The sequence below is a fragment of the Eoetvoesiella sp. genome (assembly GCF_035555955.1).
Classification (GTDB): Bacteria; Pseudomonadota; Gammaproteobacteria; order Burkholderiales; family Burkholderiaceae_B; genus Eoetvoesia.
In genome coordinates this window covers 1-82,010 of sequence record NZ_DATMGA010000012.1, presented here as the reverse complement: position 1 = coordinate 82,010, position 82,010 = coordinate 1, and the positions used below count along the sequence as shown (strand labels likewise).

The following is an 82,010-nucleotide window of genomic DNA, read 5'->3' as shown; positions in this document are numbered from 1 at the left end:
GGAGGCGAAGGGGCCGGTCATGGGAACGATGAGCCCGATCTTGAAGGGCTCGGCCGCCGAGGCGGGCGCGGCAACCAGGCTGGTCGCGGCGGTTGCCAGGCATGCTGCCGCAAGGGCCGTCTTGATGATGCGTTTCATTGTGTCTCCTTGGAGTCGATACACTGATTACTCAAATACCCTATTACAGTAAACCAGAAAACTATTTATTACCGAATTCTCATTTTTCGGTAATTATAAAATTTCTAGTGAAAAAGTAAAGGGGACGATACAGTGTGCACTGAAGATGCCTTTGTGACAAGACTTTGCGGTTGGGGAAAATGCTAGGACAATGGGGAATAATCAGCTTGAGGAAGGCACAGGTGTGATGCAGCTTCGGCATGGCTAATGGGGGGTGGATGCGCAGGAAGACAAAATGGGTTCATGCGGCGGTTCTTGCCGCGGGTTTTCTTGGCGCAAGCAGTACGGTGGTTGCCCGCCCGACGGTCGTATCCAGCCTGGCCGCCGCTCACGCCCAGCCCCCAGCCGCAATTGCAGTATCCAGGCAGGTCTCTGCCTCCAAGATTGCCGATGCCGATCTGAATCCCGAAGCCGGCAGCGGCTATACCGCGAAGCAGGTGGTTCACGCCCGGCATTTCATGATGGCCACCGCCAATCCCCATGCCACCGAGGCGGGCTACGAAGTGCTTCGCCATGGCGGCAGCGCCCTGGATGCCGCCATTGCCGCGCAGATGGTGCTGACTCTCGTAGAGCCGCAGTCGTCGGGCATAGGCGGCGGCGCATTCATTGTCTACTACGACAAGGCGCACAAGAAACTGACGACCTACGACGGCCGCGAAACGGCGCCGGCCGCCGCCACGCCCGATCGTTTCATGGCAAATGGCAAGCCTCTGCCGTTCTGGACGTCGGTCAATAGCGGGTTGTCGGTAGGGGTTCCCGGCGTGTTGCGGGCCCTGGAGCTGGCCCATCGCCAGTATGGCAAGCTGCCATGGGCCGACTTGTTCAAACCCGCAATCCGGTTGGCCGACGAGGGTTTTCGCGTGTCTCCTCGGCTGCATGCCATGCTGGTAAAAAGCTCCGAACTGTCCAGGCAGAAGGCGGCGGCCGCGTACTTTCTGGATGCCGACGGCAAACCATGGCCAGTCGGCCATTTGCTCAAGAACCCCGCCCTGGCCGAGGTGCTGCGCCGGGTGGCGCAGCGTGGCGCCGATGCATTCTACACTGGGGATATTGCCCGCGACATCGTCGCCGCGGTGCGAGGTCACGCGATACCGGGCGACATGACCCTGGCCGATCTCGCCCATTACCGCGCCCGGCAACGCGAACCTTTGTGCGGTGATTATCGTGCATACCGGATTTGCGGCATGGCGCCCCCCAGTTCGGGAACACTGGGGGTTCTGGAGCTTTTGGGGGTGCTGGAATACGTGCCGATGAATAAGCTCAAGCCCGAGGGGCTCGAGGCTGTGCATTACTTTTCGGAGGCGGGCCGCCTGGCTTACGCGGATCGCGACTACTATGCGGCCGACCCGGATTTCATCAAGATGCCGACCCAGGCATTGATCAGTCCCGCCTATTTGAAATCCAGGTTTTCATTGATCAGTCCCGATCACAGCATGGGCGTGGCCAAGCCGGGCGACCCGGTGGGCAAGCTTGCCGAGCTGGGCCGCGACAATGCGCCGGAGATTCCTTCCACCAGCCAGATCGTGGCGGTGGATGTGTCGGGCGATGTCGTGTCCATGACGACCACCATCGAGTCCGCCTTTGGCAGCAAACTGTTTGTCAGGGGCTTCATGCTGAACAACCAGCTTACGGATTTTTCCCGCGACCCCGTCGATGCCAGCGGCAAGCCGGTTGCCAACCGGGTTCAGCCCAACAAGCGCCCACGCAGCACCATGGCGCCGATCATCGTATTTCACAATCAAGAGCCATATATGGCGCTGGGTTCACCCGGCGGAAGCGCCATCATCAATTACGTCGCCAAAACGCTGGTGGGCGTTCTGGACTGGAAGCTGGACGTGCAGCAGGCAATATCCCTGCCCAATTTCGGCAGCCGCAACAGGCAGACCGAGCTTGAAAAGGGAACCGCTCTGGTTGGCCTGGTTCAGCCCCTGGAGGCCATGGGGCATAAAGTCCGGGTGCAGGAGTTTCCCAGCGGGGTGCAGGCCATCGTCATTGATTCGTCCGGCCTGACCGGTGGCGCCGATCCCCGGCGCGAAGGCGTGGCCAAGGGCGATTAGGGCCGCCCGGTTCCATCCCGGCTTGCCGTTATCGCGTGCCTTTCACCCTTTACCCTATCGCAGAGTTGATTTGATATGAATTACAACTGGAACTGGTCGATTTTCTGGGAGGTCGGGCCCGACGGCGTCCATACTTATTGGGCGACGCTGATGCAGGGCTTGTACTGGACCCTTGGCGTTTCCGTGCTGGCATGGTGCCTGGCCTTGCTGGTGGGCCTGGCCGTGGGCGTGTCGAGCACCAGTTCGATCGGCTGGCTCGAGAAGCTGTGCGCCGGCTATGTTGAGTTGTTCCGCAACGTGCCGCTGCTGGTGCAGATGTTCTTATGGTATTTCGTCGTTCCCGAAGTGCTGCCCTTTGGGTGGGGTGCGGCGATCAAGGCCATGGATCCAACGTGGTGCGCGTTCTGGACGGCGGTGATATGCCTGGGCTTGTTTACGTCGTCGCGGATCGCGGTGCAGGTCCGCGCCGGCATTCATTCGCTGCCGGCGGGCCAGCCCATGGCGGGCACGGCGCTTGGCCTGACGCGGGCCCAGGTGTACCGCTATGTGCTGCTGCCCCAGACCGCGCGCGTCATCATGCCGCCGCTCACTTCCGAAGCCCTGAACCTGATCAAGAACTCGTCCATTGCCTTCACCATAGGCCTGATGGAAATTACGGGCGCTGCGCGATCCATGCAGGAATTCACGTTCCAGATATTCGAGTCGTTCGCCGCCGCCACGGTCTTGTACCTGGTCGTCAACGCGGTGGTGGTCGTGTTGATGCGCTGCGTTGAAAAACGGCTGCGCGTTCCGGGTTTCATGGGTTCGGCGCGCTAGGGGGCACATTATGCATGGATTCGATTTTGAAATAATTTTTCGCACCGCGCCGTACTTGTTCAAGGTGGGGCTGCTGTTTACCGTGAAGCTTACGGTGTTGTCCACGATAGGGGCGGTGATACTCGGCACGCTGCTGGCCATGATGCGCCTGTCGTCCCGCAAGGCGCTTTCGGCGGTGGCGGGCGGCTATGTGAACCTGCTGCGGGCCTTGCCGCTTATCCTGATCATCTTCTGGTTCTATTTTCTGGTGCCTTACATCGTGGGTTGGCTGACCCAGGCGGGGCGGCCCATTGCCGTGGGCGGGTTTACTTCCGCACTGATTACCTTCACCTTGTTCGAGGCCGCCTATTTCTGCGAAATCATGCGCGCCGGCATCCAGTCGATCCCGCAAGGGCAGTTGGGGGCCGGGTACGCCCTGGGCCTGAACTATCGCCAGGTCATGCGCTACATCGTTCTGCCGCAGGCCTTCCGCAAGATGACGCCGATCCTTCTGACGCAGATGATCGTCGTGTTCCAGGACACCTCGCTGGTCTATGTGCTGTCGCTGACCGACTTCCTGGGGGCGGCCAACAACGTCGCGCAGCGCGATGGGCGCCTGGTGGAGATGTTCGTCTTCGCGGCGCTGGTCTATTTTCTTATTTCCTATGCCGCGTCCCGCTCCGTCAAGGTGCTGGAGCGCCGCATGGCAATTGTCCGTTAATGCAAAGAGGTAGTGTGTGATTGAATTCAAGAATGTGAGCAAGTGGTACGGTTCGTTCCAGGTGCTGAAGGATTGTTCGACTTCCATTGCTACCGGCGAAGTGGTGGTGGTGTGCGGCCCCTCGGGCTCGGGCAAGTCCACCCTGATCAAGACCGCCAATGCGCTCGAGCCTTTCCAGAAGGGCGAGATCTGGATCGACGGCGTTTCGGTCGGCGCGCCCAAGACCAATCTGCCGAAACTGCGTTCCCGCATCGGCATGGTGTTCCAGCATTTCGAGCTTTTCCCCCATTTGTCGGTCATGCGCAATCTGGAGCTGGCGCAGGTCAAGGTGCTGGGCCGCAGCCAGGCCGAAGCTGCCAAGCGCGGGCGCGACCTGCTGGAGCGTGTGGGCCTTGCCGCGCACATGGATAAATTCCCCGGCCAGCTTTCGGGCGGCCAGCAGCAGCGTGTAGCCATTGCCCGGGCGCTGGCCATGGACCCCATCGCCATGCTGTTCGACGAGCCCACGTCGGCCCTGGACCCGGAAATGGTGAACGAGGTGCTGGACGTCATGGTCGACCTGGCCCGCGAGGGGATGACCATGATGGTGGTGACCCACGAAATGGGATTCGCCCGGAAAGTGGCGGATCGCGTCATCTTCATGGATCAGGGCGCCATCGTCGAAGATTGTTCCAAGGATGAATTCTTCGAACACACCGAGCAGCGTTCCGAGCGGGCCCGGCAGTTCCTCTCCAAGATACTGACGCACTGAGTTACTTTTAAAATTTAGTCCACTGAACGCGAAAGTCGATAAAATGGGTCTGGATGATCTCTTGTAACAGCGACATCCAGGTTGCGGCCGGATATGAATCCGGCCTTTCTTTCCCCTAAAAATAAGTGCCAGGCCCGGCGCAGTCAGAGGCGCACAAAGAGGCCACAAAGGAGACAAAGCCCCATGAACGCAGCAAGCAGTTCCACGTCCGTTTCCGAATCGAACGCCCCGGAGTGGGTCAAGCACGAGGGCATCAAAGCCTGGGTGGCTGAAGTGGCGGCGCTGACGCAGCCGGATCGCATCGAATGGTGCGACGGCTCCCAGGAAGAATACGACCGTTTATGCGAACAAATGGTGCAGGCGGGCACTTTGCGCAGGCTTAACCCCGCCAAGCGGCCCAACTCGTATCTGGCCTGGTCGTCGCCCAGCGACGTGGCGCGCGTGGAAGACCGCACCTTCATCTGCTCCGAAAAAGAAGAAGACGCCGGCCCCACGAACAACTGGGTGGCGCCCGCCGAAATGCGGCAGACCCTGAACGGCCTGTTCAAGGGCTGCATGCGCGGGCGCACCATGTATGTCATTCCCTTTTCCATGGGGCCGCTGGGCTCGCCCATTGCCCACATCGGCGTCGAGCTTTCCGATTCGCCCTATGTCGTGGCCAATATGCGCATCATGACCCGCATGGGCCGCAAGGTCTACGACGTGCTGGGCGCCGACGGCCCCTTCGTGCCCTGCGTGCACTCTGTAGGCAAGCCGCTGCAGCCGGGCGAGGCTGATGTGGCCTGGCCCTGCAACGAAACCAAATACATTGTTCATTACCCTGAAACCCGCGAGATCTGGTCCTTCGGGTCGGGCTATGGCGGCAATGCGCTGCTGGGCAAAAAATGCTTTGCCTTGCGCATTGCCTCGAACATGGGGCATGACCAGGGCTGGATGGCCGAGCACATGCTGGTTCTGGGCGTTACCTCGCCCGCCGGCAAAAAGATGCACGTGGCGGCGGCTTTCCCGTCGGCCTGCGGCAAAACCAATTTCGCCATGCTCATTCCCCCCGCCTCGCTGCCGGGCTGGAAAGTCACCACCATTGGCGACGACATCGCCTGGATCAAGCCGGGCGCCGATGGCCGGCTGTATGCCATCAACCCCGAGGCCGGGTACTTTGGCGTGGCGCCGGGCACCAACGAAAAAACCAATTACAACTGCATGGCTTCGCTGCGCGAAAACGTGCTGTTCACCAATGTCGCCCTGACCGACGATGGCGACGTCTGGTGGGAGGGCATGGGCCCGGCCCCCGCACACTGCCTGGACTGGCATGGCAATGACTGGACGCCCGATTCCGGGCGCAAGGCGGCCCATCCCAACGCCCGCTTTACGGTGTCGGCGCAGCAGAACCCGGTGATCGACCCCGAATGGGATAACCCTGCGGGCGTGGCGATCGATGCCTTCATCTTCGGCGGGCGCCGTTCCGACACCGTGCCGCTGGTAACCGAAGCCCGCAACTGGGTCGAAGGGGTCTATATGGCCGCCACCCTGGGTTCCGAAACCACGGCCGCGGCCGCGGGCGCCCAAGGTGTCGTGCGCCGCGATCCCTTCGCCATGCTGCCGTTCTGCGGCTACAACATGAGCTCTTATTTCGAGCACTGGCTGAAGCTGGGGCAAAAACTGCAGGGCCAGGGCGCCACGCTGCCGCGCATTTTCTGCGTCAACTGGTTCCAGACCGACGATCAGGGCAAGTTCATCTGGCCGGGCTTCGGCGAGAACATGCGCATTCTCAAATGGATGCTCGAGCGCATCGAAGGCAAGGCCAAGGGCGACGAAAACCTGTTCGGCATCACGCCGCGCTACCAGGACATCACCTGGGAAGGGCTGGATTTCGGCTCGGACATGTTCAAGCGCATTACCACCATCGACCCCGATGCGTGGCGCAAAGAACTCGGCCTGCACGCCGAGCTGTTCGACAAGCTCAAGCATCGCTTGCCGTCCGAGCTGCAGGGTCTGCAGGTCCGGTTCAGCACGCGCCTTAGCGCCTGACCCGCAAGGGGCCGCAGCGCATGCGGCCCCGGCTGTTGCGCGGCGCGTTCCGGTCGCGGGCATGCCATTGAGCTGGGTGGCCGGGCGTACTTGGTACTGGTTGGCGGGTTTGTTCCCGCCGGCATATTGAAGAAGGTGAACCATGAAAATCCGGTCTTTGTTCTTGTCTATGCTGGGCGGGGTTTGCGGGCTGTTTATCCTGCTGGCCGTGGCGCTGCCGGCGCATGCCGCCTTGCCGGTCGGCAGCCAGGCGCCAAGCTTTTCCGTGCAGGCATCGCTAGGGGGCAATGAATTCAATTTCGTGCTGGACGAGGCCCTGAAAAAAGGGCCGGTGGTGCTGTATTTCTACCCCGCGGCCTTTACCAAGGGCTGCACGATCGAAGCCCATGATTTTGCCGAGGCCGTCGACGAATACAAGCAGTACGGCGCCACGGTACTGGGCGTTTCCGCCGACAAGATCGACAAGCTCAAGAAGTTCTCGGTCAGCGAATGCCGCAGCAAATTCGCGGTGGGCGCCGACCCCCAGTCGACCATCATCCGCGCCTACGACGCCAAGATGGCGTTCATGCCCAATATGGCCAGCCGTATTTCCTACGTGATCACGCCCGATCGCAAAATCTATTACGAATACAGCAGTTCCAGTCCCGACGACCATGTCAAGAACACCATGGCGGCCGTCAAGAAATGGGCTGCGGAACATCCGCGCCGCTAGTCGTTGCGGGCCGGACTCACATTGGATGGCGGGCCGGGAAGAATTCCCCGGGCGTCGCGCCGAACTGCTCGCGGAATGCCGCAATGAAGGCCGAGAGGCTTTCGTAGCCGCAGGCCAGCGCCGCATCGGTGACGCGTTCGCCGCGCTCGAGCATGGGCAATGCGGTCAGGAGCCGCAGGCGCTGGCGCCACAGCCGGAACGTCAGGCCGGTTTGCAGCACGAACAGCCTGCTTAGCGTGCGTTCGGAAACATCCAGCCGGTCGGCCCATTGCTGCAGGCTTGTGCGCGAGTCCGGGTTGGCCTGCTGTGCGTTGCACAGCGTGCGCAGGCGCGGGTCGGCCGGAAGCGGCAGCATGGACCCTGTTTCGGGGGCGTTTGCCAGCTCGTCCAGCAGCACCTGCACCAGGTGGCCATGCGGGCCGGATTCCTCGTATTGGACCGGCAGGCTGCCGAAACGGCGTATCAGCTCGCGCAGCAGCGGGTTGACGCCCAGGACCCTGCAGCCGGAGTTCTGCTTTGCGCCGGCGGCCGCGACGTCGATATACAGGCTGTTGATTTGCGTATCGCCAAGGCGGCGCACCTGATGCTCGATGCCCGCCGGGATCCAGATGGCGCTTTGCGGCGGAGCCACGAACAGGCCCGACGAGGTGCGCACCTGGATGACCCCCTGGGCCGTGTACGAAAGCTGCACCCAGGGGTGTTTGTGGCGATAGCCCAGCGGCTTGTTGGGCAGGCCTTCGGAGTGGCCGTAGACAGGCCTTGGCAAGGTCTTCAGCTCGCGCAAGGAAAGGGCCGGCGCGATAATATTGTCTGGTTGGCGATAGTTCATGGCTGTATATCGTTAGACGGAAAACCCATGGCACGTTAACGTGATTGCCTGTTCCACGCAAGCCCTTCAAGACATGTCCAATATCCGCCTGCTGTTCGATAAATTCACGCTTACCCTGATCGTGGTCATCGCGATAGCCACGCTGTTGCCCGCGCACGGGAGCGGGGCCGTGCTGTTCGAGTGGCTGACCACCCTGGCCATCGCCCTGCTGTTTTTCATGCACGGCGCCAAGCTCTCGCGCAACGCCATCATCGCGGGTGCCATGCACTGGCGCCTGCATGCCCTGGTGTTTGCCTGCACCTTCATCATGTTTCCGATTCTGGGATGGGTGCTGCGGCCCGTGCTGCTGCCTTTGCTGGGCGGGCCCTTGTACATGGGGGTGCTGTATCTTTGCGCCTTGCCCGGCACGGTCCAGTCGGCCATCGCCTTTACCTCCATTGCGCGCGGCAATATTCCGGCGGCGGTGTGCAGCGCGTCCGCCTCCAGCCTGATCGGCATTGTGGTCACCCCCTTGCTGGTGAGCTGGCTGATCGGGGGGGGCGGCCAGTCGGGGTCGACGCTGCATGCCATCGTGCACATCAGCGTCGAATTGCTGCTGCCGTTCGTGGCCGGTCATCTCATGCGCCCCTGGATCGGCGCTTGGGTGCATCGCAACAAGACCTGGCTGAAAATGGTCGACCAGGGTTCCATTTTGCTGGTGGTCTACACCGCGTTCAGCGCTTCGGTCATTGGCGGGTTGTGGAAAACGGTGCCGCCCATGGCCTTGTTGGTGCTGGTGCTGGTATGTTGCGTGCTGCTGGCCCTGGCGCTGGCGGCCACCACCCAGCTGGCCCGCCGCCTGGGCTTCAACAAGGAAGACGAAATCACCATCGTGTTCTGCGGCTCGAAGAAAAGCCTGGCGACCGGCGTTCCCATGGCCCAGGTGCTGTTCGCTTCCAGCATGGTGGGGCCGATGCTGCTGCCGCTCATGGTGTTTCACCAGATTCAGCTCATGGTGTGCGCCGTGCTGGCGCAAAAATACCAGCAGCGAGCGCCCTCCGGCGAGGACGCTTTGCAGGAACCTGCTTGATGGGGCGTTAAAGGCCCTGGACGTCCAGCGTGCCGGCTTCGGGCTCGGCGGCGGCCGGTGCGGCTGCGCCAGGCTGGTCTTGGGGTTCGGCGGCCGTGTCCTGGGAGGCTTGGGGCGTGGGCTGTTTGGCCGCCTTGCGCGATTTCGCGGCATTGGCGCGCTGGCGCGACGCCAGCTTTTTGGCGAACTGGGCTTCGGCCGCGGTAACCGTGCCGGACGGCTCGCCCGACAGGTCCAGGCGCGGGGCGTCCTGGATCATGCAGGCCCAATAGCGGCTGCCCTGGCACCAGGTCTTGACGGCCTCGGTGATTTCCTCGGGGGTCAGCTTAAGGGTCTCGGCCTGCAGGTGCAATTCCTTGTGGATGCCTAGTTTCAGCGGCACCTTGGGCGCCGGCTTTTTGGGAAAAGCCTTGGGAAACAGGCGCTGCAGGCGCGAGATCGTGATCACGACGGGATCGACCGGTTCGGCGTTTTTCTGGCTGTTCCTGGGGGCGGCCGGCCGTTGCGAAACCCGTTCTTTACGGTTGCCCCGCTTTGCCTGCCTTTCCTGCTCGGCCTTGGCGGTCAGCTCGCGTTTCAGTGCGGCCAGTTGTTCGAATCCCATCGCGTCGTAATTCCATAAGTTGACTGTGGTGCGATTGTAGCAATCCGGCGGCGTTTGGTTGCGCCGGGCCGGTGTGGAAGGAAACGAGCTGTTACCCCGCCAGTCAGCCCGGCAGCGCCGCGGCGCCGTGGCCGTGTTCCATGAGCTTGGCAAAGAGCTCTTGCTGTGTTCTGACGCCCAGCTTGGCAAAGCCGCGATTGCGGTAAGTGATGGCCGAGGCGGTTTTTATTCCCATGGCCTGGGCGGCGGCGGGCACGGTGAGGCCACGGGCTATGGATAGCACGAGGTCGTACTCGCGCTTGCTGAGCTTGTTGTCCAGCCCGGCTTGCAGGCGATCGAGTCCGCTGGCGCTTAGGGCGGGCGCCTGCGGCATGGTGCGAAAACGCTGGACGGCGGCCTCGCCCAGGCAATTGGCCAGAAGTTCCAGGTAGCGCAGGTCGGAATGGGACAGCGCTTGCGCGCGGGCCGTGCGGTAAAGGCCGATGAACAGATTGTTGTTGTTTCCGAGCTGGCGGAATATGCCGAACCGCTGCAGAGTGCCCACGCTGTCGTAGCAGGCGTTGCGGTAGGCGGGGTCGACGATGTCCTGCGCGTTCTGGTGCAGCAGAATGGTGGAGCCCGCCTGTGGCGCCTGGGTGTTGCTGCGCAGAACCTCCTGCAGGGCGATGTCGCGCTGGTAGTGCTGCCTGATGTAGGCGCTGGAAGCCGATGGCGGCGTGGGGGATGGCCGGGATTCGGCATGCCCCAGCAGCAATGGCTGGCCTCTGGCGGGCAACAGGAACATGGCGCAATTCAGCATGTCCACCTCGGCGCGAACCAGGTCCAGGATGGCCCGGGGCAATCGCGCCCGGTCTTCGTCCGTGATGGCCGACAGCAATTGGGAAAGCCCCGATTGCGAGATCGGGAATTTGCTGCCGGGTGGTGGGTTGCCTTTCCATATCCGCATTTGCAGACTCCGTGTTCTGGCGTTTTGTCCACAGTTCAGGGGACATACAGTGGACGGCCGTATTTTTATTATGGTGCATGGTCGCCGTTGCGGCGCGCTGCCGCGCCGTGTCATCGGTAATTTTAATGTAAATGGCTCCACATGGGCTTGCCGTGGCGAATTGCGCCGGCGCCGATGCGGACTTTCATTCGTCGAGGAAGTTGTATGCCTGGTTCGCCGTCTTTCGCTTTTCCACCGAAGCTTGCCTTGTACTACAGCCCGAAGGCCTGTTCGCTGGCCTCGCATATCGCCCTGGAGGAGTCGGGCCTGGCGTACGAGGCGGTATCGGTCAACATCCGCAACCAGGAAAACCGGCGGGAGGAGTATTTGCGGCTCAACCCCGGCGGAACGGTGCCCACCCTGGGCATCGATGACCAGCCGCTTACCGAGTCCCAGGCCATTCTTACCTACATTGCCGACCTGGTTCCCGAACGCCAGCTGCTGCCGCGTCCCGGCACGCTGGCGCGGGCGCGGGCTCACGAGTGGATGAATCTGATTTCGAGCAGTCTGCATGTGTCGTACCGCTCGGTGTTCCGGCCCCAGACCTATGGCGGGGACGAGCCGGCGGCGATGGAGCAGGTGCGGCGGCAGGGCCGCAAGAACCTGGCCAAGTACCTGGCGCTGATCGAATCGCGCCTGGACCCGGCCAGCGCGTATGCCTTGGGCGAGACGTTTACCGTGGTGGATGCCTACCTGTTCGTCTTCTATCTGTGGAGCTACGACGATCGCCTGCAGTGCGATCTGCCCGAGCGTCCCCGCTACCGGGCGCTGGCCGAGCGTGTGGCGGCGCGCTCCGCCGTACGCAAGGTGGTGGCCAGGGAGCGCTGCGTGCGGGCCTACGACCTGCCCGACCATATCCCGCTGGACGACGCCCAGGGCCGGAATGCATCAGTTGCCGGGGCGGGTTCCCGATGACTTTGTACGCGGTGCAGAAACTTATCTACGAGGTCAATCGCAGCCCCGAGGCCCTGGAAGCGTTCAAGACCGGGCCCGATGCCTTCATGCAGGCCTATGAACTCAGCACGGAAGAGCGCGGCGCGCTAAGCAAGCCGGATATCGGACTGCTGTACGTGCTGGGGGTCAATGGCCAGTTGCTGATGCATTTTGCCGCGGCCTGCGGGTATGAGTGGAATGATTACCTGGATGCCATGCGCGCCGGCCTGGCGTCCTACGGCGAGGTGCGCGAAGGCATCTACGCGATCAAGAAGGAAAAACCATGAGTATTGTATTTTGCGGCGTGTGCAGCCACGGTCCGGGCATTACGGCGCGCACCGAGCGCGCCGAGCCCGCGGCGCGGGAGCGCCTCATGCAAAGCTACGCGCGCATGCGCCAGGCATTGCGCGATGCGCGTCCGGATGTATTGGTGGTGATCGCGGCCGAGCATTTCGCCAATTTCTTCATGGACAATATGCCCGCATTCGCGGTGGGCATGGCGGATCACTACGATGGCCCCATCGAAGACCCCGAGTGGCTGCGCATTCCCCGTACCCGGGTTCCAGGCAGCCGGGATATTTCCCTGCGCCTGATCCAGGGCATGATGCAAAGCGTGGATCTCAGCTATTGCGAGGAATGGAAATTCGACCACGGCATCATGGTGCCGCTGCATCATTTGACGCCCGACTACGATCTGCCGGTCATTCCCATGAACATCAATTGCCAGAACCCGCCGCTGGCGCCGCTGCACCGCGTTTACGCCCTGGGGCAGGCCATACGCCACGCCGCCGAGAGCATGAGCGAGCGGATCGCGGTCATCGGCACCGGCGGGATCTCCCATTGGCCATGCACGCCGGACACGGGGCTGATCAACGAAGAGTGGGATAGAGAGTTCCTGCGCCGCTGGGCCGCCAACGACCGCGACGCCTTGCTCGACTACACCGACGACGCCACCTACCTCGATGGCGGGCAGGGGGGCTACGAAATCCGCACCTATATCGCCGCCGCGGGGGCGGCCGGCGGCGCCCCCGGCGAAGTCTGGTGCTACGAGCCCATTCCCCAATTCGCCTGCGGATGCACGGTGGGTGTCATGCAGCTTTAGTGGCTGGTTTCCGGGGGGAGCAAGCCACTGTCGTCGAGACGGCCTGAGGCTGGATAGGCGGCGAGCCGTCTCGACCACACACCGCCGCGTCAGATTCCGAAGTATGTCGAGCATTGACGCTCCCGGAGCGTGAGGCCGGCCTTGTTGTGCTACCGTGGCATTTCTTTTGCCCTTTTTCATGAGCGTGGACGGCTGCCGCCGGCCATGCTTGCAGGGCCGCTTTGCCATTCAATGCCATGTCTTCTCATTCCGTAGCCGTCATAGGCGGCGGCCCCGCCGGGCTGATGGCGGCCGAAACGCTGGCCCAGGCTGGCGTGGCCGTCGACCTTTACGACGCCATGCCCTCGGTGGGCCGCAAGTTCCTGCTGGCCGGGCGCGGCGGCCTCAACCTTACCCATAGCGAGCCGGCGCGCGTGTTCCGGTCGCGTTTCGGCGGGCGCGAGCCGCAGGTTGAGCCCTGGCTGGATGGCTTCGATGCGCAGGCCGCGCGCGAATGGGCACACGGCCTGGGCGTGCAAACCTTTGTGGGCTCGTCGGGCCGGGTGTTTCCCAAGGAAATGAAGGCTGCGCCTTTGCTCAGGGCGTGGCTGCGCCGCCTGCGCGCCGGCGGGGTGCGTGTGCACACGCGGCATGTCTGGCGCGGCTGGGACGACGATGGCGCTTTGCGGCTGGATACGCCTTCGGGCCCGCTGCGAGTGCGCGCGGACGCGGTGGTGCTGGCGCTGGGCGGCGGCAGTTGGCCCAGGCTGGGTTCCGACGGGGCCTGGCAAAGCGTGCTGGCGCAACGCGGCGTCGAGATGGCGCCGCTGTTGCCGGCCAATTGCGGCTTCCTGGCCGGCTGGACGCCTTATTTCTCACAGAAGTTCGCCGGACGGCCATTGAAGGCGATTGCCATGGCTCCCGCGGGAGAGCCCGCCATGCGGCGCGGCGAACTCATGGTGACGGCCGACGGCCTGGAAGGCGGGCTGATGTATGCCTGGTCGGCCAGCGTGCGCGACACGATCCTGGCGCGGGGCGAGGCGGTCGTGCATATCGACTTGCTGCCCGCCTACGAGCCGGCGCGGGTGCGCGCCGAAACCGGCCGTCCGCGCGGCGCCCGTTCCTGGTCCAGCCATCTGGGCAGCCGCCTGGGCCTGCACGGCGCCAAGATGGGCCTGCTGCGCGAATGCCTGCCCAAAGAAGCGTTTGACGATCCGGCGATCCTGGCGGTGGGCATCAAGCGGCTGCCGGTAAGGCTGAGCGGCATGCAGCCTTTGGCCGAGGCCATCAGCAGCGCCGGCGGCGTGCGGTTCGAGGGACTGGACCAGGGCCTGATGCTGCGGCCGGTTCCCGGCGTGTTCTGCGCCGGCGAGATGCTGGATTGGGAAGCGCCAACCGGCGGCTATTTGCTGACCGCTTGCCTTGCCAGCGGCCAGGCGGCGGGGCGCGGCGTATTGCGCTGGCTTGGCCGATAGCTGGAAAAAGCTTTCCCGCCGGCAGTCCCGAGAGCTTCGGGTTGCAGGCGCAACCCCCATGGTATAGAGGCCCCGGTTTGAGGACCGGAGCCTCTGCGACGCAATGCGGGGGCGCCTTCGGCGCCGTATCGACCTTGTCGCGCCTGGCCTTAGCCTGAGGCCGCAGGCTGGCGCTTTGGCGGGCGGTCAAAGCATGGACTTCGCCGAGGAAAGCACCGTGTTGCAGATTTGTTCGGTGGCCGCCGCTTTCAGCCCGCTGCCGCCCAGGTTCACCTGCTTGCCGTCGTCGCCGTGCAGAATTCCCTTTATGCCGTCGGTGTAGCTGCTGCTGGTGGTCGAGGGCTTGTCGGTGGTTTTGTTCATCAGCGAGTCCTGAACCGATTGCGCGCTGTTGCCGCTAAGGTATTTGTTTTTGAGGCAGTACTCCAGCACGCCCGCAATATTGCTGATATTGCTTGAACCGGCGCCCGATCCGGACAGCAAGCCTCCGGCCCCGCCGCCAAGAAGACCGCCGGCGCTACTGGCGCCGCTTTTGAGCAGGTCGCCGCCAAGTTGGGCCTGGGCGGCGCAGAATGGAAGGACGATTGCCAGCAGTCCGCCGAGAACTGCCGCGCGATGAGTATGGTTCATGTGGAACTCCTTTGGCCGATGGAACGATGCTGCGGCTTTCAACTGTAAGCCCTTTTCGGGGCGCGCGTTATTGGCTGTTTGTTGCAGCAGTCATAGTGTGCTTGCCTGCTTCGCGAGTTGATCAAGCGGATATTAGGATACAGGATGCCGATGCCGCCCATGCCGAGGCTGTTATCTGCTGTACTAGTATTTTCAATTGTCTTGTACAGGTATGAGAAACGCCTAGAATAAAAAATCGTTCATTACAGGAAGGCGATCATGCGCAACCAGACACAAGTCGTTTCAGAACAATACAACCCGGTGGCCGGCGCCTACCTGACCAGCGCCGTGCATGCCCAGGGCCAGGATCTGCAGGATCTGGCCGCCTTGGCCCAGGCGCATCCCGGCGCCCGGGTGCTGGATCTTGGCTGCGGCGCCGGGCATGTCAGCTTCGCCGTGGCGCCGTTCGTCGATAGCGTCGTGCCTTACGACCTCTCGCGTGAAATGGTGGCGCTGGTTCAGCGCACGGCGGCCGAGCGCGGCCTGAACAATATCCGCGCCGAATGCGGGGTGGCCGAGGCCCTGCCGTTCGAGCCGGCTTCCTTCGACATCGTTCTTACCCGCTTCAGCGCCCACCATTGGGTCTGTATCCAGACCGTGGCCGAGCAGATCATGCGGGTTCTGAAGCCTGGCGGAAAGCTGGTGGTCATCGATGTCGTGACACCGCAGAACGCCTTGTTGACGACGTATATGCAGTCCATCGAGCTGCTGCGCGACACCTCGCATGTCCGCAATCGGTCCGTATCCGATTGGGAGGCGGTGCTCAAGCGGGAAGGCTTCCAGGCCCTGGCATCCAGGCAATGGAAGCTGCCGCTCAATTTCGCGAACTGGGTCGAAAGAATGCAAACGCCCGCCGAGCGTGTTGCCGCCATTGTGTCGCTTTTGCAGGCCGCGCCGGCAGAGGTGCTGGAGTATTTCGAGGTGCAGGCAGACAACTCGTTCGTCGTCGATACGGCATGGGTGGAAGCCGTCAAACCCGCGTGAATGGCGGCTTCGGCAAAGGCGGTGGATCCGCAGCGCCTCAGTGGGCGGATCCGCGCGTCAATGCCATTCGAACACCGCCCTGGCTGAGCCTTTTGCGTGGACGTCGACGTTGCGGGTCTGGGTTTTGTTTTGGTAGGTGGCGGAAACCCGGTACTTGCCCGCCGGCAGCCGAACCAGAAAATAAGGGCCGTTTGCGTCGGCGTTCAGAACGTTGTCGTTCTTGGCGTTGCGTATGACGACGGAGACGTCGGAAACATAAGCCGCCTTGCCGTCCAGCCTTTGGGCGAACGTCAATGCCAGGGGATACCTGGGCATGGCTTGCTTGAAGGCGGTGGATTCGTCGATGCCGATGCCGCCGGTCACGTATTCGATACTTCCAGAGTGCTGCGCCGGCGGCAACTGGGCGAAGGCGCCGCCGCCGAGAAGCGCGCCCGCGCAAAGGGCGGCGCCAACAAGCGATTTACGGATTTTTTGCGCAAGCTTCGGTGTGGCAGAACGATGTTCGGTGTTTGCGGGGAACATGATGACCATTCTCCTTGAGTGAGCTGATCAGGCTCTTATTTTATACTCGCTCCCTTGGTTTTTGCGTTGCCTTTTTTCAGCAGTTCGCCGCATCCGTTGCCCTCGTTCGTGCCCAGGTTGAGCAAAGGCACGAGCGCGGCCAGCGGCGCGGCCACGACTCCCAGCGCCACCGCCGCGCCGGCTCTGGCGGCTATGGGGCCCGCATGGACTCCCACATCCGGCTTCTTGAACGTGCCCCGCACGTACAAGGGCGTGCGCAGCGTGAATATGCGCAGCGTCTTGTTTTCGGGCTTGATGTCCAGGTCGAGCTTTTCCGAGGCCAGGTTGATGGTGCCCGTGATGTCGACGGTGGCGTCTTCGGTGTCCAGCTTGAACACGCGCGTCTGCATGAGGCCGTTCTTGACGCCGAAGTCGCTGACCATGCAGTTGAGCTTGACCTGCTCATCGCCGAACAGCTTGACCAGCACGATGTTGGCCAGGTTCAGGCCGGCTGTTTCCATCAGCAGGTGGCTGATGGTGCCTTTGCCGATGACGGCGCTAAGTTGGCCGCTCGAAGTGCCCAGCAATTGCGCGAACGATTTGCCGTGGCCGCTCAGCGTCGCGTCGCCGTGCAGTTCCCCCAGGCTGGCTTGCATGCTTTCGGCCCCCGGCAGCAGCTTGCGCAGCTTCAGATGGCGGGCGGAAACGTTCAACTTGGCCTGGATGTCGCTGCCCTTTCCGTCCAGCATGATGGTGGAAGCCAGCGTGCCGCCCGCCACGCCGAAGTCCAGCGGCGTAAGCGTCAGGACCTTGTCGTCCAGCTTGACGTCGGCCTTGACGTTCTCCAGCGGCAGTTGCTCGCTTTGCACGATTTTGTCGCCGGAAAACCGGATGTCCGCGTCCATTCTGTCCCAGCTTGCCGTGTTGATGGGACTGGCGGGCAGGGCCTTGTCAGGGGGCTGCTTGTCGTTGCTCTTGCCCAGGCCGATAAGCGGTCCGAGGTCTTTCAGGCGCAGCAGCTTGGAGTGCAGCGTTCCCTTGAGCAGGGGGCGCGGCTTGCGCATCAGGTATTCCACGCTGCCCTCCAGGTCGCTGGCGCCCACCCGGCCCTTGAAGTTCTCGTAATGCCATTGTGATTGCCCGCGGTCGAGCAGGCCGGTCAGCCGGCCTTGCGTGGCATAGGCGGGCGTGTCCGGCAAGGCCAGGCCGGACAGGGGGTTGAGGTCGGCCATCGAGGCGCCCTTGAGCTTCAGGGTGAGGTCGAGGGCCGCCAGATTGGTGGGGCGTGTGATCGAACCTTCGATGTCGATGGTGGTCGCGCCCACCTTTACGGTGGCCTGGATGGGATAAGGCCTGCCCTGGCCGTTTTCCTGCAAGGACAAAATGCTGCCGGCCTGGCCCCGGCCGCTGATCTCGGCCTTGTTGTAGATGCCCGAAGCTTTCCAGCCGATGCCGTAGCCCTGCTCCGTGGTTTCGTCCAGCGTGTTCAGGTTGACTTTGGCGTCCAGCTTCGCACCTGGATTCTTGAACCGGATGTCCACGTTGTGCAGGACAAGGCGCTGCAGGTCGAGGTTCCAGGCCGGGGGAGGGCTGTTTTCGGCTGGTTTTTCGGTGAGCGACCAATTGTTGGCGCCGCTTTCTTCGCGTTCCAGCACGATGTCGGCGTCTTGCAGTTCCAGGCTGGGTATTTGCACGGTGCGGGTGAGCAGCGCGGCAAGGTTCAGCGTAACCGCCAGTTTCCCCACCTTGCCCATGTCCGGGGACGAGGTGCTCCACGCGGGATTGCCGATGTGTATGTCGCGGGCCGTGATTTGCGGCCAGGGCAGCCACCCCGCTTTGCCGACGGGTTCGGCTTGCGGGGACAGCCATTGCACGGAAAGATCGCCGTCGAGGGAAACCGGCCTGTGGGTGAGTTCGCTGATCTGGCGGCCCAGCCAGGGCCTGGCCATGTTCCAGTCCATGAGCGCCAGCGCCGCTACGCATGCGGCCACTATCAGGATCAATCCCAGGACGATTCCGACTATGGCTTTTGCGTAGCGTGGCATATTGGCTTTCCCTTGTAGCGGCGGTGCATGCCTGGCCGAACAGCATGCCTGCTTGTCTAAAGCCTACAAGTTTGGCGCGGCGCCCGCAAGGCGGCCGCAGCGGCTACGGTAAGCAAACTTTACCGGTCGGCCGGGCCCGCCGGTCGTGCAAAACCGCCAGGGCGGTCCGGTCAGGCATGGACGCGGAGCGCGCTTTCGACAGCCGCGCCGATTGCCAGGATGCGCCGGTCTTGTCCCGCCGCGCCGCAGACCATCATTCCGGCCGGGGCGGCATCCGGTTCATGCATGGGCACCGACAATGCACAGCCGTCGATCATGTTGACGATGCTGGCGTTGCGCAGCGCCAGCATATTGATGCGGCTGTAGTCGCTGTCGTTGGCCAGATCCGCAATGCGCGGGGGAATGATGGCGACGGCGGGCATCAGCATGGCGTCGTAGAGGGCGATGCGCGCCCGCGAGGTTTCGACGAGCGCCGCCCGCGCGGCCAGGGTGTCCAGATAATCGGCTGCCGTTTGCAAGGCGCCCCGTTCGATGCGGATTCGAACGCGCGGGTCGTAGCTGGCGCCTTGTGCCTCAAGATGATGCCGGTGCCAGGCATAGCTTTCGGCGGCGGAAAAGCCGCCTTTTGCGTTCATGGAGGCAATGTCGCCGAATTCGGGGAAGGGCAGTTCCTGGATATGCGCGCCTTGCGCTGCAAGCCGGCCCAGGCTTTGCTCGAAAGCCCGGGCCACCTGCGGGTCCAGCGCATCCAGGGCCACCGTGGTGGGCACGACGAATCGCAGCCCCTTCACTGGCGGAATGGCGGGCGTTTCGGGCGGCTCGCCGGCCAGAATGGCATCCATGATGGCGCAGCAATGGGCGCTGCGGGCAATCGGACCCACGGAGTCCAGGGTGGTGGACAGCGGTATTGCGCCACTGCGCGGAACGCGGCTGGCGGTGGGCTTGAACCCCGCCAGCCCCAGGAAGGCCGCGGGAATCCGGCAGGAGCCTCCCGTGTCGGTTCCCAGGGCGCCATAGGCCATGCTGCGCGCCACCGAGATGCCGGCGCCCGAGGACGAGCCGCCCGGCACCCGGGCCGCCTGTGCGTCCCAGGGGTTGAGCGGCGTGCCGTAGTGCGGGTTGATGCCCAGGCCGGAGTAGGCGAACTCGGTCATATTGGTTCGGCCGACGACGACGAAGCCGGCCCGGCGCAGCCGCGCCACGGCGGGAGCGTCCGTGGCTGCCGGTTTGTTGTTCGCCAGAATGGTCGATCCCGCCGTGGTGACTTGCCCGGCGATATCGAACAAATCCTTGATGGAAACGGGGATGCCGGCATACGGCGAGGGCGCCGCGCCGGCTTGCCGCAGCGCGTCCATGGCGCTTGCGGCAGCCAGGGCGTTTTGCGCATCGACCAGGGTGAAGGCGTTTCCGCCGTTTCCCTTGTCGTCGTGAATCCGGGCCAGGCAGGCTTCGGTCAGGGCGCGGCTGCTGCTGCGGCCGGCCGCAAGATCACCCGCCAGGCTGGCCAGCGTGGGTTCGAAGTGTGTCATGGCTTCGTGATTCCTTATTGGGCGTTGACAGGCCGGGCCCCGCGTCGCGGTATGCGGATCCGGTGCGTACTTGCGCTGGTTCGTCGTTGACCTGCCGTCAAACAGGCAGCGGGACTATGTTATAGCCCAGACGGATGACGCGCGCGAGTACAGGGTCTTCCAGCTCGGCCTCGAACCTGGCCGAGGGGCGGATGGCGCCGATGGCGGTCAGGGTTCCCCCGAACATGGCGGTGTGCGGCGCCAGCGCGTCCGAGCCCGTGTAGCCGTGGATCAGTTCCGTGGCCGCAAGCAGCGCGTCCACCTTGCCTTCCTGGTACAGGACGCGCCGGCCGTTTTCCTGGATGAAGCTCCGCAGGATCAGGCTGTCCCAGTGATCCGCCACGTCGTCGAAAGGCCAGACGGTGCCGGCGACGGGCTTGTCGCACATCTGCTTGGAGACGGACACATCGTAGGCCTCTACCTTGCGGTCGGTGTGATCGGAGCCCAGCCCCACGTGCAGCCGGCCGTCGGCGCCTGCGAACAGCACGGTTTCCGCCTCACCGCTGGATGCCGCGCCCCAGCACTGGATGTTGCCGTGGGTCGTGAGCCGGGAAGCGGCCACCCGGTAGAACAAGGGCGTGCTGGCGGGCCGGGCGATGCCCAGGGCCTCCAGCTCGACGATATGCTCTTCCACGGCGGCCTTGTCGCGGCCTGCCCAGCCGGCGATGACCAGGTCGTCGACGGCAAAATCCTGCGGCGCCGCGCCGCGGCGGCTTTCGATGTTCAGCTTTAGAATCATTTTCACTGTTCCGATGTTGAAGAGGGCGGCATCGTGCCGCCCACAGCCTGCCTTGCCCCGGCCGGACGAGCCGCCGGCCTTTGCGTCAGACCTTTTCCGGCTCCAGGGAAGCCGCCCGTTCCAGGCTGTCGAACATGGCAATGCGCCGCAGCAGCGCACGCCCCTTTTCGGGGTCGGCGGCGGCTTCGCGGATCTGGTCGCGGAACTGCCTGCGGTCGTTCTCGTCGCGGGCTTCCAGGTTGCGCTTGTTGCGGATGGTGTCGCCCTGGATAGCCTCCAGCGTCACCGTGCGGCGTTGCAGGTCGTAGGAGTCGAGCGCGGCCTCGCCGGCTTCGCCCAGGATGACGCGGCCGAGCCGCTTCGACAGGTTCAGGGCATCGTGGATGCCGCCGTTCATGCCCATGCCGCCCAGGGGGTTGTTGATGTGCGCGGCGTCGCCGGCCAGGAAGGTGCGCCCAAGGCGGAACGATTTGGCAACGCGCTGGTGCACCCGGTAAAGCGTTACGTGCTGGACGTCGAAGTCGGCGCCGGGCGGCAGGACGCGCCGCATCGATTCCTGGATGTAGGCGTCGCTCGTGGCTTCCTCGTCCGACTTTTCGGTGGCCACGGGCATCATCACCCGCCATGCGCCGACGATGCGCAGCAGGAAGTGCCAGCGCACGGGGTCGGCCACATAGCTTACGGACGACACGCCTGGCCGAGCCGAGGCGAAGTCGAAGGAGGTCGTGATGACCAGGAATCGTTCCGGCCAGGTAAAGCCGTCGAACTCGATGTCCTGGGCCCGCCGGACGATGCTGTTGGCGCCGTCCGCGCCGATCAGCCACCGGCAGCGGTGGCGCTGCGTGCCGCCGTCGGCCTGCAGGCCGATGTCGACGCCTTCCGTATCCTGGCTAATGGATACGATGGGCGCGCCGAACCTGATGGTGAACAAGGGGTTGTCCTTGAGGCGATCCAGGATGATGCGCGTCAGCTTGAACTGTTCGCTCTGCACCCGATAGGGGTGGCGGGTGAGGTCCGAGATGGCTGAAAAATTGAAGGTGCCGAGCTCGCCGTCGGCGGTCGAGCTGTATTGCACCGTCGGCGCGACCAGGCCCTGCGCCATCAGTGGTTCGGCAAAGCCCAGGTCGTCGAGCATGTCCAGGGTGGGCGGATGGAAGGTCGACGCCCGGGACTCCAGGCTCAGGCTGTTCATTTTCTCGCATACCGTGACCGGGATGCCGCGGCGCACGAGATCCGCCGCCGCGACCATGCCGACCGGGCCGGCGCCCGCGATGATGACTGGTACTTCTTTGCTCATGATGAATGAATTCCTTGGAACGTATGGGGTGGCGCGCCCGCGCAGCAAGGCGCCCCAGGACCTAGGCCGGGTCGTAGTAGTGGATCTCGAGCAGCACGCAGCCGCCGTCGGACTTGAAAGGGCCGTGGTAGGCCCCGGGCGGGCGGCAGGCATAGGTGTTGGGCGGGAACGCCTGGCCGCCTTGGCCGTTTTCGTCGTTGCCGACGCTCAGGTCGCCCGAGACCAGAAACACCTCTTCCCAATAGTCGTGCACGAAGGGCTTGGTGGTGAAGACGCCGGGCCCGAAGCGCAGCAGGCGGGTCTGCGAGCCGCGCTTGGCCTTCTCATCCAGGCCGCCCGCCAGAACCTTCTGCTGGACGTTCAGGCCGGGCGGATAGCCTGGCGGCTGTTCCCAGCCGGACTCCATGTCGATGGTGTGAAATTCCTTGTGCTGCTTGTTGACTGCCATGATGATGTCCTTTCAGGGTTTGGCTGCTTTGACGTTGGCGATCTTGTCGAACTCGACATTGACCAAATGCTTGCCGTCGCGCTTGACCTCGCGCAGATAAACGTTCTGGGTGATGTCCCGCGTTTGCGGGTCGATGCTGATCGGGCCGCGCGGGCTTTCAAAGCTGAGGCCCTTGAGCGCGTCGATCAGCTTGGCGCCGTCCTCGGTTTTCCCGCCGGTTTTTTCGAGCGCCGCGTAAATGGCCGCCATGCCGTCGTAGCCGTCCACCGAAAGAAAGTTGGGGCGGTCGTCGGGGCCGAACATTTGCGCGTATTCCTTGACGAATTTGCGGTTCAGGCCGGAGTCGTGCGTGGGCGAGTAATAGCCCGATGTAATGGTGCCGATGACGCCGTCGCCCAGCGAGTCGATGAGGGTTTCATCGGTCAGGTCGTGAGTGCCGATAAGGCGTATGCCGGCCTTGCGCAGGCCGCGTTCGCGGTATTGCTTGACGAACGCCACGGTGGCGGGGCCGGGCGGCAGGAAGACGAACACGGCATCGGGTTTTTCGTCCTTGACCTTTTGCACGTAGCTGGCGAAATCGGTATTGCTTACCGGAACCCGCACGCTGCCGACGATGGTCTTGCCCTCGTCCTTGAAGGCCTTGCTGAAGGCTTTTTCGGTGTCGATGCCGGGCGCGTAGTCGGCCACCAGCGTGTATACCTTGTTGATGCCGTGCCTGGCGGCCCATTGCGCCAGGGGAATGGCGGTCTGGGGCAGCGACGACGATACGCGCACGATGTACGGCGAGCGCGACGGAACGACGGCGCTCGATGCATTCATGACGATCATCGGGCGCTTGGCCTGGGTGGCGACCGGCGCCGCCGCCAGCGCCGAAGGCGTCAGGCCGAAGCCCGCCAGGATCTCGGCCTTGTCGGCCACCAGCAGGTGTTGGGCTTCGCGCCGGTCGACCTCGGGCGCGATGCCGGTGTCGTCCTTGTAGATCATTTCTATTTTCCGGCCGGCCACCACATCGCCGTGTTCTTTCAGGAAAACCTTGATGCCGTTGCTGATCTGCTTGCCGAAGGACGAGAACTCGCCGCTGAACGGAAGGATTACGCCGATCTTCAGCGGCACCGGCTCTGTCGCGGCATGGGCCGCCGAAGCGCAGAAGCAGGCGGCGAAAGCCGCGGCGGCCATAGGCTTGAGGTAGGGCTGGAAGGGGTTTTGCATTGTTTTGTCTCCGTGGTCGTAAGGGTGGCCGAGCGTGGCTTGTTCCACCGTGTTCAGGATTCGTCGATTGGCGACGCTATGCCGGCAAGTAGGCCGTAAACTCCGGTTGTTGATATTTTTGATATATATTCACACGGTACCCGCATGAAAGTTCTTATGAATTAAATGGTAATGGCGCATATGCTCATGCGACAAACGATTTGTTTTTCACATATGTTAAGTTTTTGGAAATAAGTCGATGCGTAGAAACATCCCCAGCCTGGGGGCGCTGCTGGCGTTCTCCACGGTGGCCAAGCACGAAAGCGTGACCGCCGCGGCGCACGAGCTGTCCTTGACGGCCAGCGCCGTGTCGCGTCAGATCGCCTTGCTGGAAGAGCAATTGGGCGTGGCGCTGTTCAGCCGGGTTCGCCAGCGCGTCATCCTTACGCGCGCCGGCCGGGTCTACAGCGCCAATATCGCCCAGACGCTGGACAAGCTCGAGAGGCAGACGCTGGAAATCATGGCGCACGAAGGGGAAGGGCGCGTGCTGGAGATCGCGGCGCTGCCCACGGTCAGCGCCCAGTGGCTGATTCCCCGGCTGGGCGATTTCAATCGCGAGCATCCCGGTATCACGATCAATGTGCACGCCAGAACCAGCCGGTTTCTTTTCAACGAGGCGTCCATCGACGGGGCGCTCTACTTCGGGTCGGATTCCTGGCCGGGCGCGAAAACCGAGTATCTGTTCGACGAGGTTCTGCTGCCCGTGGGCAGCCCCAGGGTCGCCAGCGAGCTGAAAAGCATGGAGGCCGCCGAGATCGTGCGGCAGCCGCTATTGCATTTGATGACCCGGCCCGACGCATGGCGCGAATGGAGCTCGGCGGCGGGCGCCACGCATATCAACATCATGCGCGGGGCTCGCTTCGAAGTGCAGTCCATGCTGATCGCCGCCGCATGCGCCGGGCAAGGCGTGGCGCTGCTGCCGCGCTTCCTGATCGATGATCTTCTGGACAGCGGAGCCTTGCGGGTGCTGTCCGATCTGTCGGTGCAAAGTCCGGGCGCCTATTACTTTGCCTATCCCGAAGACAAAAGCAACGAGGTTGCGCTGACCAGGTTTCGCTTGTGGTTGACGGGCACCAAAAGCGGGCTTTCCCATCCTGGGGTGTAACGGGGTCCTGGCTGCGTTATTTCAGGCCGTCTTCCCAATGCAGGGCATGCACGTCGATGCCTTCCTGCGCCATTTCCCATAGCGGCGACATGTCGCGCAGCTTGCCGACTTGCCCGGTGATCAGCTTGACGGCAAAGTCGATGTCTTCTTGTGTGGTGAAGCGGCCCAGGCTGAAGCGGATGGCGCTGTGGGCCAGTTCGTGGCTGCGCCCAAGGGCGCGCAGCACGTACGAGGGCTCGAGGCTGGCCGAGGTGCAGGCCGACCCGCTGGAGACGGCCAGGTCCTTGACGGCCATGAGCAGGGACTCGCCTTCGATGTAGTCGAAGCTCAGGTTCAGGTTGTTGCACGAACGCCGTTCGAGGCTGCCATTGAGGTAAACCGCGTCCAGCCTGGAAAGCCCTTCCCAGAGCCGGTCGCGCAGCTTGCCGATGCGCAGGTTCTCGTCGTGCATTTCCAGGCGCGCCAGGCGGAATGCCTCGCCCATGCCGACGATCTGGTGCGTGGGCAGGGTGCCCGAGCGAAAGCCCTTTTCGTGGCCGCCGCCATGCATCTGCGCCTCGATGCGCACGCGCGGCTTGCGGCGTATGTACAGCGCGCCTATGCCTTTCGGCCCGCAGGTCTTGTGCGCCGAGAAAGACATGAGATCGACGTTGAGAGTCTGCAGGTCGATGTCGACCTTGCCCGTGGCTTGTGCGGCGTCGACGTGGAACAGGACGCCGTTTTCGCGGCATATGTCGCCGATGGCCGGAATATCCTGGATGACGCCGATTTCGCTGTTCACGTACATGACGGAAGCGAGGATGGTGTCGGGCCGCAGCGCCTTTTTGAAGGCCTCCAGGTCCAGCAGGCCGTCGCTTTGGACGTCCAGGTAGGTGACTTCGAAACCCTGGCGCTCGAGTTCGGCGCAGGTGTCGAGCACGGCCTTGTGCTCGGTTTTCACCGTGACGATGTGCTTGCCGCGCCCGGCATGGAAATGCGCGGCGCCTTTCAGGGCGAGGTTGTCGGATTCGGTGGCGCCGGACGTCCAGACGATCTCTCTGGGGTCCGCATTGACCAGTTGCGCAACCTGCGAGCGGGCTTCCTCGACGGCCTCCTCGGCCTCCCAGCCGTAGGGGTGGGTGCGCGACGCGGGGTTGCCGAAATGCTCGTACAGCCAGGGCGTCATTTTGTCGGCGACGCGCGGATCCACCGGCGAGGTGGCCGCGTAGTCCATGTAGATGGGGCGTGAAGGCATGAGCCCGACTCCGGAATTCTGAAGGTATGGATACAGCTCAATCTTAACACCGCGCCCGTTCAGGGCCCCCAATTTCGAGCAGTTCGTGGCTACGGACGGCGGCGTCTGGAAGGCGGCCGCGGCGCGCCGGATGGCTGCTGCGGCTTCGTCCCGGGCTCCGGCGCCTGCTCTTTCGAATGCGCATCGCGCACGATTTCCAGCCAGGCGCGCGCGGCCAGCGACAGATAGGCGCCGCGGCGCCAGATCATGGCCAGGTCCCAATTGAGGTCGGGCTCGTCCAGCAAGACGTGAGCCAGTCCGGCCTGCCGGCGTTCGTCCATGATCAGGCGCGGCAGAAAAGCAATGCCAAGCCCGGCTGCGACGAGGGCCGTCAGGAAGTCGAGCTGGCCGCTGCGCGCGGCCACCGCCGGTTCGAAGCCGCGCCGATGGCAGGCCTGAAGAATGATCCGGTTCAAGGCAAAGCTGCTTTCCAGCTGGACGAAGGGCTCGGTGCGCAGGTCGTCCAGCTTGACCGAGGCGCGGCGCGCCAGCCTGTGGTTGGCCGGCATTAGCGCCACAAGAGGCTCTTTGCGCACCGCCTGGCTTTCGAACTCGTGGCTTACCGGCAACAGCGTTGCGGCCAGCTCGATATTGCCGGCCCGCAGGATTTCCTCGAGCTGCACGCTGCCGTGTTCGGCCAGCCGGATGTCGATGGCGGGGTAACGGTGGAGATAGATGGCAAACAGCGGCGCGAACAGCGTGTTCGAGCCTATGGTCGGCAACCCCAGCTGCAGCGTCCCGCGCCGCAGTCCCTGGATGTCCTGCAGTTCGGACAAGAGCTCGTCGCGCGCCGTCAGCATGCGGGTGGCGTGGCGGTAAACCGCCTCGCCGGCCGAGGTCAGCGTGTGGCGGTGGCCGATACGTTCGAGCAGCGGCGTGCCCAGTTCTTCCTCCAATTGCCTGACGGCCTTGCTGACCGTGGGCTGTGTGGCAAAAACAACTTTAGCCGCCCGAGAAAAGCCCCCTTGGCGGACGACTTCGACAAATGCCCGCAGGTTGCGCAGTTCCATGGGATTTCTCCGTGCTGGTTTGTGGACAGGCCGCCGGGCCGCGCCCGGGGCGGCTCCCGGCGTGCGCCCGGGTGGTTTCAATCGTGCCGCCTTCTCCTCATATTATTCCATTATTGAATCAAAATTATTCGAATAATTCATTTGTAGAATATCCTGGGCGAAACCTACACTGTCTTCACAGGAGTTGATCCATTCATGAAGACACGTGCCCTCACCGTAAATTTCCGGCGCGGCCTGCATCAGGCAAGGCTTGCGCAAATCGGCCTGATCATCGGCTTTTGGCTGTTGGGCGAGGCGTTGGTTCGGCTGGCGCATTTACCCGTGCCCGGCGGCATCGTCGGATTGGCGCTGCTGCTGGCCTTGCTGGCGACCGGCTGCATCAGCCCGATGAGCATGCGCCGCGGCGCGCAATGGTTTCTGGCGGAAATGCTGCTGTTCTTCGTGCCGGCCGTGCTGGCCGTTACCCAGCATGGCGAATTCATCGGCCTGCTCGGTGCGAAGATACTTCTGGTGATTCTCGTGGGCACGGTGACCGTCATGGCGGTCACGGCGCTGACCGTCGATACTTGTTATGCGTGGATGTCCAGGCAAGCGCGGCGCGGCGGCGGGCAGGGCTGAATCGTGGTTGCATCCGTGTTGCCCGGCATGAGGCCATTGGCCGATGGATTGTTGTGGTCGGCCTTGACCATCGTTTTCTATGTGATCGCCAAACGGCTGTACACGCGCTATGCCAGGTGGTGGCTGACGCCGCTGGCGCTGGCGCCCGCGCTGTTGATCGCGGTGGTTCTGGCGGCGCATGTCAGCTACCAAGATTACATTCAAGGCGCTGGATGGATGGTAAGCCTGCTGGGCCCAGCCACGGTTGCGTTCGCCGTGCCGATTTACGAGCAGCGCACGCTGGTGCGCCGCCATTGGCCGGTGCTGCTGATCGGGATGGTGGCGGGCAGCGCCACGGCCATCGCCACCGGCTGGGGTCTGGCCACGCTGCTCGGCCTGGATGGGGCGCTGCGCCTGAGCCTGCTTCCGCGCTCCATCAGCACGCCCTTCGCCATGGAGGTGTCCGGCGATATCGGCGGCATTCCCGACCTGACCGCCATTTTCGTGGTGGTGACCGGCGTGCTGGGCGCCATTATCGGCCAGTCCATGCTGTCCTGGCTGCCGATACGCTCGTCCCTGGCGCGCGGGGCCTTGCTGGGCGTGGGCGCCCACGGCGCGGGAACCGCCAAGGCGTATGAACTGGGCCGCGAAGAGGGCTCCATAGCCGGACTGGTCATGGTGCTGATCGGGCTGATGAACGTGCTGGGCGCAACGGTGCTGATGTATTTGTAGTAGCCCGTACGCAAAGAATGCGGAGTAAACAGGTCTTTGCGGTTCGGCGGCCGGCCCGCCGCCCCGGTTGTTTTTTTGATGTGTTAATTTTCTTGCGCATCCGAATAAAAGCTGATTTAATAATTTTAGAAAAAACGACTGGCTCCCTGTTTTTCATATAAAAGTGAAATATTTCACTAAATAATAAAAAAGCCGAATCGGCGCCGCAAAGGCGCAAAGAAGCACGCAGGGCGATTGCACGAATGCTGTTTTGCTGTTCTTGGTGGTTACACGAAAGTGAAATATTTCACTAAAAGGAGGCGACATGGAAGGAGCAATACAAAGTGAGGTGGGGGCTCAACCCACGGGTACCAGTTTAAGCAGCGCGGAAGAAGGCCGCCGCGATGTGGCATTGATTTCGGCGCGGATAGAGCGCCTGCCGGTTTCGGGCTGGCACGCCAAGCTGCTGGCCGTGGCCGCCACGGGGCATGTCTTCGATGCCTTCGACGCCGTTGCCATTGCATTCGTGCTTCCCGTGCTGGCGATGCAGTGGAAGCTGTCGCCGGGCGAAATCGGGATAATGATCTCCATGGGCTATCTTGGCCAATTGGTCGGGGCCCTGCTGATGGGCGCGGCGGCGGAGCGCTTCGGCCGTATCGCGGCTTTCAAGTATGCGCTGTTGATCATGGGTTTGTTCAGCCTGGGTTCGGCGTATGCCTGGGGCTTCGTGATCTTCGTCGTACTCCGGTTTCTGCAGGGCATCGGCCTGGGAGGCGAGGTTCCCATCGCGGCCACGTATCTGAACGAGCTCAGCCCGGCCAAGAACCGGGGCCGGATCATCTTTACGCTGGAGTCGGGGTTTTCGTTCGGGGTGCTGTTGACCTCGGTCATCGCCGTATGGGTCATCCCCGCCTACGGATGGAAGTCCATGTTCTTCATCGGAGCCTTGCCGATTATTCTTGGCTTGCTGCTGCCACGCCTGGTTCCCGAGTCGCCGCGCTGGCTGGCAGCCAATGGCCGCGTCCGTGAAGCCGAGAAAATCCTCTCCGATATCGAAGGGCATCTGCCCGCCGCAAAGCGCGAGGCGCTGCCGCCGCTGTCCGTGACCATTCCCCCCGTCCACCGCCGTCCTTCGTTCAAGCAACTGTTGACCGATGGCCTTGCGGCTCGCACTGTGGGAGTGTGGATCATGGCGTTTTGCACCTCATTGACCGGATACGGTTTGATTGCATGGATGCCGACGCTGTATCGCACCGAATACCACCTGCCGGTGGACGTGGCCTTGCGCTACGGGATGTTCAGCAATGTCGTGGGATTCCTGGCGACATTCGCCGGCATTTATCTGATCGATTACATCGGGCGCCGCAAAACCTTCATGATCGGTTTCTTCGGAGGCGCGATACCGATGCTTTATCTGGCTTACGCGGGCACCGCGGTTCCCGCATTCGAGGTCATGGTCTGCGCATCGATAAGCATGCTGTTCATCACTTTTCTATTGGCCGGCCTGTATGTGTACGCCCCTGAGATCTACCCCACGCGGATACGGGCCATTGGAGCGGGAACGGCCAGCGGCTGGCTCAGAATCGGATCGATCATCGGGCCGGTCGTGGTGGGAGCGTTGCTTACCGGCGGCTCCATCAATTCCGTGTTCGTCTTGTTTGGCGGGGCCGCAGTGGTCGGGGGCGCGGCGGTAGCGCTGTTCGGCCTGGAAACCAAGGGCAGGGCTCTGGACGAAATCGCCTCCTAGAGCGAAGGCACCAGGGCCTGTCAACACCTATTCATCGAGGCCTGCTCCGGCTATTCCGACAACAATGAATCCGCGCGGAGTCGACGGAGCGGATTCAGCATTTTTTAGAGCACCATGAGCATCACGACTTCGACACCTGCACAGCGCCGGCTTCGGCTGGCCGTCGATATCGGCGGAACCTTCACGGATCTGGCGGCATTCGACGAAACCGGCCGGCAACTGCTGTTTGGCAAATCGCTTTCCACGCACGACAGCCTGGTAAGGGGTATTCAAGATACGCTGGACATTGCCGGAGTCCAGTTCAAGGACGCCGATATTTTCCTGCATGGCTCGACCATCGTCATCAACACCTTGCTCGAGCGCAGCGGCGCGCGAACCGCCCTGCTCATTACCGAGGGCTTCCGGGATATCTACGAAATCGGCCGGATCAACCGGCCGGACGCCTACAATCTTTACTTCTCAAAGCACCAGCCGCTGGTCGAACGCTCCTTGCGGTTCGAGGTCGAGGAAAGGCTTCTTGCGGACGGAACCGTCCATAAAGAACTGCAAGAGCAAAGGGTGCGCGACATCGCCCGGGAGCTCAAGGAGCGCGGCGTCGAAGCCGTCGCCGTCATCCTGCTGCATTCCTACAGCAACGATGCGCACGAAAAACGGGTCAAGGAGATCATCGAAGAGGAAATACCGTCGGTGTTCGTCACGGCTTCCCACGAGCTGTCGAAGGAATACCGGGAGTTTGAACGGGCCTCTTCGGTGGCCGCGAACGCCTACGTCGGCCCCAGGGTGGAGTCCTATTTGCAGGAGCTCGAATCCCATCTGGCGCAAAGCGAATTCCAAGGCAACTTCTATGCCGTCCAGTCCACGGGCGGCCTTTTTCCCGTCGACGACGCCAAGCGTTATTGCGTCAGGATGCTGGAATCGGGTCCGGCGGCGGGAGTCATCGGGGCGCAGGCCATCTGCGCCCAGCTCGGGCTGACCCAGGCCATTGCCTTCGACATGGGCGGCACCACCGCCAAGGCCGGCGTGATCAGCAATGGCGTTCCGCTGACGACGGGAAGCGCGTTGATCGGCGGCTACGCCAAGGCCCTGCCCATACAGATTCCCATGATCGATATTTTTGAAGTGGGCACGGGCGGGGGCAGCATTGCGGCCCTGAACGAAGGCGGCGCGCTGCGCGTCGGCCCGCGCAGCGCGGGATCCATGCCGGGCCCGGCATGCTACGGACGCGGCGGCTCCCAGCCCACCGTCACCGATGCCAACCTGCTGCTGGGCCGGCTCGACCCCGAGTGCTTCCTGGGCGGCAGCATGAAGCTGGACGTGGGCGCCGCCACCAGGGCGGTGGACGAGCATCTTGCCCGGCCGTTGGGCCTGGACACGCAGACGGCGGCCAACGGTATTTTGCGCATTGCGGTAACGGCCATGTCCTATGCCGTGAAGGGCGTGACGACGGAGCGCGGGCTGGACGCGGGCGCCTTCACCATGATCGTGTACGGCGGCGCCGGCCCCTTGCATGCCTCGGCCATCGCCCGCGAGCTGGGCATCCGCCGCGTCGTCATTCCGTTTTCGCCGGGGCATTTTTCCGCCTACGGCATGCTTTTCAGCGATCTGCGCTACGACTACGTGCGTTCGTGCTTCCAGGCGCTGTCCGAGGCCGCGTTCGACGGCATCGAATCCTTGTATCGGGAAATGGAGCAGGCCGGCCGGGACGCGATCCTGTCCTCCGCCACCCGCGCCCAGTCCATCGACATCAAGCGCTATGCGGACATGCGCTACGTGGGCCAGGAACATGCTGTGACGGTCGAGCTTCCCCAGGCGCTTTTCGACAACCGGGACGTCGACGGCGTCAAGCGGGCTTTCGACGACGTGCATTTGCTGCGCTATGGCACTTGCGCGCCCAAGGAGGCTGCGCAGATCGTCAGCGTGCGGGTTTCCGTGGCGGGCGCCATGCTCAAGCCGCCCCAGGAGAAGCGCGGCCCAGGCTCCGGCCGGGAGGTTTCGGCGGCGCAGGTTCGCAGAAAGCAGGTGTTCTTCGACGATGCCGGTTTCGTGGAAACCCCCGTGTACGACCGCACGCTTCTGCAGGCCGGCGATCGCATCCAGGGCCCTGCCCTGATCGAAGAGCATGCGTCGACCACGGTGGTGCTGCCCACCGACCGCGTGGTGGTCGATCCCTTTGGAAACCTTGATATCGAGATCGGAGAGTAGCGATGAGTGCGGTAAAACATAATGTGGATCCCATCACGGTTGAACTGGTGCGCAACGGGGTGCTGGCCGTCACAGAGGAAATGAAGACCAACCTGATGCGCACGGCGTACAACATGATCATCTACGAAGCCCTGGACTTCACCGTGGGGCTGTTCACCGCGCAGGGCGAAACCGTTTCGATCGGGCTGGGCCTGCCCATGTTCATCCGGGGGATGTCGGAGACCATCAAGGCCAAGATCCGCCACTTCGGGCTGGAGAACATCCATCCCGGGGACATCATCGTCACCAACGACGCGTACATCACGGGCAGCCACCTCAACCACGTCACGTTCACCCTGCCCATATTCTACGAAGGCGAAATCCAGGGGTTCACCTGCTGCATGGCGCACTGGCTGGACGTGGGCGGAACGATAGGGCAGGTAACCACGGACATTTATTCCGAGGGGCTGCAAATACCCATTCTCAAGTACCAGAGCGCGGGCGTGGTCAACCAGGACCTGCTGGACATCATCGCCCTCAATGTGCGCCTGCCGGATCTTGCCATGGGCGACCTGCGCGCCCAGATAACGGCCGTCACCACGGGCGAGCGGCGCTTTCTGGAATTGCTCGACCGCTACGGCAAGGACGAGGTGCTGGCCTCCATCGCCACCATCATGGATCACACGGATGCCGCCGCGCGCGCCAATGCCGGCAAGATCCCCGACGGCGTCTACGAGGCCGAATCGTTCATGGACGACGATGGCGTCAACCTGGGCGTGCCGGTGCCGATACGGGTAAAGGTAGTCGTGCAGGCCGGACAGGTCACGATCGACCTGTCCGAGGTCAGCCGCCAGGTCAGCGGTTTCTACAACTCGGGCGTCACGACGGGCATTGCCTGCGCCCAGGTCGCCTACAAGTGCCTGACGACACCCGAGTGGTATCCGGTCAACGACGGCAGCTTCCGCTCCTTGAACGTGATCGTGCCGGAAGGCAGCATCGTTAGTGCGACGCGCCCGGCGCCGATGCGCTGGTGGATGACGTTTCCCATGACGGTGATCGACACCATCTTCAAGGCGCTGGCGCCGGCCTTGCCCGACCACGTCATTGCCGGGCACCATGCCGACCTCGTCGTGGCGACCCTGCACGGCTTTTCCCCCAAGGACGGGCGCTTCTATATCGCCAGCATCGGGCCGTTGGGCGGCGGCTGGGGGGCGAAATCCACGGAAGACGGGGTTTCCGTGACGGTCTGCATCAACGATGGTGATACGCATAACAGCCCCGTCGAGCAGATCGAGTCCAAATACCCCATATTGATCGAGCGCTATGCGCTGCGCCAGGACAGCGGCGGCCCCGGCCAGCACCGTGGCGGCCTGGGCGCCGACCTGGTCGTCCAGGCGCTTGCGCCGTTCTCGTTCGACACTTCGATAGAACGCGCGCAGTGCAAGCCCTGGGGACTGAACGGGGGCATGCAGGCCGACGGCAATTCGGTGGGCGTGCGTGTCGATGGGGTCTGGGAAGAAGCCTTGCCCAACGCCAAGCTTGCCCGTCGCCGCTTGAAAAAAGGCGATGCGCTGAGACTGCGCTCGGGCGGGGGGGGCGGGTACGGCGACCCGCGCCAGCGTCCGGCGGAAAAAGTGGCTTACGACGTTGCGCAGGGCTACATCAGCATCGAGTCGGCGCGGCGCGACTACGGCGTCGAGATCGATCCCGGCACGGGTGAAGTTCGCGCCCATGGCGATGCCGAATTGCCGGTATGACGCCAATATTTGAACACGATTGGAGAGGAGCGTATTCATGTCGTATAAGTTACTGAGCTATTACACGGACGGCGGGATCGCCGCGGGCGTGCTGGTGGATGGAAACGTATTCGAGCTTTCAACGGTCCTGGGCGGCAGCCGCCCGTATTCCATGCTCGACGCGCTCGAGCATTGGGAGACCGCCCGCCCCAAGCTGGCGGCGTTCGCCAAGTCGGCGCCGAGCGGCGGGCTTGCGTTGTCCGGCGTGAAGCTTGCCGCGCCGGTTCCGCGCCCGCCGGCGATCTATTGCGCGGGGGCCAACTATAAAGACCATGTTCAAAGCATGGAGCGCATGCTGGGCCTGAAGCCCGAGCCCGATCCGCACGATGTGGGGCTGACGCCCTGGCATTTCATCAAGTCGCCGGCCAGCGTGGTGGGAACCGGGGCCGAGATCGTCGTGGAGTCGAGCAAGCTGGACTGGGAGGCCGAGCTTGCCCTGGTCGTGGGGGTGCGTGCCCGCCATCTGACCCTGGACAACGCCCTGGACTGCGTCGCCGCCGTCACCATCGGCAACGATTTTTCCGCCCGCGATTACCTGCAAAGGGAACAGCTGGATATCCGCTCGCCCTTCAAGTACGACTGGATAGGCCAGAAGAGCTTTGACGGGTCGTGCCCGCTAGGGCCCTGGCTGACCCCGTTGGACGATGTCGACGACATCCAGTCCCTGCCCATCAAGCTGTGGGTCAACGATACATTGAGGCAGGATTCCACCACCCGGAACATGATCTTCACCGCGGCGGAACAGCTTGTGCAGTTATCGAGCCGGCTAACGCTATACCCGGGCGACGTCATCATGACCGGCACGCCGGCCGGAACGGGGGCGGAAAGCGGGGAGTTCCTGAATCAGGGCGACGTGGTCAAAATACAGATCGGAGAGCTGGGTGAACTTGTCAATCGCGTCGGGTGACACTAATCTAGCAGACCCTCCTACTATAAATACTCTATCCATGATCAGTTCTGCAGTCGCACGCGGACGCCCCAAGCGCAACAGCGGGCAGCCGGTCGGAATCCAGACCGTCGAGACGGCGCTGGATGTGCTTGGCATCATCACCCAGGAAGGCAGCGCCATCGGGCTCAGCGAATTGTCCCGAAGGACGGGGCTCATTCCCAGCAAGCTGCACCGCTATCTCGTCACACTGGTGCGCTATGGCGTCGTCAAGCAGTCCATCTCCAGCGGCATGTACGATCTGGGCCCGACGGCGCTGCGCATCGGCCTGGCGGCGTTGAACCGGCACGACGCCATCGGCAGCGCCCAGGAAGTCGTCAGCGCCCTGGCTGCCAATACAGGGTGCTCTGTGGGCTTGTACGTGTGGACGGAGCTGGGGCCGACCCTGGTGCGCCTGGAAATCGGCGCCTACCTGCCAACCGTGCTCCGGGTCGGCACCGCTCTTCCCTTGATCCACTCGGCAACGGGCCGGGTATTTCTTGCCCATTTGCCCGCGTCGGAAACGGCCCGGCTGTTACGCAAGGAGCGCGCCGACGCCAAGGCCGACGGGCTGGACTTTCCCACCGTCCAGGAAATCGCGGAGATGTCGCAGGCCATACGCAACAGCGAAATCTACTGGACCAGGGACGCCATTATTCCCGCCACGGTGGCGGTCGTGCCCATTCTCAGGAAAGCGGGCGATCCGCTTTGCTCCATTGTCGCCATTTTGCCCAGGGGCCGTTCCGGAGACAGCCAGAAGGCGCGGATAGCCGAGCAATTGCAGGCCGCGCGCGATCTCCTGCAGAAGGAGATCGGTTTCGACATTGCAGACGATGAACTCGCATCGCCGGCCGCCCAGCGCAGGGTCCGCGAGCTGCAAGGCCGGCTGGAAGGCTTGGCGCAGGTGCGGCAGGAAAGCGGGAAGCCATAGCATGGTTCGCCCGTCCGAATCTCCTGGCCTGGAAAATCAGGATAGGCTCATCCTGACGCTCTGGAACGCGGCGGGCAAGACCATGCAGCACGGCATGTCGTGCCGGTGCTGCGGCGGCGGCATGTTTTCCATGAGCCCCAAGGTCCTTGAAGCGGACATGCTGGATTACCTGGCCGACAAATACCAGGGCGAAGGCGTCTCAGCCCTGCACGATGCGGTCAGCCGGCGCATCGCCGACCCCGGCGACGAGGGGCTGATCGCCTGGCTGCGCGCCCTCGGCGCCTCGGACGCTTTGCCGGCGCCGTTGCTGGACCGGCTTAAGGCGGACATCATCGATCTTCTGCAAAACATGCAGGCCGCCCCGGGATTCTAAGGTCTGCCATCGTGGCGCCTGCCCGGCCCTTGTTGACAGGGTAGGGCCGTGCGTGAGGATTTATGGCACACTGCGGCTATTAGCAGACGCTCAATAATTACATGCAGACAAACTCACCCGAACCGCAGCCGCTCGAAGCCCAGCCATCGTCTTCTTCGCACGATTCTTCTCTCCGTAAGCCCTCGGCGACATCGAAGCTGATGCTGATGTTCGCGATTGTGTTCGTGGGCATGAATCTGCGGCCGGCGCTGATCAGCGTGGGCCCGTTGATCGATTCGCTGCGCGAAAGCCTGGGCTTGTCCGCGTTGGCCCTGGGAACCTTGCTGACCCTGCCCATCCTGTGCTTTGGCGCTTTTGCGCCTTTGGCTCCCAGTCTGCTGCGCTTTCAATCGGCCGAGCGCCTGTTGCTGGTGAACTTGCTGGTGCTGGTTGCGGGCATCGGCCTGCGCAGCACCCTGGGCGTGTTCGGGCTGTTTGCCGGAACGTTGGTGGTGGGTTTCAGCATAAGCGTCGTCATGGTGCTGCTGCCCAGCATCATCAAGCAGCATTTCCCGCAGCAGGCGGGAATGATGATGGGCGTCTACACCACGGCCCTGGCGCTGGGCGCGGCCATCGCCGCCGGCGTGACGGTGCCGCTGGAGCAGATTCCCGGCAGCGACTGGCGCTGGGCGCTGGCGTTCTGGCTGATTCCGGCCACCGCCGCCATCGTGGTCTGGTGGCCGCAAGCGGGTTCGGGCGAGCATCCGCGAGGCCGCGTCCGCGCTGCGGCGCCCAAGCTGCGCCGCAGCTGGCTGGCCTGGCAGGTTACCTTGTTCATGGGGGCGCAGGGCGCCATTGCCTATTGCATATTCGGCTGGCTGCCGCTGATTCTCATCGATCGCGGGCTCACTCCGGTAAAGGCCGGCTTCGTCCTGGCGTCGCTGATGACGGTGCAGCTTTCCACGTCGCTGGCTGGCCCCTGGCTGGCGACCCGGGGGCGCGACCAGCGCCTCGCCACGCTGGCGATGATGGTGCTCGTCCTGGTTGGCCTGATGGGCATGCTGTACGGGAGTATTTCGGCCGTGTATGTGTGGTCGACCGTTTTCGGCCTGGGGTTCGGCGGCATGTTCAGCATTGCGATGGCGCTGCTGGTATTGCGTTCGCCCAACCCGCAGATAGCGGCTTCGTTATCCGGAATGGCGCAAGGCGTGGGCTACACGCTGGCCGCCATGGCGCCGCTGGCCGTCGGTTTCCTGCACGACCATACGGGCAACTGGAACGCCGTGGCTGTGTTTTTCTGCCTGCTGATCGGCGGTGCCATCTGGTCGGGGCTGCTGGCCAGCCGCGCCATGCACATCGAAACGGAATAGGCTTTCCCGCACCTGTTCGGTCAGTCTCGAGGCATGGATCGGCTGCGAGCGCTTAGTTGGGAACCGGCGTGCTGAATCGCACCCCCAGCCGTACCTTGGCGCCGGGCAGCGCCGCCTTGAGCGCGCGCAGGCCTTCGACGGCCTGGCCAAACTCGGCATACCGCAAGACGGTGATGCCGGTCGGTTCGTAATGCTGCACCGACGCCGGCTGAGGCGTCAACTGCTGCAGCTTGGCCTGGACGCTGCTCTCCGACGCCTGTGAAATCGTGACTTCGTTGCGGCTGCTGCCCACGACGCCCTGGGCGTTGACCAGCAAGGTTTCCTGCTGGCCGGACTGCTGCGAGGGAATGACCCTGACCTTGGTGCCGCCGATGTCGTACACCTGCAGATCGCCCAATTGCGCGATCTGCGCCTCGGACAGCTTTTGTCCCGGGGTCAGTGCGAACGCGGCATGGCTGGCCAGCGCCAGCGAAACGCCAAGAAGACCGAGAACATGTCGAAAGCTTTTTGTCATGGAGTGATCCTGGAAAAACGATGGCACGGTCTATTGTGCAATGATTCGCGCTTCGGTAAGCAGCTTGAAGTCGATGGGCCCGCCGCTGCCGTCCGTGGAAGGGCATTCGGTAGATAGACGGGTACGAACCTGATTATCGATGATTTCGACCACTTCGATCTGCGTGTCCGGATTGGCGGCTATGGCGAACAGCTCCCAGTCGCCCTGGGCCTGCTCGCCGTAGAACGCGAAACTTCCCAGCGTGTAGGCATTGAAGCTGTCGATCCCGTTGGCCTTGAAGTGGTCGTTGGGCAGCTTCAGCAAGGAAACCGTGCCCGAGGGCGATTTTGCGGCAATGCCCAGCGAGCCCAGGCAGACATCTTCGCCCGACAGCCGAACCTGCAATTGATCCACGATTTGCGTACCCGCCTTGAACGTGCCCAGGGACGTGACGCGCTGGTAGGGGAATGCCCCTATGCGGATGTTGGCGCCGGCGTATTCCGAGGTTTCCGTGCCAGACAATGGATCCAGTTGCCAATAAGCCACTTCGCTGAAATCGGGAATCTGGACATCCTTGGCCCGGCTCAGACTGGGGTTGCTCTTGTATTGCCGCGCCAGTTCCACGGCTTTTTCGGTGTCCGGCACGCCAAAGCCGTACCAGTTCGAGTACTCGTATCCGGCGGCGTTCTTCTGCCAGCCCAGGTCCATTGGGAATGCCACGGCGCCATCGTGGATGTCGGCGGCGCTTCCCATTTGGCCGGTGGGCTGGTTGGTGGCCAGGTCTTCCAGAGAGCCATAGGGCTTGTCGCCTTTTCTGGGAATGTGCTGGAGATAGTCGGCGTCCACCTTGCGCGACGATATCCGTAGAATATCGCGCACGTCCCGCCAGGTCAGCGCCGGATTGGCGTCGAGCATCAGCGCGACCACGCCGGCAATGGTAGGGGTGGCCGCCGATGTGCCATTCATGTAGGTGTAGTCGCAATCGGGGTTGTCGGGCCGGCCGTTGCGCACGGTTTGCCCGCGCAGGAAGGGCGTTTCCGCGCCCGTGTAGCTGAACCCGTAGATGCAGCCGCGCAGGTCCGTGCTGAAGATGGTCGGGCCATCGCCGTTCTGGCTGCCTTCGCCGTAGTTGCCCGCGCCGCCGTATTCCCCGCCCAGTCCGGTCACCCAGACCACGGAGCCCGCGCTGCTGTAGCTGCTGGCCGATCCCTTGGCATTCAGCGCGGCGACGGTGATGACGTTGGACTCCAGCACCGAGACGTCGTTGGCTGGGTTGGTGCAGTCGAAATAGGCGGCCGTTCTTCCGCACAGGCCGGGGTTGAAGGAATTGCCGGCCGCCTTGACGAAGATGGCGCCCTTGCCGTTGCGCAGGTTCTTGATGCCCCGGAGCGCGGTCGTGGTGTCGTTGTCGATGTCGGATTCGTAGGGTGTTGCGACGGTGTCTCCGCCGAAGGAGGCATTGAAGACGTCCGCCTTGCCGGACCACGGCGCCCCGCCATAGGCGGCGAACACCTGGCTTTGGCCGCTAAGGTAGTTCGCGCCGCCTATCGTGGCCCGCGGGGCAATGCCCATGACCCCCTTGCCGTTCTGGGCCGCGGCGATGATGCCGGCGACGACCGTGCCGTGGGCCGGGCTGTTGGCGTTCAGGTCCGGATAGGGGTCGTCCTGCTGCGTCACGAAATTCCAGGACATGCTGTAGTCGGCATTGGGCGCGAGGTCTTCATTGTGCAGATCGGTTCCGGTGTCCAGCACCAGGACATTGACTCCCTGGCCCTTGATGCCCATCCGGTGCACCGGTTCTACGTTCAGATCCAGGCCGCCGCCGAAAACATCGGGAAAGTCCTTGAAGTAGCTGGCCGCATAGTTCAGCGCCCACTGGAAGGTATACAGCGGTTCGGTGTCCCCGGTCTGGCAGGCATAGGGGCCTGTTTCCGCGCAGGCCAGGTCGGCCTGCCCGCCGCCGGATCCGCTGTTGCACGCGGCCAGGACCGAAGCGATCAGGGGCAACAGGCAAAAACGCAGTTTTTTTATGTTCATGGGTCGTCGGGGGCTGATAGGTCGTTCCATGGCAGGCGCTTTCATGGAAGGTCTGGTTGCATGGGATTCCGGCTAAGGGCTTCCGGCGCTTATTTCTGCAGGGAATTATACGGGAAACAATTTAAATCAATAAGAAATAAATAGAATTATTAATGATGTAAGGGAGCCGTGGACGTCGGGCTCGCGATAGCGCCGCGTTTCTGCCCGGTGAGTCTGGCGGGGAACCAGCCATAGAGGGTGGGGGGAGATCACGCTCAAAGAGGTTGAATTCTGGTTACGGCCCAGAGTCGACCAGTTTGCCTTCAACGCCCGAGGGGGGGATTTTGGGGGAGGCGGCCGACGCGGTCTTGGCCAGAGCAATATCGCTTTCACGCACCTGCTGGCGAAAACGCCCGGCCGAATAATGATAGAACGGCTGCGGTGAAAACAGCCTCGAGACGAGCGAAGCGCACAGCGAAGCGATCAGCAGCCACACGAGCATTGGCTGGCTGCCAGTCATTTCCATGACGATGACGCTGGCTGTCAGTGGGGATTGGGTGGCAGCGGCAAGGAATGACGCCATGCACAGCAGCACCAGTACACGTTGATCGGCCAGCGCGCCCGTCCAGCGGTACAGTTCAACGCCAAAGCCGGCTCCTGCGGTCAGCGCCGGGGTGAATATCCCGCCTGGAATGCCCGCCCAGTAGGAGACCACGGTTGCCAGTAGCTTTGCCGGGCCGAAGCTGGGCGATTCCAGCGAGTGCCCGGCCATCGCGGAAGACGCCACCTCGTAGCCGGTGCCGAAAACCGTATAGTGGGTCAGCAACCCCAGCGCCGCCAGAATCAGGCCCATGAAAAATGCCAAATGAAGGGGGCGCCGGCATAGCCAGTCGCGCCAGCGCGCGGGTGCGAATGCGGCGGCGCCCTTGCTGAGCAGCCAGGAAAATATTCCGCCGCCAATGCCGCAAACCAATCCGCACAGCAAGACCCAGCCCGCCATATTGTGCTCTAGCGCATGCCCTGTGAACGTGCCGAAATATGGGTTGTTCCCGGCAAACACTACCACGATAAAACCGGCGGCCAGTACACCCAGCAGCACTAGGCGCTGCCAACGAAGCGCGGTGCCCCGGCCCAGTTCTTCTATGGCGAACACTACGCCGGCAAGCGGCGCGTTGAAGGCTGCCGCCAAGCCGCCAGCCGCGCCTGTGGCGATCAGCTCGTTCGTCTGGACACCTGTCAACGGCACGCCCATTTTTTTGCACAACCGGCCCCACGCCAGCATCAGTGCCGCACCGACCTGAACCGATGGCCCTTCGCGCCCGATGGACGCGCCCAGTACCAACCCCAGGAATGTCAGGGGTACCTTCCACATCGATTCGTACAGGGTAACCAGTTTGAGCCGTCCCGAGCTGGCTGGCAATGACAAGGAGGCGATGACTTGCGGAATGCCGCTGCCTGCCGCGTTGGGCGCAAAGCGCAGGGTGGCCCAGCGCAGGCAGACCATTCCCAGCGGCAATGCGATCCAGATGGCCCAAGGCACCCGGGCTATCCATGTCGCGTTCCAATGTAGCGCCAGATCGACCATGCGGGCAAAACCCAGCGACATGAACGAAACCATCGCCGCGCCAGCCAGCAGCAGGCTGAATTGAAGCGTTCTGTGCGACATGCGATGCAACTGCCGAGCCTTGCGCCGCGAGCCATGATGGAGCATCGTCCAGATTCGGCGCAAGATTCTTGGCCAATGACTCATTTGCAATTCCTGTTGTTGGAAGTTGGTTATTTTATCCTTTGTTAAAGCAGTTCCTTGCCTGCTCCTTCCGGGAAAGTCTATGTGGCATGCGTATTATGCCGTCCATGCGTCTTGGCTTGCCACAAGTCTATGGAATAAGCAGCTGGTGTCCTGGTTGGCTTTGGTCGTGTAGCTGGGTTCGAGTTCATTCCCTGCTGTACACTTTTCGCTTCGCCTTTCCGGAACAAATACCGCCGCCATGCTGCTTACCCTTTTGAACATTGTTCTGCCCGTCGTCGCCATGGCGGGCATCGGGTTCCTGTTTGGCCGCCGGCAGGGCTACGAGCCCGACATGAGCTTCGTGAACCATGCCAATGTCATGGTGTTCTGCCCGGCGCTGGTGCTGTCGGTCATGATCGAGTATCCGGTCGACTTGCTCCAGAGCTGGCCGCTGGCCGTGGCGGGTGTGCTGATCATCGTGGTTCCGGGCCTGCTGCTGGGCTTGCTCAGCCCGTTTTGCAAGATGCCGCGCGCGGCCTTGACGGTGCCCGGCATGTTCCGCAACACTGGCAACGTGGGCATTCCCCTGATGATGCTGGCCTACGGCAAAAGCCAGCTGGGCGCCATCATCGTGCTGTTCGTCCTGTCGAACGTGCTGCAGTTCTCGCTGGGGCTGTTCCTGCTGTCGCGCCGCAGCAGCCGCTGGCTGTGGCTGCGCAACCCCAATGTATGGGCCGCCGTGATGGGCTTGCTGCTTGCGCCGTACCGGGACCATCTGCCGCCGTTCGTGCGTACCACGGCTGATTTGGCGGGGCAGATCGCCATTCCCCTCATGCTGTTCAGCCTGGGCGTGCGCATGTCGCGCGATCGCATCTCCGGGGTGTGGCCGGCCCTGCGCATCAATGTGCTGTATTTGCTGGCCGCCGCCGTGACCCTGCCCCTGGTCTTGTGGCTGCTGCCGCTCACACCCGAGTGGTCGCGCCTGGTCGTGCTGTCGGCCATGCTGCCGCCGGCGGTGCTCAATTATTTATTGTGCGAACAATACAACGTGGAGCCCAGAACCGTCGCCAATGTCGTGCTGCTGGGGAACCTGCTTTCGGTGCTGACAATACCGCTGGTGGTGTGGGCTACGCTGGCCTGGATTTAGATTCGCTTTCAAGGTAAACATATGTCTTCGTCGAGGCAGACCTCGCTTTGGTGGGACGTGCTCATCACGTCGATAGGCCCGGTGCTGTGGGGCACGACCTATATCGTCACCACCGAAATCCTGCCTCCCGGACGTCCGTTCACCGCCGCGGTGCTGCGCATCGTGCCCGCCGGACTCATCCTTATTCTGTACACCCGCCTGTTTCCGCCGCGCAAGGAATGGGGCCGCATGCTGATCCTTGCCGCCCTGAACCTGGGTTTTTTCCAGGCCATGCTGTTCGTGGCGGCATACCGCCTTCCGGGCGGCCTGGCTTCGGTGGTGGGGGCGATCCAGCCTTTGCTGATCATGGGCATCGTATGGGCGGCCGACCGCATACAGCCGGCCCGGCTGGCGCTTTGGGCGGCCATAATGGGGGTGGTGGGCATGGGCGCGCTGCTGCTGTCGCCCGGCTCGGTGTGGGATCCCATCGGCGTGGCCGCCGCGGCGGCTGGCGCGTTGAGCATGTCCTTCGGCACTTGCCTGACGCGCCGCTGGAGCACCAGCCTGCCCATGCTCGCCTTTACCGGGTGGCAGTTGTTCATCGCCGGCCTCATGATCGCGCCCTTCGCCCTGCTGTTCGATCCGCCGCTGCGGTCGGTGACGCTGCTCCAGGCCTCGGGCTATGCCTATCTTTCGCTGGGCGGAGCCTTGCTGGCCTATTTCCTGTGGTTCCGGGGCGTAGCCCGCTTGTCGCCGGTGGCGGTTTCGTCGTTGAACCTGATCAGCCCCGTGACGGCGGTGGTGCTGGGCTGGGCGCTGCTTGGCCAAAGCATCAAGGGGATGTCCATGGTTGGACTGGTGGCGGTGCTGGCGAGCATTCTGCTGGTGCAATGGGCCAGCAGCCGGCGCATGCCCTGAGTCAACCTTTATAGCGAACGCCGTTCATTTTGGAGTTGCCGCATAAGCTGCGGTCAATGCGGTGCGGTTGGCTCTGCGTATCACCTTGTCCGCGGTGGGCGCTGTCCAAAGTCAATTGGACTAGCATCGTGGCGGATACTGCTTACCGGTTGGGCCATGCGTCGATCGTTAGGATGTCTCGCGAGTGATGCAGGACGCGGGCGATGATAATGTCGGTGCCTTGCAAGAAGTAAAACGCGATGTAGGGTGTGGAAGTGGGCCAATTGCGCAAGCCCGCCGCCAGTTCGTCTCGTGCCCTTCCCATTCGAGGATGTTCCAGTAGTGAGCGAGTATCTGCTTCGATCCTGTCGAGCAGCCGGTCGGCGGCGTCGAGGCTGTCTTCGGCCACGTATAGCCAGGCCTCCAGTAAATCGTTGTTTGCGCTGGCGGTACGTTGAATCCGATAGCTGCTCATTTGGCGGTATTGCGTGCAGCCAACGCTTCACGGCCTTGCCGTTTGATGCTCTCCATGTCGAGATCGCCAACCCGACCTGTTTCGATATCAGACAGGCCTTGGGCTATATCGGCCTTGAGCTTTGAGAAGCTCGACTCGCGCGTTGCTTGATAAGCCTCAAAGAGACGCAACGCTTCACGGATTACCTCGCTGGCTGAGCCGTACATGCCGGAGGCGACATGTTCCCTGACGCGATTTTCCATCTCTGTGGGCAACGATACGTTTAATGACATGCGGCGCTCCAATGACAAAAAATAGCATAGGTTGTCATTGTAATACCTCCCGGCAGCTGGTGCGTATCGGCATTCGTAATCCCCATTAGGCTCGTAAGCAAGAAGCCAGCACTCCGATGCCATCGCGGTTATGTGACTACGCTGTGATGCAGCAAGGGCTCTTGAAACAAAACGATTGTTTGATGCGAATGTAATTTCGTGTAATATATAAATAGGAACCATTCCTATTTATATTATTAGAATCAACCTTGGATGCAGGCAGGCATGCTTGTCTCCAGGTTGAGGCATATCGATATCGGGACAAATAACATGCATGCTTCCCCCCGCTTCGGACATAACCGAGGCGCAAAGCGCTTTTCCGCCCGCCCCAGCACGCTTGCCGTGGCCCTTCACGCGGCGTGCGTTTGCATGGCGTGGCCATTGGCAAGCGCCCATGCGCAGACTACACAGTCCTCGGGCGAGGTGACCACCATGCCTGCCGTGACTGTTCACGGCATAGCGGAATCCCCGGCGCAAACGCCTTATGCGGGAGGGCAAGTCACCCAGGGCGGTGGTTTGGGCATGTTGGGCGCTTCCGATTTCATGGATACCCCGTTCAACCTGAACAGCTACACTTCGCAACTGATCGAGGACAAGCAGGCGCGCACCCTGGCGGATCTGGTGTCCGTCGACCCCTCCGTGCGCATGGGCAGCGGGCGCACCAACATCAACGAAGACTTCACCATCCGAGGCTTGAGCTTCAGCAGCCAGGATGTGGCGTTCAACGGCTTGTATGGCGTGTTGCCGTACTATCGCATCCCAATGGAAATCGCCGAAAGTGTGGAAATCCTGAAAGGCCCTTCGGCACTGCTCAGCGGCATGGCCCCGGGCGGTAATGTGTCCGGCGCCATCAATATCGTGCCCAAGCGCGCCACCGACACACCGATAGCGCGTGTGACTGGCAGCTATTGGTCCGACTCGCAATTCGGCACGCACGTCGACCTGGGACGCCGCTTCGGCGACAGCGGCCAGTTCGGCATCCGCTTCAATGGGGCATACCGCAACGGCAACACGACGATCGACGACCAGAAGGACAAGGAAGGGTTATTTTCCGTTGCGCTGGATTATCGCGGCGAACGCACTCGGGCGTCGCTGGACGTCATGCATGTGTCGCAGCGGATCGACAACGAAGTGCGCCAATTTCAAATATCCCCCACGCTTGCCAGCCTGCCCAGCGCGCCGTCCGACACCAGCCTGAACTATCCGGGCTATGGCCGTGTCATCATGGACGACACGTCGGTCGTGGGGCGCATCGAGCACGACATCACCGACAAGATCACCGTGCATGCCGCCCTGGGCAATCGCAGGCACAAAATGGATGCGGTTGCCGGCAATGCAACGTTGACAGGCATGAATGGCGACTACACTTCGACCCCGGCCTGGCAGATATTCAAGCCCGAGACCACCAGCTTTGAAACCGGCCTGACCGCAAAGTTTGCAACCGGCGCGGTCAAGCACAAGGTTTCTGCCAGCTATTCGCGCATGACCACCGATACCGACATCGGCTTTGTGTTTCCCTGGGGCTATGCATCCATTCCCAACAATCTGTACAACCCTATCGCGCCGCCCAGCGACTACCATAATGTGGATGGCATGGCGAATCCTACGGGTAGATACACCTCCGCAACGCTGACCAGCTATGCCCTGGCCGACACGCTGTCCTTCATGGAAGACCGTGTGCAACTGACCCTGGGCGCGCGCCATCAGTCGGTCAAGCAGCAGAACTACGTCTACTTTCCCACGCCCACGAATGCGCCGGACGGCCCCGGATATGAAGAATCCGCTGTTACGCCAGTGGTGGGCGTAGTGGTAAAACCCATCGATAACCTGTCGCTTTACGCCAACTATATCGAGGGCCTGTCCCAAGGCGCGTCGGCCACGCCTCCGTCGGTGACGACGGCGGCTTCCCTGCCGCCGATGAAAACCAAACAGTTTGAAGTCGGCGCCAAATACGACTGGGGCAACTTTGCCACCACGGTAAGCCTGTACCAGATCAAGCGGCCCAGCGCCACGGTATTCAATAACTCGCTAACCGAAAACGGCATGCAGGTGAACCGCGGCCTGGAAATCAACGCTTTCGGCGAAGTGGCGAAAGACGTGCGCTTGCTGGGCGGCGTAACATTCATGCGTGGCAAGCTCGACGAAATGGCGGGCGGCGTCAACGAAGGCAATGACGCCGTGGGCGTGCCGCATGTGCAGGCCTCGCTGGGCGTGGATTGGGACAATGTGTTTACTCCCGGCTTCGGCTTGAATGCGCGGGTGGTCTACACGGGTTCGCAATACGCCGACCAAGGCAACAAGTACAAGCTGCCTTCGGTCACCACCTTCGATGCCGGCGCGCGCTATAAAACCAAGGTGGCCGGCAAAGACCTTACACTGCGTCTGAATGTCGAAAATCTGTTCGATAAGGCCTACTGGGCGACATCGAGCTCCGCAAACAACGTGTCCGACGGCTATCTGTTCCTTGGTTCAGGCCGCATCGTCATGTTGTCGGCGACGATAGGTTTCTAAAAAATGCATCTTCGCACCTGGGTATTCATCCACAAGTGGACCAGCCTGGTCTGCACCATCTTCCTGCTGATGCTTTGCCTGACCGGGCTGCCGCTGGTTTTCCACGAAGAAATCGAGCAGCTTTCCGGTGTGGTCGAGGCGCCGCCCATGCCCGAAGGCACGGCCAATGTCAGTCTGGACAAGATCGTTCAAAGCGCATTGGCGGCGCAGCCCAACAAGGTGGTGCGCTACATGTTCTGGGACGAGGAAGAACACCCGAACATCACGATCGTTTCCATGGCCAGCAAGGTCGATGCCCCGCCGGACGAGTTCTGGACGGTGGCCATCGATTCACGCACCGCGAAGGTGCTGGACCAGCCCAACGACCAGGGCTTCATGGCGGTCATGCTTCAATTGCACAAAGACATGTACGCCGGATTGCCCGGGCAGTTGTTTCTTGGCCTTATGGGCCTGCTGCTGGTCATTGCCGTTATTTCGGGCGTAGTGGTCTACAAGCCATTCATGCGCAAGCAGGATTTCGGCACGGTGCGCAAGCAGAAGGGGCGCGGCGTCAAATGGCTGGACATGCATAACCTGCTGGGCATCGTCACGGTGGTGTGGCTGACGGTCGTGGGAGCAACGGGCATTATCAACACTCTCGACCCCATTGTGCTGGCTGTCTGGCAAGGCGACCAACTGGCCGATATGGTCAAGCCCTATAAGAATGCGCCGCCAATGAAAGACAACGGCTCGGTGCAAGCCGCGTACATTACGGCGGAAAAAACCGCGCCCGACATGGGCGTGCGCCTGATCGCTTTCCCGGGCACGGCATTTGCCGATCCGCATCACTATACGGCCTTCATGAAAGGCAACACGCCGCTGACGGCCCGCCTGTTGCGTCCGGTCCTGGTGGATGCGCAAACCGGCGCATTGACCGACACCCGGGAAATGCCCTGGTATGTGAAGGCGCTGTTCGTGTCGCAGCCGCTGCATTTTGGCGATTATGGCGGCTTGCCGCTGAAAATCGTCTGGGCGCTGCTCGACATCCTCACCATCATTATCCTGGGCAGCGGCCTGTACCTGTGGGCCAAGAAATACTTGCGCCATCGCGAAGCGCAGGGAATCCTGGCCGATGCCGAGGCTGAAGAAGCTCAACGAGCAGGAGTACTGCAGCAATGAAAGTCTGGTTCTGGCCCATTGTGATCGGCTTGCTGAGCGCCGTCGGATTGCTGTCCGGCCTTCTGTACGACGGCCTGGGCGATGCGGTCTCGTGGCTGGCGCTTCTGGTTCCCGTGGTGCTTGCCGTGTGGTACGGCTGGGTGCGCAACCATGCTGCGGACGACAGCCGAGCTTGAGGCGCAGGCGGGCGCGAAGCCCGCGGCCATCGACCTGAAGGTCATCGATCATCTGGATGCCCATGCGCGCCGCTGGCTGTGCGCATCGCCTCTGGCGTTTGCCGGTTTCAGCGATGAACAGTGCATCGACGCGACCATCGTCGGCGGCGATCCGGGTTTCGCCTTGGCGCTGGACGAAAAACAGCTCCGATTGCCGCTCGCCGCGCTGGACGACCCCGAGCAGGCGCGGCAGGGGCGTGGCGTGGGGTTGCTGTTCCTCATTCCCGGCATGGGCGAGACCCTGCGCGTAAACGGCAGGGTGGCGAGCGCGGAGGGTGACGCTATTGTCGTCACCGTGCAGGAATGCTATTTGCATTGCGCCAAGGCCTTGCTGCGCTCGGATTTCTGGCAGCCCGCACCACCGCCGGCCGCCGATGTGACCGACTTTCTTCAATCCAGCCGTTTCATGGCTCTGGCCACCGCCGATGCCCGGCTGAATACCGATCTTAGCCCCAAGGGCGACCCGGCCGGCCTGCTGGCCCAGCCGTTCGAAGGCGGCATTCGCTTCGCCGATCGTCCGGGAAACCGCCGTACGGATAGCTTCCGCAATATCCTGGCGCGGCCCCAAGCGTCGGCATTGTTCATTGTGCCCGGATGCACCCGGGTAGCCTGCGCGCAGGGCGAGGCCGGCATCAGCGCCGACCCGCAATCAAGGCAGCCCTTCACCGTGCGCGATAAAACCCCCAAGCTCGTGGGCAGCATTGCGTCGCCATTCATCGCGCTGCGCGAAAGCGCCGCCTTGGCACGCGCCAACCCTTGGGTTGGGCAAGCGCCTCCCGCCGACATCGATCCGGCGGCCATCTTCGCCGCGCACGTAAGGCTGCACAAGGCCGGCGGCCTGGGCGCAATCGTCGCCAAGGGGTTGGTCGCCGTTCCCGGCCTGATGCGCAAAAGCCTGGAGTCCGACTACAAGCGGAATCTCTACTGACAGGCCGCGGTCAAGGCATATTACGGGTGCGAATTGCCTTGCTGGATGTTCAGCTTCGAGACCAGGTGCGTTAGTTCAAGCGTGGCGGAATCAGAATTGCTTACCAATTGGCTGACCAGCTTGCGCAACTGGGTGGAGTCGCGCGCGTTGAGCTTGTCGAACAGGATGTCGTTGATGGTTTGCTGGGTCTCGGTAAGCCCCTCCAGCAGCGTAAGGCCCGCCGGGGTGATGCTGAGCACCATCTTGCGCCGATCGAGGATATGCCTGCTTTTTTTGATCAGGCCGCGCTTTTGCAGCTTGCCTGTTTCAACGGTGACGAATGAGCCGCTGAAATGCAGGTGGTCGGCCAGTTGATTGACGGTGACCTCGTCTTCGGACGAGAGTTGTTTGATCGACATCAGTATCGAATACTGTATGCCGGTAAGACCGATGATTGCCCCGAAACCGTCGCGGATTGCCAGCAAGCGCGCCGAAAAATACAGCAGCTTGTTAATGAGCAGGCGGAACTCGGCGTCTGACCCGTCGACTAGAAATGACGGCTGCGTGATTGTCAATGAGCGATTTGAGTTCGTGGACGCCATTGGGCAATACCTTCGTGAAAAAGCCGATTGTACATCGCGTACGCCTTCTCAGCGCCTGTTTCTGCGGTTTTTGATCCAGCAGTGTCGGGGCATTCTAGTTGTTTTCCCTAGGAAAATGATATTGCAAAAAGCAATTTGATACTGTTTAATAGCTTTTAAACACAGCTAATATTAAAAGATTGTTTGCGCGATATTTGCTACATGCAAACGACTGGATGCTTTGATTCACGTTTACCGCTGGCGAGTAACAACTCGTCAATTCACATGAAAGTAGGCTGAGGAGAGACTATGATGAAGATGACTTGGGTCACCGCTGCGGCGGTTGCGCTGGGTGCCGCAATGACGCCGCTTCACGCGCAAGAAAAACCGGCTTCGGTCGGTGTGGGTGTTTTTACCTTCACTTCGGGGCCTGCAGCGGCCTATGGTATGCCAGGCAAGAAGGCCGCCGATCTGATGGTTGACCAAATCAACAAAGCCGGTGGCATTGCTGGGGTGCCTATCAAGGCTACCGTCGTTGACGAAGGCCAGGGCACTGAAGGCGTTATCGCTGAATACCGCCGGCTGGCTTCCAACCCCGAAAACCAGGTAATGATTGCCGCACTTTCAAGCTCCAACTGCCTGGCTTTGAAGCCGGCGGTCGAACAATTGAAAGTTCCCACTATTGCCTGGAACTGCGATGCGCATCAACTGCTGGCAGACGGAAAAAGCAATTACTACTTCCGCCCCAACGGTAATACCGTGACTGAGTTCGCGGCTTACGCTCTGTATTTGTTGCAGAAAAATCCCAATGTAAAGCGTGTCGCCATGCTGAACCCCGACTATGCCATGGGGCATGACGCGGCCAATGTTTTCTCGGCTACGCTGAAGGCAATCAGGCCCGACATCGAAATCGTGGCCAACCTTTTTCCCAAGCTTGGAACCGCCAATTTTCAAACCGAGGTTTCCCGCTTATTGGCTGCTCAGCCCGACGTGGTGTTTTCGGCGCTTTGGGGGGCTGACCTTTCCAACTTTGTAAGGCAGGCGTCGCCTCGTGGCTTGTTCTCCAAGAGCCAGGTCATTTTGGCTCTGGGTGAAACTGTTCTTCAGCAAAATACCTTGCCCCAAGGCGTCATCGTTGGTGTGCTGGGCGACGGGTGGTGGATGTCTCCCGATGCACAGGCCAGGCCTGAAACCAAGCGCTTCGTAGAGGAATACAAGCAGCGCTTCGGCGAATACCCAGTGTTTCCGTCCATGAAAATGGCCAATGCCGTTATCTACATGAAGGATGCCTATGTAAAAGCCATGGCTGCGAACGGCGGGAAATGGCCTTCTCGTGACGAGTTGGCGAAAGCCATGTCCAGCGGCTCCTTCGACACGCTGACCGGTACCAGCACCATCCGCAAGGACAACGAGGGCATGGTCGATCAGGTTATCGGCACGACGGTCAAGTCGCCCGACTACTCCTTCCCGGTAATCGGCGACATGGTTCGCTACGACGGCAAGGTGCTGACCCCGCCCCAGGGCGAGGATCCAATGGTGTGGGTGAAGTCCATCAACGCCGATCTTCTGAAATCCCTGCCCAAGCCGGGTAGCTACAAGTAATGACTTCGGCGGCCGAGAGCGGATCGATCGCTCTTGGCGATATCACGTTACGGAACCACTTATGCTTGGCTTGATAATTCCTTTGCTCGTCGATAGTTTGACGAGCGCGGCGCTTATTTTTTTCGTGGCCGTCGGTTTGACGCTTGTGTTCAGCGTGTTGCGCGTACTTAATGTAGCGCATGGCAGTTTCTATTCCATTGGCGCGTATGTGGCTGCTTCGTTGTGCTTATGGGTTATTTCGGCGGGGCTTTCTCCCTGGCTTACCTTTGTTGCTCTCCTGGCAAGCGCCGTCATCCTGGCGGCGCTGTTGGGGCCTTTGGTGCAGTCCACGCTGATACAGTGGACGCTTGGCAAATCCGAGGCGGTGCAGATTCTTGCAACGTTTGGCCTGTTTCTTATCCTTGAAGACCTGCAGCGCATCGTATTCGGCGTGAGCTCCATTGCTGAAGACACACCCATGACATTGCTGGGCGTCACGTCCATCGGCAGCGTTACCTATCTGAACTATCAAATTCTCCTGATCATCGCGGCCATCATCGTCGTGTTCGGTCTGCGCATGATGCTGGTGAAGACCCGCATCGGGAAACTGCTGTCGGCGGTGGTATTCGACCGGGAAATGGCGCTAAGCGTCGGCATAAACACTAAGCGCCTGTTCACGTTTGCCTTTACGCTGGGCGTGTTTCTGGCGGCGCTGGGCGGGGCGTTGGCGGTACCGACATCGGGAGCGGCGCCGGGCCTTGGGGCGGAAACAATAGTTCTGGCCTTTGCGGTGGCGGCTATCGGGGGCCTGGGTCAGATTGAAGGCGCGGCGCTTGCCGCCGTGATTGTCGGGCTGGCTCGTGTCGTCGCCATCTATTTCGCGCCTCAACTCGAAGCGGTCGCGCCTTACATCGTCATGTTGGTCGTACTGTTGATTCGCCCGTATGGTTTGTTTGGCAACGATCAGGCGCGGAGGATTTAAGCATCATGCGTCCAATTATCTCTGTTTTATCCGCCCTGGTGCTGGTCGTGCTGGCGGTTGTGCCTTTCGCTGCTCCTTGGTTGCAGTTTGTCCTGACCCTGGCCATGGCCAACGGGATGGTCGCGTTGGGTGTCGCCATTTTGCTGCGAGCCGGACTGATCTCCATTGGGCACGCCATGTTTTTTGCAATAGGCGCTTATTGCATCGCCTTCCTATCGCGCCTGGGGATCAATGAATTTCTTGTATTGCTTGTCCTGGGAACAATGGGTTCGGCCATCGCGGGGCTGATCGTCGGCGCTTTTGTGGTGCGCTACAGGGCCATTTTCTTTGCCATGCTCAACCTTGCCATTTCGATGGTGGTGTACTCCTTGATCGCCAAGATGTATAGCGTGACGGGCGGCACCGACGGCATGGCGCTGCAAACTCCCACGTTCCTTTGGATACCTCTGGAGAAACCGGGATTCGATCACGTGCTGTATTACTTTTCGGTGGCGCTGATGATAGTCCTGGGCTATCTGGTGCAGCGCTATTGGAAGAGTCCTCTCGGCTATGCGCTTTCCGCCATCGAGGGCAACGAACTGCGGCTTGAATATTTAGGGGTATCGGCGCGCTCGGTGTTGTTGGCCGCTTACGTGGTTTCAGCGGCACTGTCCGGTTTTGGAGGCGTTATCGCGGGTAGCGCCATCGGCCACGTTCTTCCGGATTTCGGCTATTGGATTACCTCCGCGCAATTTGTGCTGATCGCCGTTCTAGGGGGTATTGGAGGGGCGGCGGGGCCTTTCATCGGCTCGTTCTTTCTTGAGCTGCTGCATTCGGCATCGGTCAATCTTACCGATGCCTGGAACCTGATCACCGGGGTGGCGCTGATCGTCGTTATTGTTTTCCTGCCCAGCGGCCTGTATGGCCTGATCCGTAAACGTCGTCGGAGCGCATCATGAGCCATCCCTTACTAGAAGCCAAGGATCTGCGTATTGCCTTTTATGGGGTAACGGCCGTCGATGGCATCACCTTCCAGATCAACGAGGGGGAATTCGTTGCCATTATCGGGCCTAACGGATCCGGCAAGACGACTTTCCTCAACCTGTGCAGCGGCTATCTCAAGCCCGACTCCGGTGAGGTTTGTCTGGACGGCATTTCGATTACGGCAATGGCTCCACGTTCCATTGCCCATCGGGGAATCGCCCGGGCGTTTCAGATTCCCCAGCTTTTTCTCGACCAGACCGTGCTGGACAACCTGCTGATCGCCATGGCGGCCAAACAAGGCATCTGGTCGTGGTTCGAAAGCCTCGGCGCCGGTCGCCGGCGCGAAGAGGCCATGGAGCTGCTTGCATTGGTCGGCTTGCAGGATCAGGCAGGACAGTTTGCCGACGCATTGCCCGAGGGCAAGCGCAAGCTGCTTGACATTGTTTTGGCGCTGGCGCTGAAGCCCCGGCTGATTCTGCTGGACGAGCCTACCAGCGGTGTAAGTTCGATTGAACGCTTCGCCCTGATGGAAACGCTGATGAAGGCGTTGCGGCAAGCCAAGGTTACCGCGTTGTTTGTGGAACATGACATGGAGGTCGTGCAGCGTTATTCCGACCGCGTGGCGGTATGGGATGCCGGGCGCGTGCTGGTTCAAGGGCCGCCCTCGGAGGTGTTCAAAAATGCCGAGGTGCTGCATAAAGTGGTGGGAGTATGACCATGCTGAATATTGAAAACATCCATGTCGCCATCAACGGTATTCCCATTTTGCGTGGCGTGTCCTTCAAGCTGGAGGCCGGAAAAACCACTACCCTGATCGGTCGTAATGGCGCCGGCAAGACAACCACCTTGCGCGCCTTTATGGGTCTGCTCCCCATGCAGTCCGGCTCGGTCACGTTAAAAGGCGAAAACATAGGCATCACGCCCGCTTATAAGCGGGCGCATCAGGGTATTGGCTACGCTCCGGAAGACCGCCGCCTGGTGCCCGAATTTACGGTCGAAGACAATATTCTTCTACCGTCCCTGGCGTTGGGGTTGTCGGTCGATGAGCGCGCCAGCAGGCTTGAAGAGATCTATGAACTGATGCCTTCGCTGGCTGTAATGCGCAAACGTCCGGGCGGCGGGGTGTCGGGCGGGCAAGGCAAGATGGTTGCGCTAGGGCGGGCGCTTATGATCGCGCGTTACGCTTTGGTGCTCGACGAGCCGTTTCAGGGCCTGGCCCCGGCCTTGGCGCTTGAGTATGCCCGCACGCTTGGCAAGGTGCGGAATAAACGGCCCGACCTTGCCCTGCTTGTTACCGAGTCTTCGCCCGATCTGCTAGGTGAAATCGCCGATTACACGTTGCAGATTGAGCGCGGGGAAATCCAGTAGAGGCACCGTTGGCTGGCTGAGGGGTTAGCCGGCGGCCCGCTTCTCTGAATTACTAGGGATAATCCCAATAATATGCCTAAATAAAATAGCTAATAAACTTAGCTTTTAATGTAAAATTAAACAACGGATGATTTTTGCCTTCCCGGCTTGAGCGGTCCGGCGAATTAGCCAAACAACACTAGGCACGTAAATCGTGCAGCAAATTTCTGGAGTATTTGAAATGTTGAAAACCGGTTCCGAACATCTGGAGTCTTTGCGCGACGGGCGTGTCATCTACGTCGGCAACGAGCGCGTCACGGATGTCACCACCCACCCCGCCTTCCGTAATGGCGCGCAGTCCATTGCCAATATCTACGATCTGAAGCGCGCAGCCGAAAACCGCGACTCCATGACTTTCGAAGAAGACGGAGAGCGCTATAGCGGTTACTTCCTGCGCGCGCGCAGCAAGGCCGACCTTGAGTTCCGCTATGGCGTCCATCGCGCCATTGCCGATAGTACCTACGGCATGTTTGGCCGCTCTCCCGACCACGTATCCAGCTTTGTTACGGGTATGAGCCTCAAGCCCGAGGTATTCGGCAAGTTCGCCGATAACCTCATGGCCTACTACGACCATCTGCGCAAGACGGACAGCTACGCCGTCTATGCCGTGGTGCCGCCTGCCTCGGCCCGCACGCCCGAGTTCTACCAGGAAAACAAGCTGCCCATGCCTTCGCTGCGCGTGGTGCGCGAAGACGACGACGGCATTGTGATTTCCGGCATCAAGATGCTGGCCACGGGCGCCGCCTACGCCAACGAAATCTGGATTGGCAATCTCATCCCCCTTGCCCCCGATCAGGCCGACCAGGCCATTACCTGCGCTGTGCCGTGCAATGCGCCCGGCGTGGAACTGTGGTCGCGCAAGCCCATGGGCCGCGACACGCTGTGCGACTTTGAAAGCCCGCTTGCCCATCGTTTCGACGAATCCGATGCCATGCTGTTTTGCAACGAAGTCAAGGTTCCCTGGGAAAAAGTATTCGTTCACAACGACCCAGTGTTGGCGCGTAAAATCTATGTGGATACCGCCGGCCACACCTACGGCAACCATCAGTCCAACGTGCGCTATCTGGCCAAGATGCAGCTTATCGTGGGCATGGCCAGCAAGATCACCAAGGCATCGGGCGCCGATAAGATTCCCGCCGTGCGCGAAACCCTGGGCAAGCTGGCCGCCTGGGAAGGCGTGCTGCAAGGCATCATATTGGGTCAGATCCAGGGTGCGGAAGAATGGCCTTCCGATGGTTACTACTGCTTCAACCGCCGCCTGGTGTATGCCGCGCTTAACTGGTGCACCGAGAACTACTCGAAAATCATCGACGAGCTGCGCGAGCTGTGCGGCGGCAGCGTGTTCCAGATGCCGGCTGATGTATCGGTCATGGCCGACCCCAAGCTGCGCGATACCTTCGAGCGGTATTGGGCCACCCCTCAACTGCCGGCCGTCGATCGCATGAAGCTGTACAAGCTGGCCTGGGATCTGACCGGTTCCGAGTTTGCCGGGCGTCATCAGCAGTACGAGAAGTTCTACGCGGGCGCCTCGTTCGTGGTGCGCAACTACAACTTCATGCATGCCGACTGGAATGCCTTCGAGGGCGTGGCCGATCACCTGCTGTCAAGCTACGACGTGCCGGCGGCAAGTCTCAAAGAAGGCGTTGTTGCCTGACGTCCCATCCTTATTCAGGAGCAGCCATCATGAGTCAAGTATCCAACCCGTTTCCGACCGTGGCTCGAGACGATTTCCGTTCGGCGCTGGGTCTATTCCCCACCGGGGTGGCGGTCGTGACCGCCGAAGGCGCCAACCAAGAAGGCCGGGTTGGCATGACGATCACCTCATTCAACTCGGTTTCTCTGGATCCGCCCCTGGTGCTGTTCTCGATAGGCAAAAACGCCTTGAGCCTGAAGACCTTGTGCGGCGCCTCGATGTACAGCATCAATGTCCTGGGCGAAGAGCACCAGCACATTTCAAACCGTTTCGCTGCGGCCAAGGCTGACAAATGGTCGGATACCGAAATCGTCCACCACGACGGCCTGCCGTTTACCCTGGCCAAGGCAATTGTTTCATTCCAGTGCGTTCCGTATGCGACGCACGACGGGGGCGATCATCTGATCTTTGTCGGAAGGGTGCTGCGTATTCATCATCCGCAAAGCGAGGCTCCCGCTCCTCTGGTGTTCTTTCGCGGCAACTACGCGTCGTTGCGGTGCGAACAAAGCGCTGCGGCTCGCTAATCATTCAAAAGCAAGGAGTATGCAATGGCAGTAACCAAGCTACATCATGAGTTCCATAAAATCGACCTTGACAAGGGCGACTGGAAATTGCCCGAGGGGTACGCGCCCGATTCGGGGGCGCTGGAACTTATTATTTCCGGTTCTTTGGACACCGAAAACAAAAAGGGCAGCCGTACCCGCATCATGCGCTTTCCTCCCGGCCTGGCCACGCATGAAAAAATCGTGCACGACTACTGGGAAGAAGTGTTCATGTTTGAAGGCGACATGACCGTGGGGGCCGATGAAAACGGCGAAGGCGGCGAGTCGTTCGAAGGCTATACCTACGCGGTGCGTCCGCCCGGGGCATATCACGGCCCCTTCCGCTCGGTCAACGGCTGCTATATGGTCGAAATCCACTATTACGATCCAGCTTGAGCCCTCATCAGCCATGACGAACCCACTTTATTTTTCCTGCGAATCCGTGCAGGCGGACGGAACGGTGGCCACACGCTTGCTGGCCGTGCCGCCCAGCAAGTTCATCATCGCCGGCTGGACGGGCCGCGACACGGCGGCCATCGAGCATCACATTCAGGAGCTCGAAGCCCTGGGTGTGCCGCGCCCGTCGGCCGTGCCCTTGTACTACCACGCGGGCCGCGGCCTGCTGGTTCAGTCCGACTCGGTCGAAGTGGTGGGGCCCGATAGTTCCGGCGAGGCCGAGCCCGCTTTGTTCTTTGCCGAAGGCGAATGGTGGCTTACCGTCGGTTCCGACCACACCGACCGCACGGTTGAAAGCTATTCGGTCGCGGTATCCAAGCAGATGTGCCCCAAGCCTCTGGCCACCTCGGCCTGGCGCTGGCGCGACGTGGCAGGGCGGCAGGACGACATTCAGCTTGCATCCAGAATCCTGGAAGACGGCCGGTGGGTGGACTATCAGCAGGGCACGCTGGCATCGATCCGCCCGCTCGAATCCCTGCGCGACGGCTGTTTCGGTCAATCGGCCGAGCTGGGCAGTTTCATGTTCTGCGGCACGCTGGGGGCCATTCCAAACGCGGCGGGCAAGGCGATCCGGCCCGCGTCGTCCATGGAAATCTCGCTGCGCGACCCCGCCAGAGGCCGCGCCATCGTTCATCGCTACACGGTAAAGGCCTGGCCCGTCATCGCTTAGGGTTAATTCATGAACTCAACCATCTCCGAATTGCGTGCGAGCATTGCGCGGGGCGATACCACGCATGAAGCCGTGGTCAGCCAGGCTCTGGACCGGGCAGCCTCGCCATTGGCGCAGCACGTGTTTACCCGGCAGTACGCGCATGCGGCGCTGGCGGCGGCGCGGTATGCCGATGACGCTTTGGCGGCGGGGGTGGCCTTGCCGCCGCTGGCCGGCTTGCCGGTGTCGGTCAAGGATCTCTTCGATGTCGCTGGCGAGCCGACCCTGGCGGGCAGCGTAGTGTGCAAGAACGACGCGGCTCCCCCGATCGATGCCGAGGCTGTGTCCCGGCTGCGCAGGCAGGGCGCGGCCATTGTCGGCAAGACCAATATGACCGAATTCGCGTTTTCGGGGGTGGGCATCAACCCCCATTACGGAACGCCCCGCAACCCGGCCGACCCGCAGCTAGCGCGTATTCCCGGTGGTTCTTCTTCCGGTGCCGCGGTATCGGTGGCCCTGGGGCTGGCGGTGGCCGGGCTGGGGTCGGACACGGGCGGTTCGATTCGGATACCGGCCGCCTTGTGCGGCCTGGTCGGGTTCAAGAACACGCAATCTCGCGTGCCGGGCGCAGGCAGCTTCGAGCTGGCGCGCACGCTCGATACCGTGTGCGCCATGACCCGCAGTGTGGAAGACTGCCTGACGGTCGATGCGGCGTTGTCCGGCGCGCCGCTGGATGTGCGGCCGCGCTCGCTCAAGGGCATGCGGCTGGCCGTTCCCGAAACGCTTATGTTCGACGACATCGAGCCGGCCGTTGCCCGCGCCTTCGACAATACGCTGCAGCGGTTGTCCTCCGCTGGCGCATTGATTGAACGAATTCCCTTCAAAGAGCTGGCCGAGATCAAGCATTTGAATGCGCCGGGCGGTTTTTCCGCCGTCGAGGCCTATTCCGTGCATCGCGAACGCCTGGCCCGCCATCGCGATGCCTTCGACCAGCGGGTGGCCCAGCGTATCGCGGGCGGTTCGGTAGCCAGCGCCGCCGACTACATCCACATGCTGGATGCCCGCCGGGACTGGATAGCCCGCACCCGAACCGTTCTGGCCCCGTACGACGCGCTGGCCTGCCCGACCGTACCCATCGTTGCGCCCGAGATCGAACCCCTGGTTTCCAGCGACGAGGCCTTCTTCAGGGTCAATGGCCTGTTGCTGCGCAATACTTTCGCCATCAATTTCATGGATGGGTGCTCGTTCAGCCTGCCGTGCCACGACGCCGGCGAACTGCCGGTGGGTTTGATGCTGTCCGCCTCGGGCGGCGACGACAGCCGCCTGGCCCCGGTGGCCCTGGCTGTCGAGGCCGCGCTGCGTCGTATTTAGGCTGCAGATTCAGTTCTGGTGCGTATTAAGCGTAACTACTTATTGCGCCAGCCCCTTGCCCGAGAGAAAATTCGCGCTCTTGCGTTGTTTGCAGAACATTAAAAATATTCGGGTTTACCAACAACTCATAGGGGGTCTCTCTCATGCAACGTCGTTCCTTCCTAAAGAAGGCCGCCTTTGGCGTGGCCGCAGGTGGCACTACTCTCGCCGCCCCCGTGTTTGCCCAGAATGCGCCAGCGCTCCAGTGGCGCCTGGCTTCCAGTTTCCCGCGCAGTGCGGATGCGATTTATTCCGGCGGCGAAAACGTCGCGAAGTTCGTCTCCGAAGCCACGGGCGGAAAATTCCAGATCCGTGCCTTTCCGGGGGGGGAGATCCTGCCGGCGTTGGGCGTGCTCGATGGCGTGCAAAATGGCACCGTCGAATGCGGGCACACCGCATCCTACTACTATTACGGCAAGGATCCCGCGCTGTGCTTTGACAGCGCCGTGCCGTTCGGGATGAATACGCGTCAGATGAACGCTTGGGTGCTTCACGGCGGTGGGCTGAAGGTTCTACGCGACATGTACGCGAAGTTCAATATCATCAATTTCCCGTGCGGTTACACGGGCACCCAGATGGGCGGCTGGTTCCGCAAGGAGATCAAAACAGTCGAAGACCTGAAAGGCTTGAAGTTTCGCGCCTCCGCTTTCGCTGGCGCCGTGCTGATGAAGCTGGGCGTTGTGCCGCAGCAGATTGCGGGTGGCGACATCTACCCATCCCTGGAAAAAGGCACGATCGACGCCGCTGAATGGATCGGCCCCTACGACGATGAAAAGATGGGCTTTCATCGGGTGGCTCCGTATTACTACTTCCCGGGTTGGTGGGAAGGCACGCTGCAGGTGTCCCTGTACGTAAACAAGGATAAATACGAAGCCCTGCCGAAACACTACCAGGCCGTGTTGGATCAGGCATCTGCCCTGGCGACTAACACCATGATCGCCACCTACGATGCGGAAAACCCCAATGCCTTGAAGCGCTTGATCGGCGAAGGTGCCAAGCTGCGCGCCTTCCCGAAGCCGGTCATGGACGCTTGTTACAAGGCGGCCCAGGCTACCTACGCCGAACTCTCGGCCAAGGATCCCAACTTCAAGAAGATCCACGACGCTTACATGGCCTTCCGCGACCATGAGATTCCTTGGTTCCGGGTTGCCGAAGGCAGCTTCGACCAGTATCTGGCAACCGTTGCGAAATAAGCATGTGCGCGTTTTGTGCCGGCTGCCTGCCACCGGCCCGTATTGTCGTTTCCTAGCATCAGCCCCCGCTTGCGGGGGCTGATGCGTGTCTGGGGTTCTCTCCTTTTTGATTGACTTTTACCATGAATGCACTCCTAGCCCTGTCACGGGCGATTGATGTGATCAATCGCCGCGTGGGCCAGGCTGTGACCTGGTTGATTCTGCTTGCCGTGCTCGTTAGCGCCATCAACGCGACGGTTCGTAAGGTATTCAATGTCAGTTCCAATGCCTGGCTCGAATTGCAATGGTATCTGTTTGGCGGCGTCTTTCTGCTGGCTGCCGGCTATACCCTGTTGAAGAACGAGCACGTTCGCGTCGATGTGTTGGCGTCCCGCTTCTCTCGTCGGACGCAGCTCCTGATCGAGATCTTAGGGGTGCTTTTCTTCCTGCTGCCCATGGCCATCCTGATCATGTGGCTGTCCTGGCCTTTCTTCATGGATTCCTTCGTGAATCTGGAGCAGTCTTCCAATGCTGGCGGCCTGGTTCGCTGGCCGGCCAAGATTCTGTTGCCCATAGGGTTCGCATTACTGGTGGCGGCGGGCCTGTCGCATTTGATAAAGTGCATCGGCTGTCTGGCCGGACGGTGCCCGGATCCCCGGGATACACACTCCGGGAAATCGGCTGAAGAAGCACTGGCTGATGAGATCGCCCAGGATGCCGGGCGGCGCGAGGCTGCCTCGCACGAGGAGCGCTGACCATGGAAGCTTTCTTGCTTGCCTATATGGCGCCGGTCATGTTCGGTATGTTGGTCATTTTGCTGTTGCTAGGGTTTCCTGTTGCTTTTTCGCTGGCGGCCAATGGCATACTGTTCGGCCTGATCGGCATCGATCTGGGGTTGCTGTCGCCGTCCTTGTTCCAGGCCTTGCCGCAGCGAGTGTTCGGGGTCATGTCCAATGAATCTCTGCTGGCTGTGCCGTTCTTCACCTTTATGGGGTTGATCCTGGAGCGTTCCGGTATGGCCGAAGACCTGCTGGAAACGGTCGGGCAGTTGTTCGGCCCGCTGCGTGGCGGTCTGGCGATTGCTGTGGTTCTGGTAGGGGCCATGCTGGCCGCGACGACTGGTGTGGTGTCAGCCTCGGTCATTTCCATGGGCCTGATCTCGCTGCCCATCATGTTGCGCTACGGCTATGACCGCCGGCTTGCGACCGGCGTGATCGCCGCATCGGGTACCTTGTCGCAGATCATTCCGCCGTCGCTCGTGCTGATCGTGCTGGCTGACCAGTTGGGACGTTCTATCGGCGATATGTACAAGGGTGCATTCCTGCCGGGCTTCGCCCTGACGGGGTTGTACGTACTGTATGTGGTGGTAATGGCCTTGTTTCGCCCCAAGGCGGCGCCCGCCATCCCGCCGGACGCCCGCACGTTCATTGAGCCCAATGGTGGGCACGGCGTGGTGTCCTTGCTGGTGCTGATGGCCCTATCAGTTGCGGTTTCGGTCGGCGGGGTGAAACTGTTGCTGAACGGGCAGGCCCATGTGGACGAACTGATCGTCACCAGCATTCTGCTGTGGGGGGCTGCGGCCTTCGTCATGGCTGCGCTGAACAAGATCCTGCGCCTGGGGCTGCTGTCGAAGATCGCCGAGCGTGTCACCTTCGTCATGATTCCGCCGCTGGCGCTGATCTTTCTGGTGTTGGGCACGATCTTCATCGGCGTGGCCACGCCTACCGAAGGCGGCGCAATGGGGGCTGTCGGTGCCTTGATCATGGCGATCATCAAGCGTCGCTTGAACCTGAAGCTGCTGCGCCAGGCCATGGATACCACTACAACCCTGACTTGCTTCGTGGTGTTCATCCTGATCGGCTCGTCGGTGTTCAGTCTGACCTTTCGCGGCGTCAATGGCGATCTGTGGGTGGAACATCTGCTGACCGGCCTGCCGGGTGGCCAGATGGGCTTTCTGATTGTCGTCAGCCTGTTGACGTTTGGTTTGGCCTTTTTCCTGGACTTCTTCGAACTGGCCTTCATCATCGTGCCGCTGATCGGCCCCGTGGCTGACAAGATGGGCATCGACTTGATCTGGCTGGGTGTGCTGCTGGCCGTCAATATGCAGACGTCCTTCATGCATCCACCATTTGGCTTTGCACTGTTTTATCTCAGATCTGTGGCACCCAAGAGCGACTACAAAGATAAGGTAACCGGCAAATTAATCGCCAAGGTCACGACGGGTCAGATCTACTGGGGCTCGTTGCCATTCATCGTTATCCAGATCGTCATGGTGGTAGCTGTATTGATGTTCCCGCGCATAGTTACGCATTACAAGGCAGATCGTCCCCAGATCAATATTGATGAAATCAAAATAGATCCCGGGAATTTTGGTGGCTATGGTGGTGCGGGATATGGGGTTTATGACGACGGCAAGACGGGTTCGGGCAATACTTCTTCCGGCGCCGCACCGTCGGCTCCGTCCGACCAGGACTACAACAACATGTTCAAATAACACAGCGGCAGGAATTGCCTTTCAATGGCTTGCCGGACGGCTTCCGGTGCCTTGGTTTGCAGGAACAGACGGCACCGCTCCAGGCCCTCCGATGCGCCTTCGGTGATGATTGCTTGTCCCATAGATGCAACCATTGAGCCCGCAGAGCTTAGGCGTCAACGACTAGAGCATGTCTTGGTTTGTACTCCATTTGGGCGTACAATTATTATTCTATTCCGAGAGGCTTGCCATGTCCAACATAGTAGAAGCAAAAGGTGATCGACTTCAGGTGCGCCTGAACGCTGAGGCCAAGACCGCGCTACAACGCGCGGCTAACTACCGTCATAAGACAGTGAGCCAGTTCGTGCTGACGACGGCTTTGGCCGAAGCCGAAAAGGTCATTCGCGAGAACGAGGCCGTAGCGCTGTCGGCGGCGGACTGGAAGGTATTTTACGACGCTTTGAACAATCCTCCCGCGCCGAATGCCGCGTTGCGGAAGGCGTTTGCCAAGTATCAGAAGTCGGCTGAATGACAGCCATGCCATCACCATGGCAGGCCTTGGCGTTTGATAGCAAGGTACATGATCGCACTGCTTTCTCCTGTGGCGCTGCTGAACTTGACCGCTATCTGCGAGAGCATGCTTCGCAGGACATCAAACGGGATGTTGCTCGTGTCTTTGTGGCTGTGCGGCCCGAAACCGTGGCGATCTGCGGTTATTACAGTCTGAGTGCGATGAGCTTCCAGCGCGATGAACTGCCTGCGGAACAGGCCAGGAAACTGCCGCGCTATCCCGTTCCGGCTGTCCTGCTTGGTCGCTTGGCTGTCGATCGCGATGCTCAGGGATCGGGCTTGGGCGAGTTCCTGCTCATGGATGCGATGTACCGCACGTTGCTTGCAACACAAGTGATGGCGGTACACGCCATGGTCGTGGATGCGAAAGACGCTGCTGCCGCCAAGTTCTATCGCAAATACGGGTTTATTGTTTTTCCGAACAATACCCGGCGGTTGTTCCTGCCGATGGCGACGATACGTCAATTGCAGGAGTCTTGAACTCGGGTATTCCAGATCTCCCATACATGGGAAGAGCCCTTGTTTCTTCCAGGCAACAAAAAACCCAACCGGCAAGGGTTGGGTTCAGTGTATGTGGTGGCCTGGGGCTCACTCGAAAAACTCCCCGGCTGGCCTGATTTTATGCGGCTCTTGCGACCGTGGTCAATAGCTGGGGAGTGATTTGGGATGCGGGCCCGAAACGCGTTGGTTACGTGTCGCTGATGCCGAAGTCACGGCACTAGAACTGGAACAAGAATTAAAAGATAACAACACGCGCGAGATCCCGACAGGTCAGTATGAGCATCTTTGGGATAGCTGTGCGTGGCATCCGAACCTGGCAGCGAGGGGAACCGGGCAAAGGGAAAGAGCGGGCACAAGAGCATAATGAGTCCTTTTCGGGGACTGTTTGCTCGGACAACCCCGTTTCAATAGCCTGCCTCTTTCTGGTGTCGGAAGGCCAGGATGTACACCGCGTCGTCGGCCAGTTCATGATGGTACAAGGCGACATAGCCCGAATCACCAAACGCAATAACCAGTTCACGCAACTCCGGCATTTCCGGAAAGGGTCGGCCAATGTCGGGAGCTGTTTCCAGCAGCAGGAATTGCCTTTCAATAGCCTGACCGGCTCGTCTGGCGGCTTCTGGTGCCTTGGCTTGCAGGAACAGACGACACCGCTCCAAGCCTGCTGACGCGCCTTCGGTGACGATTACTTGTGGCACTCTGGCACCGCAATTTCCTCATCGGTTCCCCAGGTGTTCAGCCAAGTACGAACTTCCTGGCCGGTCAGGTGGCGGCCTGTTTCCTTGTAAGCAGCCCAGGACGCCAAGGCTTCCTGCTTGAAGTTCTCTCGCGCTTCCTCGCGCTCGACGTACTGCCGAATGGCTTCGAGCATGATCCAGTGCGGTGAGCGGCGGCGCTGGCCAGCCAGATGCTGGACACGGCCTTTCAGGCCGTCGTCGATCTTGAGAGATGTTGCCATAATGGGCCTTTTATCACTTGGTAATACCTAGTGATATTAGCTTGTTCGTGAGTTGTAGTCTACCCCCAGGGATTAAGGGTTCTCGACCCAGTTGACAAGCATGGCGTGTAGCTCGCTAAAAGCCTCATTAGGTTTCAAGGCTTCCCCTTCAATGGCAAACGATACCTCCATCCGTTGTGTGGTGGCGACATGGATCCAATTCCTGCAATGAAAACGTATCAGAGGGAATAATTCTGGATAAACCTCTGACAAAACGGGACTTTTTCTCAGCGGCTCTTGTATCTCGGCAAATGTTTGTGCGATCAGCTCCCTTAACTCCGGCGAAGAAATGGCCTCGGAAAGTTTGGCTAATAAAACCATGGCAACCAGCGCATCGAAGCGGGCGGCAGCGGATGGGCTTTTATCGGCAATCGTAGTCAGAAGGCGTCTGCTTCCATGGTCAAAAGGTGCCAGCCTCGGCTGGTCTTCATATTGACTTGGCTCATTTTCAAACAAAAGCGACACGACTACAGGGTCGAGGCTGCGTAGTGCTTCCTCGATCTGAATTTGATTGAATTCATCGCCCCGCAACACAGACCATAGCGGGCTACGGAACCATCGCGCCGTGCCGGGAAATACCGCTTCTGCTTGCGTGATTGAATTTCTAGGGCCAGGTTTGTCGTAAGGAACCTTTTTCCCTTTTTTGTAGCCATCCCACTTCCGAGGACGTGCTACATCGACATCTCGCTTACGTACTAAATCTCCGTCCAGCCGCATTTCAATTGCATAGGCGGAGGGCAGTCCAGATACATGCAGGACACCAAAGAACCATGTCCGTGTCCGAAGCTGATCTACATGATGTGCTTTAGGGCGTCCTCGACCACGAGGGAGTTCGGTTTGAAGCATGCTCGTCTGATCTGGAGTACTGAAAATACGAATATTGTAGCGGGTGGTGGGGATAAGGATAGTCACGAACAATGCGAAGCAACCGAGCAGTCGGTCTCATGATGTATCTGTACCATCTGTCGCCGCTGCTCTGCAAATTGTGCCCGGTCATAAGCGCTTCCAAGCTCCTCCTTGGACTCATGGGCGAGATGACGCTCAATGACCTCAACATCAAAACCAAGACGTTCGCGAATCAGCGTTCGAGCTGTCGCACGGAAGCCGTGGCCGGTGATCTCGTCCTGTGTGCTGTATCCGAGGCTTCGGATGGCAGCATTAACGGTGTTGTCGGACATGAAGCGACTTTTCTCCGACCGTCGGCTGATGCTTCTGAAAACTGGCCCGCTGGGGCCGGTAATGCCCTGGAGGTTCTTCAGAATATCGACCGCTTGGTATGGCAGCGGGACGATGTGATCCGTTCCGCCGCCTAGGGCTCGTCGGGCTTTAGTCTGCTTCATTTGAATGCCAGGGCAACGCCAGAGGGCTGCAGGCAGATCAAGTTGTTCCCATAGCATTTGTCGAACCTGGCCTGGCCGCTGAAAAATCAGCGGCATGAGTTGTAGTGCGGCCTTGGTAATTGCGCTGCCGCGATAGGCGTCCAGGTCGCGGAGTAGCTGACCGAGTTTTTTCGGGTCGAGGATTGCCGCCATGTGCTTGACGCGGGGAGCTGGCAACGTAAAGTCAGCGACACCTTTCGCCATGAAGTTTTCAGTGGGCAGTAGTACGGTGCGAGTGACAGCATGGCGGTACGTCCGTTGAATTGACTCACGCAGCCGTATTGCCGTTTCACGGGTGCCGGAGGACGAAACCGCCTGGAGTGTCTCCAATACATCTGCGGTCGTGATGAGCCCGATGGGCAGCTTTCCCAGGCGGGGAAATGCATGAAGCTCCATCATGCGAAGAACACGATGGCTGTAACCAGCAGTCCATTCATGTGTGGCGGTGGCATGTTTGTGCCAGTCGCGAGCGATTTGCTCGAAGCTAGCAAGATCCCGCAGGCGCGCTGCTTCGCGCTTTTCCAGCTTTTCGCTTCTAGGATCTTTACCGACTGCGATCAATTGAAAGGCGTTTCGCGCCCTTGATGGGAAAATTCGTCAATTTGCTTGATGCTCAACATTTGTTATTCCCTGATTCCGAAGTTATTACCCAACGATATTTTGGGTAATAGCCTGGGGGGTGCCAAATGTGAGCCCCACTGCGACCATTTGAGATCTACCGCGATGCGAATGATGCGGAGGTCTTTGATCTTCTTGGTTTTTCTGAGTCTCGGTGCGTTGCAATGAAAATCAGAAAGGAAATGCGTGGTGGCCTGGGGCGGAATCGAACCACCGACACAAGGATTTTCAATCCTCTGCTCTACCGACTGAGCTACCAGGCCACAACGTGAAAGGCAGAATCATACACGAAATTTAAGGTGCGTGCAGAAAGCCGGGTTCCCTCTGCGGGAGCCGGATCATAGCAAGAAGGGGGCTTTCCCAAGGGCTGAATCTCCCTTTATTGAGAATCATAAGTATTCAATCCACAAGGGTTTTTGCCTTTTATCAAGGGAATCTCGGTCTTGCCGGTCGCGTTACACCGATTTTCGTGCGCGCGTTTATAATCTATGCCTATCTACGGGTATTTCCTGACGGCTTTTCGCTATTCCATGTCTGTCGACGTCCTAACTTTTGGCCTGAATCATGTTTCCGCTCCGGTGTCGGTGCGGGAACGCGTGACGTTTCCGATCGACGTGCTGCGGCCCGCGCTGGACGGCTTGCGTTCGGCGTTCGGGGCTTCGGTAAAGGAAGCCGCCATTCTTTCCACCTGTAATCGCACCGAAATCTACTGTGCGGCCGAGCCGCACGTGCGCGAGCAGCTTCCCGTGTGGATGGCCGACTTCAACCGGCTGGAATCGGGCAGCCTCAAGCCGCACCTGTATCAGTACCAGCAGAACGAAGCCGTGCGCCATGCATTCCGGGTGGCCAGCGGGCTGGATTCCATGGTGCTGGGCGAGCCGCAAATCCTGGGCCAGATGAAAGACGCCGTGCGCGCCGCCGACGAGGCCGGGGCTTTGGGCACGCTACTGCATCAATTGTTTCAGCGCACGTTTTCGGTGGCCAAGGAAGTCCGTTCGCAAACGGCCATAGGCGCGCATTCGGTGTCGATGGCGGCCGCGGCGGTGCGCCTGGCCGAACGGGTGTTCGGCGATCTGTCGCAAACCAATATCCTGTTCATCGGCGCGGGCGAAATGATCGAGCTGTGCGCCACGCACTTCGCCGCCTTGCAGCCCAAGCGCATGATGGTGGCCAACCGCACGCTGGAGCGCGCCGATCTGCTGGCCTCGCGCTTTACCGCGCAAACCATGCGCTTGTCCGAGCTTCCCGAAAAGCTGGCCGACTTCGACGTCGTCGTGTCCTGTACGGCAAGCTCCCTGCCCATCCTCGGACTGGGGATGGTGGAAAGGGCTACGCGTTCGCGCCGGCACCGTCCCATGGTCATGGTCGATCTGGCCGTGCCGCGCGATATTGAAACCGAGGTCGGAAGGTTGGACGACGTTTACCTGTATTCGGTCGATGACTTGGGCCGCATGGTGCAAAGCGGCACCGATGCGCGCCGCGCCGCGGTCGTGCAGGCCGAGGCCATTATCGAGACGCGGGTGCAGAATTTCATGCACTGGCTGCAGAACCGCGAAATCGTGCCCACCATCGTCGAAATCCATCAGGCCGCCGACAGGGTGCGGCAGGCCGAGCTTGAAAAAGCCCGCCGCTTGCTGGCCAGGGGCGAATCGGCTGAAGCCGTGCTCGAGGCGCTGGCCCATGGCCTTACACAAAAATACATGCACGGCCCGCTGGCCGCGTTGAACCGCAGCCAGGAAGCCGAGCGCGATCAGCTCATCGCCATGCTGCCGCGTCTGCTGCCCACGGTCGACCGTCGCCGTTAGCGGCGCTTTCCTTCTCCGCGCCGTTGCCTGTGCGCTTCGCACAGGCTGATCCACCCTGATCCATTCAGCTTTATCTCCCCTCCTCATTTATGAAAAATTCCATGCGCAACCGGTTGGAGCATCTGGCTCACCGCTTGGTTGAAATCGATGCCATGCTGGCCGAACCCGAGATCGCCGCGGATATGGATCGCTTCCGCAAGCTGTCGCGCGAGCGGGCCGAGCTGGAGCCGGTGGTCAACGCATTCGCGGCCTATGTCGCCGCCGAGGGCGACATCGAGGCGGCCCAGGAAATGATGGGCGATCCCGAGCTGAAGGCCATGGCCGAGGAAGAGTTCAAGCTGGGCAAGGAAAAGCTGGAAACCCTGGCGGCGGAATTGCAGGTGCTGTTGCTGCCGCGCGATCCGGACGATGGCCGCAGCGTGTTCCTGGAAATCCGCGCGGGCACGGGCGGCGACGAGAGCGCGCTGTTTGCCGGCGACCTGTTGCGCATGTACAGCCGCTATGCGGAAACACGTGGCTGGCGTGTCGAGCTGATGTCGGCCAGCGAGTCGGAGATTGGCGGCTACAAGGAAGTGATTGCGCGCATTGGCGGCGACGACGTGTACGGCAGCCTGAAGTTCGAATCGGGGGCGCATCGCGTGCAGCGCGTGCCGGCCACCGAAACACAGGGGCGCATCCATACCTCGGCGTGCACGGTGGCCATCCTGCCCGAGGCCGATGAACTGAGCGACATCGTCATCAATCCCTCGGATCTGCGCATCGACACCTTCCGCGCCAGCGGCGCGGGCGGGCAGCACATCAACAAGACCGACTCGGCGGTGCGCATCACCCACTTGCCCACCGGGCTGGTGGTGGAGTGCCAGGACGACCGGTCCCAGCACCGCAACAAGGACAAGGCCATGCAGGTGCTGGCCGCGCGCCTCAAGGACAAGCAGCAGCAGGAGCAGCACAGCAAGGAGGCCGCGCAGCGCAAGAGCCTGGTGGGGTCGGGCGATCGTTCCGAGCGCATCCGCACCTACAACTATCCGCAAGGGCGGGTGACGGACCATCGCATCAACCTGACGCTGTATAAGTTGCAGTCCATCATGGACGGCGACCTGGACGAGTTGACCAAGGCGCTGCTGGCCGAACACCAGGCCGAGCAGCTGGCGGCCATGGGCGAGGAATAGGCCTGCATGGAGACGGTGCGCGGCGTGCTGGCGGGCAGCCAATTGCCCAGGCTGGAAACGCAGATGCTGCTGCAGCATGTGTTGCGCGTGCCGCGCTCGTGGCTGATCGCCCACGATACGGATCCGCTGGATCCGCAGGCGGTAGCGCGGTTCCAGCGCCTGGCCGGGCGGCGCCTGCGGGGCGAGCCCATGGCCTACCTGGTGGGCCAGCGCGAGTTCATGGGCCACGAGTTCAAGGTCGGACCCGGCGTGCTGATACCGCGCCCCGAAACCGAATTGCTGGTGGAAACGGCGCTGCGGCATCTGGACAAGCCGGGCCTGGACGCGCCCCGGGTGCTGGACCTGGGCACGGGCAGCGGCGCCGTGGCGATTTCCATTGCGCTGGCCTGCCCGAGGGCCCGGGTCGTGGCCACCGATGTCAGTGTTCAGGCGCTTGCCGTGGCGGCGGACAATGCCCGCAATCTGGGGGCCGAGGTCGAGTTCCTGTGCGGCAATTGGTACGAGCCCATTGCCGGTCAGCCCCGGTTCGATGTGATTGTCTCCAATCCGCCCTATATCGCCGCAAGCGATCCGCATCTGGAACAGGGCGATTTGCGCTTCGAGCCCAGAGGGGCGCTTACCGATGGCGGCGACGGCCTTGGCGCCCTTGAAATTATCACGCGCGGCGCCACTTCAAGGCTGAGGCCAGGTGGCGTATTATGGATGGAACACGGCTGGGATCAGGCGCCCGCCGTGCGCAGTTTGTTGCAAAGCACCGGCTTTAGGCAGGTAGGCAGTTCAAGCGACCTGGCCGGTATCGAGCGGATTACCGGCGGGTCTTTATAATGTGGTTGATTATTGTCCAGGAAACGAGAGCACCATGAGCGAAGTTCAAGATTTTATTAAGGAAACCGTTACCAGCCACCCCGTCGTGCTGTTCATGAAGGGTACGGCCCAGTTTCCGCAATGCGGTTTTTCCGGCCGGGCCATCCAGATTCTGAAGGCGTCGGGCGTGACCAAGCTGGTAACCGTCAACGTGCTCGAAGACGAGGAAGTGCGCCAGGGCGTCAAGGAATACGCCAATTGGCCCACCATTCCCCAGTTGTACGTGTCGGGCGAGTTCCTCGGCGGCTCCGACATCATTGCCGAAATGCATGAAAGCGGCGAGCTGCTTACCGTTCTGAAAGAGGCCGGCGCGCTTGAGTAATGCGCAGCGGGCCGGCGGGGGGGCTCCCAACGTAGCGGGGCAGGGTGCCGCCAGGCATTCCTGTCCCGTTTGCATAGCCAGGGCCTTGCCATGAGCGGCAAGCGCCGGCTCGTGGTCGGCATTACGGGCGCCACGGGCGCCACCTATGCGGTGCGCATGCTGCGGGCCTTGCAGGGTGTGCCCGATGTCGAGTCGCATCTGGTCGTTTCGCCCTCGGGCGTGCTGAACATCAAGTACGAGCTGGGCATGACGCGCCAGGAGGTGCACGCGCTGGCCGACAAGGTTTACAGCTTTCGCGATGTCGGGGCTACCCTGGCCAGCGGCGGCTTCGCCACCACGGGCATGATCATCGCGCCGTGTTCCATGCGAACCTTGGCCGCGGTGGCGCACGGGTTTTCCGACAACCTGCTTACCCGGGCGGCCGACGTCACGCTCAAAGAGCGCCGGCGCCTGGTCATGATGGTGCGAGAAACGCCTTTCAACCTCGCGCATTTGCGCAATATGACGGCGGTAACGGAAATGGGCGGCATCATCTTCCCGCCGCTGCCGGCGTTTTACCATCACCCCGCCACCATCGACGAAATGGTCGATCACACGGTGGCCAGGGTTCTCGAATTATTCGATATCGCGGTTCCCGGGCCGCACTGGGAAGGCGTGGGCCACGGCGCGCAATAGCGCTAGCCGGCCTCCGGCCTGGCGAGCTCCTGCAGGGAATCGACGGCCCGCACGTCCACCGGCGCAGCATAGCCGTCCTTGTCGCGCCCAAAGTGCAAGACCGTATGGGGGTAGGGCACCTCGATGCCGGCGGCATCGAAGCGCTGCTTCAGCAGCTTGTTGTAGCCGCGCTGGACCGCCCACTGGTTGCCGGGTGTCGTCTTGATAAGCACGCGTATCCTGAAGCCATGCTCGTTCAGGGCGGTCACGCCGGGTATGGAAATATCTTCCAGCACTTCGGGGGCAAGCTCCGGATCCTGCATCAAGTCCTTGAAAGCCATTTCCATCTGGGCAATCGCCTGGTCCACGTTCTCGCGGTGGGCGACGTTGTACTCGCCGTAGTGGTAGCCGTAGTCGCGGGTGTGGTTGCTGACTTTGTCGATGCTGGAGAACGGAATCAGGTGGTAGCCGCCGTCCAGCGTGCGGATGACGACCGAGCGGATGGTGATTTTTTCCACCGTGCCGAACAGGCCGCAGACCTCGACGATGTCGTTCTGGTTCATGCCGTTTTCAAGCTGGATGAACACGCCGGTAATGACGTCCTGCACCAGCTTTTGCGCGCCGAATCCTATGGCCAGTCCGGCCACGCCGGCGCCGGCTATCAGGGGCCCGATGTCGATGCCGATTTGCGAGAGTACGACCAGCACGGTCATGGTGGCGATGACCACGGCGGCGGCGTTGCGAAACAGCATGAGCAGGGTTTTCTCGCGTTCGCTGGGGCGGCGGTGCAGGCCGCCCGCGCCCAGGCGATGTTCGATGAGGCTGGCGATTATGGTCCAGCTCAGCGCCGCAATCGCCAGGATGACGCCTACTTTCAGGACGACGGCGATCACGGCGCGGCCGCCGTCCGAACCCAGCCAGGCCCCGAGGTCGAAGGCATGCCAGGCATCCAGCACGACAAGCGCCACCAGGATGAGGATCAGCAGCCTGAGCCCTTTGAGGGCGGCCGGAACATAGGAGTTGATGCGGGTCTCGAGCAGAGGCAGGGCTTTGCTCCAGGACTCGGGCACGACGATGCGGCGGGCCAATAAAGACGACAGCGCGGCGGCCAGCAGGGCGCCGGCGATGATCGCCACGACCGATTGCGCCGTGGCGATCATCATGAAAGCCAGTGCCAGCTGCTGCTCGGCCTGGCTGGCGACCAGCAGAACGGTCAGGTAGGCAATGGCAATGACGTGCCATAACCGCGCCAGGACGCGGATCAGCGTGCCGAACACCGCGGTGCTCGATTTTTCCGCCCAGGCGGTCAGCCCGGCCTTGACGCTTTTGCGATGGCTCCAGACCACGCGCACGCCGTAGATGTATACGCCCAGCATGATCAGCAGGCCCAGCAGGCGGCCGAGCGAGGGCAGCATGATGGCCTGGGTGATGGGCACGACGGCCAGCAGGCAGTAGCCCGTCAGGCCGATCAGCAGCGTCAGCCAGCGGTTCCAGTAGCGCGCCGTGGCGGGCTGCAGCGGCAGCAGGCGAAGGTGTTCGTAGCGGGTGGCGAAGACGCCCCGGGACAAGGCCTTGACGGCCTCTATCATGGCGAATGCGCTCAGGAACTGGAAGGCGAGTCCGGTCGCGCTGTTTTCCTGCCCAGCCAGGAACAGGGCCGCAGCGTAGCCCGCCAGCGTCGCCAGCAATGTGGCCGCAAGGTCGACGGCCAGCGCGGCCGCGACGCCGATGAGTTTTCGGCTCAGGGCCAGGCCGGGTTTCCTGCGTCCGCCTTCCCTGGGCTGTTCGGTCTGTATCCAGCGGTTCAGGCGGGCGAACGCCGCGCCCGCCGCCAGCCTGAAAACCAGATATGCCGCCAGGGTGGCAAGCACGGTGGCGGCCAGGAGGCGGAGCGCGTCGCCGTGCGACGGCGCTGTGGCAGTGAAAGGCAGCTTGCCTTGTGCCAGGGACTTGACGGCTGCCGCGGCGCTGGACAGGTCGTTGGTGGTGTGCCGCAGCGTCAGGGCCAGGCGTTGCGTCGGCGATATGTGCTTGCCGGCGTCTCCCGAAATCTCCACTTGTGAACCTGCTTGTGTGGAGGCGTTATCGGCGCGGGGCGGGTGTGCGCCGGTTTGCGGTTGCGCTTTGGAATCGCCCTGGGGCGCCATGGTGCGCAGTTCCTGGATGAGCTGGTCGCGGGTCTGGGGATTTTCCAGCAGGTCGGCAAGCACGGCGTAGGGGGTTTCGTTGCCGGCCGCGGGCGGGCTGGCTTGGGCATGGCCCGGGATGTGCACGGCCAGGCCGGCCAGGAGGAAAAAAATACCGATAAGAACCTTGCAAAAACACGGGCTCAAAGTGTTGTGGGCCGTATCGAAGCGCATGCGGCGGACTCCCTTTGATCGTTGGCGGTGAACAAATAAAAAAGCACGTAGCGTGTTGTTGGTTATGAAGCCAGCCAAACAACACGTTGATCACGTGCTTATATAAAAGGGTAACACCCGCATGCCGGCTTGTCAGGCCGGGGTTCGCCGCGCCGCTACAGGGAACGCAGATCCGTCATGAATATGGTTTTATGCGGCCGGCCGCCTTCGGCGGAGGTTTGTCCGCCGTCATCGTCGCCGTTTTCGCGGTCCGGGGCCAGGCCGGGATTGTCGAAGTCTTCGCGGTCGAAGGCCATGTCGCCTTGCGCATCGGGCGTGCCGGTCACGGCAAGCCCCGCGAAGTCGAACAGGTTTTGATCCATGAGGTGGGTGGGCACGACGCGCGAGAGCGCGCCGAACACGTTCCAGGATCGGCCCGGCATTTTCTTGTCCCATTCCGCGATCATCCGGCCGACTTCCTTGCGCTTGAGGTTTTCCTGGGAGCCGCAAAGATTGCACGGAATGATGGGAAACTGCTTGAGCGCGGCATAGGCGATGAGGTCTTTTTCCATCACATAGGCCAGTGGCCGGATGACGATGTGCTTGCCGTCGTCGGACATCAGCTTGGGCGGCATGGCTTTCATGCGCCCGCCGTAGAACAGGTTCAGGAAAAACGTGGCGAGGATGTCGTCGCGATGGTGGCCCAGCGCGATTTTGGTGGCGCCCAGTTCGTCGGCCACGCGGTACAAAATGCCGCGGCGCATGCGCGAGCACAGCGAGCACATGGTCTTGCCTTCGGGGATGACGCGCGTCACCACGGAATAGGTGTCCTGGGTCTCGATGTGGTAGGGCACGCCCAGGTTCTTCAGGTATTCGGGCAGGATGTGGTCTGGAAAACCGGGCTGCTTCTGGTCCAGGTTGACCGCCACGATGTCGAACTTGATCGGCGCCCGCGATTGATGCGTCAGCAGCAGGTCGAGCATGCTGTATGAGTCTTTGCCGCCCGACAGGCATACCATGACCTTGTCGCCTTCCTCGATCATGTTGAAGTCGGCGATGGCGCGCCCGGTTTCGCGCATCAGGCGCTTGGCCAGCTTGTTGTCGTCCACACGCTGTTTGTGCGCGCGGCGGCGGTCGGCCCCGGCATCGGCTGGCGTATCGGGGCGGCTGTGGCGGTCGCCCGGCTCGTGGCCGGGGGCGTCGGGTAAGGGCGGATTCTGGGAAAGCATGGCAATAAACCCGCGGTTGCGCGGTTTCTACAAGTAAAGGTTAGCGGCTGCGCTGCAGCTCGATGCCGACGGCGGCGCAATCCGAGAAGGCGTTGGGTTTGCTGATGCGGATCCTGACCCGGCTGATTTCCGCGAAATCGCGCAGCAGGCGATCCACGACCTGCTCGATCAGCGTTTCCAGCAGATTGACGTGCGCCTGGGTGCATTCCTGCACGATGGCGTTGCGCAGCAGACGATAGTCCAGTACGGTTTGTATGTTCTGGTCGTGCACGGGCTGGCTGATGTCGACGTCGATTTCCGCATCGATATGCAGGGGCTGGGTGGCGCGCAATTCGTGTTCAAGAATGCCGATGCGTGCATCGAGGGCGAGTTGCGAAAAGAATATGCGGCGTGTGGACATGGCGTAGACCTTAACGGGGTGGCGCAATTGTAGTGCGATTACGCGGCCGGGCGGGAACTGCGCGCCGTGCCGGGGCCCTGCATGCTTGTTTGTCACGTTCGCGGCGATGCAGGACAATGCAGGGTGATACGCCACCAGGACGCGAGACCCTGGGGTATGCACTGGATGGAGCGCAATGCAGGCAAGCACAGAACACTACGATGCGGTAATTATAGGAGGCGGGCCGGCCGGCGTGTCGTGCGCCGTATGGCTGGCGCGCCTGGGTTATGCCCCGGTCCTGCTCGAGGCCGGCAGCCGCATAGGCGGCCTGTGCCGGATGCATCCCTTCCCCGACGACTGGAATGCCTCGCTGCCGGGCATGACCGGCCCGCAGGTCGCCGACAATCTCGAACTGAGCCTTGAACAGGCCGGGGTGCCGGTGCTCTTGTCGCATGCCGTGGCTCATATCGAGCCCGCCGGTCGGGAATTCATCGTAACCGCCAGGCACGAAGGCGGCGAAGCCACGCTGCGCGCCGCGCACGTGGTACTGGCCACGGGCGTTACCGCGCGCGGCCTGCCGCAGGCGGACACGGCGGCCGCCGGAGCCGGGTCGGCCCAAGCCGGAGGCAAGGGCATGACGGCGAGCTCGTCCGTACTGATCGGCCCGGGCGCGCACATTGTGGCCCAAGACTTCACGGGCAAGCAGGTGGCGGTGCTGGGGGGCGGCGACAATGCCTTCGAAAACGCCTTGTACGCCATGCGGCATGGCGCCTCGCTGGTGCAGGTTTACGCGCGCAACGTGCGTGCGCAACAGCAATTCGTGCGCCAGGTCCCGGCCGCGCAAATGCATGTGGGCGAGTACCAGGTCGATGTCCAGGCGTGCGCCGTCAATGGGCGGCGCTACGACCTGATCCTGGTGTTCTATGGCTGGGAGCCCAATGCACGCTTTGCCGGCAGCCTTGACCTGAGCCGCGGCGAACAGGGCTTTATCGCAACCGATGCCGCCACGGCGCAAACCAGCTTTCCAGGGGTCTACGCCATTGGCGAGGTCACGCAGCGCCAGCATCCTTGCGTGGTAACCGCCTTGGCCGACGGCGTCACCGCCGCCAAGGCCATTCAGGCGCGCATCGAGCGAGGGCGCGGCTGATTTGGCGATCCCCGGATGCAGTCTGGCGGAAACCGGATAGATGCGGGAATGTGCCTTGGGTATCTTCCAAGTGTCGGGACCCATTCCGGGTTGTCCCCCCAAGGAGAACTGATCATGTCCAAGGTTGCTTACGATGCTTACCGCGAGGAAGTCGCAGGCCGTGCGTCTGTCGAAGATACGCCCGAACTGGTGGAGTACTACGAGGAGCTGGGACGGCTGAACACGGCGGCGTTGTGGACTGTCGCCAACAAGATCGAGCCGTGGCAGCCCAAGTCGCAGTCCGTGCCGATGTTGTGGCGATACGGCGACCTGCGCGAGCATGTGCTGCGCTCGGTGTCTTTGGTGTCGCCGGAAAAAGCGGGCCGGCGGGTCATCTACCTGGACAATCCCGGCCGGAGGGATGTGGCGGCTGCGGTGGGTTGGCTGTATTCGGGTCTGCAGGTGATGCATCCGGGCGAGGCGGCCTCGGCGCACTGGCATTCGTCTTCGGCATTGCGCTTCATCATGGAGGGCCGTGGCGCCTACACCATCGTCAATGGCCACAAGATGCCGCTGGGCGCCAACGATTTCGTGATCACGCCCAATGGCTGCTGGCACGAGCACGGGGTCGGGGAGGACGGACTGCCGTGCATCTGGCAGGACGGGCTGGACATCCCCTTGGCAAACGCCATGGAGGCGGGGTTCTTCGGCGTGCATCCCGATCTGCATCAGGCTGTCGGCCATCCTGTGGATGACTCCGTCGGAATATGGGGAGCGCCCGGCTTGCGGCCGCAGGACGTCAAATGGAGCCAGCCCTACTCCCCGTTGTTCAAGTACCAGTGGGAGCCAACCTACGAGGCGTTGCTGCGCTATGCCAAGGTTGCCGACGACAACCCCTGCGATGGCATGCTGATGCACTACACCAATCCGGTCACCGGCGGCCATGTCATGGCCACGATGGGCGCCAGCATGCAATTGCTGCGGCCCGGATTCGTCGGCAAGGCGCATCGCCATACCGGCAGCTTCTTGTATCAGGTGGCCAAGGGCCGTGGCTACTCGATCATCGACGGCCGGCGCTTCGACTGGCAGGAGCACGATATCTTCTGCGTGCCTTCCTGGGCCTGGCACGAACACGTCAATGCCTCGCAGACCGAGGATGCCTGCCTGTTCTGCTTCAATGACCTGCCAACCATCGAGAACATGGGTTTCTACCGGGAAGAGATGCTGGCCGACAACAGCGGCCACCAGCCGGTGCTGCTTCAAGCGCAGGCCGGACAGGAGCTTGTTTCGGCCTGATCGACGTCCATCGTTCCGTTTGCGCGAAGGCATGCTGTTCCGGCGGGGTCCGGGGATGGGGCGCGCGGTTGTTCGGCGCCCGGGCCTGGCGTACTATTGAAGCATATAGGTCGGGGGCGTTCGCCGCCGACCGTGCTTTCTTCAGCGAAGCGAGAGGCTGGAAATGGCCGACTTACTGGCGGAATGGACCGAGCCCCTGTTCAGGCAGCACATGCTGCTTGCCTCGGACGATGTCGACGAGATCCGTTTGCGTGTTGCGGAACTCTTGAACGACCATATCCTGGAGCCGCGCGGCGCCACGCTGGCTGCGCGGCTGCATGGCGTCAAGGCCGGGGTGCTGAGTGTCTGCATGCTCGAGTACGGCGAGGCGGTTACCGTCGAAGAAACGCGCCCCGCCGGAGAGTTTCTGCTGCTTCAGATGCCGTTGTCCGGATCGGTGGATATCGAATGCGATGAAGGCAGTTGGACGGCCGGCCCCGGGTCGGGGGTGATTTTGCCCTCGAATATGCCGCACCGGCTTGACTGGAAGGCCGGGGCCACGCAGATCATCCTGAAAGTGCCGCTTGGCCGCCTGTATGCGGAGTACGGCAGTTTGACGGGCGTCCACCCTGGCAAGCCGCTGAAGTTCAACCGGCGGATCGACCTGGGCTCGGGGGACGGCGAGCAATGGAATGCCTTGATGCGCTATTTCTGCGAGCAGGCCGCGCAGCCGTCGCCCTTGGGCTGGTTGAAGGCCAGGGTTGCCGAAGAGGCGCTGATGCGCCATCTTTTATGCGCGCAATCCATTTCTCTGCGCGAGCATTACTTTGGCGGCGACTGCGCCCAGGTGCCCAAGCGTCTGCGGCGCGCGCGAGAATTCATAGAGGCTCACCTGCACGAAGGCATTTCGCTGGACGACATCGCAGAGCACAGCGGTACGAGCCTGAGGAGCTTGTCGCGTATGTGCCAGCTTCAGTATGGCGCCAGCCCCATGCAATTGTTGCGAAACCTGCGCCTGGACAAGATACGGCAGGAACTGCTGAGCGCGTCCGTGGACAGCAATGTTTCCGAAGTGGCGATGCGCTGGGGTTATACGCATCTGGGCCGATTTGCCGCGGCTTACCGGAAGCGGTTCGGCGAAGCCCCCAACGAAACGCGTCAGGCCGGCGCCGCGGCCGTCAGGATGCACTCTGTTCTGGCTGGTTCGGAGACAGTCACGTCGAAGGCTCGCAGTTCGTCGCGCCGGAATACGTGAACCGTTACCGTGTCGCCGGGCTGGTAGGCTTGTAAAAGGCGGTCGGGGCCGGTCTCGGTGACGCGCAGGCCGTTGATTGCCACCAGTATGTCGCCCGCCGACAGGCCCGCGCGGTGCGCCGCCCCGCCTTCGAAAACCGTGGCCAGCACGGTTTCTCCGTGTGCCGGGCGGATGCGGACGTCGAGCGTCGGCGTTGGCGACGCGGCCTTCAATTCGAGCCTGATGCCTTGCTGCCGCAACAAGGATTGCAGCGGAATGTCTTCGCGCCCATCGACATAGCGGGCAATGAAGTCCGAGACATCGACGCCGGTGGCTTCGCGAACGAGCCTGGCGATGGAGTTTTCGGGCACGCCCTTGCCCGAGCCCTGGTAGAAATCGCGGCCGTATCTGTCCCACAGCAGGCGCATGACATCGTCCAGCGAGCGGCTGCCCCCCGATTCGCGCCGGATGGTCATGTCCAGACCCAGCGCGGCAAGGGAACCCTTGGTGTAGTAGCTGACCAGGGCGTTGGGCGAGTTCTCGTCCTGCTTGTAATAGCGGGTCCAGGCATCGAACGAGCTTTCCGCGATCGACTGCTTGTGGCGGCCCGGCGTGCGCAGCACGCCGCTGATGGCTTTGCCCAGCAGGCGCAGGTAGCTGGCCTGGTCGATGGCGCCCGAGCGCAGCAGCATCAGGTCGTCGTAATACGAGGTGAAGCCTTCGAATACCCACAGCAGGCGGGTGTGGTTCTCGCGGCTCAGGTCGTAGGGCGCAAAGGCCGCCGGCTTGATGCGCTTGACGTTCCAGGTATGGAAGTATTCGTGGCTGACCAGCCCCAGGAAAGTCTGGTAGCTATCGCCCGGGTTGTCCTGGCCGAGGGTGGGCAAATCGGTGCGTGCCGCCATCAGTGCGGTGGAGGCGCGGTGTTCCAGCCCGCCGTAGCCGTCGGCCGTGACCATGGTCATGAAGACGTAGCGGTCGGACGAATCCAGGAAGGGCGCACGCTTGCTGGCGGGCTCGAACAGCGCAATCTGGGCGGCGCAGATTTTTTGCGCGTCGGCGGCGATGCGCTTGAGGTCGATATTGGGCGCCAGGCCCGTGAACACCATTTCGTGTTCCGCCCCGTGCGCCTTGAAGCGGACGCACTGCGGAGTGCCCATTTCGACCGGGTGGTCGAGCAGCGCGTCGTAGTCGGGCGCCCGGTACATGCCGAAGCCGTGGCGGCGCGCGGCCAGGCTATGGCCGGCCGCTTCGGGCAGGCTAGTGTAGACCTTCCAGTTGCGGGCGTGCGGCGGAGCGAGCAATTCCACGTAGCAGGGTTCGTGCTCGTGTCCGGTTGCGCCAAGAAACACGCTGGCGCCGTTGAAAAAGGCGTGGGTCTGGTCGAAGTGGGCGCCGCGCACGGAAAGATCCCAGGCGTAGACGGTGTATTCGAGGGTAAGCGGTCCTGCGCAAGGCGCGCAGCGCCAGCTGTGGTTGCCGGTCTTGCGCACGGGCACCGGCTTTTTGCCGCTGCGGGCGCTTATGCTGGTGATCTGCCGCGAAAAATCGCGGATGAGGTAGCTGCCGGGAATCCAGGCGGGCAGCGTGAACTCCTGGCCTTTCGGATTGGGCCGGCGAATGATGAGTTGCACCGAGAACTGATGGCCGGCGGGGTCGGACGGCGTTAGGCGGTAAAGTAACGGTTCTTTATTCATTCCTCAATATTACCTGCAAGGAGTCAACATGAGCGCAGCATTGGTGAAAATTGAAACTCGCGGTCGCGTCGGGTTGCTGGTGCTGGATCGCCCCAAGGCCCTGAACGCGCTGAACAACGACGTGGTGGCAGAGCTGGCCGCGGCCCTGCGCACGTTCGACGCCGATCCCGGGATCGGGGCCGTGGTGCTGACCGGCAGCGAAAAGGCCTTTGCGGCAGGGGCCGATATCGACGCCATGCGCAACTGGTCGTATACCGACGTGTTCAACCAGGACTACCTGGGGCACGATTGGGAAGCGCTGCGGCGCATCCGCAAGCCCATCATTGCTGCGGTGTCGGGCTACGCGCTGGGCGGCGGCTGCGAGCTGGCCATGCTGTGCGACTTCATCATC

79 protein-coding genes and 1 tRNA gene are annotated in these 82,010 nt (G+C 61.7%); 52 read left to right on the top strand and 28 right to left on the bottom strand.

Annotated features, from left to right (window positions below):
* The first annotated feature begins 464 nt into the window (after positions 1 to 464).
* From ggt to VNT00_RS03045, 6 genes are all read left to right on the top strand, one after another.
* Positions 465 to 2,234, top strand: coding sequence for a gamma-glutamyltransferase (ggt, locus tag VNT00_RS03070; protein ID WP_414650873.1), 1,770 nt, complete (start codon positions 465 to 467; stop codon positions 2,232 to 2,234).
* Between the two features lie 75 nt (positions 2,235 to 2,309).
* A complete protein-coding gene (locus VNT00_RS03065; RefSeq protein WP_325584394.1) occupies positions 2,310 to 3,050 on the top strand; it encodes an amino acid ABC transporter permease in 741 nt (246 codons plus the stop codon).
* 10 nt (positions 3,051 to 3,060) lie between these two features.
* Positions 3,061 to 3,750, top strand: coding sequence for an amino acid ABC transporter permease (locus VNT00_RS03060; RefSeq protein WP_325584392.1), 690 nt, complete (start codon positions 3,061 to 3,063; stop codon positions 3,748 to 3,750).
* A 16-nt stretch (positions 3,751 to 3,766) separates the two neighbouring features.
* Positions 3,767 to 4,501: an amino acid ABC transporter ATP-binding protein gene (locus VNT00_RS03055; protein ID WP_325584390.1), complete on the top strand. Its 735-nt coding sequence runs from the start codon at positions 3,767 to 3,769 to the stop codon at positions 4,499 to 4,501.
* Positions 4,502 to 4,684: 183 nt separating this feature from the next.
* Positions 4,685 to 6,529, top strand: coding sequence for a phosphoenolpyruvate carboxykinase (GTP) (locus tag VNT00_RS03050; RefSeq protein WP_325584388.1), 1,845 nt, complete (start codon positions 4,685 to 4,687; stop codon positions 6,527 to 6,529).
* Positions 6,530 to 6,698: 169 nt separating this feature from the next.
* Positions 6,699 to 7,241: a peroxiredoxin gene (locus VNT00_RS03045; protein WP_325584400.1), complete on the top strand. Its 543-nt coding sequence runs from the start codon at positions 6,699 to 6,701 to the stop codon at positions 7,239 to 7,241.
* A 16-nt stretch (positions 7,242 to 7,257) separates the two neighbouring features.
* Here VNT00_RS03045 and VNT00_RS03040 read toward each other — a convergent pair whose 3' ends face one another.
* On the bottom strand, positions 7,258 to 8,070 hold the full coding sequence (locus VNT00_RS03040) for a helix-turn-helix transcriptional regulator (protein WP_325584386.1): 813 nt from the start codon (positions 8,068 to 8,070) through the stop codon (positions 7,258 to 7,260).
* A gap of 73 nt (positions 8,071 to 8,143) precedes the next feature.
* On the opposite strand from VNT00_RS03040, the gene VNT00_RS03035 reads away from it, so the two are divergent.
* Complete coding sequence (locus VNT00_RS03035; RefSeq protein ID WP_325584384.1) at positions 8,144 to 9,139, top strand: bile acid:sodium symporter family protein; 996 nt, start codon at positions 8,144 to 8,146, stop codon at positions 9,137 to 9,139.
* Positions 9,140 to 9,146: 7 nt separating this feature from the next.
* On the opposite strand, the gene VNT00_RS03030 is transcribed toward VNT00_RS03035, so the two are convergent.
* Positions 9,147 to 9,743, bottom strand: coding sequence for a ProQ/FinO family protein (locus tag VNT00_RS03030; protein ID WP_325584382.1), 597 nt, complete (start codon positions 9,741 to 9,743; stop codon positions 9,147 to 9,149).
* Positions 9,744 to 9,846: 103 nt separating this feature from the next.
* Positions 9,847 to 10,689, bottom strand: a complete 843-nt coding sequence (locus VNT00_RS03025; RefSeq protein WP_325584381.1) for a helix-turn-helix transcriptional regulator — start codon at positions 10,687 to 10,689, stop codon at positions 9,847 to 9,849.
* A 246-nt stretch (positions 10,690 to 10,935) separates the two neighbouring features.
* Here VNT00_RS03025 and VNT00_RS03020 point away from each other — a divergent pair, with 246 nt between their 5' ends.
* The 4 genes from VNT00_RS03020 to VNT00_RS03005 all read left to right on the top strand — a co-directional run bounded on the left by VNT00_RS03020 (position 10,936) and on the right by VNT00_RS03005 (position 14,217).
* Positions 10,936 to 11,643: a glutathione S-transferase N-terminal domain-containing protein gene (locus VNT00_RS03020; protein WP_325584379.1), complete on the top strand. Its 708-nt coding sequence runs from the start codon at positions 10,936 to 10,938 to the stop codon at positions 11,641 to 11,643.
* Complete coding sequence (locus tag VNT00_RS03015; protein WP_325584377.1) at positions 11,640 to 11,948, top strand: aromatic ring-opening dioxygenase subunit LigA; 309 nt, start codon at positions 11,640 to 11,642, stop codon at positions 11,946 to 11,948. Before VNT00_RS03020 ends, VNT00_RS03015 begins: the two co-directional genes overlap by 4 nt.
* Positions 11,945 to 12,763: a DODA-type extradiol aromatic ring-opening family dioxygenase gene (locus VNT00_RS03010; RefSeq protein WP_325584375.1), complete on the top strand. Its 819-nt coding sequence runs from the start codon at positions 11,945 to 11,947 to the stop codon at positions 12,761 to 12,763. The genes VNT00_RS03015 and VNT00_RS03010 overlap by 4 nt, the downstream gene beginning before the upstream one ends.
* 236 nt (positions 12,764 to 12,999) lie before the next feature.
* Complete coding sequence (locus tag VNT00_RS03005) at positions 13,000 to 14,217, top strand: TIGR03862 family flavoprotein (protein WP_325584373.1); 1,218 nt, start codon at positions 13,000 to 13,002, stop codon at positions 14,215 to 14,217.
* A gap of 186 nt (positions 14,218 to 14,403) precedes the next feature.
* Here the strand turns inward: VNT00_RS03005 and VNT00_RS03000 are convergent, their stop codons facing one another.
* Positions 14,404 to 14,847 carry a DUF2501 domain-containing protein gene (locus tag VNT00_RS03000; protein WP_325584371.1) on the bottom strand — a complete coding sequence of 148 codons (444 nt, stop codon included), beginning with the start codon at positions 14,845 to 14,847 and terminating at the stop codon, positions 14,404 to 14,406.
* A 258-nt stretch (positions 14,848 to 15,105) separates the two neighbouring features.
* Here VNT00_RS03000 and VNT00_RS02995 point away from each other — a divergent pair, with 258 nt between their 5' ends.
* The gene (locus VNT00_RS02995) at positions 15,106 to 15,870 is read left to right on the top strand and encodes a class I SAM-dependent methyltransferase (protein ID WP_325584369.1); all 765 of its coding nucleotides are present in this window, start codon (positions 15,106 to 15,108) and stop codon (positions 15,868 to 15,870) included.
* A gap of 57 nt (positions 15,871 to 15,927) precedes the next feature.
* On the opposite strand, the gene VNT00_RS02990 is transcribed toward VNT00_RS02995, so the two are convergent.
* The 7 genes from VNT00_RS02990 to VNT00_RS02960 form a co-directional block, all read right to left on the bottom strand.
* Positions 15,928 to 16,392, bottom strand: a complete 465-nt coding sequence (locus VNT00_RS02990; RefSeq protein ID WP_325584367.1) for a carboxypeptidase-like regulatory domain-containing protein — start codon at positions 16,390 to 16,392, stop codon at positions 15,928 to 15,930.
* Positions 16,393 to 16,427: 35 nt separating this feature from the next.
* On the bottom strand, positions 16,428 to 18,416 hold the full coding sequence (locus VNT00_RS02985; RefSeq protein WP_325584365.1) for an AsmA family protein: 1,989 nt from the start codon (positions 18,414 to 18,416) through the stop codon (positions 16,428 to 16,430).
* A gap of 170 nt (positions 18,417 to 18,586) precedes the next feature.
* Positions 18,587 to 19,945, bottom strand: coding sequence for an amidase (locus VNT00_RS02980; protein ID WP_325584363.1), 1,359 nt, complete (start codon positions 19,943 to 19,945; stop codon positions 18,587 to 18,589).
* Between the two features lie 97 nt (positions 19,946 to 20,042).
* Positions 20,043 to 20,723 (bottom strand): DUF2848 domain-containing protein, encoded by a 681-nt coding sequence (locus VNT00_RS02975; RefSeq protein ID WP_325584361.1) that lies wholly within the window; start codon positions 20,721 to 20,723, stop codon positions 20,043 to 20,045.
* 85 nt (positions 20,724 to 20,808) lie between these two features.
* Positions 20,809 to 22,020: an FAD-dependent oxidoreductase gene (locus VNT00_RS02970; protein WP_325584359.1), complete on the bottom strand. Its 1,212-nt coding sequence runs from the start codon at positions 22,018 to 22,020 to the stop codon at positions 20,809 to 20,811.
* A gap of 61 nt (positions 22,021 to 22,081) precedes the next feature.
* Positions 22,082 to 22,468, bottom strand: coding sequence for a cupin (locus tag VNT00_RS02965; RefSeq protein WP_325584357.1), 387 nt, complete (start codon positions 22,466 to 22,468; stop codon positions 22,082 to 22,084).
* A gap of 12 nt (positions 22,469 to 22,480) precedes the next feature.
* A complete protein-coding gene (locus tag VNT00_RS02960; protein WP_325584355.1) occupies positions 22,481 to 23,677 on the bottom strand; it encodes an ABC transporter substrate-binding protein in 1,197 nt (398 codons plus the stop codon).
* Positions 23,678 to 23,915: 238 nt separating this feature from the next.
* Here VNT00_RS02960 and VNT00_RS02955 point away from each other — a divergent pair, with 238 nt between their 5' ends.
* Positions 23,916 to 24,821 carry a LysR substrate-binding domain-containing protein gene (locus tag VNT00_RS02955; RefSeq protein WP_325584353.1) on the top strand — a complete coding sequence of 302 codons (906 nt, stop codon included), beginning with the start codon at positions 23,916 to 23,918 and terminating at the stop codon, positions 24,819 to 24,821.
* 16 nt (positions 24,822 to 24,837) lie between these two features.
* Here the strand turns inward: VNT00_RS02955 and VNT00_RS02950 are convergent, their stop codons facing one another.
* A complete protein-coding gene (locus VNT00_RS02950) occupies positions 24,838 to 26,055 on the bottom strand; it encodes an IscS subfamily cysteine desulfurase (RefSeq protein ID WP_325584351.1) in 1,218 nt (405 codons plus the stop codon).
* Positions 26,056 to 26,144: 89 nt separating this feature from the next.
* Entirely contained in the window at positions 26,145 to 27,104 is a 960-nt protein-coding gene (locus VNT00_RS02945) for a LysR family transcriptional regulator (RefSeq protein WP_325584349.1), read from the bottom strand.
* A gap of 195 nt (positions 27,105 to 27,299) precedes the next feature.
* Here VNT00_RS02945 and VNT00_RS02940 point away from each other — a divergent pair, with 195 nt between their 5' ends.
* From VNT00_RS02940 to VNT00_RS02900, 9 genes are all read left to right on the top strand, one after another.
* The gene (locus VNT00_RS02940; RefSeq protein WP_325584347.1) at positions 27,300 to 27,722 is read left to right on the top strand and encodes a CidA/LrgA family protein; all 423 of its coding nucleotides are present in this window, start codon (positions 27,300 to 27,302) and stop codon (positions 27,720 to 27,722) included.
* 3 nt (positions 27,723 to 27,725) lie between these two features.
* Complete coding sequence (locus VNT00_RS02935) at positions 27,726 to 28,433, top strand: LrgB family protein (RefSeq protein WP_325584346.1); 708 nt, start codon at positions 27,726 to 27,728, stop codon at positions 28,431 to 28,433.
* Between the two features lie 304 nt (positions 28,434 to 28,737).
* Positions 28,738 to 30,159, top strand: a complete 1,422-nt coding sequence (locus VNT00_RS02930) for an MFS transporter (protein WP_325584344.1) — start codon at positions 28,738 to 28,740, stop codon at positions 30,157 to 30,159.
* Positions 30,160 to 30,273: 114 nt separating this feature from the next.
* Positions 30,274 to 32,361 (top strand): hydantoinase/oxoprolinase family protein, encoded by a 2,088-nt coding sequence (locus tag VNT00_RS02925; RefSeq protein ID WP_325584342.1) that lies wholly within the window; start codon positions 30,274 to 30,276, stop codon positions 32,359 to 32,361.
* 2 nt (positions 32,362 to 32,363) lie between these two features.
* Positions 32,364 to 34,097, top strand: coding sequence for a hydantoinase B/oxoprolinase family protein (locus tag VNT00_RS02920; RefSeq protein WP_325584340.1), 1,734 nt, complete (start codon positions 32,364 to 32,366; stop codon positions 34,095 to 34,097).
* 37 nt (positions 34,098 to 34,134) lie between these two features.
* Complete coding sequence (locus VNT00_RS02915) at positions 34,135 to 35,043, top strand: fumarylacetoacetate hydrolase family protein (protein ID WP_325584338.1); 909 nt, start codon at positions 34,135 to 34,137, stop codon at positions 35,041 to 35,043.
* 40 nt (positions 35,044 to 35,083) lie between these two features.
* A complete protein-coding gene (locus VNT00_RS02910) occupies positions 35,084 to 35,992 on the top strand; it encodes an IclR family transcriptional regulator (protein WP_325584336.1) in 909 nt (302 codons plus the stop codon).
* A gap of 1 nt (position 35,993) precedes the next feature.
* Entirely contained in the window at positions 35,994 to 36,365 is a 372-nt protein-coding gene (locus tag VNT00_RS02905; RefSeq protein WP_325584334.1) for a hypothetical protein, read from the top strand.
* Positions 36,366 to 36,466: 101 nt separating this feature from the next.
* The gene (locus VNT00_RS02900) at positions 36,467 to 37,714 is read left to right on the top strand and encodes a CynX/NimT family MFS transporter (protein WP_325584332.1); all 1,248 of its coding nucleotides are present in this window, start codon (positions 36,467 to 36,469) and stop codon (positions 37,712 to 37,714) included.
* A 52-nt stretch (positions 37,715 to 37,766) separates the two neighbouring features.
* Here the strand turns inward: VNT00_RS02900 and VNT00_RS02895 are convergent, their stop codons facing one another.
* From VNT00_RS02895 to VNT00_RS02885, 3 genes are all read right to left on the bottom strand, one after another.
* Complete coding sequence (locus VNT00_RS02895; protein WP_325584330.1) at positions 37,767 to 38,228, bottom strand: hypothetical protein; 462 nt, start codon at positions 38,226 to 38,228, stop codon at positions 37,767 to 37,769.
* A 30-nt stretch (positions 38,229 to 38,258) separates the two neighbouring features.
* A complete protein-coding gene (locus VNT00_RS02890) occupies positions 38,259 to 40,244 on the bottom strand; it encodes a S8 family serine peptidase (RefSeq protein ID WP_325584328.1) in 1,986 nt (661 codons plus the stop codon).
* A gap of 274 nt (positions 40,245 to 40,518) precedes the next feature.
* Complete coding sequence (locus tag VNT00_RS02885; protein WP_325584326.1) at positions 40,519 to 41,973, bottom strand: chloride channel protein; 1,455 nt, start codon at positions 41,971 to 41,973, stop codon at positions 40,519 to 40,521.
* Positions 41,974 to 42,211: 238 nt separating this feature from the next.
* On the opposite strand from VNT00_RS02885, the gene VNT00_RS02880 reads away from it, so the two are divergent.
* Both VNT00_RS02880 and VNT00_RS02875 read left to right on the top strand, forming a co-directional pair.
* Positions 42,212 to 43,099 (top strand): AEC family transporter, encoded by an 888-nt coding sequence (locus VNT00_RS02880; protein ID WP_325584324.1) that lies wholly within the window; start codon positions 42,212 to 42,214, stop codon positions 43,097 to 43,099.
* Between the two features lie 21 nt (positions 43,100 to 43,120).
* Positions 43,121 to 43,996 (top strand): EamA family transporter, encoded by an 876-nt coding sequence (locus VNT00_RS02875; RefSeq protein WP_325584322.1) that lies wholly within the window; start codon positions 43,121 to 43,123, stop codon positions 43,994 to 43,996.
* Between the two features lie 142 nt (positions 43,997 to 44,138).
* On the opposite strand, the gene VNT00_RS02870 is transcribed toward VNT00_RS02875, so the two are convergent.
* Together VNT00_RS02870 and VNT00_RS02865 are read right to left on the bottom strand one after the other, a co-directional pair.
* Positions 44,139 to 44,450 (bottom strand): type II toxin-antitoxin system RelE/ParE family toxin, encoded by a 312-nt coding sequence (locus VNT00_RS02870; protein WP_325584320.1) that lies wholly within the window; start codon positions 44,448 to 44,450, stop codon positions 44,139 to 44,141.
* Complete coding sequence (locus VNT00_RS02865) at positions 44,447 to 44,722, bottom strand: type II toxin-antitoxin system ParD family antitoxin (RefSeq protein WP_325584318.1); 276 nt, start codon at positions 44,720 to 44,722, stop codon at positions 44,447 to 44,449. Before VNT00_RS02865 ends, VNT00_RS02870 begins: the two co-directional genes overlap by 4 nt.
* Positions 44,723 to 45,130: 408 nt before the next feature.
* Between VNT00_RS02865 and VNT00_RS02860 the strand changes: the two genes are divergently transcribed.
* From VNT00_RS02860 to VNT00_RS02845, 4 genes are read left to right on the top strand one after another with little or no spacing between them, the layout of a single operon-like run.
* Complete coding sequence (locus VNT00_RS02860; RefSeq protein WP_325584316.1) at positions 45,131 to 47,272, top strand: TonB-dependent receptor; 2,142 nt, start codon at positions 45,131 to 45,133, stop codon at positions 47,270 to 47,272.
* A 3-nt stretch (positions 47,273 to 47,275) separates the two neighbouring features.
* Entirely contained in the window at positions 47,276 to 48,430 is a 1,155-nt protein-coding gene (locus VNT00_RS02855) for a PepSY-associated TM helix domain-containing protein (protein ID WP_325584314.1), read from the top strand.
* On the top strand, positions 48,427 to 48,606 hold the full coding sequence (locus VNT00_RS02850; RefSeq protein ID WP_325584312.1) for a hypothetical protein: 180 nt from the start codon (positions 48,427 to 48,429) through the stop codon (positions 48,604 to 48,606). Before VNT00_RS02855 ends, VNT00_RS02850 begins: the two co-directional genes overlap by 4 nt.
* Positions 48,581 to 49,573, top strand: a complete 993-nt coding sequence (locus tag VNT00_RS02845) for a pyridoxamine 5'-phosphate oxidase family protein (RefSeq protein ID WP_325584310.1) — start codon at positions 48,581 to 48,583, stop codon at positions 49,571 to 49,573. Before VNT00_RS02850 ends, VNT00_RS02845 begins: the two co-directional genes overlap by 26 nt.
* A gap of 20 nt (positions 49,574 to 49,593) precedes the next feature.
* Here VNT00_RS02845 and VNT00_RS02840 read toward each other — a convergent pair whose 3' ends face one another.
* Positions 49,594 to 50,127 carry a MarR family winged helix-turn-helix transcriptional regulator gene (locus VNT00_RS02840; protein ID WP_414650872.1) on the bottom strand — a complete coding sequence of 178 codons (534 nt, stop codon included), beginning with the start codon at positions 50,125 to 50,127 and terminating at the stop codon, positions 49,594 to 49,596.
* Between the two features lie 315 nt (positions 50,128 to 50,442).
* On the opposite strand from VNT00_RS02840, the gene VNT00_RS02835 reads away from it, so the two are divergent.
* From VNT00_RS02835 to VNT00_RS02760, 15 genes are all read left to right on the top strand, one after another.
* Positions 50,443 to 51,735 (top strand): ABC transporter substrate-binding protein, encoded by a 1,293-nt coding sequence (locus VNT00_RS02835; RefSeq protein ID WP_325584306.1) that lies wholly within the window; start codon positions 50,443 to 50,445, stop codon positions 51,733 to 51,735.
* Positions 51,736 to 51,796: 61 nt separating this feature from the next.
* Positions 51,797 to 52,696, top strand: a complete 900-nt coding sequence (locus VNT00_RS02830) for a branched-chain amino acid ABC transporter permease (RefSeq protein ID WP_325584304.1) — start codon at positions 51,797 to 51,799, stop codon at positions 52,694 to 52,696.
* A gap of 5 nt (positions 52,697 to 52,701) precedes the next feature.
* A complete protein-coding gene (locus tag VNT00_RS02825) occupies positions 52,702 to 53,634 on the top strand; it encodes a branched-chain amino acid ABC transporter permease (RefSeq protein WP_325584302.1) in 933 nt (310 codons plus the stop codon).
* Positions 53,631 to 54,374, top strand: coding sequence for an ABC transporter ATP-binding protein (locus VNT00_RS02820; RefSeq protein ID WP_325584300.1), 744 nt, complete (start codon positions 53,631 to 53,633; stop codon positions 54,372 to 54,374). Before VNT00_RS02825 ends, VNT00_RS02820 begins: the two co-directional genes overlap by 4 nt.
* Positions 54,371 to 55,027 carry an ABC transporter ATP-binding protein gene (locus VNT00_RS02815; RefSeq protein WP_325584298.1) on the top strand — a complete coding sequence of 219 codons (657 nt, stop codon included), beginning with the start codon at positions 54,371 to 54,373 and terminating at the stop codon, positions 55,025 to 55,027. Before VNT00_RS02820 ends, VNT00_RS02815 begins: the two co-directional genes overlap by 4 nt.
* Before the next feature lie 220 nt (positions 55,028 to 55,247).
* A complete protein-coding gene (locus VNT00_RS02810) occupies positions 55,248 to 56,720 on the top strand; it encodes a 4-hydroxyphenylacetate 3-hydroxylase family protein (protein WP_325584296.1) in 1,473 nt (490 codons plus the stop codon).
* A gap of 29 nt (positions 56,721 to 56,749) precedes the next feature.
* Complete coding sequence (locus VNT00_RS02805; RefSeq protein ID WP_325584294.1) at positions 56,750 to 57,283, top strand: flavin reductase family protein; 534 nt, start codon at positions 56,750 to 56,752, stop codon at positions 57,281 to 57,283.
* A gap of 24 nt (positions 57,284 to 57,307) precedes the next feature.
* A complete protein-coding gene (locus VNT00_RS02800; RefSeq protein ID WP_325584292.1) occupies positions 57,308 to 57,697 on the top strand; it encodes a cupin domain-containing protein in 390 nt (129 codons plus the stop codon).
* Positions 57,698 to 57,710: 13 nt separating this feature from the next.
* Complete coding sequence (locus VNT00_RS02795; protein ID WP_325584290.1) at positions 57,711 to 58,427, top strand: DUF2848 domain-containing protein; 717 nt, start codon at positions 57,711 to 57,713, stop codon at positions 58,425 to 58,427.
* A gap of 9 nt (positions 58,428 to 58,436) precedes the next feature.
* A complete protein-coding gene (locus tag VNT00_RS02790) occupies positions 58,437 to 59,777 on the top strand; it encodes an amidase (RefSeq protein WP_325584288.1) in 1,341 nt (446 codons plus the stop codon).
* A gap of 143 nt (positions 59,778 to 59,920) precedes the next feature.
* Positions 59,921 to 61,009 carry a TRAP transporter substrate-binding protein gene (locus VNT00_RS02785; RefSeq protein ID WP_325584286.1) on the top strand — a complete coding sequence of 363 codons (1,089 nt, stop codon included), beginning with the start codon at positions 59,921 to 59,923 and terminating at the stop codon, positions 61,007 to 61,009.
* Positions 61,010 to 61,131: 122 nt separating this feature from the next.
* The gene (locus VNT00_RS02780; protein ID WP_325584284.1) at positions 61,132 to 61,743 is read left to right on the top strand and encodes a TRAP transporter small permease subunit; all 612 of its coding nucleotides are present in this window, start codon (positions 61,132 to 61,134) and stop codon (positions 61,741 to 61,743) included.
* 2 nt (positions 61,744 to 61,745) lie between these two features.
* Positions 61,746 to 63,482, top strand: a complete 1,737-nt coding sequence (locus VNT00_RS02775) for a TRAP transporter large permease (protein ID WP_325584282.1) — start codon at positions 61,746 to 61,748, stop codon at positions 63,480 to 63,482.
* Positions 63,483 to 63,711: 229 nt separating this feature from the next.
* Positions 63,712 to 63,993 carry a type II toxin-antitoxin system TacA family antitoxin gene (locus tag VNT00_RS02765; RefSeq protein ID WP_325584280.1) on the top strand — a complete coding sequence of 94 codons (282 nt, stop codon included), beginning with the start codon at positions 63,712 to 63,714 and terminating at the stop codon, positions 63,991 to 63,993.
* Positions 63,990 to 64,511 carry a GNAT family N-acetyltransferase gene (locus tag VNT00_RS02760; protein ID WP_325584278.1) on the top strand — a complete coding sequence of 174 codons (522 nt, stop codon included), beginning with the start codon at positions 63,990 to 63,992 and terminating at the stop codon, positions 64,509 to 64,511. Before VNT00_RS02765 ends, VNT00_RS02760 begins: the two co-directional genes overlap by 4 nt.
* Before the next feature lie 425 nt (positions 64,512 to 64,936).
* Here VNT00_RS02760 and VNT00_RS02755 read toward each other — a convergent pair whose 3' ends face one another.
* The 5 genes from VNT00_RS02755 to VNT00_RS02735 form a co-directional block, all read right to left on the bottom strand.
* Complete coding sequence (locus VNT00_RS02755; protein ID WP_491700827.1) at positions 64,937 to 65,230, bottom strand: type II toxin-antitoxin system RelE/ParE family toxin; 294 nt, start codon at positions 65,228 to 65,230, stop codon at positions 64,937 to 64,939.
* The gene (locus VNT00_RS02750; protein WP_325584276.1) at positions 65,218 to 65,490 is read right to left on the bottom strand and encodes a CopG family ribbon-helix-helix protein; all 273 of its coding nucleotides are present in this window, start codon (positions 65,488 to 65,490) and stop codon (positions 65,218 to 65,220) included. Before VNT00_RS02750 ends, VNT00_RS02755 begins: the two co-directional genes overlap by 13 nt.
* Before the next feature lie 72 nt (positions 65,491 to 65,562).
* Complete coding sequence (locus VNT00_RS02745; protein ID WP_325584274.1) at positions 65,563 to 66,441, bottom strand: hypothetical protein; 879 nt, start codon at positions 66,439 to 66,441, stop codon at positions 65,563 to 65,565.
* Positions 66,438 to 67,469 carry a tyrosine-type recombinase/integrase gene (locus VNT00_RS02740; protein ID WP_325584272.1) on the bottom strand — a complete coding sequence of 344 codons (1,032 nt, stop codon included), beginning with the start codon at positions 67,467 to 67,469 and terminating at the stop codon, positions 66,438 to 66,440. Before VNT00_RS02740 ends, VNT00_RS02745 begins: the two co-directional genes overlap by 4 nt.
* A 244-nt stretch (positions 67,470 to 67,713) precedes the next feature.
* Positions 67,714 to 67,789, bottom strand: a tRNA-Phe gene (locus VNT00_RS02735).
* A gap of 267 nt (positions 67,790 to 68,056) precedes the next feature.
* Here VNT00_RS02735 and hemA point away from each other — a divergent pair.
* The 5 genes from hemA (at position 68,057) to VNT00_RS02710 (ending at position 72,361) form a co-directional block, all read left to right on the top strand.
* The gene (gene hemA, locus VNT00_RS02730; RefSeq protein WP_325584270.1) at positions 68,057 to 69,331 is read left to right on the top strand and encodes a glutamyl-tRNA reductase; all 1,275 of its coding nucleotides are present in this window, start codon (positions 68,057 to 68,059) and stop codon (positions 69,329 to 69,331) included.
* 89 nt (positions 69,332 to 69,420) lie between these two features.
* Positions 69,421 to 70,500 (top strand): peptide chain release factor 1, encoded by a 1,080-nt coding sequence (gene prfA / locus VNT00_RS02725; RefSeq protein WP_325584268.1) that lies wholly within the window; start codon positions 69,421 to 69,423, stop codon positions 70,498 to 70,500.
* A 6-nt stretch (positions 70,501 to 70,506) separates the two neighbouring features.
* A complete protein-coding gene (gene prmC, locus VNT00_RS02720) occupies positions 70,507 to 71,325 on the top strand; it encodes a peptide chain release factor N(5)-glutamine methyltransferase (RefSeq protein ID WP_325584266.1) in 819 nt (272 codons plus the stop codon).
* 34 nt (positions 71,326 to 71,359) lie between these two features.
* A complete protein-coding gene (gene grxD, locus VNT00_RS02715) occupies positions 71,360 to 71,686 on the top strand; it encodes a Grx4 family monothiol glutaredoxin (RefSeq protein WP_325584264.1) in 327 nt (108 codons plus the stop codon).
* Positions 71,687 to 71,776: 90 nt separating this feature from the next.
* Positions 71,777 to 72,361 carry a UbiX family flavin prenyltransferase gene (locus VNT00_RS02710; protein WP_325584262.1) on the top strand — a complete coding sequence of 195 codons (585 nt, stop codon included), beginning with the start codon at positions 71,777 to 71,779 and terminating at the stop codon, positions 72,359 to 72,361.
* Between the two features lie 2 nt (positions 72,362 to 72,363).
* Here VNT00_RS02710 and VNT00_RS02705 read toward each other — a convergent pair whose 3' ends face one another.
* From VNT00_RS02705 to folB, 3 genes are all read right to left on the bottom strand, one after another.
* Positions 72,364 to 74,700, bottom strand: a complete 2,337-nt coding sequence (locus VNT00_RS02705) for a mechanosensitive ion channel domain-containing protein (RefSeq protein ID WP_325584260.1) — start codon at positions 74,698 to 74,700, stop codon at positions 72,364 to 72,366.
* 155 nt (positions 74,701 to 74,855) lie between these two features.
* Entirely contained in the window at positions 74,856 to 75,908 is a 1,053-nt protein-coding gene (ttcA, locus tag VNT00_RS02700; protein WP_414650871.1) for a tRNA 2-thiocytidine(32) synthetase TtcA, read from the bottom strand.
* 40 nt (positions 75,909 to 75,948) lie between these two features.
* A complete protein-coding gene (folB, locus tag VNT00_RS02695) occupies positions 75,949 to 76,308 on the bottom strand; it encodes a dihydroneopterin aldolase (RefSeq protein WP_325584258.1) in 360 nt (119 codons plus the stop codon).
* A 175-nt stretch (positions 76,309 to 76,483) separates the two neighbouring features.
* Here folB and VNT00_RS02690 point away from each other — a divergent pair, with 175 nt between their 5' ends.
* From VNT00_RS02690 to VNT00_RS02680, 3 genes are all read left to right on the top strand, one after another.
* On the top strand, positions 76,484 to 77,434 hold the full coding sequence (locus VNT00_RS02690; RefSeq protein WP_325584256.1) for an NAD(P)/FAD-dependent oxidoreductase: 951 nt from the start codon (positions 76,484 to 76,486) through the stop codon (positions 77,432 to 77,434).
* A 114-nt stretch (positions 77,435 to 77,548) separates the two neighbouring features.
* Complete coding sequence (locus VNT00_RS02685) at positions 77,549 to 78,709, top strand: cupin domain-containing protein (RefSeq protein ID WP_325584254.1); 1,161 nt, start codon at positions 77,549 to 77,551, stop codon at positions 78,707 to 78,709.
* A 163-nt stretch (positions 78,710 to 78,872) separates the two neighbouring features.
* On the top strand, positions 78,873 to 79,943 hold the full coding sequence (locus tag VNT00_RS02680; RefSeq protein ID WP_325584252.1) for an AraC family transcriptional regulator: 1,071 nt from the start codon (positions 78,873 to 78,875) through the stop codon (positions 79,941 to 79,943).
* Here VNT00_RS02680 and VNT00_RS02675 read toward each other — a convergent pair.
* Positions 79,847 to 81,619 carry a M61 family metallopeptidase gene (locus VNT00_RS02675; protein WP_325584250.1) on the bottom strand — a complete coding sequence of 591 codons (1,773 nt, stop codon included), beginning with the start codon at positions 81,617 to 81,619 and terminating at the stop codon, positions 79,847 to 79,849. The genes VNT00_RS02680 and VNT00_RS02675 overlap by 97 nt on opposite strands.
* Before the next feature lie 28 nt (positions 81,620 to 81,647).
* Here VNT00_RS02675 and VNT00_RS02670 point away from each other — a divergent pair.
* The coding region (locus tag VNT00_RS02670; RefSeq protein WP_325584248.1) for an enoyl-CoA hydratase-related protein at positions 81,648 to 82,010 on the top strand (363 nt) is incomplete at its 3' end.

Coding starts and splice junctions, on each gene's coding strand:
- VNT00_RS03065 (WP_325584394.1), top strand. CDS start 2,310: ATGAATTACAACTGGAACTGGTCGATTTTCTGGGAGGTCGGGCCCGAC.
- VNT00_RS03060 (WP_325584392.1), top strand. CDS start 3,061: ATGCATGGATTCGATTTTGAAATAATTTTTCGCACCGCGCCGTACTTG.
- VNT00_RS03050 (WP_325584388.1), top strand. CDS start 4,685: ATGAACGCAGCAAGCAGTTCCACGTCCGTTTCCGAATCGAACGCCCCG.
- VNT00_RS03045 (WP_325584400.1), top strand. CDS start 6,699: ATGCTGGGCGGGGTTTGCGGGCTGTTTATCCTGCTGGCCGTGGCGCTG.
- VNT00_RS03040 (WP_325584386.1), bottom strand. CDS start 8,070: ATGAACTATCGCCAACCAGACAATATTATCGCGCCGGCCCTTTCCTTG.
- VNT00_RS03035 (WP_325584384.1), top strand. CDS start 8,144: ATGTCCAATATCCGCCTGCTGTTCGATAAATTCACGCTTACCCTGATC.
- VNT00_RS03030 (WP_325584382.1), bottom strand. CDS start 9,743: ATGGGATTCGAACAACTGGCCGCACTGAAACGCGAGCTGACCGCCAAG.
- VNT00_RS03025 (WP_325584381.1), bottom strand. CDS start 10,689: ATGCGGATATGGAAAGGCAACCCACCACCCGGCAGCAAATTCCCGATC.
- VNT00_RS03015 (WP_325584377.1), top strand. CDS start 11,640: ATGACTTTGTACGCGGTGCAGAAACTTATCTACGAGGTCAATCGCAGC.
- VNT00_RS03010 (WP_325584375.1), top strand. CDS start 11,945: ATGAGTATTGTATTTTGCGGCGTGTGCAGCCACGGTCCGGGCATTACG.
- VNT00_RS03005 (WP_325584373.1), top strand. CDS start 13,000: ATGTCTTCTCATTCCGTAGCCGTCATAGGCGGCGGCCCCGCCGGGCTG.
- VNT00_RS03000 (WP_325584371.1), bottom strand. CDS start 14,847: ATGAACCATACTCATCGCGCGGCAGTTCTCGGCGGACTGCTGGCAATC.
- VNT00_RS02995 (WP_325584369.1), top strand. CDS start 15,106: ATGCGCAACCAGACACAAGTCGTTTCAGAACAATACAACCCGGTGGCC.
- VNT00_RS02990 (WP_325584367.1), bottom strand. CDS start 16,392: ATGTTCCCCGCAAACACCGAACATCGTTCTGCCACACCGAAGCTTGCG.
- VNT00_RS02985 (WP_325584365.1), bottom strand. CDS start 18,416: ATGCCACGCTACGCAAAAGCCATAGTCGGAATCGTCCTGGGATTGATC.
- VNT00_RS02980 (WP_325584363.1), bottom strand. CDS start 19,945: ATGACACACTTCGAACCCACGCTGGCCAGCCTGGCGGGTGATCTTGCG.
- VNT00_RS02975 (WP_325584361.1), bottom strand. CDS start 20,723: ATGATTCTAAAGCTGAACATCGAAAGCCGCCGCGGCGCGGCGCCGCAG.
- VNT00_RS02970 (WP_325584359.1), bottom strand. CDS start 22,020: ATGAGCAAAGAAGTACCAGTCATCATCGCGGGCGCCGGCCCGGTCGGC.
- VNT00_RS02965 (WP_325584357.1), bottom strand. CDS start 22,468: ATGGCAGTCAACAAGCAGCACAAGGAATTTCACACCATCGACATGGAG.
- VNT00_RS02960 (WP_325584355.1), bottom strand. CDS start 23,677: ATGCAAAACCCCTTCCAGCCCTACCTCAAGCCTATGGCCGCCGCGGCT.
- VNT00_RS02955 (WP_325584353.1), top strand. CDS start 23,916: ATGCGTAGAAACATCCCCAGCCTGGGGGCGCTGCTGGCGTTCTCCACG.
- VNT00_RS02950 (WP_325584351.1), bottom strand. CDS start 26,055: ATGCCTTCACGCCCCATCTACATGGACTACGCGGCCACCTCGCCGGTG.
- VNT00_RS02945 (WP_325584349.1), bottom strand. CDS start 27,104: ATGGAACTGCGCAACCTGCGGGCATTTGTCGAAGTCGTCCGCCAAGGG.
- VNT00_RS02940 (WP_325584347.1), top strand. CDS start 27,300: ATGAAGACACGTGCCCTCACCGTAAATTTCCGGCGCGGCCTGCATCAG.
- VNT00_RS02930 (WP_325584344.1), top strand. CDS start 28,738: ATGGAAGGAGCAATACAAAGTGAGGTGGGGGCTCAACCCACGGGTACC.
- VNT00_RS02925 (WP_325584342.1), top strand. CDS start 30,274: ATGAGCATCACGACTTCGACACCTGCACAGCGCCGGCTTCGGCTGGCC.
- VNT00_RS02920 (WP_325584340.1), top strand. CDS start 32,364: ATGAGTGCGGTAAAACATAATGTGGATCCCATCACGGTTGAACTGGTG.
- VNT00_RS02915 (WP_325584338.1), top strand. CDS start 34,135: ATGTCGTATAAGTTACTGAGCTATTACACGGACGGCGGGATCGCCGCG.
- VNT00_RS02910 (WP_325584336.1), top strand. CDS start 35,084: ATGATCAGTTCTGCAGTCGCACGCGGACGCCCCAAGCGCAACAGCGGG.
- VNT00_RS02905 (WP_325584334.1), top strand. CDS start 35,994: ATGGTTCGCCCGTCCGAATCTCCTGGCCTGGAAAATCAGGATAGGCTC.
- VNT00_RS02900 (WP_325584332.1), top strand. CDS start 36,467: ATGCAGACAAACTCACCCGAACCGCAGCCGCTCGAAGCCCAGCCATCG.
- VNT00_RS02895 (WP_325584330.1), bottom strand. CDS start 38,228: ATGACAAAAAGCTTTCGACATGTTCTCGGTCTTCTTGGCGTTTCGCTG.
- VNT00_RS02890 (WP_325584328.1), bottom strand. CDS start 40,244: ATGAACATAAAAAAACTGCGTTTTTGCCTGTTGCCCCTGATCGCTTCG.
- VNT00_RS02885 (WP_325584326.1), bottom strand. CDS start 41,973: ATGAGTCATTGGCCAAGAATCTTGCGCCGAATCTGGACGATGCTCCAT.
- VNT00_RS02880 (WP_325584324.1), top strand. CDS start 42,212: ATGCTGCTTACCCTTTTGAACATTGTTCTGCCCGTCGTCGCCATGGCG.
- VNT00_RS02875 (WP_325584322.1), top strand. CDS start 43,121: ATGTCTTCGTCGAGGCAGACCTCGCTTTGGTGGGACGTGCTCATCACG.
- VNT00_RS02870 (WP_325584320.1), bottom strand. CDS start 44,450: ATGAGCAGCTATCGGATTCAACGTACCGCCAGCGCAAACAACGATTTA.
- VNT00_RS02865 (WP_325584318.1), bottom strand. CDS start 44,722: ATGTCATTAAACGTATCGTTGCCCACAGAGATGGAAAATCGCGTCAGG.
- VNT00_RS02860 (WP_325584316.1), top strand. CDS start 45,131: ATGGCGTGGCCATTGGCAAGCGCCCATGCGCAGACTACACAGTCCTCG.
- VNT00_RS02855 (WP_325584314.1), top strand. CDS start 47,276: ATGCATCTTCGCACCTGGGTATTCATCCACAAGTGGACCAGCCTGGTC.
- VNT00_RS02850 (WP_325584312.1), top strand. CDS start 48,427: ATGAAAGTCTGGTTCTGGCCCATTGTGATCGGCTTGCTGAGCGCCGTC.
- VNT00_RS02845 (WP_325584310.1), top strand. CDS start 48,581: ATGCTGCGGACGACAGCCGAGCTTGAGGCGCAGGCGGGCGCGAAGCCC.
- VNT00_RS02835 (WP_325584306.1), top strand. CDS start 50,443: ATGATGAAGATGACTTGGGTCACCGCTGCGGCGGTTGCGCTGGGTGCC.
- VNT00_RS02830 (WP_325584304.1), top strand. CDS start 51,797: ATGCTTGGCTTGATAATTCCTTTGCTCGTCGATAGTTTGACGAGCGCG.
- VNT00_RS02825 (WP_325584302.1), top strand. CDS start 52,702: ATGCGTCCAATTATCTCTGTTTTATCCGCCCTGGTGCTGGTCGTGCTG.
- VNT00_RS02820 (WP_325584300.1), top strand. CDS start 53,631: ATGAGCCATCCCTTACTAGAAGCCAAGGATCTGCGTATTGCCTTTTAT.
- VNT00_RS02815 (WP_325584298.1), top strand. CDS start 54,371: ATGACCATGCTGAATATTGAAAACATCCATGTCGCCATCAACGGTATT.
- VNT00_RS02810 (WP_325584296.1), top strand. CDS start 55,248: ATGTTGAAAACCGGTTCCGAACATCTGGAGTCTTTGCGCGACGGGCGT.
- VNT00_RS02805 (WP_325584294.1), top strand. CDS start 56,750: ATGAGTCAAGTATCCAACCCGTTTCCGACCGTGGCTCGAGACGATTTC.
- VNT00_RS02800 (WP_325584292.1), top strand. CDS start 57,308: ATGGCAGTAACCAAGCTACATCATGAGTTCCATAAAATCGACCTTGAC.
- VNT00_RS02795 (WP_325584290.1), top strand. CDS start 57,711: ATGACGAACCCACTTTATTTTTCCTGCGAATCCGTGCAGGCGGACGGA.
- VNT00_RS02790 (WP_325584288.1), top strand. CDS start 58,437: ATGAACTCAACCATCTCCGAATTGCGTGCGAGCATTGCGCGGGGCGAT.
- VNT00_RS02785 (WP_325584286.1), top strand. CDS start 59,921: ATGCAACGTCGTTCCTTCCTAAAGAAGGCCGCCTTTGGCGTGGCCGCA.
- VNT00_RS02780 (WP_325584284.1), top strand. CDS start 61,132: ATGAATGCACTCCTAGCCCTGTCACGGGCGATTGATGTGATCAATCGC.
- VNT00_RS02775 (WP_325584282.1), top strand. CDS start 61,746: ATGGAAGCTTTCTTGCTTGCCTATATGGCGCCGGTCATGTTCGGTATG.
- VNT00_RS02765 (WP_325584280.1), top strand. CDS start 63,712: ATGTCCAACATAGTAGAAGCAAAAGGTGATCGACTTCAGGTGCGCCTG.
- VNT00_RS02760 (WP_325584278.1), top strand. CDS start 63,990: ATGACAGCCATGCCATCACCATGGCAGGCCTTGGCGTTTGATAGCAAG.
- VNT00_RS02750 (WP_325584276.1), bottom strand. CDS start 65,490: ATGGCAACATCTCTCAAGATCGACGACGGCCTGAAAGGCCGTGTCCAG.
- hemA (WP_325584270.1), top strand. CDS start 68,057: ATGTCTGTCGACGTCCTAACTTTTGGCCTGAATCATGTTTCCGCTCCG.
- prfA (WP_325584268.1), top strand. CDS start 69,421: ATGAAAAATTCCATGCGCAACCGGTTGGAGCATCTGGCTCACCGCTTG.
- prmC (WP_325584266.1), top strand. CDS start 70,507: ATGGAGACGGTGCGCGGCGTGCTGGCGGGCAGCCAATTGCCCAGGCTG.
- grxD (WP_325584264.1), top strand. CDS start 71,360: ATGAGCGAAGTTCAAGATTTTATTAAGGAAACCGTTACCAGCCACCCC.
- VNT00_RS02710 (WP_325584262.1), top strand. CDS start 71,777: ATGAGCGGCAAGCGCCGGCTCGTGGTCGGCATTACGGGCGCCACGGGC.
- VNT00_RS02705 (WP_325584260.1), bottom strand. CDS start 74,700: ATGCGCTTCGATACGGCCCACAACACTTTGAGCCCGTGTTTTTGCAAG.
- ttcA (WP_414650871.1), bottom strand. CDS start 75,908: ATGCTTTCCCAGAATCCGCCCTTACCCGACGCCCCCGGCCACGAGCCG.
- folB (WP_325584258.1), bottom strand. CDS start 76,308: ATGTCCACACGCCGCATATTCTTTTCGCAACTCGCCCTCGATGCACGC.
- VNT00_RS02690 (WP_325584256.1), top strand. CDS start 76,484: ATGCAGGCAAGCACAGAACACTACGATGCGGTAATTATAGGAGGCGGG.
- VNT00_RS02685 (WP_325584254.1), top strand. CDS start 77,549: ATGTCCAAGGTTGCTTACGATGCTTACCGCGAGGAAGTCGCAGGCCGT.
- VNT00_RS02680 (WP_325584252.1), top strand. CDS start 78,873: ATGGCCGACTTACTGGCGGAATGGACCGAGCCCCTGTTCAGGCAGCAC.
- VNT00_RS02675 (WP_325584250.1), bottom strand. CDS start 81,619: ATGAATAAAGAACCGTTACTTTACCGCCTAACGCCGTCCGACCCCGCC.